We start from the raw sequence: 113462 nt of genomic DNA, 5'->3' as shown, positions 1-113462 counted from the left end.
GCCGCGGTGCCGTTCGACTGCGCCGGATGGGACGGGCTGCCGGTCGAAGCTGCCGGCACGCCGGGCGGTCCGGCATTTGCCGTCGCGGTCGGGCTGGCGCTGCGCGGGGTGTGGGAATGATGGTCGAACCTGGGTCCGATCGGGCTGCCGCCGGCCGTATCTCACTCGGTGGCTTCAATCTGCTGCCGTACCGTGAGCGGCGGGCGCACGCGTTGCGCCGGCGCCGGGCCACGCAGTGCGGGGCAGCGATCCTGCTCGGCGTACTCGCGGCGGGCCTGTGGACGGGCGCGGCTGCGGGGTGGCGATGGCGCGTGGATGCCGAGCGCGCGAGCGTAGAGGCGCGGCTGCGGCAATGGCAGCCGCAGGTGGATGCGGCAAGGCGCGCGGCCGGCGCGGCCACCGACCGCGCGCAACGTGATGCACAGGCGGTCCTGCTTGCGGTGCCTTACCGGCGTGTCGTCGGACTGCTTGCGACGCTGGCACGGGTGCGCGACGACACCATCCGGCTCGACGCGTTGCGCACGACATCGTCAGGCGCCGTGCTCGACGCGCGGGCCACGAGTTACCGGGCCGCCGCGCGGTGGCTCGCCCGGCTCGCGGCCGAGCAGCGCGACTGGCGATTCGATATCGGTGCGCTGACCCCGGCTTCGGCCGCGCCGGCAGCTACCGTGGCAGTGCCGTTCCGGTTCTCCGTGCAGGTGCGCTGGCACGATGCGCTGCCGCGACAGACGGCAACCGGAGGCGGCGCATGACGGCGATCCTGCCGCGGTCCTTGCCGGGCGGCGCCGATTGGCTCGGCCGCGTGCGGCGCGTGTCGCCGGCCACGGCACACGCCGTGGGCTGCGTGCTGGCATGCGCGTCCGTGATGGCGGGCGCCATTCATCTGGCCAATGCAGCCGACTGGAGCGGGCTCGCGCACAGTCGCGCGTTGCTGGCAGCCACCCGGGTGCGCGCCGCTGATGCCCAGCGGGTACTCGCGACCACCGCGCAGCGGCGTGACACTCGCCCGGCTGGCAGGCTCGACGACGGCTCGCTGCGTGCACCGGCGTGGCCCGCGCTGATGCTCGCGCTGGCCGATCTGGCTGCGTCGAGCGGGTTGCGGATCGTGTCGATCGAACCGCGGCGCGCGGACGACCCGGCGCCGGATGGTCGGCGCACGGTGCGCATCGTCGCGGAAGGCGGTTTTCCTGCGCTGCTGCAGATGGTCGGCGGGCTGGCGAGTTTCCCTGCGCTGGCGGTGCCGTCGGTGTTGCACGTCGAGCGGAAATCGAGCGGGTCGAGGGTAGACATGTCGATCGACGTGTTCCCCGCGCTGTCGGCGGCCAGCGTGCCGGATGGAGCGGCGTCCGTGCTTGCCGGTGCGGCGGACGACGATCCGCTCGGCGGCGCGGGCTCGTCAACGGTGGCCGATGAGCCGGCGCCGCGTCTGGCCGGCACGATTCGCGACGCGCGTGCGGGGCTCGCGCTGTTCGACGCCGGCGCCGGCGTGTTCGCAGCCGTTGCGCCGGGCGAAGCGCTCGGACCATCGCGGGTGGTGCGGGTCGATGCCGATGCGGTGACGCTTGCGACGGCCGATGGCGCGCGCCGGTTCGTCATCGCTGACGGAGGTCGCCCATGACGAGGTCTGGATGGCGGGCGATCGCCGGCTGGGTCGGCTCGAGCGTGGTCGCGGCGCACGCGGCGTTGCCGCCGCTGCCCCCTCTGCCGCCGGCCGCGTGGCCGATCGCATCGACGCAAGCGCACGCCCGGGACACGCCGTTGCCGCAGGGCACGTTCGATGGCGCGGACGATGAGGCCGGTCCGCCGCCGTTCGATCAGGCCGCACGCGCAGCGCTTCAGGTAGGCACAACCGCCGCGGCGCCGGTGCTGGAGGGGCCGCCGTTCCCGTTGCCGCCGCCGACGCGCATGGGCGACGCCGCCGCACGGCACCCCGGCGATGCCGACGACGCGCGGCGGATCTCGCTGAACCTGCAAGGCGCGGGGCTCGCGGCCGCGTTCGATGCGCTCGCGCGGTTCACGGGGCTCAACATCATCGTCGGCGAGCAGGTGCGCGGCACTGTGACGTTACGTCTGAACAATGTCCGCTGGCGCGATGCGTTCGACACGTTGCTCGACACGCACGGGCTCACGATGTCCCGGCGCGGCAACGTGATCTGGGTCACGCCGGCGGCCGAACTGGCGGCGCGGGAGCGCGAGCGCTTTGAGACGCATGCGCGCGCGGCCGAGCTGGAGCCGCTCGCGAGCCGGACCTTCACGCTGCATTACCCGCGCGCGCAGGACGTGCAGCGGCTGCTGGCCGGGGCGACCGGCCAGCGCCTGTTGTCGAAACGGGGTGCCGCTGCGGCCGAACCGCGCACGAACCTGCTGTTCGTCACCGATCTGGCGCCGCGCATCGCGCAGATTGCGGGCCTGATCGATGCGATCGACCGGCCGTCACGGCAAGTCCGGATCGAAGCGCGCATCGTCGAAGGCGAACAGGGCTTCTCGCGCAACCTCGGCGCACGCATCGCGCTGCGCGCGCAGGGGCGGCCGCCCGCTGCCGACGGCACGGCGTTCGCGACGGACACGCGCAACGCGCTCGACCTGGCCGCGCGGCCGCTCGGCGGCTTCGAGGCGGCGACGGCTGGTTTCACATTGTTCGCCGCGCCGCTGAGCCGCGTGCTCGACGTCGAACTGAGCGCACTCGAGGCGCAAGGGCGGGGCCAGATCGTGTCCAGCCCGCGCGTGGTGACGGCCGACCGCGTGAAGGCGATCGTCGAACAGGGTTCGGAGCTGCCGTACCAGGCGAAGGTGGGCAACGGCGTGAGCGGCGTGCAGTTCCGCCGCGCGACGCTAAAGCTGGAGGTCGAGCCGCAGATCACGCCCGACGGGCGCGTCGTGCTCGACCTGGACGTGAGGAAAGACAGCATCGGCGAGCCGACCGCGGCCGGCCCGGCGATTCATACGAAGCATGTGCAGACCCGCGTCGAGGTCGAGGACGGCGGAACGGTCGCGATTGGCGGGATTTACGAGCAGTTGAACCGGGACGATGTGACGCGGGTGCCGCTCTTGGGCAAAATACCGGTTCTGGGCACGCTTTTCCGGCACCGTGCGCGGCGCGACCAGCGGAGCGAACTGGTCGTCTTCATCACGCCGACGGTCGTCGGCGCGCGGTGCGAGACGGCCGGCGCGGGCGACGCGGATGCGGGAAAAACAGGGCCGGAAGCCGGCGGCGCAGGCTCGACAAGGCAGCCGCTTTGCCAGTAAGCTGCGCCACACACCAGCAAGATTCAAGCAGAGGAAGCCGTTGCAAGCGCGGGACCCACATGCAAACGTATTTTTCGTCGGCCTTATGGGAGCGGGTAAGACCACCGTGGGCCGTGCGGTCGCGCGCCGGCTCGACAGGACGTTCTTCGACTCCGACCACGAAATCGAGGCCCGCACGGGCGCGCGCATTCCGGTGATCTTCGAGATGGAGGGCGAGGCCGGATTTCGCGACCGCGAATCGCAGGTGATCGCCGATCTGACGCAGCGCGAGAACATCGTGCTCGCGACGGGTGGCGGCGCGGTGCTGCGGCCCGAAAATCGCGATTGCCTGAAAAGCAGCGGCATCGTCATCTATCTGCGCGCCAATCCGCACGATCTGTGGCTGCGCACCCGCAAGGACAAGAACCGCCCGCTGTTGCAGACCGAAGATCCGAAGGCGCGTCTCGAAGCGCTCTACGAAGTGCGCGACCCGCTGTACCGCGAATGCGCGGACTTCATCATCGAGACCGGTCGTCCGTCGGTCAACGGCCTCGTCAACATGGTGCTGATGCAACTCGAACTGGCAGGCGTCACCGCCAAGCCGCTACAAGCATGATTACCGTCAACGTCGATCTGGGCGACCGCGCCTATCCGATTCACATTGGTGCCGGCCTGATCGGCCGCACCGAGCTGTTCGCCCCTCACATCAACGGTTCGTCCGTCACGATCGTCACGAACACGACGGTCGATCCGCTCTATGGCGACGCGCTGCGCGCGGCGCTCGCGCCGCTCGGCAAGCGCGTATCGACGGTCGTGCTGCCGGACGGCGAGGCATTCAAGAACTGGGAAACGCTGAACCTGATCTTCGACGGGCTGCTGACCGAGCGTGCGGATCGCAAGACGACGCTCGTCGCACTCGGCGGCGGCGTGATCGGTGACATGACCGGCTTCGCCGCCGCATGCTACATGCGCGGCGTGCCGTTCATCCAGGTGCCGACGACGCTGCTGTCGCAGGTCGATTCGTCGGTCGGCGGCAAGACGGGCATCAACCACCCGCTCGGCAAGAACATGATCGGCGCGTTCTACCAGCCGCAGGCGGTGATCGCCGATATCGGCGCGCTGACGACGCTGCCCGATCGCGAGCTGGCGGCCGGCGTCGCCGAGGTCATCAAGACGGGCGCGATCGCCGATGCGGAATTCTTCGACTGGATCGAGGCGAACGTCGATGCGCTGAACCGGCGCGAGCCGGCCGTGCTCGCGCATGCAGTGAAGCGTTCGTGCGAGATCAAGGCGAGCGTGGTCGCGGCCGACGAACGCGAAGGCGGGCTGCGCGCGATCCTGAACTTCGGCCATACGTTCGGCCATGCGATCGAGGCCGGGCTCGGCTACGGCGAATGGCTGCACGGCGAAGCGGTCGGCTGCGGGATGGTGATGGCGGGCGACCTGTCGGTGCGGCTCGGCCTCCTCGACGAAGCGTCGCGGCAGCGCCTGGATGCGGTGATCGCCGCCGCGCACCTGCCGGTCCGCGGGCCGGCACTCGGCGACGCGCGCTACATGGACCTGATGCGCGTCGACAAGAAAGCCGAAGCCGGCGCGATCAAGTTCATCCTGCTGAAGCGATTCGGCGATACGCTGATCGCGCAGGCGCCCGACGAAGCCGTATTCGCAACACTGGCGCAGACGACCCGGTAACGGCGGCCCGGATGCCCCGGCGCCCCTGACATGGAGGAGACGTGAGCGAGACATCCAGCAGCAAACCGACCAAAGCCGGCCGCGCATCCGTCGCGACGCTGGCCGAGCCGCCGACGCTGGCGGCGCTGGAAGCTCATCTCGCTCCGTATGCCGCCCACGCGTCGCAGTCGCGCGGCCGCCGCCATCAGGAAACGCCGCCGGCGGCGCGCACCGAATTCCAGCGCGACCGCGACCGCATCGTTCATTCGACCGCGTTCCGCCGGCTCGAATACAAGACGCAGGTCTTCGTCAATCACGAAGGCGACCTGTTCCGAACCCGCCTCACGCACAGCCTCGAAGTCGCGCAGATCGCGCGTTCGGTCGCACGCAACCTGCGGCTCAACGAGGATCTCGTCGAAGCGATCTCGCTCGCGCACGATCTTGGTCATACGCCGTTCGGCCATGCCGGACAGGACGCGCTGAACGCGTGCATGCGCGAACACGGCGGCTTCGAGCACAACCTGCAGAGCCTGGCCGTCGTCGACGAGCTCGAGGAGCACTACGGCGCGTTCAACGGCCTCAACCTGTGCTTCGAGACGCGCGAAGGCATCCTCAAGCACTGCTCGCGCGAGAACGCACGCAAGCTCGGCGCGCTTGGCGAGCGCTTCCTGCAGGGCCGCCAGCCATCGCTGGAGGCGCAGCTCGCGAACATCGCGGATGAAATCGCATACAACAACCATGATGTCGACGACGGCCTGCGCTCCGGCCTGATCACGATCGAGCAGCTCGCCGAAGTCGAGCTGTGGCAGCGCCACTACGAAGCGGCGCTCGCCGATTTCCCGCATCTCGAAGGCCGCCGCCTCGTGCACGAGACGGTGCGTCGCATCATCAACACGCTGATCGTCGACCTGATCGACGAGACCACGCGCAATCTCGTGCGCGTCGCGCCCGCGTCGCTCGACGACGTGCGCGCGGCGCCGCCGCTCGTGGCGCACAGCGAAGCGGTCGCCGCGCAGGCGGCCGCCCTCAAGCGTTTCCTGTTCAAGAACCTGTATCGCCACTACAAGGTGATGCGCATGGCGAGCAAGGCGCAGCGCGTGGTCACCGGGCTGTTCGACGCGTTCATCGACGATCCGCGCCTGCTGCCGCCGCCGTACCAGTCGGACGACGAAGCGCAGCAGCCGCGCCTCGTCGCGCACTACATCGCCGGCATGACCGACCGCTTCGCGTTGAAGGAATACCAGCGCCTGTTCGTCATCAGCGACAACTGACTGTCACAAACGATCACTAGACTTCGCCGGTTCAATGGCGATGGGAATGTTGCACACGCTGTTGGTAACGTTTTCATGGGAGAGAGGTCGATGATGATGAAGCCTGCGGGGACAGTGGTTCGTTCGATCGCGCTCGGCGGCGCGCTGATGTTCGGTGTGCAGCATGCGGCGTTCGCCGTGACGGAAATCCAGTTCTGGCATGCGATGGAGTCGGCGCTCGGCGAACGGGTGAACGAGATCGCCGCGCAGTTCAATGCATCGCAGAGCGACTACAAGATCGTGCCGGTCTTCAAGGGCACCTACGACCAGGCGCTCGCAGCGGGCATCGCCGCCTATCGCAGCGGCAACGCGCCGGCGATCCTCCAGGTCTATGAAGTCGGCACTGCAACGATGATGCAGGCGAAGAAGGCCGTCGTACCCGTCTCCGACGTGTTCAAGCAGGCCGGCGTGCCGCTCGACGAAAAGGCATTCGTGCCGACCATCGCGAGCTACTACAGCGATGCGAAGACGGGCCATCTCGTGTCGATGCCGTTCAACAGCTCGACGCCGGTGCTGTACTACAACAAGGACGCCTTCAAGAAGGCCGGGCTCGATCCGAACCAGCCGCCGAAGACGTGGGCCGACGTGCAGGCCGACGCGGAGAAGCTGCGCAAGTCCGGGATGGCCTGCGGCTTCACGACCGGCTGGCAGGGCTGGATCCAGCTCGAGAACTACAGCGCGTGGCATGCCCTGCCGTTCGCGAGCCGCAACAACGGTTTCGACGGCACGGACGCGGCGCTCGAGTTCAACAAGCCGCAGCAGATCGCGCACATCGCGTTCCTGCAGCAGATGCAAAAGGATGGCACGTTCACGTACGCGGGCCGCAAGGATGAAGCGTCGGCGAAGTTCTACAGCGGCGACTGCGGGATCATGACGACGTCGTCGGGCGCGCTCGCGAACGTGCAGAAGTTCGCGAAGTTCAGCTACGGCACCGGAATGATGCCGTACGACGCGAACGTGAAGGGTGCGCCGCAGAACGCGATCATCGGCGGCGCGAGCCTGTGGGTGCTGGCCGGCAAGGATCCGGCGACCTACAAGGGCGTCGCGAAATTCCTCGCGTTCCTGGCCTCGCCGCCGGTCGCCGCGAAGTGGCACCAGGAAACGGGCTACCTGCCGGTTACGACGGCCGCGTACGACCTCACGCGCCAGCAGGGCTTCTATGCGAAGAACCCGAGCGCGGAAACCGCGATCAAGCAGATGATGAACAAGCCGCCGCTGCCTTACACGAAGGGGCTGCGCCTCGGCAACATGCCGCAGATCCGCACGGTGGTCGACGAAGAGCTGGAGCAGGTCTGGGCGCAGAAGAAGTCGCCGAAGGACGCGCTCGATTCGGCGGCGTCGCGCGGCGACGAACTGCTGCGCCGCTTCGAGAAGTCGGGCGGTTGAGCCCGCATCGCGTTCGTGCCGCCGGCCCCGTCGCGCATGCGCGCGCGCGGGCCGGCGGCGCGGCTTCCTTCCCGTTTTGCCTGACCGGATGCCCGCGATGCAATCCCGTTCCCGTTTTGGCGCGAGCCTGCTGCCGTACCTGCTGATCGCGCCGCAGCTCGCGATCACCGCCGTATTCTTCCTGTGGCCGGCCGGCGTCGCGCTGTGGCAGTCGACGCAGATGCAGGATGCGTTCGGCACGTCGAGCGAATTCGTCGGCTTCGCGAACTTCACGCGCCTGTTCGCCGACCCGCTGTATCTCGACTCGTTTCGCACGACGCTGGTGTTTAGCTCGCTCGTCACCGTCAGCGGGCTCGTCGTGTCGCTGCTGCTCGCCGCGTGCGCCGATCGCGTGATCCGCGGCGCGCGCGCGTACCGCACGCTGCTGATCTGGCCGTACGCGGTCGCGCCGACGATCGCGGCCGTGCTGTGGGCCTTCCTGTTTAACCCGAGCATCGGCCTGGTGACCTACGCGCTCGCGAAGGGCGGCATCGTCTGGAATCACGCGCTGAACGGCAGCCAGGCGATGTTCCTGGTCGTGCTCGCGTCGGTGTGGAAGCAGGTGAGCTACAACTTCCTGTTCTTCTATGCGGGCCTGCAGGCGATCCCGCGCTCGCTGATCGAGGCGGCGGCGATCGACGGCGCCGGGCCCGTGCGGCGCTTCTTCAACATCGCGCTGCCGCTGCTGTCGCCGACGAGCTTCTTCCTGCTGGTCGTGAATCTCGTCTACGCGTTCTTCGACACGTTCCCGGTGATCGACGCGGCCACTGCCGGCGGCCCCGCGCAAAGCACGAAGACGCTGATCTACAAGATCTTCACGGAAGGCTTCCAGGGGCTCGACATCGGCAGCTCGGGCGCGCAGTCGGTCGTGCTGATGATCATCGTCGTCGGGCTCACGGTGATCCAGTTCCGCTTCGTCGAACGCAGGGTGCAATACGCATGATCGAAAATCGCAAGGGCTTTGACCTGTTCTGCCACGGGGTGCTGATCGCGGGCGTCGTGCTGATCGTGTTTCCCGTGTACGTCGCGTTCTGCGCGGCGACGATGAACGCGCAGGAAGTGTTCACGATCCCGCTGTCGCTGGTGCCGAGCACGCACCTGCTGGAGAACATCGCGTACATCTGGGGGCACGGCAGCGGCGGCACGACGGCACCGTTCGGCCGGCTGCTCGTCAACAGCTTCGCGATGGCGCTCGGGATCGCGGTCGGCAAGATCGCGGTGTCGATCCTGTCCGCCTACGCGATCGTCTATTTCCGCTTCCCGTTCCGCAACACGGCGTTCTGGCTGATCTTCATCACGCTGATGCTGCCGGTCGAGGTGCGGATCTTCCCGACCGTGCAGGTCGTGTCGACGCTGCACCTGACGAACACCTACGCGGGGCTCACGCTGCCGCTGATCGCGTCGGCGACCGCGACGTTCCTGTTCCGCCAGTTCTTCATGACGCTGCCTGACGAGCTGATGGACGCCGCGCGCATCGACGGCGCGGGGCCGCTGCGCTTCTTCTGGGACGTCGTGCTGCCGCTGTCGAAGACGAGCATCGCGGCGCTGTTCGTGATCACGTTCATCTACGGCTGGAACCAGTATCTGTGGCCGATCCTGATCACGACGGAGGCGTCGCTGTCGACGGCGGTGGTGGGCATCAAGACGATGATCGCGAGCGGCGACGCCGCGACTGAATGGCAATACGTGATGGCGGCGACGCTGCTGGCGATGATCCCGCCGCTCGTCGTCGTGCTGGCGATGCAGCGCTGGTTCGTGCGCGGCCTCGTCGATTCCGAAAAATAGTCAACGGACGGCAACCGGGAGAAGGACCAAGTATGGCTGCGCTGAGCTTGAAGGGCGTCAGGAAATCCTACGACGGCAAGCAGCATGTGCTGCACGGCATCGACGTGGAGATCGCCGACGGCGAATTCATCGTGCTGGTCGGCCCGTCGGGCTGCGGCAAGTCGACGTTGCTGCGGATGATCGCGGGGCTCGAGACGGTGACGGACGGCGAGATCGCGATCGGCGACCGCGTGGTGAACGCGCTGGAGCCGAAGGATCGCGACATCGCGATGGTGTTCCAGAACTACGCGCTGTATCCGCACATGACGGTCGCGCAGAACATGGGCTACGGGCTGAAGATCCGCGGCATCGAGCGCGCGACGATCGACACGCGGGTGGCCGCGGCCGCGAAGATTCTCGAGCTCGAGCCGCTGCTCGCGCGGCGGCCGCGCGAACTGTCGGGCGGCCAGCGGCAACGCGTCGCAATGGGACGCGCGATCGTGCGCGAGCCGTCCGTCTTTCTGTTCGACGAGCCATTGTCGAACCTCGATGCGAAGCTGCGCGTGCAGATGCGGCTCGAGATCCAGCGGCTGCATGCGCGGCTCGCGACGACGAGCGTGTACGTGACGCACGACCAGATCGAGGCGATGACGCTCGCGCAGCGCGTGATCGTGATGAACCGCGGCTACGCGGAGCAGATCGGCGCGCCGGTCGACGTGTACGAGAAGCCGGCAACGGTGTTCGTCGCCGGCTTCATCGGCTCGCCGGCGATGAACCTGATGCACGGCCGGCTGTCGGAGGATGGCGCGACGTTCACGGTCGCAGGTGGCGGCCCGGCGCTGCCGGTCGCCGGCGCGCCGGGCATCGGCAGCGCGATCGCCACCGGGCGCGACTGGGTGCTGGGCGTGCGGCCGGAGCACATGACGCCGCAGCCGGGCGTCGCGCAGGCGACGCTGCCGGTCGATTCGTGCGAGCTGCTCGGCGCGGATAATCTCGCGCACGGCCGCTGGGGCAGCCACGACGTCGCGGTGCGCTTGCCGCACGCGGATCGCCCGGCGCGCGGCACGGCGCTGGGCGCCGCGCTGCCTGCGCACCGGCTGCATTTCTTCGATCCCGAGACCGGCAAGCGTGCCGGCTGACCCTGACGAACCTGCTGAACCCGCTGCGAGGCTCACGATGACTTCCCGTACCGACTGGCCCTATCCGCGCGTCGTCGCACATCGCGGCGGCGGCACGCTTGCGCCGGAGAACACGCTTGCCGCGTTCGATGAGGGCGCGCGGCGCGGTCACCGGATGGTCGAGTTCGACGCGAAGCTGTCCGCCGACGACGTGACGTTCCTGCTGCACGACGACACGGTCGACCGTACGTCGAACGGCAGCGGGCCGGCAGCGGGCATGCGCTATGCGGCGCTGGCCGCGCTCGACGCGGGCGCGTGGTTCGACGCGCGCTTCGCCGGCGAACGCATGCCGACGTTCGAGGCGGCGGCGGCGCGGTGTATCGCACACGGACTGGCGGCGAACGTGGAGATCAAGCCGTGCCCGGGCCGCGAGCGCGACACGGGGCAGCGGGTTGCGACCGATGCGGCCGCGTACTGGCGCGGCGCCGCCGTGCCGCCGTTGCTGTCGTCGTTCTCGTTCGACGCGCTGCAGCAGGCGCGCGAGGCGGCGCCCGCGCTACCGCGCGGAATGCTTTACGAAGCGGTGCCGGACGACTGGCACGCGCAGGTCGTCGGCGCGCTCGGCTGCGTATCGTTGCACGCGAACCACAACGAACTCGACGAGCCGCTCGTGCGCGCGATCAGGGCGGCCGGGTTGCGCATCCTGGTCTATACGGTCAACGACCTGGCCCGGGCGCGCGAGCTCGTGCGCTGGGGTGTCGATGCAGTCTGCACGGACCGCATCGATCTGATCGGCCCGACGGCACTCGACGACATCGTGTAACGCCTCGCATCGGGAAATACCCTGCGCGGAAACGTGCCTGACGCGAAAAAACGACGCCCCGGCGGGATTCCGACCGGGGCGTTTTGCATCGCGCGCCCGTTACTCAAGGAAAAATCCGCTACAAATTGCAGCAGGATTAACCATTCCCCAAATATTCGACTACGCTTAGAAGCGGTAGCCGAGGTTCAGGTACGTGACGATCGGATTGAGCGAGATCTTAGCTTTCGACGTTTCGGTCAGGGTGCCGACCGGCGTCCGGCGGGCCGTCGTGAAGGTCGCGGTCACGCTGATCGGGATGTACGAGATCGACAGGCCCCCGAACCAGTGTTTCGTGAAGTTGTACGTGAAGCCGGCGTTGAACACGGGCGCCCACTGGTTGCTGGTCGTCGCGCTGGTCGGACCGCCGAGCACGCCGTTCTCGAAGCTGCCGTTGGTGATCTTTGCGCCGGTGAACCAGGTATACGTCGCGCCGACACCGACATACGGACGGAACTTCGCGTTGGCGTCGTTGAAGTGGTAGCGAAGCAATACGGCGGGGCTCCATTGGTACGCACGGCCGAGTACGCCGAACTGTGAGAACTGACCCTTGCCGGTAATGTCGAACTTCGGCGGGATCCCCATGACGAGCTCGGTGGAGATGTGGTCGGTGACGAAGTAGCCCGCGGCGAGCCCAAGCGTGTCGGCGTCGTTGATGCCGGCGCCCGTGTTGGGAATCGACTGGTTGATGGGCGTGCCGCCTACGCCGTACACGAACAGCGGATCGCTGCTGTCCTGCGGCGCAAAGTGCAGCCAGCCGGTGCTGACGTAGAAATCACCTGCGGATTGTGCGTGTGCCGTACCGCCCGCAAATGCAAATGCGAGCGCTATGGCCCTCGTAATGGCTAGTTTTCGTTTCATTGTGTCTCCTCCGATCAAAGGCGTGCTCATTATGACGACTGCGTTTAAAACCAAACAAGCTCGCAAGTTAGAGCTTTCTCCCTAGGATTCGCACGACCGTACGCTTCCGCGCCCCGTGGGGACAGGCATTCTACGCAGATGCGTAATTTCGGACCCCCGGGTATTTCCTAACGCGTTCAAACGGACATTCAGCATGGCACGGTTAGCACGACTCTACGTTCCCGACCAGCCGCAGCACGTGATACTGCGCGGCCTGGATCAGCAACCCGCGTTCGTCGACGACCAGGATTACGAACTCTTCATCGATTGCCTGAAGGCCGCCGCGCGCGATCACCATCTTTCGGTGCATGCCTACGTGCTGCTCCCGCGTCAGGTGCAGCTGCTCGTGACGCCGAGCGACGAGGCGAGCCTGCCGAAGGCGATGCAGGCGGTCGGCCGCCGCTACGTCGCGCATTTCAACCGGCGTTATTCGCGGCGCGGCACCCTGTGGGAAGGCCGCTATCGCGCGACCGTGATCGAAGGCGAGCGCTATTTCCTGCTCGCGAGCCGCGTGGTCGAGATGAGCCCGGTGCGCGCGCAGCTGGCTGCGACGGCCGACGCATACCGCTGGTCGAGCTACCGGCACCACGTCGGACTCACCGTCGACAGCCTGATCACGGACCATCCGCTCTACTGGGCGCTCGGCAACACGCCGTTCGACCGTCAGCGCGCGTACAAGGAGCTCTGCGAGCAGCCGCTCGACGAGCGGCAGGCCGATCAGCTCCAGCAGGCGACGCTGAAGGGCTGGGTGCTCGGCGGCGAGCATTACCGCGAGTGGGCGGCGCGCACCGCGAACCGGCGCGTCTCGCCGCTGCCCCGCGGACGCCCCAGAAAGGTGCGTGAGAACACGCCGCCGATCCAGCAGTAACGCGGGAAAGGCGGATCACGAGGCGGCGCTGCGTGCGCCGCTTCTTTTTGCACCAAAGCGATACGTCCCTAATAAAACGGCACCAGATCGGAGCATGCGTTTAATTGGGGTTCGATCAAGCGGTTTTTGTTGCTATTCCTTTGATTCGTCGCGTATATTCCGAATTCCGGTGGCCCGGGCGAAGCTTGCCCATCCACTGTCGGCCGTGCCGTCTCCCGTCGGGAGCGGGAACGACGGCAACAAAAAAATGGTTCAACGGCCCTCGAGGCCCCTTTACGACGGTGTCCCCATGAACGACCATCAGCAGCCGCTCGCCGCGGTGCCCGCCGCACAAGGTCTGTACGACCCGCAAAACGAACACGACGCCTGCGGCGTCGGCTTCGTCGCTCACATCAAGGGCAAGAAGAGCCACGAGATCATCCAGCAGGGTCTGAAGATCCTAGAGAACCTCGACCACCGCGGCGCGGTCGGTGCCGATCCGCTGATGGGCGACGGCGCGGGCATCCTGATCCAGATTCCGGACGCGTTCTATCGCGAGGAAATGTCGAAGCAGGGCGTGACGCTGCCGCCGGCTGGCGAATATGGGGTCGGGATGATCTTCCTGCCGAAGGAAAACGCGTCGCGGCTCGCGTGCGAGCAGGAGCTCGAGCGCACGGTGCGGGCAGAAGGCCAGGTCGTGCTCGGCTGGCGCGACGTGCCGGTCGACCATGCGATGCCGATCTCGCCGACGGTGAAGGCGAGCGAGCCGCTGATCCGCCAGATCTTCATCGGTCGCGGCAAGGACATCATGGTGACGGACGCGCTCGAGCGGAAGCTGTACGTGATCCGCAAGACCGCGAGCCATCGCATCCAGGCGCTCAAGCTCAAGCACGGCAAGGAATACTTCGTGCCGTCGATGTCGGCGCGCACGGTCGTCTACAAGGGGCTGCTGCTCGCGGGCCAGGTCGGCGTGTACTACCGCGACCTGCAGGACCCGCGTGTCGTGTCGGCGCTCGCGCTCGTGCACCAGCGCTTCTCGACCAACACGTTCCCGGCGTGGGAACTGGCTCACCCGTACCGGATGATCGCGCACAACGGCGAGATCAACACCGTGAAGGGCAACGTGAACTGGCTGAACGCGCGTACCGGCGCGATCGCGTCGCACGTGCTCGCTGACGACCTGCCGAAGCTGTGGCCGCTGATCTACCCGGGCCAGTCCGATACCGCCTCGTTCGACAACTGTCTCGAGCTGCTCGTGATGGCCGGCTACCCGCTCGTGCACGCGGTGATGATGATGATCCCGGAAGCGTGGGAACAGCACACGCTGATGGACGAGAACCGCCGCGCGTTCTACGAATACCACGCCGCGATGATGGAGCCGTGGGACGGCCCGGCCGCGATCGCGTTCACCGATGGCCGCCAGATCGGCGCGACGCTCGACCGTAACGGCCTGCGTCCGGCGCGCTACATCGTCACGGACGACGACCTCGTCATCATGGCGTCGGAAGCCGGCACGCTGCCGATCCCCGAATCGAAGATCGTCAAGAAGTGGCGCCTCCAACCCGGCAAGATGTTCCTGATCGACATGGAACACGGCCGCATCATCGACGACAAGGAACTGAAGGACAACCTCGCGAACGCGAAGCCGTACAAGAGCTGGATCGACGCCGTGCGCATCAAGCTCGACGAGATCGAACCGAAGGCCGAGGAAGTCGCGGCCGGCCGCACGCAGGGCGCCGCGCTGCTCGATCGCCAGCAGGCGTTCGGCTATACGCAGGAAGACCTGAAGTTCCTGATGGCGCCGATGGCGCAGCAGGGTGAGGAAGCCGTCGGTTCGATGGGCAACGACTCGCCGCTCGCGGTGATGTCGAACAAGAACAAGACGCTCTATCACTACTTCAAGCAGCTGTTCGCGCAGGTCACGAACCCGCCGATCGATCCGATCCGCGAGAACATGGTCATGTCGCTCGTGTCGTTCATCGGCCCGAAGCCGAACCTGCTCGACACGAACAACATCAACCCGCCGATGCGTCTCGAAGTGTCGCAGCCGGTGCTCGACTTCAAGGACATCGCGAAGATCCGCGCGATCGACCAGTACACGGGCGGCAAGTTCAGCGCGTACGAACTGAACATCTGCTATCCGGTCGCATGGGGCAAGGAAGGCATCGAGGCACGCCTCGCGTCGCTGTGTGCGGAAGCCGTCGACGCGGTGAAGTCGGGCTACAACATGCTGATCGTGTCGGACCGCAAGACGGACGCCGAGCACGTCGCGATTCCCGCGCTGCTCGCCACGTCGGCGATCCACACGCACCTGGTCCAGCAAGGGCTGCGCACGAGCACGGGCCTCGTCGTCGAGACGGGCTCCGCGCGTGAAACGCACCACTTCGCGCTGCTCGCGGGCTACGGCGCGGAAGCCGTGCACCCGTACCTCGCGATGGAAACGCTCGCGAAGATGGCCGAGGGCCTGCCGGGCGACCTGTCGCCGGAGAAGGCCGTCTACAACTTCACGAAGGCGGTCGGCAAGGGCCTGCAGAAGGTGATGTCGAAGATGGGCATCTCGACCTACATGTCGTACACCGGCGCGCAGATCTTCGAAGCGCTCGGCCTGTCGAGCGACCTGGTCGAGAAGTACTTCAAGGGCACGGCATCGAAGGTCGGCGGCATCGGCCTGTTCGAAGTCGCTGAAGAAGCGATCCGTCTGCACCGCGACGCGTTCGGCGACAACCCGGTCCTGCGCGACATGCTCGACGCGGGCGGCGAATACGCGTATCGCGTGCGCGGCGAAGACCACATGTGGACGCCGGATTCGATCGCGAAGCTGCAGCACGCGACGCGCAGCAACTCGTACCAGACGTACAAGGAATACGCGCACCTGATCAACGACCAGACCAAGCGTCACATGACGTTCCGCGGCCTGTTCGAGTTCAAGGTCGAGCCGACCAAGGCGATCCCGATCGACGACGTCGAATCGGCGAAGGACATCGTGAAGCGCTTTGCGACGGGCGCGATGTCGCTCGGTTCGATCAGCACCGAAGCGCACGCGACGCTCGCGATCGCGATGAACCGGATCGGCGGCAAGTCGAACACCGGCGAAGGCGGCGAGGACGAGAAGCGCTACCGCAACGAACTGCGCGGCATTCCGATCAAGTCGGGCGAGACGCTGAAGTCGGTGATCGGCGACGAGATCGTCAGCGACATTCCGCTGAAGGACGGCGATTCGCTGCGCTCGAAGATCAAGCAGGTCGCGTCGGGCCGCTTCGGCGTCACCGCCGAGTACCTCGCATCGGCCGACCAGATCCAGATCAAGATGGCGCAGGGCGCGAAGCCGGGCGAAGGCGGCCAGCTGCCGGGCCACAAGGTGTCGGAATATATCGGCAAGCTGCGTTACTCGGTGCCGGGCGTCGGCCTGATCTCGCCGCCGCCGCACCACGACATCTACTCGATCGAGGATCTGGCGCAGCTGATCCACGACCTGAAGAACGTGAACCCGAGCTCGAGCATCTCGGTGAAGCTGGTGTCGGAAGTGGGCGTCGGTACGGTGGCGGCCGGTGTCGCGAAGGCGAAGGCCGATCACGTCGTGATCGCCGGCCATGACGGCGGCACGGGCGCATCGCCGCTGTCGTCGGTCAAGCACGCCGGCACGCCGTGGGAACTCGGCCTCGCCGAAACGCAGCAGACGCTGGTGCTGAACCGCCTGCGCGGCCGGATCCGCGTGCAGGCCGACGGCCAGATGAAGACGGGCCGCGACGTCGTGATCGGCGCGCTGCTCGGCGCGGACGAATTCGGCTTCGCGACGGCACCGCTCGTCGTCGAAGGCTGCATCATGATGCGCAAGTGCCACCTGAACACGTGCCCGGTCGGCGTCGCGACGCAGGATCCGGTGCTGCGTGCGAAGTTCCAGGGCCAGCCCGAGCACGTCGTGAACTACTTCTTCTTCGTCGCCGAGGAAGTGCGCGAGATCATGGCGCAGCTCGGCATCGCGAAGTTCGACGACCTGATCGGCCGCGCCGACCTGCTCGATACGCGCAAGGGCGTCGAGCACTGGAAGGCGAAGGGCCTCGACTTCTCGCGCGTGTTCTACCAGCCGGAAGAATGCGAGGACGTCGCGCCGCGTCACGTCGACGTGCAGGATCACGGCCTCGAGCGCGCGCTCGACCACGTGCTGATCGAGAAGGCGAAGGCCGCGATCGAGAACGGCGAGCATGTGTCGTTCATCCAGCCGGTGCGCAACGTGAACCGTACGGTCGGCGCGATGCTGTCGGGCGTGATCGCGAAGAAGCACGGCCACGACGGCCTGGCCGACGACGCGGTGCACATCCAGCTGAAGGGCACGGCCGGCCAGAGCTTCGGCGCGTTCCTCGCGAAGGGCGTGACGCTCGACCTCGTCGGCGACGGCAACGACTACGTCGGCAAGGGCCTGTCGGGCGGCCGGATCATCATCCGTCCGACCAACGACTTCCGCGGCAAGTCCGAGGAAAACATCATCTGCGGCAACACGGTGATGTACGGCGCGATCGAAGGCGAATCGTTCTTCCGCGGCGTCGCGGGCGAGCGCTTCTGCGTGCGCAACTCGGGCGCGACGGCGGTCGTCGAAGGCACGGGCGACCACGGTTGCGAATACATGACGGGCGGCACGGTCGTCGTGCTCGGCGAGACGGGGCGCAACTTCGCGGCCGGCATGTCGGGCGGCCTCGCGTACATCTACGATCCGGAAGGCACGTTCGCGGCGAAGTGCAACAAGTCGATGGTCGCACTCGAGCCGGTGCTGCAGCAGGCCGAGCAGGAGCGCACGGTCGACCGCGCGCTCTGGCACGCTGGCACGACGGACGAAGCGCTGCTCAAGGGGCTCGTCGAGCGTCATTTCCAGTTCACGGGTTCGCCGCGCGCGAAGTCGCTGCTGGAAAACTGGGACGCGGCGCGCCGCCAGTTCGTGAAGGTGTTCCCGCACGAATACAAGCGCGCGCTCGGCGAGATCGGTGCGAAGAAGGCGGCGAAGGAAGTGCTGGCCGCCTGAGCGACGAACGACATAGCGAATGCCGCGCGCGCATGACTGCCGCGCGCGGCTCCCCCACCCGATACACCGAACAGAAGAGCACCTTATGGGCAAGGCAACCGGTTTTCTGGAGTTCGAACGCCGCCACGAGGCGTACGAAGCACCGCTCACGCGCGTGAAGCACTACAAGGAATTCGTCGCGGCACTGACCGACGCGGACGCGAAGGTCCAGGGCGCGCGCTGCATGGATTGCGGCATCCCGTTCTGCAACAACGGCTGCCCGGTCAACAACATCATCCCGGACTTCAACGATCTCGTTTACCGCCAGGACTGGCAGCAGGCGATCGAAGTCCTGCATTCGACCAACAACTTCCCGGAATTCACGGGCCGTATCTGCCCGGCGCCGTGCGAGGCAGCGTGCACGCTCGGGATCAACGAAGATCCGGTCGGCATCAAGTCGATCGAGCACGCGATCATCGACAAGGCCTGGGCGGAAGGCTGGGTGAAGCCGCTGCCGGCCGAGCACAAGACGGGCAAGAAGGTCGCGGTCGTCGGTTCGGGCCCCGCGGGCCTCGCCGCTGCGCAGCAGCTCGCGCGCGCGGGCCACGACGTGACGGTGTTCGAGAAGAACGATCGCGTCGGCGGCCTGCTGCGTTACGGGATCCCCGACTTCAAGCTCGAGAAGTGGCTGATCGATCGCCGCATGCGCCAGATGGAAGCGGAAGGCGTGACGTTCCGCACCAGCGTGTTCATCGGCAAGGATGCGCTGCCCGAGTCGATCGGCAGCCTCGCGAAGGAAACCATTTCGCCGGAGAAGCTGAAGGAAGAGTTCGACGCGGTCGTGATCGCGGGCGGTTCGGAAACGCCGCGCGACCTGCCGGTGCCGGGCCGCGAGCTTGCCGGCGTTCATTTCGCGATGGATTTCCTGCCGCAGCAGAACCGCGTGAACGCGGGCGACAAGCTGGTCGACCAGCTCCTCGCGAAGGGCAAGCACGTGATCGTGATCGGTGGTGGTGACACGGGTTCGGACTGCGTCGGCACCTCGAACCGTCACGGCGCGAAGCAGGTCACGCAGTTCGAGCTGCTGCCGCAGCCGCCGGAAGAGGAAAACAAGCCGCTCGTGTGGCCGTACTGGCCGATCAAGCTGCGCACGTCGTCGTCGCACGAGGAAGGCTGCGAGCGTGACTGGGCGGTCGCGACGAAGCGTCTCGAAGGCAAGAACGGCAAGGTCGAGAAGCTGATCGCGGTGCGCGTCGAGTGGAAGGACGGCAAGATGCAGGAAGTGCCGGGCTCCGAGTTCGAGATGAAGGCCGACCTGGTGCTGCTCGCGATGGGCTTCACGCAGCCGGCAGCCACCGTGCTCGAGGCGTTCGGTGTCGCGAAGGATGCCCGCGGCAATGCGCGTGCGGCGACCGAAGGCGATCGCTCGTACTACACGTCGGTCGACAAGGTGTTCGCGGCAGGCGACATGCGTCGCGGCCAGTCGCTCGTCGTCTGGGCGATCCGCGAAGGCCGCCAGTGCGCGCGCTCGGTCGACGCGTACCTGATGGGGCATTCGGAACTGCCGCGCTGAGCTGAAGCGCGCGAGCGGGTTTCGATGAAAACCGGGCGTCCGAAAGGGCGCCCGGTTTTTTTTATGGGCGTCGGCGGCGTGCCGTCGAGCGACGTCATGGTGCCGGCTTCGCCGACTCGAGGGGAAGCTTCTGAACTTTCCCGAAACCGGTGATGCGGAGGTCGCAATCGATCGTCGCCCCGTAGTTTCCTTCGCGAGACTTCAGATCGAATGCCCACCAGCCGAGCTTGTCGGCATAATATCGGGGCTTTCCGGTGAATTCGACGTCGTTCAGTTGGGTGCCTTGTTCTTTGGCGAATGCGAGAATTTTTGCCTCGAGTTCTCCGGCCGGAGCATCAGGGCAACTGCCTTCGTCCCTCTCGTATCTGGCAATTCCAACGATGACAAGAAACAGAGAGACCAGAGCGATGGCTGTCGCGACGAGAATAAGCACGAGGCGAACGACGTAGCGAGTGACTGTTGAGATCATGGTCGTTTTGGGAGCCCTCAGGACACGAGGTTGCGATCACGGTTGAAAAATCCTCGTTGGTTACGTCTACCAGAGCCTTGGGCGCATGAGTCCACCGAATGATGGCCGGTGAACGGCTTGAGGCGGACGCGTTTCGGCGTTCCGGACGGGCCTTTGACCAGAGAATGAGATTTCTTTCTCGCCAGTGAAGTAGATCTGATAGTCGGTGTGGCCAAGTGTGGAGCCGATTTCTCGCAAAACGGTGGTCATCCATTCTTGCAGGAACGGTCGATTGGAGCGGTCGGCATCGAATTTGTCAGGATTCAACGTGTAGGACCCAGCGAAGCGATAGGTGTTGTCTTCCTGCATCGTCAATGTTCCTCGGACGTGACCCGAGACGCGACCTACCGTTGTGGCGGACCAGAAGTCTTGTGCACCGTGGCTGAAGACATTCGTGCTGAACGGTCCGTCGATCGGATAAGTGCCCGGACCATATCCAGGGTTATCTATGCTTGACCGGATCAATTCGAAATCCGAGACGCCCATTCTTAGATTCATGGATTCGAGATTGATCGATCTGCGTTCGCCATTTCCAAAAGCCCAATAATAGACGGCCCCGATGAACATGAAGGGATTGCCGTAAAACTGGAATTCAGAGGCCGGCCGGATCCCGTTCAGCTGATTTGCGTAGATGCCGAATAGTGTCGAGACGTCACCATATTGGCCCAAGGCGCGGTTGAGATTGTATGAGTTCGCTCCGGGGAAGTTTTGATAGCCGCCCCGCGCCAACCACCCGGTAAACTCGCCAATCAACGTCAGTTGGTTGCGCCAGAATATCTCGTTGCGGTGCTCGAACAGGAACTTGAAGAACTCTTCAGTGACGGAAATCATGTCACCGTGGTCTGCGTTGTTGAACATCTCGGTAGCTGAACAATATCTACCGAAGCACAGGAGCTTGGGATAACCGAGTGCGGCCTCAGACATCGCGCCTCCGCCTCCAACCTTGTTTGAAAATCCGTCAAGACTGGGGAGGCGCGGTGCGTTGACCGAAATTTCCGGCAAGACGTTCGCTTGTGCCAAGCATATCGATCGTTTCTGCAGCGCGTAGAGGGGAAAAGATACCGCCCCGGTAACGAGTATTCGCCTCTTATGTCGTTGTGTCTGTTCGGCATGGGCAGCACGTTCCAATGAACCGTTTGATTTCCTCATTTCTTATCCCATCCTGTAAAAAATTTGTAGTCCGAATCGAATAGCATTCGTGTTTTGTGAGTGTCGATGCAAGCAGAGTTTCATGTGTTGCCATCTTTGAAATGGCGGCGATGTGCTTATTTCGTCACCGTCGGGCCGGATGCTTTCAAACGATTTGCGTCGAAGTGCCTGACGAGCGATGCCAGCATGGGGAATGACCCAATCGCGTGGTGAGGCTTCTCCGACATGGCACGGCGGTATTTCAGGGGAAACTTTCACGCGATCAATAGACAGTCGATCCTGGCGTGTGGACAGCGCGAAGAGAGGAGCGGCACGTTGCGTGGCCGATTTGGCGGTTCGCTATTGCGAATGTTTCCGAGTGTCAAAGGTCGCGAATCGCCAGTCGCAGTATTTGCTTTCGATCGGTACTTGACGCTGAGCCAAGCACTCCCTGTGACAAGGGGGATTGGCGGAACGACTTAAATTCCAGGCATCCATTCGTCGCTCCCCCGCTGCGCGTCCCGCATCTTCCCGAAGCGTCGCCTAACCTGATCACATCGGGCGGTGATATTCGGCGATCCTTTAACCTTTCGTTTTGTAATAATTCTTGCGAACTGTCATATCATGTCGCCCCTCGGGTCGCGTTCGCGCGGCCGCCGCATGTGACTGACGCAATTTACAAGGATTCTGGATGGAAGCATTCGTACATGGGCTGATCGACGCCGTCAACGGCGTGCTGTGGAATTACGTGCTGATCGCGCTGCTGCTCGGCGCCGGTGCGTGGTTCACGTGGCGGTTCCGGATGATCCAGCTGAAGGCGCTGTTCCTCAGCATGAAACTGGTCGGCAGCAAGGGCGAGCCGGGCAGCATCTCGTCGTTCCAGGCGTTCGCGACCGGGCTCGCGAGCCGCGTGGGCACCGGCAACATCGCGGGCGTCGCGGTCGCGCTGACGGTCGGCGGGCCGGGCGCGATCTTCTGGATGTGGATGACCGCGCTTGTCGGGATGTCGTCCGCGTTCGTCGAGGCGACGCTCGCGCAGATCTTCAAGGTGTCGCACCCGGACGGCAGCTATCGCGGCGGTCCGGCGTACTACATCCAGGCGGGCCTGCGTTCGCGCGGCTTCGGCCTGCTGTTCTCGCTGTCGCTGATCCTCGCGTTCGGCTTCGTGTTCAACGCGGTGCAGGCGAATGCGATCGCGGATGCGTTCCACACGTCGTTCGGCTGGCGTCGCGAGACGGTCGGCCTCGGTCTCGTGCTGCTGAGCGCGCCGATCATCTTCGGCGGCATCCGGCGCATCGCGACGGTCGCGCAGGTGATCGTGCCGCTGATGGCGATCGGCTATCTGGCGCTCGCGGTCTATGCGGTCGCCACGCACATCGCGCTGGTGCCGGACGTGATCGTGCTGATCGTGAAGAGCGCGTTCGGCGTCGAACAGGCGGCCGGCGGCCTGACGGGCTATGCGGTCAGCCAGGCGATCGCGATCGGCGTGAAGCGCGGGCTGTTCTCCAACGAAGCGGGGATGGGCAGCGCGCCGAACGCGGCCGCGACCGCGAGCACGCGGCACCCGGTCTCGCAGGGGCTGATCCAGATGCTCGGGGTGTTCGTCGACACGATCGTGATCTGCAGCGCGACCGCGTTCGTGATCCTGCTGTCGGGCCAGTACGAGCTCGGCACCGGCATGGAAGGCGCGGCGCTCACGCAGCGCGCGATCGCGAGCCACGTCGGCGATTGGGGCGGCATCTACATGGCCGTCGCGATCTTCTTCCTCGCGTTCTCGTCGGTGATCGGCAACTACGCGTATGCGGAAGGCAACGTCGAGTTCATCACGCAGCGGCGCGGCGTGCTGCCGCTATTCCGCGTCGCGGTGCTCGGGATGGTGATGTTCGGCAGCGTCGGGCAGTTGCCGCTCGTATGGGCGGTGGCCGATACGAGCATGGGGTTGATGGCGATCATCAACCTGGTCGCGATCCTCGCGCTCGGCAAGTATGCGCATGCCGCGTGGCGCGACTATCGCCACCAGCGCGCGCAGGGCATCGCCGATCCGGTGTTCACGCGCAACACGATTCCCGAGCTCGCGCGCGTGCTGCCGGCCGACGTGTGGGGCGAGCACGGCCCGCTGCCGCGGCGTCCGGCTTCGGCCGATGCGGTGGCCGCCACGCGCGTGGCGGTGCGCGAGTCATGAACGGCGACCGGCTCCGTGCATTCGTCGCGCTGCTGCCCGATACGGCATCGCGCGACGCGCTGCACGCGTTGCCGGTCACCCGCGGCGCGCGGCGCACGCAGCCCGCGCAACTGCACGTGACGCTCGCGTTCATCGGCGCGATCGAACGGACACGATGCGACGCGCTGGCCGCGCGCCTGCCGGCGCTCGCGGCCGGGCATGCACTGCCGTTGCAGCCGGTCGAGCGGATCGCGTGGTGGCCGAGCCTGCCGCGCGCGAGGCTGATCGTCGCGGAACTCGCGGCCGATCCCGCATGTGCAGCGCTGAATGCCGATTTGTCCGCGCTGCTGCGCGAACTCGGCGTGCCGGCCGACCGCCGGCCGTTCCGGCCGCACGTCACGCTCGCTCGACTGCCGCGCGATGCTGACGGACAACCGGCACACGGCGGCGCGACCGGTCGGCCGGTCGCACTGCGTTTCGTCGCGCTGACGCTGTTCGAAAGCCGGTTGTCGCACGAGGGCGTGTCGCACCTGCCGATCGTGTCGGTGCCGGTCGGGCGGGCGTAGCCGGGCGGTGGGGCGGTGGGGAGGACGAAGAAGAGAAGGCCGGCGCGGCAAGCGCCGGCCTCTTTATTGGGTTACGCGGCGACCTTGTCGCTGTCGGTCACGCGCTCGACGTTGATCCTGCCGACGTGGAACGCGGCCAGCGATTCGCGGTGCGCGATACTGACGATCGCGGCCTTCGGCAGCCGTTCCGCGAACAGGTGATAGAGCCGCGCTTCGTTGTCCGCGTCAAGCGCGCTCGTCGCTTCGTCGAGGAACAGGAAGTCCGGCTTGTGCAGCAGCACGCGCGCGCCGGCGAGACGCTGCTGTTCGCCCGGCGACAGCACCCGCGTCCAGTGGCCGGTTTCGCCGAGGCGCTCGACGTAGTCTTCGAGGCGGCATGCGCGCAGTGCGTCGCGACAGGCGTCGTCGGTAAACGCGTCGGGCGCGGCCGGATAGGTGAGCGCGGCCTTCAGCGTGCCGATCGGCAAGTAGCTCGTCTGCGGCACGAACATCATCCGCGCGCCAACCGGTGCGTCGATCGCGCCGTCGCCGAACGGCCACAGGCCCGCGAGCGCGCGCATGAACGTGCTCTTGCCGGAACCCGACTTGCCGATCACGAGCCAGCGCGAGCCCGGTTCGATCGTCACGTTGCCGATGTTCGCGAGCGCGTTGCCGTTCGGCAGTGCGAGCTTCAGCGACGACGTCGACAGTTGCTCGGCATCGACGTAGTGCAGGTTGATGCCGCCGTGCTCGGTCGCGGGCGACAGGCTTTCCTTCAGGTGCGACGTGCCCATCACGCGCTTGAATTCACGCAGACGGTTGACGGTTGCACGCCATTCGACGAGGGTCGAGTAACTGTTGATGAACCACGAGAACGAATCGCTGACGGTGCCGAACGCGGACGAGATCTGCATCAGCACGCCGAACGAGAACGCGCCCGCGAAATAGCGCGGCGCCGCGACGACGAGCGGGAAGATGATCGCGATCTGCCCGTAGAAGCTCAGCACGAACGTGAGGCGCTTCGTGTACTTCATCACGCGCCACCAGTTGTCGCGGATGCGCATGAACAGGTTCTGCGCATTGCCGGTCTCGGTTTTCTCGCCGTCGTAGAACGCGATCTGCTCGGCGTTCTCGCGCAGGCGGATCAGCCCGAAGCGGAAATCGGCCTCGACCCGCTGCTGCTGGTAGTTGATCGACACGAGCGGGTGGCCGACCTTCTGGATGATCAGCGAACCGACCACTGCGTACAGCGCGGCCGCCCAGACCATGTAGCCGGGAATCGTGATCGGCGTCGCGCCGAGCGAGAGCGTCAGCGCGCCCGCGAGCGACCACAGGATCGTGATGAACGACACGAGCGTGACGACCGTCGACAGCAGGTCGAGCGACAGCGCGAGCGTCGTCGTCGCGAACGACTGGAGGTCGTCGGTGATCCGCTGGTCGGGGTTGTCGGCGAGGCGGTCGCGTTCGATCCGGTAGAACGCGCGATCGCCGAGCCACTGGCCGAGAAAGCGGTCGGTGAGCCACTGGCGCCAGCGGAACCCGAGCATCTGTCGCAGGTAGCGGCCGTACACCGCGAGGATGATGAAGCCGAACGCGAGCGCGGAGAACTGCATCAGCAGGTTCGGGAAGTCGTGGACGTCCTTCGACTGCAGCGCGTTGTAGAACTGCGCGTTCCACTTGTTCAGCTTGACGTTGATCCAGACCACGCAGAGGTTGATCGCGATGATCGTGACCAGCAGCCCCCACGCGACTTTCCATTCGGATGACACCCAGTAGGGCTTGATGAGGCTCCATGCGGATACCGGGCGCTCGTCCTGCGGCGCGTCGGAGGCGAAGCGGACGGGATCGATCGATTGGGTCATGTGCTTCCTGATGAGTAGCCGGCGCGCGGGCCGGGCGAAGCCGGGCGCGCGCCGCGATACGGCATGCCGGGACGAGGTGCCGACTGGCGGCGGGCGCTCGGATGGTCGCCCGCGCGTCTTAAACGGCACTTAAGGCCGGCGGTGACGCGGCAACCGGCCGCTCGCGCGGCCGACCTGCGGGCATTGTGCCAGAGCGGCGCAGCGTGACGACGAATTTGCCACAAAGGGGACAGTTTGCGGCGCTTTCCGCTTTTATGGTCTAATGGCCGACGACGAAACAGGGGTGCTTCGAGCGCGGCCGACGGAAAGTTCCGGGCGACGCGGCGAGGCTGAGAAAGACCCTTCGCACCCGATCCGGGTAATACCGGCGAGGGAAGTTTCTGATCCCGCCGGGCCGCGCTGGCTGCCATCCCACATGGTCAGCGCCCGAGTCCCGCCCGGCCGGCCTTTGCTGCCGGTTTCGTCCTTTTGGGTACGCGCGTTGCGCGTTACGGAAGGAATGATGACCGCTCAATCTTCAGTCTTTTGCGCTGTTCCCGATCCGCTGTCGTGTGCGTCTGCACGGGACGGTGTGCATGCGTCGACGTCCGTCGTACGCGCCCGCGCGATGCGCGGGGAGGGGGCGCGATGAACGTCCACGATTCCCGGCCGGATTTCGCGGTGCTCGGCGGCGGCCTCGTCGGCCGCCTGATCGCATGGCGGCTCGCGGGCGACGGGCAGCGCGTCGCGCTGTACGAGCGTGGCGGCCCGGACGGCGAGCAGTCGGCTGCGTGGATCGCGGCCGCGATGCTCGCGCCGCTCGCCGAGGCTGCGAGCGCCGAACTGCTGATCACCGAACTCGGCGCGGCGTCGCTGGCCCGCTGGCCGCAATGGCTCGCGGAACTGCCCGAACCCGTGTTCTTCCAGCAGCACGGCACGCTCGTCGTCTGGCATCACGCGGATCGCGCGGAGGCCCCGCTGTTCGAGCGGCGCGTGCGTGCGAACGCGCCGGCCGAGCTGTTCGACGGCGGCTTCGTCGCGCTTGCCGGCGTGCAGGTCGACGCGGCCGAACCCGCGCTCGCGGGGCGCTTCGCGCGCGGCCTGCTGCTGCCGCGCGAAGGGCAGCTCGACAACCGGCAGGCGCTGCGCGCGCTCGCGGCGGGCCTCGCGCAACGCGGCGTCGAGCTGCACTGGCACGCGACGATCGACGACGCGAACCGGCCCGACGCGCATTTCACGATCGATTGCCGTGGGCTCGGCGCGAAGCCCGCGCTGCCCGCGCTGCGCGGCATCCGCGGCGAAGTCGCGCGCGTGCGTGCGCCCGGCATCGGGCTCACGCGGCCCGTGCGGCTGCTGCATCCGCGCTACCCGCTGTACATCGCGCCGAAACAGGACGACCTGTACGTGATCGGCGCGACCGAGGTGGAGGGCGAGGACATGTCGCCCGTCAGCGTGCGCTCCGCGCTCGAACTGCTGAGCGCGGCGTTCTCCGTGCACCCGGCGTTCGGCGAGGCGCGCATCCTCGAACTGAATGCGCAATGCCGTCCGACGCTGCCCGATCATCGCCCGGCGGTGATCTGGGACGGCGCGACGACGCTTGCCGTCAACGGCCTGTACCGGCACGGCTTCATGATCGCGCCGGAAGTCGCGCATGCGGCGGTCGCGTTCGCGCAAGCCGCGCTCGGCGGCGCGTTCGCCGATGCCGACGCGTTCGCGGCCTGGCGTGACGCCGCGCGCTGGCCGACGCTCCTTCACCACCGCGACGACGCGCGCCAGCCGGCCTGACGCGCGCCGCCGACCGAATTCGACCAAGCCTCATGGATATCCAGATCAACCAACAGACCCTGACGCTGCCCGACGGCGCGACGGTGGCCGACGCGCTCGCCGCGTACGGCGCGCGTCCGCCGTACGCGGTCGCGTTGAACGGCAATTTCGTCGCGCGCACGCAGCATGCGGCGCGCGCGCTCGCGACGGGCGACAAGCTCGACGTGGTGCACCCCGTCGCGGGCGGCTGAGCGCCGCCGGTTCGCCCCGCTCTTCCAGGAAAACGACATGACGTCCCTCACTTCCGCCGACGCGCTGACGCTGTACGGCGAAACCTTCGCAAGCCGCGTGCTGCTCGGCACGTCGCGCTATCCATCGCTGCAGTCGCTGTCCGATTCGATCGCCGCGTCGCGGCCGGGGATGGTGACGGTCGCGCTGCGCCGCCAGATGACCGGCGGAACCGCCGAAGCCGGCTTCTTCGACCTGCTCAAGCGCCACGCGGTGCCGCTGCTGCCGAACACGGCCGGCTGCCAGACCGTCGCCGAGGCGGTGACGACCGCACACATGGCGCGCGAGGTCTTCGACACTGACTGGATCAAGCTCGAGCTGATCGGCGACGACTACACGCTGCAGCCCGATCCGGTCGGGCTGATCGAGGCGGCCGCGCAACTGGTCAAGGACGGCTTCAAGGTGCTCCCGTACTGCACCGAGGATCTCGTGATCGGCCGGCGCCTGCTCGACGTCGGCTGCGAGGCGCTGATGCCGTGGGGCGCGCCGATCGGCACGGGCAAGGGCGTCGTGAACCCGTACGGGCTGCGGGTGCTGCGCGAGCGGCTGCCGGACGTGCCGCTGATCGTCGACGCCGGACTCGGCGTGCCGTCGCATGCGTGCCAGGTGATGGAGTGGGGCTTCGACGGCGTGCTGCTGAACACGGCCGTGTCGCAGGCCACCCACCCGGAGATCATGGCGCGCGCGTTCGCGCAGGGCGTCGAGGCCGGCCGGGCGGCCTACCTCGCCGGGCCGATGGATGTGCGCGAGACTGCGCACGCGAGCACGCCGGTCGTCGGGATGCCGTTCTGGCATCAGGACGGGGGCGGTGCATGAGCGTGCGATTTGCCGATGCATTCTGGCCGCCGGCCGACGAGCTGGCCGAAGCGGCCGAGCAGATTCGCGCCCGCCTGGGCGACTGGCCGACCAGCACGACGCCGTGGCGGCTCTGCGTGGCGGCGCCCGAGGTGCCGGCCGCCGGCGACGTGCTGATCGTGTCGGCCGGCGACCGCGCCGCGCAGGCGCGCGCGTCCGCCGCGTCGCGCCCGGCGTCGCCGGATGCGGTCGCGATCGAATTCGACGAACGCGGCGCGGCGCTGCATGCCGCGGGCGTGCGCTACGCGCTCGAATCCGCGCACCCGCTCGCGGACGACTGGATCGCGGCGCTCGCCGCGTTCCTCGATTGCGGCTTCGCGCCGATCGACGCGCTGGTGCTCGCACTGGCGTGGCGCGACGGCGACGAGACTCGCGCGGCGGATGCATGGCCGGTCGATGCCGCGCGGTTCCCGCGCGTCGCCGGCTTGGCCGCCGCGCCGGAGCCGGCGTTTCCGCCATGCCCCGCGCAATTGGGGCTCTATCCGGTCGTGCCGGACGCCGAATGGGTCGAACGCGTGCTCGATTGCGGCGCGCGGACCGTGCAGCTGCGAGTGAAAGGCGCGAATCCCGACGCGTTACGCGCGGAAATCGCGCGTGCGGTCGCGGCAGGGCGCCGCTATCCCGAAGCGCGCGTGTTCATCAACGATCACTGGCAGATCGCGGTAGAAGAGGGCGCGTACGGCGTACACCTGGGTCAGGAAGATCTCGAAACGGCCGATCTCGCGGCGATCGCGCGCGCCGGCCTGCGGCTTGGGCTGTCGAGCCACGGTTATTACGAGATGTTGCGGGCATTGCATGAGCGGCCGAGCTATCTCGCGCTCGGTCCCGTGTACGCGACGGCGACCAAGGCGGTCGCGGCGCCGCCGCAGGGCCTTGCCCGAATCGCCCGCTACGCGCGCTTCGCGGGGGCGCGGGCGCCGCTCGTCGCGATCGGCGGCGTCGGGCTCGACGCGTTGCCGGACGTGCTGGCGACGGGCGTCGGCAGCGTCGCGGTGGTCAGTGCGGTGACGGGCGCTATCGAGTATCGGGCGGCGATTGTTGCGTTGCAGCAATGCTTTGCCCGACAATTTGACAATCATTGACCGCAGGGCCCGGAACGGCGTCACGACATCATTCCAAGGCAGGCCCTATAATTCGGCGTTCTGCGTAAAAGGACTGTCAGCTCCGTGAGCCCCACTCCTACCGAGACCCTGCTGGAACTTCGCGACGTCGACTTTGGCTACGGCGACCGCCTCGTCCTGTCGAACCTGAACCTGCGCTTCGGGCGCGGCCAGGTCGTCGCTGTCATGGGCGGATCGGGTTGCGGCAAGACGACCGTGCTGCGCCTGATCGGCGGCCTTGTGCGTGCGCGCCGCGGCCAGGTGCTGTTCGACGGCGCCGACGTCGGCGCGCAGACGCGCGACGGCCTGTACGCGCTGCGCCGCAAAATGGGCATGCTGTTCCAGTTCGGCGCGCTGTTCACCGACATGTCGGTGTTCGAGAACGTCGCGTTCGCGCTGCGCGAACACACCGATCTGCCCGAAGACCTGATCCGCGACCTCGTGCTGATGAAGCTCAACGCGGTCGGCCTGCGCGGCGCGCGCGACCTGATGCCGTCCGAGGTGTCGGGCGGGATGGCGCGTCGCATTGCGCTCGCGCGCGCGATCGCGCTCGATCCGCAGCTCATCATGTACGACGAGCCGTTCGCGGGCCTCGACCCGATCTCGCTCGGCATCACCGCGAACCTGATCCGCACGCTGAACGAGGCACTCGGCGCGACCTCGATCCTCGTCACGCACGACGTGCCGGAATCGTTCGCGATCGCCGATTACGTGTATTTCCTGGCCAATGGCGGCGTGCTCGCGCAGGGGACGCCGGACGAACTGCGCGCATCGACCGATCCGAGCGTGCGCCAGTTCATCGACGGCGCACCGGACGGCCCGTTCAAATTTCATTACACGAGCCCGCCGCTGGCAGCGGATTTCGGGCTCGGCGGAGGGCGCGCATGATCAGCGCGATCGGACGTTATGTCACCGGCGGCCTCGAGCGCGCGGGCTACGGCACGCGGCTGTTCGTGCGCCTCGTGCTGGAATTCTTCCCGTTGCTGCGCCGGCCCCGGCTGGTCACGAAGCAGATCCACTTCCTCGGCAACTATTCGTTCGTGATCATCGCCGTGTCGGGCCTGTTCGTCGGCTTCGTGCTCGGCCTGCAGGGCTACTACACGCTGAACCGCTACGGGTCCGAGCAGGCGCTCGGCCTCCTGGTCGCGCTGTCGCTCGTGCGCGAGCTCGGCCCGGTCGTGACCGCGCTGCTGTTCGCGGGCCGCGCGGGCACGTCGCTCACGGCCGAGATCGGCCTGATGAAGGCCGGCGAGCAGCTCACCGCGCTCGAGATGATGGCGGTCGACCCGATCAAGACGGTGATCGCGCCGCGCATGTGGGCCGGCATCATCGCGATGCCGCTGCTCGCCGCGATTTTCAACGCGGTCGGCGTGCTCGGCGGCTATTTCGTCGGGGTCGTGCTGATCGGCGTCGATCCGGGTGCGTTCTGGTCGCAGATGCAAGGCGGGGTCCAGGTCTGGGCCGACGTCGGCAACGGTGTGCTCAAGAGCATCGTGTTCGGGTTCGCCGTGACCTTCATTGCGCTGTATCAAGGGTATGAAGCGAAGCCCACGCCAGAGGGCGTGTCGCGCGCGACGACCAAGACGGTCGTGTTCGCGTCGCTCGCCGTACTCGGCCTCGATTTCCTGCTGACCGCGCTGATGTTCAGCTAAGCCTCAGCCAAGCCAAATTTTGGGATGACGATGAAAAAGACTGCTCTCGACTTCTGGGTCGGCCTGTTCGTGGTGGTGGGCTTCCTTGCGGTGCTGTTCCTGGCGCTGAAGGTCGGCAACATGAGCTCGCTGTCGTTTCAGCCGACCTATTCGGTGAAGATGAAATTCGACAATATCGGCGGGCTGAAGCCGCGCGCGGCCGTGAAGAGTGCCGGCGTCGTGGTCGGCCGCGTGAAGTCGATCGGCTTCGATACGAACACGTACCAGGCGCTCGTGACGATCGACGTCGACGGCCAGTACCCGTTCCCGAAGGATTCGTCGGCGAAGATCCTGACGTCGGGCCTGCTCGGCGAGCAATATATCGGTCTCGATCCGGGCGGTGACACCGAAATGCTGAAGGCGGGCGATACGATCGCGATGACGCAGTCGGCGATCGTGCTCGAGAACCTGATCGGCCAGTTCCTGTACAGCAAGGCAGCCGACGCGGGCGGCGCGAAGCCGGCAGCCGGTGCAGCGGCTGCACCGGCCGCGCCCGCACCGGTGGCGGTGCCGGCGTCCGCGGTGTCCGGTTCTGGCGCCCAATAAACCACACGAGAGAAAGACCAGAGGGTAATGACCATGCAGACGATCCGCATCAGGAACGCCGCGCTCGCGGTGGCGGCAGTCGCCGCGTTGAGCGGTTGCGCGACCGTGCAGACGCCGACCAAGGGCGATCCGCTCGAAGGCTTCAACCGCACGATGTACAAGTTCAACGACACGGTCGACACGTATGCGCTGAAGCCGGTCGCGCAGGGCTACCAGTACGTGGTGCCGCAGCCGGTGCGCGACAGCGTGACCAACTTCTTCTCGAACATCGGCGACGTCTACATCGCGGCGAACAACATCGTGCAGCTGCGGATCGCGGACGGCGTCGGCGACCTGATGCGCGTCGTGATCAACACGGTGTTCGGCGTCGGCGGCCTGTTCGACGTCGCGACGATCGCGAAGCTGCCGAAGCACACGGCCGACTTCGGGATCACGATGGGCCGCTACGGGATGCCGTCGGGCCCGTATCTGGTGCTGCCGCTGCTGGGCCCGAGCACGCTGCGCGACACGGCTGGCCTCGGCGTCGACTATGTTGGCAACCCGCTCACCTACGTCAAGCCGGATGGCCTGAGCTGGGGCCTGTTCGGCGTGAACCTCGTCAACACGCGCGCGAACCTGCTCGGCGCGGGCGACGTGCTGAACGCCGCGGCGCTCGACAAGTACTCGTTCGTGCGCAATGCGTACCTGCAACGCCGTCAGATGCTGATCGACAATGCGCGTGGCGAGGCTGGCGCGAGCTCGAGCAGTGATGCGCTGCCGAAGTACGACCTGCCGGACGACGGTGCGGCACCGGCGGCAGCCGGCGCGGCCGGTACGGCGGGCGCAGCGGCAGTCGGCGGGGCCACGGCGCCGGCCGGTGCATCGGGCGCGGCCGTTGCGGTGCCGGCTTCGGGCACGGCCGAATCGCCGAACCCGGCCAGCGAAACGAACGTGCCGGCCATGCAGATGACGCCGCCGTCTCCGGGCGGGTTCCGCTTCCCGAGCATCAAGCTGCACTGACCCATTTACATTCGTTACAGCCGGAAACGATTCAGTCGGTAGCGCACGCGAACTTGCGCGTAAGCTACCGTCTCCAACCTTCGCATCGACTCATTCATGCAGGTCACTATGATGAAAAAACTGTTCCTGATCCCCGTTTTCGCGGCGCTGTTCTCGTTCGGCAGCGCAGCTCACGCGCAAGTCGACCAGTCGAACCCGCAGGCGCTGATCAAGACGGCGACGCAGCAGGTGCTCGACGAAGTCAAGCAGCAGACGATCAAGCAGGGCGACACCAATCGCATCATTACGATCGTCAACAAGGACATCCTGCCGTACACCGATTTCCGCCGCACCACGCAGCTCGCGATGGGCCGCAACTGGCGCACGGCGTCGGTCGAGCAGCAGCAGCAGGTTCAGGAGCAGTTCAAGCTGCTGCTGATCCGCACGTATTCGGGTGCGCTGGCTCAGCTGAAGCCGGACCAGCAGATCCAGTACCCGCCGTTCCGCGCCGATCCGGCCGATACCGACGTCGTGGTCAAGACGGTCGCGATGAACAACGGACAGCCGGTCCAGATCGACTACCGCCTGTACAAGACGGCCAACGGCTGGCGGGTGTATGACCTGAACGTGCTCGGCGCATGGCTGATCCAGACGTACCAGCAGCAGTTCAACGAGAAGATCCAGCAAAGCGGCGTGGACGGCCTGATCAAGTTCCTGACGCAGCGCAACCAGGAACTTGCCGCGGGCAAGCAGGCGTCGTGAGCGGCTTCGAGGCCGGTTCCACGCTGACCGTCGCGAGCGCGAAGTCCGCGCTCGCGGACGGTCTCGCACGCATCGGCGCGGGAGCTACCGCCGTCGATTGCGCGGCGCTGACGCAGTTCGACTCGTCCGCGCTCGCCGTGCTGCTCGCATGGCAACGTGCCGCCAAAGCGCGCGGCACGACCCTCGACATCCTCAATCTCCCCCCGAAGCTCGCCAGCCTCGCGCACGCCTACGGCGTCGACGCGCTCATCGAAGGCACCGGGCGACATTGACCCTGTCCGACCGAAGCCTGCCGCGCCAGCCGGCGCGCGCCAGCTTCAGGCCGCGCGCCTCCGGCGCCGGCTCCACCAGCCGGTTTGCCCTATAATCAAGCGTTTTGCGGGGCAGCCAATCGGCGTCCGGCCCCCATTTTCATTCGCAGCAAGCACAGAATAGGCGTCGCGGCCGTTGCGCCGCGCACAGTCATGTCAGCCATAGAAATCCGTCACGTCAAGAAGCGCTACAAATCGCTTCAGGCGCTCAAGGGCGTCAGTCTGTCGGTCGAGGAAGGCGAGTTTTTTGGTCTGCTCGGTCCGAACGGCGCAGGCAAGACCACGCTCATCAGTATCCTCGCCGGGCTTGCCCGGGCCGATGAAGGCAGTATCTCGGTGCGTGGCCACGACGTCGTCAAGGACTTCCGGGATGCGCGTCGCGCGCTCGGCGTCGTGCCGCAGGAACTCGTGTTCGACCCGTTCTTCACCGTCCGCGAGACGCTGCGGATCCAGTCCGGCTATTTCGGGCTGCGCCGCAACGACGACTGGATCGACGAAGTCATGGCCAATCTCGACCTCACCGAAAAGGCCGACGCGAACATGCGCGCGCTGTCGGGCGGGATGAAGCGCCGCGTGCTGGTCGCGCAGGCGCTCGTGCACCGGCCGCCCGTGATCGTGCTCGACGAGCCGACTGCCGGTGTCGACGTCGAACTGCGCCAGACGCTGTGGAAATTCATCTCACGGCTGAACCGCGAGGGCCACACGATCGTCCTGACCACCCATTACCTCGAGGAAGCCGAGGCGCTGTGCGATCGCATCGCGATGCTGCGTCGCGGTGAAGTCGTCGCGCTTGACCGCACCGACGCGCTGCTGCGCCGCTTCGCGGGGCTGCAGCTGTACCTGCGGCTCGCGACGGGCGCGTTGCCGGCCGAGCTGCGCGGGCTGGAGACCGATCCGGCCGCACGCGCGCCGGGCGAGCACCTGCTGCGTCTCACGAGCTACGACGATGTCGAGCGCATCCTCGCGCAGTGTCGCGCGGCGGGTTGCACGTTCGACGAGATCGAGGTCCGCAAGGCGGACCTCGAAGATGTGTTCGTCCAGGTGATGAACGGGGCCGAGGCGATCGAGGGTCTGGCATGAATCAACAACGCCCACGCGAACTTCGTTCGCTGTCCGCCGAGGGGGCGCCCGCCCCGCTCGGGGCTGCCCGGCAAGTGGCCGGAAGCGGTTTTCGTACGCTGTTCTACAAGGAACTCCTGCGTTTCTGGAAGGTGGCGATCCAGACGGTGCTCGCGCCCGTGGTGACGGCGCTGCTGTATTTGACGATCTTCGGCCACGCGCTGTCGGGTCGCGTCGAGGTCTATCCGGGTGTCGAGTACGTGAGCTTCCTGGTCCCGGGCCTCGTGATGATGAGTGTGCTGCAGAACGCGTTCGCGAACAGCTCGTCGTCGCTGATCCAGTCGAAGATCACCGGCAACCTCGTGTTCGTGCTGCTGCCGCCGCTGTCCTACAGGGACATCTTCGGCGCGTACGTGCTCGCGTCCATCGTGCGCGGCCTCGCGGTCGGCACGGGCGTGTTCGTCGTGACGATCTGGTTTATCCCGATGCATTTCGCGGCGCCGTTGTTCATCATCGCGTTCGCGCTGCTCGGTTCGGCGATCCTTGGCACGCTTGGGCTGATCGCCGGGATCTGGGCCGAGAAATTCGACCAGCTCGCCGCGTTCCAGAACTTCCTGATCATGCCGCTGACGTTCCTGTCCGGCGTGTTCTATTCGACGCACTCGCTGCCGCCCGTGTGGCGCGAGATCTCGCGTCTCAACCCGTTTTTCTACATGATCGACGGCTTCCGTTACGGGTTCTTCGGCGCGTCCGACATCAACCCGCTCGCGAGCCTCGCGATCGTCACCGGTTTCTTCGTGCTGCTCGCGATGTTCGCGATGCGGCTGCTCGCGACCGGCTACAAACTACGTCATTGATATCGACGGCGGCAGCCGCCACGGGCGGCGCGCGCCGACAGGAGCCCCTCATGTTGCCGACTCCCGAACAGGTCAAGCAATACATCGCCGGCGGTCTCGCCTGCACTCATCTGGAAGTCGAAGGCGACGGCCAGCATTTCTTCGCGACGATCGTGTCGGCGGCCTTCGAAGGCAAGCGGCCGATCCAGCGGCACCAGCTCGTCTATGCGGCGCTCGGCGATCGCATGAAGCAGGAAATTCACGCGCTCAGCATGAAGACGCTGACGCCCGCCGAATGGCAGAACGCATAACCGGAACCACTGAGTGCAAGTCACCGTCAACGAGCGCGACGCCGTCCAGAGCGTCGCCACGGCACACCCGGCCGTCAACGGGGAATCGCAGGGACACGGGATGGACAAGCTGGTGATCGAAGGCGGTCGCCGGCTGTCCGGCGAGATCGTCGTGTCGGGCGCGAAGAATGCCGCGCTGCCGATCCTGTGCGCGGGGCTGCTCAGCGCCGAGCCGGTCGAGCTCGACAACGTGCCGAACCTGAAGGACGTGCGCACCACGCTGAAGGTGCTGAATCAGATGGGCGTGAAGAGCGATACGGACGGCTGCCGCGTGCAGCTCGACGCGTCGCGTGTCGACAACCTCGTCGCGCCGTACGAGCTCGTGAAGACGATGCGCGCGTCGATCCTCGTGCTCGGGCCGCTGCTCGCGCGCTTCGGCGAAGCGAAGGTGTCGCTGCCGGGCGGCTGCGCGATCGGCGCGCGTCCGGTCGACCAGCACATCAAGGGCCTGCAGGCGATGGGTGCCGAGATCAGCATCGAGCACGGCTTCATCGAAGCGCGCGCGAAGCGCCTGAAGGGCGCGCGCATCGTGACCGACATGATCACCGTGACGGGCACGGAAAACCTGCTGATGGCCGCCACGCTTGCCGATGGCGAGACGGTGATCGAGAACGCGGCGCGCGAGCCGGAAGTGAGCGATCTCGCACACTTGCTGGTCGCGATGGGCGCGAAAATCGACGGCATCGGCACCGATCGCCTCGTGATCCAGGGTGTCGAGCGGCTGCATGGCGCGCGCCATTCGGTGATTCCCGACCGCATCGAGGCCGGCACGTTCCTGTGTGCAGTGGCGGCGGCGGGCGGCGACGTGATGCTGACTGGCGTGCGCCCGCACATCCTCGACGCGGTGATCGACAAGCTGCGCGAGGCCGGCGTGTCGATCGAGGAAGGCGACAGCTGGCTGCGCGTGAAGATGGATCGCCGGCCGTCGGCGGTCACGATCCGCACGTCGGAATACCCGGCGTTCCCGACCGACATGCAGGCGCAGTTCATGGCCCTCAATTCGGTCGCGACGGGCACCGCGCAGGTCGTCGAGACCATTTTCGAGAACCGCTTCATGCACGTGCAGGAGCTGAACCGGCTCGGCGCGAACATCACGGTCGACGGCAACACGGCGCTCGTGACGGGCGTCGACAAGCTGTCCGGCGCGAACGTGATGGCCACCGACCTGCGCGCATCGGCGAGCCTCGTGATCGCCGGGCTGCGCGCCGAAGGCGAAACGCTCGTCGACCGCATCTATCACCTGGACCGCGGCTACGACCGCATGGAAACCAAACTGACCGCCGTCGGCGCGAACGTGCGCCGCCTCTCCGGGAGCCAAGCATGACCGCGCCGCTGACCCTCGCCCTGTCGAAGGGCCGGATTTTCGAGGAAACCCTGCCGCTGCTGGCGGCCGCCGGCGTGCAGGTGGCCGAGGATCCGGAAACGTCGCGCAAGCTGATCCTGCCGACGACCGATCCGAACCTGCGCGTGATCATCGTGCGCGCGAGCGACGTACCGACCTATGTCGAATACGGCGCGGCCGATTTCGGTGTGGCCGGCAAGGACGTGCTGGTCGAGCACGGCGGCTCGGGCCTGTACCAGCCGATCGATCTGAATATTGCACGCTGCCGGATGTCGGTGGCCGTGCCGGCCGGCTTCGACTACGCGAACGCGGTGCGCCAGGGCGCGCGCCTGCGGGTCGCGACCAAGTACGTCGAAACGGCGCGCGAACACTTCGCCGCGAAGGGCGTGCACGTCGACCTGATCAAGCTGTACGGCTCGATGGAACTGGCGCCGCTGGTCGGCCTCGCCGACGCGATCGTCGACCTCGTCAGCTCGGGCGGCACGCTGAAGGCGAACAATCTGGTCGAGGTCGAGGAGATCATGGCGATCTCGTCGCGCCTCGTCGTGAACCAGGCTGCGCTGAAGTTGAAGCGCGCGGCGCTCAAGCCGATTCTCGACGCGTTCGAACGCGCGTCGCAGAATGGCAATTGAGTGCATCACCGTAACGGAACTCCCATGGCCATCACCATCCGCAAACTCGATTCGACGAGCGAAGGCTTCGACGCCGCGCTGCGTGCGGTGCTCGCATTCGAGGCGAGCGAGGACGACGCGATCGAGCAATCGGTCGCGCAGATTCTCGCCGACGTGAAGTCGCGCGGCGACGCCGCGGTGCTCGAGTACACGAACCGCTTCGACCGGCTGGACGCGAGCAGCGTCGCCGCGCTCGAACTGCCGCAGGACGCGCTGCAGACGGCGCTCGACGGCCTCGCGCCGAAGGCGCGTGCGGCGCTGGAAGCCGCGGCCGCACGCGTGCGTGCGTACCACGAGAAGCAGAAGATCGAGTGCGGCACGCATAGCTGGCAGTACACGGAAAGCGACGGCACGGTGCTCGGCCAGAAGATCACGCCGCTCGACCGCGTCGGCCTGTACGTGCCGGGCGGCAAGGCCGCCTATCCGTCGTCGGTGCTGATGAACGCGATTCCCGCGCGCGTCGCGGGTGTCGGCGAGATCGTGATGGTCGTGCCGACCCCGGACGGCGTGAAGAACGAGCTCGTGCTCGCCGCGGCGCTGCTCGGTGGCGTCGATCGCGTGTTCACGATCGGCGGCGCGCAGGCGGTCGGCGCGCTCGCGTACGGCACGGCCACGGTGCCGCCGGTCGACAAGATCTGCGGGCCGGGCAATGCGTACGTCGCCTCGGCGAAGCGCCGCGTGTTCGGCACGGTCGGCATCGACATGATCGCCGGGCCGTCGGAAATCCTCGTGCTGTGTGACGGCACGACCGATCCGAACTGGGTCGCGATGGACCTGTTCTCGCAGGCCGAACACGACGAGCTCGCGCAGTCGATCCTGCTGTGCCCGGACGGCGCATTCCTCGAGCGCGTCGAGAAGGCGATCGACGAGCTGCTGCCGACGATGCCGCGCCAGGACGTGATCCGTGCGTCGCTCGAAGGCCGCGGCGCGCTGATCAAGGTGCGCGACATGGCCGAAGCGTGCCGCATCGCGAACGACATCGCACCCGAGCACCTCGAGATTTCCGCGCTGGAGCCGCAGCAATGGGGCCAGCAGATCCGCCACGCGGGCGCGATCTTCCTCGGCCGCTACACGAGCGAAAGCCTCGGCGACTACTGCGCGGGCCCGAACCACGTGCTGCCGACGTCGCGCACCGCGCGCTTCTCGTCGCCGCTCGGCGTGTACGATTTCATCAAGCGCTCGAGCCTGATCGAAGTCAGCGCCGAAGGCGCGCAGACGCTCGGCGAGATCGCCTCCGAGCTCGCGTACGGCGAAGGGCTGCAGGCGCACGCGCGGAGCGCCGAACTGCGGATGAAGGGGTGACACGCACGCCGGGGCCGGTGCCGACGCATCGACTCCGGTCGACGAGGAGACCCAGCGCAAGGTGGCAGCCGCCGCCTTGCCGACCATTTGATGCCGGCGCGACGCACGCCGGCTTGAGACCATGACGACGCCACAAGACATCATCCGCCGCGACGTGCTCGCGATGACGAGCTACCCGGTGCCCGACGCGAGCGGGTTCGTGAAGCTCGATGCGATGGAGAACCCGTATTCGCTGCCCGCGCCGCTGGCGGCGGCGCTCGGCGAGCGCCTCGCGCAGGTCGCGCTGAACCGCTACCCGGCGCCGCGCCCGGGCGCGCTGCTCGACAAGCTGCGCCGCGCGATGGGCGTGCCGGCCGCATGCGACGTGCTGCTCGGCAACGGCTCGGACGAAATCATCAGCATGATGTCGGTGGCGTGCGCCAGGCCGGGTGCGAAGGTACTCGCGCCGGTGCCGGGCTTCGTGATGTACGAGCTGTCGGCGAAGTTCGCGCAGCTCGACTTCGTCGGGGTGCCGCTGAAGGCCGACCTGACGCTCGACGCGGATGCCATGATCGCGGCGATCGCCGAGCATCGGCCCGCGCTCGTTTATCTCGCCTACCCGAACAACCCGACCGGCACGCTGTACGACGAAGCCGACGTCGAGCGGATCATCGCGGCCGCACGGCACAGCCTGATCGTGATCGACGAGGCGTACCAGCCGTTCGCGGAGCGCTCGTGGCTGCCGCGCGCCGCCGAGTTCGACAACGTCGTCGTGATGCGCACGGTGTCGAAGCTCGGCCTCGCGGGGATCCGCCTCGGCTATCTCGCCGGGCTGCCCGCGTGGCTGACCGAGTTCGACAAGGTGCGCCCGCCGTACAACATCAACGTGCTGACCCAGGCGACCGTCGATTTCCTGCTCGACCACCTCGACGTGCTCGACGCGCAGGCGGCCGAACTGCGCGCGGAACGCACGCGTCTCGCGGATGCCGTGGCCGCATTGCCGGGCGCGACGGTGTTCCCGAGCGCGGGCAATTTCCTGCTGGTGCGCGTGCCGGACGCGGCGGCCGTGTTCGATGCATTGCTCACCGAGCGGGTGCTGGTCAAAAACGTGAGTAAAATGCATCCGTTGCTGTCCGAATGCGTGCGGCTGACCGTCGGTTCTCCCGACGAAAACGCGCGCCTGCTGGCTGCTTTGAAACTCGCGCTGCCCGGTTGAGCCCAGGGCGCGGCGGCGCGCGACGATCAATCCCCATTTACATCAGACTCAATCAAGGAATTGCCATGCGTGTGGCGGAAGTCGTTCGCAATACCAGCGAAACGCAGATCCGTGTGAAGCTCGATCTCGACGGTACGGGCCGGCAGAAGCTGGCTACCGGCGTGCCGTTTCTCGACCATATGCTCGACCAGATCGCGCGACACGGTCTGATCGATCTCGAGGTCGAAGCGCATGGCGATACGCATATCGACGACCACCACACGGTCGAGGATGTCGGCATCACGCTCGGCCAGGCCGTCGCGAAGGCGATCGGCGACAAGAAGGGCATCCGTCGCTACGGCCATTCGTACGTGCCGCTCGACGAGGCGCTGTCGCGCGTCGTGATCGACTTCTCGGGCCGGCCGGGGCTGGAATTCCACGTGCCGTTCACGCGCGCGCGGATCGGCACGTTCGACGTCGACCTGTCGATCGAATTCTTCCGCGGGTTCGTGAACCACGCGGGTGTCACGCTGCACATCGACAACCTGCGCGGGATCAACGCGCACCATCAGCTGGAAACGGTGTTCAAGGCTTTCGGCCGGGCACTGCGCGCGGCGGTGGAGCTCGACGAGCGGGCGGCGGGGCAGATTCCGTCGACGAAGGGCAGCCTCTGAGTTCCAGACGGACAGACGCCAAGGACAACCTGACGGCTTCGGCGCGGCGCGCCGGCATGCGATGGATCTGCTCAAATCGTTCATTTCGCTGCTAGCGCTGATCAACCCGGTCGGCGCGGTGCCGTTCTTCCTGAGCCTGACGGCGCAGCAGACGGACGACGAGCGGCGCCGCACGATCCGGATCGCGTCGGTGTCGGTGTTCTGCGTGATGACGGTGACGACGCTGCTCGGGCAGCAGATCATCGACTTCTTCGGCATTTCGGTCGGCTCGCTCGAAGTGGGCGGCGGGATCATCATGCTGCTGATGGCGATCAACATGCTGAACGCGCAGATCGGCAACACGCGATCGACGCCGGAGGAGCGCCACGAGGCCGAGATGAAGGACAACATCGCGGTCGTGCCGCTGGCGATTCCGCTGCTTACGGGCCCCGGCTCGATCAGCACGGTGATCATCTATGCGGCGAACTCGCATCACTGGTATGAGCGGGCCGGGCTTGTCGCGATCGGCGCGGTCCTGGCCCTGCTGTGTTTCTTCGCGATGCGGCTTGCCGAGCCGATCGCGAACTGGATTGGCCGCACCGGCATCAACATCGCCACGCGGCTGATGGGTCTGATGCTGTCGGCGCTGGCGGTGGAATTCATCGTCAATGGACTGAGGGCGCTACTGCCTGCACTGAGATGAAAACTTCGATTGCGATTGTGGATTATGGGATGGGCAACCTGCGCTCGGTCGCGCAGGCGCTCAAGAAGGCCGAACCGGCCGCCGACGTGGCGATCGTCGACACGCCGGCTGCGATTCGCGCGGCCGACCGTGTCGTGCTGCCCGGCCAGGGCGCGATGCCCGACTGCATGCGCTGCCTCGGCGAATCGGGGCTGCAGGAAGCAGTGATCGAGGCGTCGCGCACGAAGCCGCTGCTCGGCGTATGCGTCGGCGAGCAGATGCTGTTCGACTGGAGCGCGGAAGGCGACACGAAGGGCTTGGGCCTGCTGCCCGGCAAGGTCGTGCGTTTCGAGCTCGACGGCCGGCTGCAGGACGACGGCTCGCGCTTCAAGGTGCCGCAGATGGGCTGGAACCGCGTGCGCCAGTCGCAGCCGCACCCGCTGTGGGACGGCGTGCCCGACGATGCGTATTTCTACTTCGTGCACAGCTATTACGTGACGCCGGACAACCCGGCGCACACGGTTGGCGAAACGGCATACGGCGCGCCGTTTACGTCCGCGGTCGCGCGGGACAACCTCTTCGCGACCCAATTCCACCCCGAGAAAAGCGCGGAAGTCGGGTTGCGTCTGTATCGCAACTTCGTACACTGGAAACCGTGAACGTGGTGCGCGAGCCACAGTCGACGGGGCGGAAACGCCTGTCGCGCGGGGCTCACGCGTCTATGCGCCGAAAGAGTTGTACTAAACTAGCGAGACGGCGCGGTACCGGATTGGCCGGTACGCGCCGGATTCTTTTCATTTTCCACGACGACACCCGATTGCTATGTTGCTGATTCCGGCCATCGATCTCAAAGACGGTCAGTGTGTGCGCCTCAAACAGGGCGATATGGACCAGGCCACGATTTTTTCCGAGAACCCGGCGGCGATGGCCCGCAAGTGGGTCGATCTCGGCGCCCGGCGGCTCCATCTGGTCGACCTGAACGGCGCATTCGCCGGCAAGCCGAAGAATCTCGAGGCGATCGAAGCGATCCTCGACGAAGTCGGCGATGAAATCCCCGTACAGCTCGGCGGCGGCATCCGCAGCCTCGAGACGATCGAGAAGTACCTCGACGCCGGCCTGTCCTACGTGATCATCGGTACGGCGGCCGTGAAGGACCCGGGCTTCCTGCAGGACGCGTGCACCGCGTTCGCCGGCAGCATCATCGTCGGCCTCGATGCGAAGGACGGCAAGGTCGCGACCGACGGCTGGAGCAAGCTGACCGGCCACGAAGTGATCGATCTCGCGCAGAAGTTCGAGGACTACGGCGTCGAATCGATCGTCTACACGGACATCGGTCGCGACGGGATGCTGCAGGGCATCAACATCGAGGCGACCGTGAAGCTCGCGCAGGCGGTCGGCATTCCGGTGATCGCCAGCGGCGGCCTGTCGAACCTTACCGACATCGAGAACCTCTGCGAAGTGGAAGAGCACGGCGTCGAAGGCGTGATCTGCGGCCGTGCGATCTACTCCGGCGATCTCGATTTCGCGGCCGCGCAAAAGCGCGCGGACGAACTGAACGGCGAACTCGACAACGCGTAACGCGGTTGTCCCGTTCGCCGGGGCTGCCAGCAGGCGGCCCCGACCGGAAGCCTCGCGCGAGGCTTCCGCAACCGGCCGTCCCATCGCGGCATATGGCGCAACATCATGGCTCTAGCTAAACGCATCATCCCCTGCCTGGACGTGACTGCCGGGCGTGTCGTCAAGGGCGTCAACTTCGTCGAACTGCGCGATGCCGGCGACCCCGTCGAAATCGCCCGCCGTTACGACGACCAGGGTGCCGACGAACTGACGTTCCTCGACATCACCGCGACCTCCGATCAGCGCGACCTGATCCTGCCGATCATCGAGGCGGTCGCGTCGCAGGTCTTCATTCCGCTGACCGTCGGCGGCGGCGTGCGCGCCGTCGAGGACGTGCGGCGCCTGCTGAACGCGGGCGCGGACAAGGTCAGCATGAATTCGTCGGCGGTCGCGAACCCGCAGCTCGTGCGCGACGCGGCCGACAAATACGGCTCGCAGTGCATCGTCGTCGCGATCGACGCGAAGCGCGTGTCGGCCGACGGCGAAACGCCGCGCTGGGAAGTCTTCACGCACGGCGGCCGCAAGAATACGGGCCTCGACGCGATCGAATGGGCGCGCAAGATGGCCGAGCTCGGCGCGGGCGAGATCCTGCTTACGAGCATGGACCGCGACGGCACGAAGTCGGGCTTCGACCTCGCGCTCACGCGCGGCGTGTCGGACGCGGTGCCGGTGCCGGTGATCGCATCGGGCGGTGTCGGCTGCCTGCAGGATCTCGCGGACGGCATCAAGGACGGTCGCGCCGACGCGGTGCTGGCCGCAAGCATCTTCCACTACGGCGAGCACACGGTCGGCGAGGCGAAGCGCTTCATGTCCGACCAGGGCATCCCGGTGAGGCTGTGATGAATACCGAAACGAAATCCCTGCCCGCGTGGCTCGACAAGGTCCGCTGGGACGACAACGGCCTCGTGCCGGTGATCGCGCAGGAAGCGTCGACGAACGACGTGCTGATGTTCGCGTGGATGAACCGCGAGGCGCTGGCGAAGACGATCGAGACGCAGCGCGCGGTCTACTATTCGCGCTCGCGCAAGCGCCTGTGGTTCAAGGGCGAGGAGTCGGGCCACGTGCAGCACGTGCACGAGGTGCGGCTCGACTGCGACGAGGACGTCGTGCTGCTGAAGGTCGAGCAGGTGTCGGGCATTGCATGCCACACCGGCCGGCATTCGTGCTTCTTCCAGAAATTCGAAGGCAACGTGGACAGCGGCGACTGGGTCGCGGTCGAGCCGGTGCTGAAAGATCCCGAACACATCTACAAATGACGCAATCGACCGAAGACACGCTGCTGCGCCTCGCGGCCGTGATCGATAGCCGCAAGGGCGGTGACCCCGACCAATCGTACGTATCGCGCCTGTTCCACAAGGGCGACGACGCGGTGCTGAAGAAGATCGGCGAAGAGGCGACCGAAGTCGTGCTGGCCGCGAAGGACGTGCGCCAGGGCGGCGCGCCGACGGCGCTGGTCGGCGAAGTGGCCGATCTGTGGTTCCACTGCCTCGTGATGCTGTCGCATTTCGACCTGAGCCCGGCCGACGTGATCGCCGAGCTCGAGCGCCGCGAAGGGCTGTCGGGCATCGAGGAAAAGGCGCTGCGCAAGCGCCGCGAGCGCGAGGAAAACGGCGGGTGACAGGCAGCGGCGCGCCGCGGTGGCAACAGTCAGGTAAGCTGTAAGAATTGTCATCTAGCGGGGGTAGCATCATGACCGATACACCGAGCCAGTTTCCGACACCGTCGGTGCCGGGCGCAGCAGACGCCGAGCGACTGAACGGATTGCGCACGCTGACGCACGTGCTGTATGGCCTCTACGCGATTCATTGGCTGACGGGCGGCGTCACCGGCCTCATCGCGATCATCATCAACTATGTGAAGCGCGGCGATGTGGCCGGCACGCCGTACGCCGACCATTTCGAGTGGCAGATCCGCACGTTTTGGCGCGCGCTGATCGCGTACGTGATCGGCTTCGCACTGATGTTCGTGGCGGTGGGATTCGTCGTCATGTTTGTCACATGGATCTGGACGCTGTACCGTATCATCAAGGGTTGGCTGTACCTGAACGACAACAAGACGCTCGATCCGCAGGCCTGGTTCTGACCGGCGAGCGGGCGTTTCGCAGGAGCAACATGAGTCACGATCCGAATTGCCTGTTCTGCAAGATCGCGGCGGGCGAGATCCCGAGCACGAGGGTGCACGAGGACGACGAATTCGTCGCGTTCCGCGACATCCGCCCGGCGGCCGAGACGCACGTGCTCGTGATTCCGCGCCGGCACCTGCCGACGCTATCGGCGGCGAGCGAGGCCGATGCGCCGATGCTCGGCCGGCTGATGCTGCTCGTCGCGCGTCTGGCCGATCAGTTGGGCGTCGCGTACACGGGCGGCGAAACCGGCTTTCGCACGGTGATCAACACGGGTCCCGGCGGCGGGCAGGAGGTCTACCACCTGCACGCGCATATCCTGGCCGGCCCGCGCCCGTGGCACCGGATGGGTTGACGTAGCGGGGCGTTTCCCCCGCATCGATAGTCGAAGCCGGCGTGCCGCCGGCGATTTGCGCCGCGACACGGCGTGGTTGAGGAGAGGTTTCATCATGGGTGGATTGAGCATTTGGCACTGGCTGATCGTGCTGCTGATCGTCGCGCTGGTTTTCGGTACGAAGAAGTTGCGCAATATTGGCAACGACCTCGGCAGCGCCGTGAAGGGTTTCAAGGACGGGATGAAGGAAGGCGAAACGCCGGCGGACGCGCAGCAACTGCCGCGCTCGGGCTCGGTCGACGTCAACGCGAAGGAAACGACGCGTTCCGACTCGAACAAGTCGTAACGCCGGCACGCTGACAGGCATTCGCAATGCTGGATCTCGGTCTTTCGAAAATGGCGCTGATCGGCGTCGTCGCGCTCGTGGTGCTCGGCCCCGAGCGCCTGCCGCGCGTCGCGCGTACGGCCGGCGCATTGTTCGGCCGCGCGCAGCGGTACATCAACGACGTGAAGGCCGAGGTCTCGCGCGAAATCGAACTCGACGCACTGCGGACGATGAAGACCGATTTCGAGGCGGCCGCGCGCAATGTCGAGACGACGATTCACGATAACCTGCGCGAGCACGAGAAGGAACTGAACGACACGTGGAACTCCGCGGTCGGCGGTCCCAACGAAGGCTCGGTCGATGCCGGCACGTACGGTTCCGACACGCCTGCAGTGCCGTCATGGCGCGGCAGCACGGCCGCGCTCGCGCCGAAGCGTCGCAACTGGCGTGTGAAGCAGGCAGCGACGCCTGTCTGGTACAAGCGCGCGACCACCCGTCGCACGCACGTGCAGTCGGGCGCCGCGCGTGTCGCGCGCCACCAGCCGGCCAGCCTGCGCCGGCCGACGCGCTTCTTCTGAGCCGAGCGCATGCTCGCTCGTCAATCCTACCGAGGGCCGGTGTGAGCGACCCCCAGCAGAACCCGGGCGACGCCCCGGAAGAAACCTTCATTTCCCATCTCGTCGAGCTTCGCGATCGCATCATTCGCGCGGGCTTGGCCGTGATCGTCGTGTTCCTCGGGCTCGTCTACTGGGCACCCGACATCTTCCGGCTGCTCGCGCGGCCGCTGATGGAGAACCTGCCGAAGGGCGGCAGGATGATCGTGACCGATGTCACGGGCTCGTTCTTCGTGCCGATGAAGGTCACGATGCTCGTCGCGCTCGTGATCGCGTTGCCGATCGTGCTGTACCAGATCTGGGCGTTCGTCGCGCCGGGGCTGTACCAGCACGAGAAGAAGCTCGTCGTGCCGCTCGTCGGCAGCAGCTACTTCCTGTTCCTGTGCGGGATGGCGTTCGCGTACTTCCTCGTGTTCCCGACGATCTTTCGCGTGATGGCGCACTACAACGCACCGCTCGGCGCGGAGATGTCGACCGACATCGACAACTATCTGAGCTTCGTGCTCGGGATGTTCATCGCGTTCGGGGTCACGTTCGAAGTACCGATCATCGTCGTGCTGCTGGTGCGGATGGGGGTGCTGACGCTGAAGAAGCTGAAGGAGATCCGGCCGTACGTGATCGTCGGCGCATTCGTTGTCGCAGCGGTCGTCACGCCGCCGGACGTGTTCTCGCAACTGATGCTCGCGCTGCCGCTCATCGTGCTGTTCGAGGTGGGGCTGCTGGCTGCGCGCTTCTTCGTGCCGAAGCCGACGGAAGCGCCCGAGGCGGAGAACGGCGCCGCGAGTTGACGCCGAAGCAGCGTGCGCCGGTCGGCGCGGTGGCTGCGGCCGACGCGCCGTTCGGCGACGTTGTAGCCGGACGGTAGATCGGAACGCGCAGGCGGTGCGGGCGAACGCAGCTTCACCGCGACGAAAGAACGCCGATGCAATGCAAAAGGGCAGCTCAACTCTGAGCTGCCCTTTTGCATTTCCGTCTTCGGCCTGCCGGCGGCACCGATGCGCCGGCCGCCGGATGTCACTCGCTGTCGCTGTCCTGTTCGTCGAGCGTCTGCTTCGGCGGCGGCGGGCGCTTGCCGATCACGACGTTCACGTCGAACTCCTTGCCCTTGCGCACGACGTGTACCTTGGTCGGCGTGCCCGGCTTGATCTGCGCGACGGTGTTCAGCAGCTTCGTCGTGTCGGTGATGTCCTCGCCGTTCACGCTCACGAGGATGTCGCCCGGCTTGATGCCGGCCTTGTCGGCGGGGCCGCCCTGCAGCACGCCTGCGACGATCGCGCCGGATTTCTGCTGGAGCCCGAACGACTCGGCGATCTCCGGCGTGACGTCCTGCGGCTCGACGCCGATCCAGCCGCGCGTGACCGAGCCCGTCGTGATGATGCTTTCGAGCACGGTGCGCGCGGTCGACACGGGAATCGCGAAGCCGATGCCGAGCGAGCCGCCCGAGCGCGAGTAGATCGCCGTGTTGATCCCGAGCAGGTTGCCGTTCACGTCGACCAGCGCGCCGCCCGAGTTGCCGGGGTTGATCGGCGCGTCGGTCTGGATGAAGTTCTCGAACGTATTGATGCCGAGGTGATTGCGGCCGAGCGCGCTGATAATCCCCATCGTGACCGTCTGGCCGACGCCGAACGGGTTGCCGATCGCGAGTACGACGTCGCCGACCCGCGACTGGTCCGAACGGCCGAGCGTGATCGTCGGCAGGTTCGTCATGTTGATCTTCAGTACGGCCAGGTCGGTTTCCGGGTCGCTGCCGATCACCTTCGCGGTGGCCGTGCGGCCGTCTGCGAGCGCGACTTCGATCTGGTCGGCACCGTCCACGACGTGCTGGTTCGTTAGAATGTAACCTTCCGGGCTCACGATAACGCCTGAGCCGAGGTTGGCGGCCGGTTCGTCCTGTTGCTTGCGGGCGTTGCGGTCGCCGAAGAAGTAGCGGAACAGCGGATCTTTCGCGCGCGGATCGGGCGGCAGCGAGCCATCCTTGCTGGAGAATACGTTGACGACAGCGGGCATCGCCTTTTGCGCGGCCTCGGCGTACGACGTGGTCGCCGGTGCCCCGCCGATGCCCGGCGCGACTTCCCGCAGCGCAACGATCGGCGTGGCGAGCTGCTTGCCGAGCTGTCCTTGCCGTTGCAGCCATTGCGGCTTGAGCGTCACGACGATGAACATCAGCGCGAGCAGCACCGTTACCGCCTGCGCGAAGAACAGCCAGAAGCGTCTAAGCATCTGAATGGATTAGAGGTTTATATGGATCGGATCGAACTTGAATTGTACTTGAACAATACCCTTGAAACCGCGCGCTTCAAGGACTATTGCCCGAACGGCCTCCAGGTCGAGGGGCGCCGCAAGATCGAGAAGATCGCCACCGGCGTGACGGCGTCGGTCGCGTTCCTCGAAGCCGCGCTCGAATGGGGGGCGGATGCAGTGCTCGTCCATCACGGCTATTTCTGGCGCAACGAGGCGCCGCAGATCACGGGCCGCAAGTACCAGCGCCTGAAGCTGCTGCTTGCGAACGACCTGAACCTGTTCGCGTTCCACCTGCCGCTCGACGCGCATCCGGAGTTCGGCAACAACGCGCAACTCGGCGCGAAGCTCGGGCTGCTCGGCGAGCAGCGTTTCGGCGATGGCGACCTCGGCTGGATGGCGACGCTGCCGATGCCGGTGACGCTCGAGCACTTCGTCGCGAAGGTCGAGCGCACGCTCGGCCGCACGCCGCTCGTGTTGGGCGATGCGGACACGCAGTTGCGCCGCATCGCGTGGTGCACGGGCGCGGCGCAGAGCTATTTCGATGCCGCGATCGACGCCGGCGCGGACGTGTTCCTGACCGGCGAGGTGTCCGAACCCGTCACGCACGCGGCGGCCGAGAGCGGCGTCGCGTTCGTTGCGGCAGGGCACCATGCGACCGAACGCTACGGAATCCAGGCGCTTGGCACCCACTTGTCCGAAGAATTCGATATCGAACACCTTTTTATCGATATTCATAATCCGGTCTGAGCCGCGGATTTGCGGCGGTGCATCGAAATTTCGCAATGTAGCGGATGCTTAAAAGTGAAATGATTTAATCGCTCCGATAGTGGGGGAAAACCCTTAACTATCAACTACTTCGAAGGGATTTTCATCTCCGGGCCTTGTAAATGGCGACTCCATTCGAGCAAACTAGCGGCGGAATGGAAAGTCGTGACGGAAAATCCAACTCAGAAGTGGGGCGTGTGATGCGAGACAAGGAAGAGAAACGCGTCGACAGCGGCCGCCGTACCTGGCTGATTGCGACATCCGTAGCAGGTGGCGTGGGAGGCGTAGCCACTGTCATACCTTTCGCGGCGTCGCTTGCGCCGTCCGCGAAAGCGAAAGCGGCCGGTGCACCGGTCGAGGTCGACATCAGCAGTCTGAAGCCCGGCGAAATGGTCACCGTGCCGTGGCGCGGCAAGCCGGTCTGGATCCTGAACCGTACCGACGACATGCTGGCCGACGTCGTCAAGGCCGACAAGGAAGTGGCCGATCCGACCAGCAAATCCCCGTATTCGATGGCGTTGCCCGCCTATTGCGCGAACGAATATCGCTCGCGGGCCGATCGCAAGAACATTCTCGTCGTGATGGCCGTGTGTACGCACCTCGGCTGCACGCCTAGCCAACGCTTCACGCCGGGTCCGCAGCCGAACCTGCCGGACGACTGGCCGGGCGGTTTCCTGTGCCCGTGCCACGGTTCGACCTACGACCTCGCCGGCCGCGTGTTCAAGAACAAGCCGGCGCCTCAGAATCTCGACATCCCGCCCTACATGTTCACGTCGGCGACGACCCTCGTGATCGGCAGGGACGAGAAAGGAGACGCGTGATGGCTGCCGACAACAAAGAAGTCTCCACGACAGGTCTCACCGGCTGGATCGACCAGCGCTTCCCGCTCACGTCTACCTGGAAAAAGCACGTTTCCGAGTACTACGCGCCGAAGAACTTCAACTTCTGGTACTTCTTCGGCTCCCTCGCGCTGCTCGTGCTCGTCAACCAGATCGTCACGGGCATCTTCCTGACGATGAACTACAAGCCCGACTCGACGCTCGCGTTCGCGTCGGTCGAGTACATCATGCGCGAGGTGCCGTGGGGCTGGCTGATCCGCTACATGCACTCGACCGGTGCATCGATGTTCTTCGTGGTCGTCTACCTGCACATGTTCCGCGGGCTGATGTACGGGTCGTATCGCAAGCCGCGCGAGCTCGTGTGGATCTTCGGTTGTGCGATCTTCCTGTGCCTGATGGCCGAGGCGTTCTTCGGCTACCTGCTGCCGTGGGGCCAGATGTCGTTCTGGGGCGCGCAGGTGATCGTGAACCTGTTCTCGGCGATCCCGTTCGTCGGCCCGGACCTGTCGCTGTGGATTCGCGGCGACTACGTCGTGTCCGACGTCACGCTGAACCGCTTCTTCGCGTTCCACGTGATCGCGATTCCGCTCGTGCTGGTCGGCCTCGTGATTGCGCACCTCGTCGCGCTGCACGAAGTGGGGTCGAATAACCCGGACGGCATCGAGATCAAGGCGAAGAAGGACGAGAACGGCATTCCGCTCGACGGCATTCCGTTCCATCCGTACTACTCGGTGCACGATTTCTTCGGTGTCTGCGTGTTCCTGATGGTGTTCGTGCTGATCGTGTTCTTCTCGCCGGAGATGGGCGGCTACTTCCTCGAGTCGAACAACTTCGTCCCGGCGAACCCGCTGCAGACGCCGCCGGAGATCGCGCCGGTCTGGTACTTCACCGCGTTCTACGCGATGCTGCGCGCGACCACCGACCCGTTCAAGATCGTGCTGATGATCGTGATCGCGCTGCTCGGCGTGGTCGCGCTGATCCGCGCGCGCGGCAAGTGGAAGGTCGGGCTGCCGGTGCTGGCTGCTGCGATCGTCGTGTTCATGTTCCTGACGGAATCGAAGTTCTGGGGCGTCGTCGTGATGGGCTCGGCGGTGATCACGCTGTTCTTCCTGCCGTGGCTCGACCGCAGCCCGGTGAAGTCGATCCGCTACCGGCCGCTGTTCCACAAGGTGTTCCTCGGGATCTTCGTCGCGGCGTTCCTGACCCTCGCGTTCCTCGGCACGCGGCCGCCATCGCCGGTCTCGACGCTGATCGCGCAGGGCTGCGCGCTGATCTACTTCGCGTTCTTCCTCGGCATGCCCGTCTGGACGCCGCTTGGCACGTTCAAGCAGCCGCCGGAGCGGGTGCGCTTCAAGCCCCATTAACGTGAGCGAGGAGAGAACGACATGAAGAAACTGCTTTCGACGCTCGCGCTGATCGGGGCGACGGCCGTTGCGCTGCTGGCGGCGCCGGCCGTGCGCGCGGAAGGTAATTTTCCGCTCGACCGGGCGCCCGATAACACGGAAAATCTCGTTTCGCTTCAGCACGGCGCGCAATTGTTTGTAAACTATTGCTTGAACTGCCACAGCGCGAACCTGATGCGCTACAACCGTCTGACGGATCTGGGCATATCCCAGAAGGAGATCGAAACGAATCTCCTGTTCACGACCGACAAGGTCGGGAACACGATGTCCGTCGCGATGCGGCCCGAAGACGCGAAGAACTGGCTCGGCACCACGCCGCCCGACCTGTCGGTCGAGGAGCGGGCGCGCGGCCGCGACTGGCTGTATACGTATCTGCGGGGTTTCTACCGCGACGATACGCGGCCGACCGGCTGGAACAACGCGGTGTTCGAGAACGTCGGCATGCCCCATGTATTGTGGCAACTGCAGGGGCAGCGCACTGCCAAATTCGAAGACAGGACGGACGAGGAGACGGGCGAGAAGGTCCACGCGCTCGTCGGCTTCCAGCAGGTCACACCGGGGACGTTGTCGCCGCCGGATTATGATGCTGCGGTTGCCGACCTGGTGGCCTATATGACATGGATGTCCGAGCCGGCCCAGCAGACCCGCAAACGCCTCGGCGTATGGGTGTTGGTCTTTCTCGGTGTCCTGACTTTCCTGGCTTGGCGGCTCAACGCCGCGTACTGGAAAGATATCAAGTAAACACGCCTGACCGGCGTGGGGTCGGCGCAAGGCGGAACCCGTGAAAGGGGTTGCGCCGCGTGCCGGCCCTCGGCTTTTTTGAGGAAATGCAAATATGATGGTTCTGTACTCTGGCACAACTTGCCCGTTCTCCCAGCGCTGCCGGCTGGTACTGTTCGAGAAGGGCATGGACTTCGAGATCCGTGACGTCGACCTGTTCAACAAACCGGAAGACATTTCGGTGATGAACCCGTACGGTCAAGTGCCGATCCTGGTCGAGCGCGACCTGATCCTGTACGAATCGAACATCATCAACGAGTACATCGACGAACGCTTCCCGCATCCGCAACTGATGCCGGCCGACCCGGTGCAGCGCGCACGTGCGCGCCTGTTCCTGCTCAACTTCGAGAAGGAACTGTTCGTGCACGTCAGCACGCTCGAGAACGAGAAGGGCAAGGCAGCGGAGAAGAATCACGAGAAGGCACGTCTCGCGATCCGCGATCGCCTGACGCAGCTCGCGCCGATCTTCCTGAAGAACAAGTACATGCTCGGCGAGGAGTTCTCGATGCTCGACGTCGCGATCGCGCCGCTGCTGTGGCGTCTGGATCACTACGGCATCGAACTGTCGAAGAACGCTGCGCCGCTGATGAAGTACGCCGAGCGGATCTTCAGCCGTCCGGCCTATATCGAAGCACTGACGCCGTCCGAAAAGGTCATGCGTCGTTGATGATGCAATGAGGGCATGACGGAGCGGGCGGCGCGGCGTGCCGCGTACCCGCTCCGGGTTCGAGGATTGTGATGCAAGAGATTTCAACGAAGCCTTATCTGCTGCGCGCGCTGTATGAGTGGTGCACCGATAACGGTTACACGCCGCATATCGCGGTGAGGGTCGACAACTCGACGCGCGTCCCGCGTCAGTTCGTGCGTGACGGCGAGATCGTGCTCAACGTCAGCTTCGAGGCGACGAGCCAGTTGCAGATGGGCAACGAGTGGATCGAGTTCACCGCCCGGTTCTCCGGGAAGGCGCACAAGATCGAGATTCCGGTGGCCAACGTGCTCGCGATTTACGCGCGGGAGAACGGGCAGGGGATGGCGTTCCAGGTCGATGCAGTGGCGGGCGAGGGTGCGGATTCGGGGGCGTTCGACGAAGATGCTGCGCCGGCCGGTGATGTGCAGCGCGACGAGTCGCCTGCCGTGCTCACGCCTGTGGTCGACAGCGGCGCGAACGAGGAACCGTCAGAAGGTGCCGACGAACCGCCGAAAACCGACGGTGACGGCTCGAAAGGCGGTAGCAGACCTCGCCTCAAGATCGTGAAATGAGGTAGAATCTCGCGCTTACGCCGGCTTAGCTCATCTGGTAGAGCAGTTGATTTGTAATCATCAGGTGGCGGGTTCGAGTCCTGCAGCCGGCACCATATATCCATCCGCTGACGTACGGCGGTGACCAGAAAACCCCGTGAGATCATTGATTTTGCGGGGTTTTTTGTTTTTCGGCGTCCGTGATCGTGCGCTGATTGCTGGTATCGGTGATGGTATATTGGTTGGTATCGACGCGAAAAATGTTGGTATCAGTCAAATGTCCCTTACAGATACTGCAGTTCGGAACCTCAAGCCTTCCGACAAGCCGTACAAGCTTGCCGACGGCGGTGGCATGTACCTCCACGTTACGCCGAACGGCGGCAAATACTGGCGGCTCGCCTTTCGCCTGCACGGCAAGCAGAAGATTTACGCTCTCGGTGTCTATCCGCAGGTGTCGCTAGCCGAGGCGCGGCAGATGCGCGATGAGGCGAAAAAGCTCATCAAACAGGGGATCGATCCTGTCATCGAGCGAAAGCAGACCGTCCGACGCAGATCCGAGGAGCAGGCGACGACGTTCGAACTCATTGCCCGTGAGTGGCACAAGACGAAGCGATCGGCGTGGACCGAATCCCACGCAAAAAAGATCATGAATTCGCTTGAGGCCGATATTTTTCCGAGGCTGGGTGATCGCCCTATTGGCTCGATCAGCGCCCCTGACTTACTGATGGCATTGCGCGTGATCGAGAAGCGAGGGGCATTGGAGATCGCGGGGCGGGTTTTGCAGCGCTGCAACGCGGTCTTTCGATATGCGGTCGCGACGGGGCGGATTGTTGCCAACCCGGCGGCCGAGTTGCGAGGTGCGTTGAAGACGCCGGAACGCAAGCATCACGCCGCATTGGCGCACGACGAATTGCCGGAATTCTTGGCCAAGCTGGCCGGGTACGACGGTGATCCTCAAACCAGGTTAGGACTTCAGTTGATGGTTCACACTTTCGTTCGGACGGGCGAACTACGTGCAGCCAGCTGGGCCGAGTTCAATCTGGAATTGAGTGAATGGCGCATCCCTGCGGAACGCATGAAGATGCGGGAAGAGCACATTGTTCCGTTGTCGAAGCAGGCAGTTGCCTTGCTTCGGCAGTTGCAGGCCGTTGGCGCTGGTTCAGATCTCGTGTTTCCGTCGGGCAACGGGCGTCGCAACAAATGGATCAGTGAGAATACATTGCTCTACGCGTTGTACCGGCTGGGCTATCACTCACGCGCAACCGGACATGGGTTTCGTGCCACGGCGTCGACCATTCTGAATGAAATGGGATTTCATCCCGACTGGATTGAGCGGCAGCTCGCGCACGCCGAGCGGAACAAAGTACGGGCCGCGTATAACCGCGCGCTGTACCTGGCCGAGCGGAGGCAGATGATGCAGGTCTGGTCGGATTATCTGGATATTGCGGCTAGCGGAAAAGAGGTGGTGCTCAGCGATTTTCGGCGGAATTGGAGTGGCAATTAGTCGAATTTCGCCAGCCTGGCCAAAGTTATTTGGTCGACGCTAAGTGATTTGCCCCTGATAAAATGTGGTTAAGCCGAAAAGTTGCTCGCCACACCGCACTGCTCGGTTTTCCATGCGCCGCAGCGCACGCCTGAGCAAATCCGCCGGAGTTTGGCCGGATTTCGCCTCGAATTTTCCCTTCCGATCTGCCCGAAATGTCCGATGCCGCCAGGCAGGCGTTGCTGCGCGCTCTATTTTTGCGTTTTCAGGAGCTACCATGCCTGCGATTACCCTCCCAACCACCGTCGAGAGCACACCGACGACCTTCACGCCCGCGTTTCCATTCGTCTCACAGACCAACGACTTCGATGACGTCTTCGCGTGCGCCGCGATGCTCTCAGGCAAGACGATTGAGCAGGTGCGCGAGATCGCCATCGCCAAGACGCGGCATCCGGCTCATGGCCCGTACTACCTTGGCGAGTCGCAGATTGCGGCGCTGCTCGCGCAGTTGGGATTTGTCGCGAGCGTGTACAAGGAGATCTCCAAGGTAGCTGATCTGCCTGACGTAGCTTTTCTGTTGGTGGACTACTCAACGGAACTTGAGATGGGGCGACATATCTTGTTCCATCGCGGCCGCGCCACGCATGCGTCCGGCACGACGATCGAGTACGCACTTGACCCAGCACCGTGGCAGAAGCCGGCCGACCGCGTACGCACCAACTTCAAGAATATCGCCGGCCATTGGGCAATCGGTATCCATGCGATGAACACCAAAGCCGGAACGAGCAAGTAATCCCGCGTACCAGAACCGTAGTCACCCATCACCCAAGCATCAAGAGCCAGTGTTCGCAGCACTGGCTCTTGTGCGTTTACGGCCCTCGACGGTTGTTACCCAAACGGAGTTCCCATGACCTGCACTTACTCGAACTCGGCTCTACGCAGCCAACCGACCACGCCGCTATTTTCCTTGGGCCGAATTGTCGCGACGCCCGGCGCACTCGATCTACTCGACCGTCACGGCATCGCCGCCGACCAGTTTCTCCGTCGCCATGTCACGGGCGATTGGGGCGATGTACCACCCGAAGACGCGAAATCGAACTGGCAGGCAGTACGCCACGGCTCGCGCATCCTGTCGAGCTTCAGCGTTGCCGCCGAACGCTGCCGGATCATCACCGAGGCCGACCGTAGCGTGACAACCTTATTGCTGCCCTCGGAGTATTGAAGATGCCGAGCAACCCAACTACCGTCCGCGCGACCGAAACCGGCTTCGAACCGGCGTTCCAGCGCGTGCGGCAGGCAGGATGGGTTTTCGGCAATCGGGCTGCTCCATGCGTTCACGGCACTCGGGATCGCGAGCGGCGACATGGTCGCAACACATACCATCGCCATCGGCAGGCTGATGGTCGAGCTTGCCGAAGTGCTTGCGTATGCGCAGGGGCTGTCGCACGAGTGCCGTCGGTACACCGCCGATTACATGGGCGGCGGGAGAGCGGCCGTTGACGACTGATATTGCTTTGGACCATCAAAGCCGGCCGACATCGGCACGGCGTGCGCTGCTGCCGGCATACCGGGAACCCGTCACTGTGCCGTATCGCCGAGCTTGCTCGCAGTGGTTTCGCCGTCGCGTTCCCGCTCGGCAACAAGCGCCGCCATCGCCACACCGAGCGCGCTGGCAATCCGCGCGATGTTGCAGATGGAGATATTGCGCTCGCCGCGCTCGACCGAACTGACGTAGTTCGGATGCAGGTCGGCCGCCTCTGCGACCTTCTCCTGAGTCAGTTCCTTAGCCTTGCGGATGCGGCGCATGTTGGCCGCAAACAGAAGTTGCGCTTCACACTTTTGAGTTTGGTTAGGCATGCCGGAAGTGTTCCGGTGCTGTCGGCCTAATACCACACACTTTGAGTTTGGTTTGGAGTAAAGTACGCGCGATAACCAAACCCAAAGTGTTATTTCTACCTTGCGGGGAAATTTCGATGAAACGAGTCTTTCTCGCGGCCGTTCTGGCCGCGTCGATATCCATTGCCAACGCACAGCACCTGTCCGATCAGGACATCACCCTGATGGCTGCCGCCCAAAAGGCGGTGAAGACGTACAAGCAGGGCGGGGTGGCGGGCATCTTCTCGGCCGTGAACGAGTGCTACGGTCACCTGCGCCAAGGTCGCAAGGGACTTGATCGGAGCGTCGAGTTTTGCGTCGCGCTCGATATCAGCGGCATCTTCATCGACTCGGAAATGGCAAGCGCTGAGGGCTTCCCGCGCGATCCGCGTTTCATGGATGCGGCGGCAGCGGACCGCATGAATGGGGTTCTGCGGCGATACGGACTCAGTGCCAACGATGACGACACCCGCGCGTACTTTGCCGCCCGTGTTGAGCGCATCAAGAAATACACCAACGACGCGATGCAACTCGGGTAGGAGCGGAAAATGAAGCTGATGACATTCGTAATCGCCGCCGCAGCATCGGCGGCGGCCTTCGCGGTCATGCCGTGCCATGCGGCCAGCAAGGCCCAGGTCGCCCACTATGAAAAGCAGGTCGAACGGGTCGCTTCGAAAGAGTGCGATGGCGATACCGGCGACGGCGTAGCAACGTCGGCGTACTCGGGGAACCTCACGGGCGTCGGCCCAGTGACCGTCATTTCGGCCCTGTCAAACGGCTGCGCGGGCGGACAGGCTCCGCGAACCTGGCTTTGGGTGTTCCTTCCCGACGGCAGCGGCAGTCAGGCCAGCCAGCCCCCGAATTCAGTCGAATCGGTCGGATTCGACGGCGACCAGATCGTCGTCAAGAGTCTCGAGGTGGGGCAGGAAGATTCGCCGAACTTCCCGAGCCATCTGACCCAGCTCGTCTACAAGGTGGTAGGGCGAAAGCTGGAGCTATCCGGCAGTAAGCTTCTGGCAATCAAGAAAGAGTGATCGGATTTAGACGGTGGCGGGCACCGTCTGGTGGCGGCGGCTCGTTTCACCGGCGCGGTACGTCGTCGCTCCTGAGCCGCCGCAACGGCAGTCTTCTGCCAGTTCGATCTCACGATGAGCCGTGACACGGCACGTCGATACGGACCAAGGGATCAGCACTATGGCGTTTTGCGAGCAGTGCGGCACACAGTTTTTGGAAAGCGCCCTTTTCTGCGCGGGATGCGGCAAGGCAATCACGTCCTCGGTCGCAGCGCGGTCAGCGCTCCGCTCGTCGCGAGCGGTCGCCGATGATGACCTCTCCGGGCTGCCGGAAAAGTGGCGGCAACGCTTTGCGGCCATTGAGAAGGCTGGCGGCGAGCGCGCTCGATGGTGGCGGTGGCCCGAAGTGAACCGACTGACCGTGAAAGAGAAAAGGTTGATTACATCGAACCTGTGGGCGTTCGTGTTCGGACCGTTCTATTACCTGTATCTCAGGATGTGGCGAAAGGCCATCACGCTGTCGCTCGTCGCGCTGGCGCTCGACGTCATCCTCGGTATCGCTGGCGATGCCCTAGACGTTCCGGTTGACCGCTTTCTCTGGATCGTGTCGGCCGTCATCATCAGGCAGTGCGCGAACGTCGATTACTATCGCAAGACCGTCCTCAAGCGGAGGGAATGGTGGTGATATTGCAACTGACCGAACACTCGACAGGAACCCGTGCATGAGACGCCTCTATTGCGCAGTGACTGCGTTGCTCATCGCCGCGCACGTGGCGGCGGCTCCGCTCGATCACGGCGACCTCGTGACCTTCCCGACGCGTGATGGCGTGACGCAGAGCATCTTCATCGAGTCGCCATCGCCGAATCCGCCACTGGTCGTCATCCTGTACAGCGGTGGCGACGGAACCACCCGGCTCGATCAGAATGGCGCGACGAGCCAGCATGGAAACTTTATCGTGCGTACCGCCCACTTTTGGGTCCAGCATGGCTACGCGGCGGTCCTGACTGACGCGCCGTCCGACATGCAGATGCGCGGCATGGACGACTACTACCGTCGCAGCAAGGATGCACTGGCTGACCAGAGGGCAATCGTTGCACAAGTTCGCCAGCACTTCCCAAACTCAAAAATCGCTCTGGTAAGCACGAGCCGTGGGACCGTCACGGTCGGCAACGTGCTGGAGCACGCACCCGAGCTGGCTGACGGGTACGTGCTGACCTCGCCCGAGTCGGTTGCCATCAAGCATCCCGGCATCTCCGACCTCGACGTGCCGGAGCAGTACCGCAGCAAGGTGCTGATCGTCTCCAACAAGAATGATGTCTGCCCCGTCGCCAACTATGCTGGCGGCCAGCGTCTGGCGTCGCGCAATAAGGTTGCGTTCGTCACGGAGGAATCAGACGAAGGCGGTGGCGACAGGCAATCTGACTGCGGCGGTCATTCGCCGCACGGCTTCCTCGGCATCGAAAGCAACACGCTGAAAGACATCAACGACTGGATCGGCCAGAAGCTGCAAGCCACTACAGCCGCGCAGTAGTCTTCTTCCACAAATCGATCGTGAACCGACTCATCAACCGCGCGGCCCGCGAGGCAGCACGCCAAAGGCTGGTTTCGTGGCCCGCGCGAGACGCGGCCGTCAAGTAGGCGGTGACCCGGCCAGAACCATTTTTCTCACAGTGAACCGGGCGCACTGCGCGCCATTTTTATCCCGCTGCCGTATCTACCTGTGCTCAATGCCGGGGCTTCGCGCTCTGGCTTTTTTTTCGTCAATAGGACCGGAGCGACAGGGATTTCCCACCATCGGTGGTCCCATGTCCTGCAACCGATGAGTTCGGGACATAACAGCATTGGCCGCTATTTGACGGGGACAGAGCGCACAACAATTCGCTTGCCGACGACGGCGCCGTACTCCAAAATACTGTACGTTTACACAGGCGTACGAGCCGACGGGGAGGCAGCGAAAGTCCTCGACGACTAGCTTTTGCGTCGGTATACTTTCACGAATTCGCCGACAGTTGAAGCCCAAGACGCCAATGAGAACCAAGTCAGAACCAATCGCCTTCGGAAGCATCTCGCCCGCGGAAACACATCGATACCATGCAGACGCTCGCCACATTCCCATCGGCGACTCCTCCGTTGATCTGATCGTAACTTCGCCCCCATATTGGAAGAAGCGGGACTACGGGTTCGCCGGCCAGATCGGACAGGAGCCCACCCCGAGTGAGTATGTGATCAACATGATTGAGTGCATGCGCGAATGGCGCAGGGTGCTCAAGCGTACTGGCTCGATTTTCATCAACGTGGGCGATTCATACAACGCGCGCACGCTAGCAGGCGTACCGGCTCGACTTGAGGCCGCTGCGATCGATGACGGTTGGATTGTTCGTAACCGTATCATCTGGACCAAGGAAAGCGGTATGCCAGAGCCGGCAAAGAACCGGCTTGCGAATCGACATGAGTACATTATTCACTTCGTGCGGTCGCCAAAGTATTTCTACGACTTGGTTGGATACTCGGAAGCAATCGGGAACGGAGCGAATCCGGGTGACGTATGGAATATCCCTCTTAAGCGGAATATGGGGGATCACCTTGCCCCTTTTCCCGACGAAATTGTCCGTCGGGCTGTCTTGCTCGCTTGCCCGCGAGCCTCTTGCCCCGTCTGCGGACACATTCCCGAGCGCGTATTTGAACGTACCGCACAACTTGACACGAACCGGCCGCAGGCTAAGCGTGCCATGGAGATCGCGAAGGCGGCAGGCCTGACGAAGTCCCATATTGCGGCGATTCAGGCGACTGGCATCTCTGATGCGGGCAAGGCACTGAAAGTGCAAACGGGTACAGGGCGGAACTCAGCAGAAGTACAACGCCTCGCCTCGGAGGCCAAGGCAGCTCTCGGCGGCTATTTCCGTGAGTTCACGTTTGCTAAGAAAGCTACAGTCGGCTGGACGACGTGCAATTGTTCAGTTCCTTTAAGCCCTGGTGTTGTGCTCGACCCATTCATGGGGACCGGGACAGCGCTTACCGTGGCTAACGAGATGGGACGTTCGGCGATAGGTGTTGATCTGGCTCCTAAAACAGATGATCATGTCTGGGGTCAATCAATAGCGATACCGGACGATGTCGAGCCCCTCGAACCTTTGGCAACTAAACGGAAGCGCAGTACGCGAAGCGCTGGACTTGCTTTGCAAGACTAGGATACACCCCGCCTATGCGGGATATCTTTGTCTCAAGCGCACGTCTCGGGCAGCGGGCGCAGTATCGGGGCTGCGACCGAACTTCCGCGATTTCTTTGATACTTTTCTTGCGGTCCCTGGTGGGCCAATTAAGAAGCCATACGTCCTTCCCTTCGTCGCGCAAGGTCAAGGGAAGGCCGACATTTGGTTCAATCAAAATGTCGCTGGCTCGTATGCACCTTCCTCGATTCGTTCGCAGTCGCCGATGAGGCAAGTTTGCGCGTTCTCCGGCTCGCGGGGTGACGCCGAATTCAGTCTAATCGCAAATCATTCGGATGGCGCCAAGACGTACATGTTGTTCGGCGGGTTGGTGCCGGTCGATGCTCTTAGTATATTTCTATATCGGGATTATTCATTTCGCGGTGAGTCGCCGGGTGGTGACGATTTAATTCGGATTTTTTGCGACGAGTTTGGATTCCGCGAGGGCATTGCAGACGAAGGCGCGCAATACAGCAAGCTATTTCATGAAAGTGGACTTCATAGTAGCGCGAATCTGTTTGTCAACGTTTGAGGCCTGTCCTAATGCTAGAGAAACTGGAAAAGATTCGCGAACTGGCTGCTGAGGATCTCGGAATACCTCGCCCCGAGACGGCTCCCAGTGCGGATTCTCCTAATGTAATGGACTTGGCTTCATCGGAGACCGGGGCGATCGCGGACGAGCAACTTGAGATGGTTGAGCCCGACGACCCAGTCTACCGCCGTCTACTGGAATTGCTTGCCGACGGCTTTGGTGGCGTGATCTTCACCGGCCCACCAGGCACCGGAAAGAGCCGCGCAGCTCGGAGAATTGCCGCGAGGCTTGCTGGTGGCGACCGCTCACGGCTTTTCTTTATTCAATTCCATCCGGCCTACCAATACGAAGACTTCATCGAAGCTTACGTTCCCACTGAGCAAGGGGGCTTCGAGCTTGCCGACAAGACTTTCCTGCTGGCGTGTAGGGCTGCGATAGAGTTGGATGACACGGTGGTGGTTGTCCTCGATGAGTTAAGCAGGACCGATGTCATTCGAGTTTTTGGAGAGGTTCTCACATATCTTGAACCTTCAAAACGCGGATTTCCATTTATGTTGGCTTCCGGCAGGGAGTCGATTGTCCCAAAGAAGCTCGTCATTCTGGCAACGATGAACCCGTGGGATCGGGGCGTTGAAGAACTGGACCTAGCATTCGAGCGCCGGTTTGCGAAGATTGCGCTTGAACCGGATGTGGCCGCGTTAAATGAAATGCTGAGCGGCTCCAGCTTGTCCGACCTACGCAAGCAACGGCTTGAGCGGTTCTTCCTGATCCTACATCGTCATCCGAATCCTCTCTGTAGGCTCGGACACGCTTATTTTCAAACCGTGAGAGATGATGCTTCGCTGATCCGACTCTGGGAAAACCAACTCACCTTCCATTTCGACCGGGTGCTGAAGCGTAGCCCCGACGAGCTTGCCTCTATACGTGCGGCGTGGGCAAACGTGATCGCAGATCAGAATGACCAAACCTGAGATCCGGGTTGTCAAGGAATACGAACCGGTTGAGGTGGACTCGTCCCTTTTCATGAATGGGGCGGAGTTGCTCGTCTATCCCGGGGTGCTAGAGAGAGATTACATCAGTATCCGCTGGAGGAAAGGGCGCCCTGTGTTTTTCGCGGGCGGCTATGTCGGCATCATACCGGTAAATGATCGGCTCGTTCTGGACGTTAGACCAAAGGTGCCACTTGATAATCTCGAACGGATTATTAGGCTCTCGAATCATGCACCGTATGAATTGTCGGGACTGGAGCGCAGTTACGCGAGTCACAATGAGGCGACAGCGCCCATCGAGGACTTTTTGATTGACTCATTCCTCGATAAGGTCGACGCGATACATGAAAGTGGCATGCTCAGGGCTTACCTGCGACGGGAAGCGGAGGGGGACTTTCCGAAGGGGCGTCTCAACATGGGCCGAACGATTAGTTTGCAGGCGAGAGGGACCAGAAAAGTTGCATTCGGCTGGTCGGAGCGCGGCATCGATACCCCGCAGAACCGGTTGATAAAGCTCGCGCTGCTTCGGGCTATTGGGGCCGACAGCGCAGCACGGTCGAAGAGACGGAAGGCTAGGTTAGCGCTGCACCTTGAATATCTTGAGCAAGTTGCGGAATGCGAGGCGACTGACATCCTTGAACATCGACTAATAACGGATCTGGATACTGTCCCGGACACGCGCGACTACTATCGGCCGGCGATGGCGCTGGCGAAGCTAATTCTACAGGGCGGGGGACTCGATTTTTCGGCTTCCGGGACGGATGTTTTTGCCAACTCGCTGCTGCTCGATCTAGACGTCGCATTCGAAGGGTACGTCCGATTTGTATTGCAAGATTTAAACGCGACTACGGCAAACTATCGGGTCTTCGATGGGAACGTCGCTGCCGGTGAAGGGCGGAAGAAAGAGCTTTTGAAGCGGACAGACTTTCCTGAGCAGATAGAACGAACCATAGATGCAACACCCGACGTTGTAATTGAGATGTACGCGCCTCCGCGACTCCCTGCCAACATCGTGCTTGACATGAAGTACAAGGAGACGAAGACAGTCGCCGAGAGAAGCGACCTCAATCAACTAATTGCATATGCGGCATCGTATGCTTCAGACGCTGCCGTCTTTGTGTTCCCGTCTCGGTCAGAGGATCAGCGAGGACTGCAATGTTTGGGGCTGGTCGGAGGAATTCCGGTCTACCAATACTTTATGAATTTGGGCGCTGCGAACATCCATGACGAAGAGCAGCGCTTGAGGGGCATGGTGGAAAGGGTTTTCCTGCAACGCCCTCCTTCGTAAATATCGGACGCTTCGTCGTACAAGGGACGCAGCCAACGTAGTCAAGAACAAGCATGCCGGTTAGGCGCCATCGCTGGCCTACACGGAGACCCAATTCGACGCGTCGCTGACGTGGTTCGTAGGAATCGACAGCTAACGATCTGCTGTGCAGTATCGGTGGACGGTTACTCGATCGACGCCAAAATGGCGTGCCAATTGGCTGCGGTTTTCGCCAGCATGGAAACGTTGCTTTAGTTCGGCCTGCTGCTCCGGCGTGAGCTTAGTAAGCGAGTCCTCAGCCCCGTCTTGACATCGTTATCGATTGCCCCATCGATTGGTAGCCAGTCGCATCAATGCGGCGTTGGCGGCACGTATGTCGAATAGCTCCGGATCAAACCCTGGACCGATCCATTGCCGATAGTGATCGGCTTCCTCGCTGTCGGGGCTGTCGCGCAAGGTGGTCAGGAACATCTCATATCCGGGCGCACCACCGACATCTTCCGGCGGACACGCGCGAGCGCCATCGATGATCCGGGACTCGCCCCATGATTCATCTTCAATCGTTTCAATGTTCTCGATCACGATCTGGTGATCCCAGCCATCACCGAAGTCATATCGGTAGATGATGCGCGAGTCGGGTCGCAGGACTTTGCCCAGCTTTGCTTTCCGGTCGTCGAACGTTTTGGTCAGGTCCATGAATTCCAATCCGGCCTCTATATCGAACTGGGCATATGTCTTGCCGTCGATCAGGAAGTCGTGGAGATGGGTGTCCTCCCACCCGAAGGCGGCCTGCAGGATGTGATGCAGCTTGCGCAGCGAGTCAGGCCCTTCGACGACGATCCGGCGCCAGATGTGCGGCTCGATATACAGCAATTGCACGTGCAAGGTGTAGCGCTGGAACGACTTGGCCATCTGAGCTCCGGGGTGAGGGTGTCAGTGGCATTATCCCTTCACGAGGCTAGGACGGTCACACGCCAGGGCAACAGTTCATCGCTCCGGTTGATCGGGTGATCCGCGATGCGCCCGAGCACATGACGCAGATACGCCTCGGGGTCGATGCCGTTGAGTTTGGCCGAGCCAATCAGGCTGTAGATTGCCGCCGCCCGTTCGCCGCCAGAGTCCGCGCCGGCGAACAGGTAGTTGCGACGGCCGACGGCTACACTACGTAATGCCCGCTCGGCGGGTAGATTGTCGATCTCTAGGTGCCCGTCATCGCAATAGCGCGTCAATGCCGCCCACCGATTCAAGGCATACAGGATCGCCTGACTCGTGTCGGATTTGCGCGAGAGTGTTCCCAGCATGGCGGTCAGCCATGTGTGGAGTTCGTCGAGCAGGGGTTTGGCATGCGTTTGCCGGTGGGCCTGCCGAGCATCGGGTGGTTCGCCCCGGATTTCGTCTTCAATGCGGTAAAGCGCACCGATGCGCTCCAGTGCCTTGGTGTTCAGCGCATTCGGCCGTACAGCATGAATATCGTAGAACTTGCGCCGCGCATGCGCCCAGCACGCGGCCTCGACGACATCCCCACGCTCGTAGATCTTCTGGTAACCGCCATAGGCATCGGCCTGCAGCGTGCCTTTGAACCTGGCAAGATGCTGTTGCGGATGCTCGCCTTTGCGGTCCGGGGTGTAGGTGAACCAAACCGCCGGCGCCGTGGTGTCGCCCGAGTTCCGATCATCGCGCACATACACCCACAACCGTCCGGTCTTGGTCTTGCCGTTGCCTGGCGCGAGCACCGGCACGGGAGTATCGTCGGCATGCAACTTCGTAGCCGCCATTACGTGCCGACGCAGCGCATCGACCAGAGGTTGCAACAGATTCGCGCCGTGGCCCACCCATTTCGCCAAGAGCGAGCGATCGAGTTCCACGCCTTCGCGCGCATAGATCACCGACTGACGATACAGCGGCAGATGGTCCGCGAACTTCGCCACCAGCACATGCGCCAGCAGGCCGGGGCCGGCCAGGCCACGTTCAATTGGACGGCTGGGCGCCGGCGCCTGGGCGATGTGATCGCAACACGTGCAAGCCAGCTTCGGCCGCACATGACGGATCACACGGAAGCTGGCAGGTACGTATTCGAGTTGTTCGGACACGTCCTCGCCGAGCAGCTTTATCGCGGCACCGCATGCCGTGCAGATCTCGCCTGATTCGGGCAGGTACGTCAGCACCTCGCGCGGCAGATGTTCCGGCAATGGCTTGCGTTGTATCTGCTCCGCGGCTGTACGCGGCGTCTTCGGGAGTTCGATCGGCGTGGCGCCTTCGTCGGCTTCGAGATCTTCCAGCTTCAGTTCGAGCTGCTCAATCTGGCGATCCAGTTTCTCCGAGCTGCGCCCGAACGCCATGCGACGGAGCTTCGCGATCAGCAGCTTCAGATGCTCGATCTCGGCCTTGCCCGTAGCCACCACGGCCTCGTGCGATTCGACCAGGTCTTCCAGATGGTCAATGCGTGCGTCGCGTTCGCGGACCTGGGCATCACGCTCGAGCAGCAAGGCCTTGAGCGCTTCGATGTCGTCTGGATAGGCGTTGGCCGTGGTCATGTCCGCAGTTTACGCGGGCGCCGGGTGGTTTACAACGCCGAACTCGGTTCGGTCGTGCGGACCGGCTGCCGCCAGTCGATGCCTTCGAGCAGCATCGACAGCTGGGCCTGGCTCAGATAGATCACGCCACCATCGGCCCGCGGCCAGACGAAGCGGCCTCGTTCCAGGCGTTTCATCAGCAGGCACATGCCGTCGCCGCTCCACCACAGCACCTTGACCAGGTCGCCACGCCGGCCCCGGAACACGAATACGTGGCCGCTGAACGGGTCCCGCTCCAGCACGGTCTGAACCTTTGCGGCTAAGCTGTTGAAGCCCGAGCGCATGTCGGTCACACCAGCGGCCAGCCAGACGCGTGTGTGGCTGGGCAGGCCGATCATGCCGACCCGCCACGCAACATGCGAAGCACCAGCGTCAAGGTGCTTTCGTCGGGCGTGCCGTCAATGCGTACGCGGGCATTGCCGACACTGATTTCGATGGTACCGGTCTGCACGGTTTTCGGCGTAGGCACCGGCGGCGTCGGTACGATCTCGGTAGCCGGTATTTCTACCTTCACCGGCAGCAAGCCCACCGGATCATATTCGCCAGCGCGCAACGAACGGCGCCATTTGAATACCAAGTTCGCGTTCAGGCCGTGTTCCATCGCCAAGCGCGCGACCGACACGCCGGGCTCACAGGCGAGTGTCGCCAGTTGCCGACGGAATTCGATAGGATGATTCGGTACGCCTTTGCGGCCGATTCTCTTCGGTGCCTCTGTGGTCAAAGTAGTCCCCGCTACTCGAAGTGGTGGGCACTACTCTGGCAATTTATCGTTAGGCCGTCGAGACGGTGCTCAGGACTCGCTTACTGAGCTTAGGCTTCCGGCCTAGATATTTTCCACTCTCCAGACGTGCACGCGCGATGCCTTCGCGCTGCCGCTCCTTCCTGATACCGTGTTCGAATTCTGCAAAAGCGGCGAACATGGTCAGCGCCAACTTGCCGGCAGGCGTCGCGGTATCGAATCCGTGGGCGATTATTACTAGGCGTACGCCTCGCGCACTCAGCGTGTTGATTTGAGTCAACACGTCAATCGTGCTGCGGCCAAGCCGGTCGAGCGCATAGACGACTAGCGTATCTCCCTCGCGCAGATACTTTGAGCACTCGGCCCAGCCGTCGCGACTGTCGGCGGCCGTGGTGCCGCTCGTCGCCTCATCGGCAAACTCCCTTTCGACTTTCCAGCCAGCGATGGTGATGGCTCGCCGCTGGTTTTCGACCGTTTGCTCGGCGGTCGAGACGCGCAAATACGAAATGATGCTCATGGCAATGTTCGCGGTTGTTGCAATAGCGTATGTGCATCATTTTGTTATGGCCCCAATATATTTGCAACAGTTTGCGCAACACTGCTAACTTTGGTTCAGGCTGTTGCGCTGGCGTTTAGCCAAATGCAACAGCAGTCCTCCGCGTGCTTTGACGCGCCAGCCGCAATGGCCTGGGCCTTCTCTTTTGTTCGGGGCACCGGCGACCTTCGTACGTGGCCGGGTGGAGGGTTATGGCGCTTTTTTGTGCGCGGCGCTCGCGCTGCTGCTCTGCGGTTTTCGCCAGCGGTATTGCGCGAAGCGCACTCAGCCCGCATCACTCAGTCCGTTGACCTCACCGCCGAAATTCGTTACATTTTCTACCCCGGTTCGACCTCCGGTTCGCTCGATAAATTCCGGCCACGTTATTTCATCGAGCGTCACATTGGCTGCGGTAAATCGGCTCTTGCCGATCAAGATGATGGGTTTTTTGCTCATTTCCTAGTCACGGGAAAGGGTGTGGGGTGGCCGGCATGTCCTGAACCAGAACGAGGACTGTGCAAATGTCTGAACGAAACTCATATCGTCTTACCGCGCTTGGCCGCACGTACGATGTGCGCCGCGTGTTCCTGAACAAGAAGCCTGACTTTACCGAGGACGTCTCGCGTCCCTCGGGCGGTGACGCATCTTCAGATTCTGCCAAATCGCGCCCCACATACCGCCGTCCGCTGCTGCTGCCCACGTCGCCCTTCGAAGTCGAAAAGATGGATCGAGAAGGCGTGCTTGAGAAAGCCAGTTGGGTAACGGATACACTCTTGCTCACTGTCGACGATCTGCCCGTGTCCCGCGCGGAGACGTTGAAGGACCTGCGTGCGAAGGCGCTCGCCGAATTCGAAGGCAGCGAGCTGTCGAAACAGCAGAAGTACGATCATCACACGCGCAAGCGCTTCGGCAAGAGCCACAATGACCTCGTGGCTGAGTTGCGCGAGGCGGTTGTCGAGCGCTTCAAGGTGGCTTTTGACGGCATCCTCTATGTGATGCCGATGGAGAGCTGGCGGCAATCCGGCGCGCGTGAAGTCGTGCGCGGGTACGAGATCGCGGCCAGCCGGCAGGTGATCAACGAGATGCTCCAACTGGCGGGTAGCGGCCACGTTCACTCGCAATACCTCGCAGCCCTGTTGTTGTGCTTCACGCAGCGAGGCTTGACCAAGCGCAGCGTAGAACTGCTGCTCCGGGCGCACGAGAATGCGCATCCGCAGGCACTCGAAGCGTTGGGCCGCCTCCTGCTCGCCCAGGGTGAACACGTCGGCGCCATGCAGGCCGCGCTACTTGCGATGCAAGGCGGCTACCCGGACGCAAAGCACACCATTGACGAGGTGCAGCGTTCGATGACCATGACGGTGGTGATGACGCAAGGCGGCCCCGTGCCAGCCTTCATGGTGGTGCTGCACGGCCTCGACGACAAGTATCAGGCTCTCGCGCGCACGTACTTCCCCGATTGGTTCCCGAGCGAAGCGGATCGCGCTGCTGCGTTCTTCAGTCGCTTCACGAAGGGTGACAGCCATGTGTGATCACCTAGACCACCAAGTCGAGCCGGACGAAGCCGAGGAAGTGCTGTGTCGCGTATGCGGGTGCGAAACGGGCGAGGCGGATTTCGAACGCATCGACGACGAGTTCAACCCGCGTAACCCGATGTGTCCGGACTGTCAGGCTGAGGCGCGTTTGCGCAGCCAGACGTGCGAGTTTTGCGACGAGCCCGCTGAGTACGAGACAGACGCAGGGCCTCTGTGCGACGAACATCACTCGCAGTACGTCGATGGCTTCATAGGCCGCGACTAGCAGCAGGGCCGCCTTCTGTGGGGCGGCCCTATTCTTTTTGTGCCGCCAGCACGCCGCGTTGGGCACTCCGGCAAACTTTATGGGCGACCTCCTTAGCAATCCACAACCCGCAGGCCGTCGCCAGGTACGGGCGTGATCCGTTTTCTCAAAACGTGCGGTGCGCGCGCCTGTAGTGCCTGCTCGACTTGCTCCAGCACATCGGCACTAATCTTCGAGCCAAATATCACTTCCTTGACGGCCGCGGGTGGTACGTCGAACAGGCAAATTTTCTTGCCTTCGGGGCCGTCAACGATTTCAGAAGCTTGTGGCAAATATTTAATGATTCGCCATTCCTTCTCGTATTCCCAACTTCGTGCCTTTGTGAAAAACACTTCCTTTGGAATATCGAGTTTTCCTGGCTCGACATAAACAACCGGAGAAGTATCAGTGTAGACAACGTTCATCAGTTGCCCGCAGACCCTTGGTTCCTCGGGTTTTGGTTGAAAGAATTCGCTACTTGTGTCCAGCCCGATGGCTAGGCCTTTATATTCATCGGCATAGTGCGCCCACATCGGCGCACTACAAGGATCTTCAGACAGAGACAGAACGCCAACGTTCTTGTTGGTGGTTCGCATGAATGTTTCGTAGATTTTCTTCACCGTCGCAATTGGATCGAACTGTCGTTCGAGCTGCTCGGCAGCCGCAGCGATACGTGCCCACGCCTCCTCAGGCGATAGATCGGGATTCGACAATAGAAGGCGGAAGTAGGCGGACTCAATGTTGCGGCTGGTAATGTCACGTGCATATGCAGCTGGATCACGCAATCGAATGTCGGGTACCAGTTCCATCGGATCGTTCAAGTCTTCTGCCGGAGTAAAGCGGAATTTGAAGTTCGAAAAAAATCTGGCCACGGGGACGTACTTATAAATCAGCATTTGGTAGGTCTCTTCGCTCGGTTCGTCAATGAGTTGTTGGGGAGGTTCAAAAGGTCAGGGGCGACTACTTACGGAACTCCGTGAATAGTCGCTCAGCCGCCTTCCTCGCCCCCTTCTTGTTCAAAAAAGCTTTGCGCCAATGGATTCGGCGGCCTCACGCGTTGCTTCTGCGACTTCCTGCAGGAACGCGTTTCGGTCAGGCGAGGGCGTTACGTCCGGAATTGGGGCGGCTCGGTCATAGATTCGTCCGGCGATTAACTCGGCGCGCCGGAAGGTCGAACGTGGTCCCGATTCGTCGAACGCGCTGCGCCACTCCGACAGGCGATCGGTGCGGATGCGTCGAGAGGAAAGCTCGATGAGCTTGCGGCTTAGCTCCTCGGCGATGTCATCGTAAAGACGCTGCTTGTCGTCGTCATCCGGCTCAGGCCCAGACCACGAAATCGGGTTTTGAAGGAGGACATAGAGGCGCTGCTGGAGTTGTAGCTTCAAATCCGCCACCGGCCTCAGACTGTCATACTCGTCGCCGATGCCGGTCGCGAGGCGACGGCTGAGCGCTTTCACTCGCGTCCAGTGTTCTTTCTCGACCCCCTGTTTGATGGTGAGGCCGAGCCGAGGGCGCCAGGCGTTTCGGAAAATCTCGGCAGCGCGCTCAACTGCGAGGACTAGATTCATGCGGTCGTAGGCCGGACGCGAGTCGGCACGCGTCGGCCGCGCTACGATGCCGTCTACCATTCCCAGCAATTTGTCGATCTGCGTGATCGTCCGCCGTCCGTCGGCGGAAGCGCTGTCGAGTTTCGCGTCGATGCCGGAAAGGAACACCCGCGCGCTCGTCAGTCGGGTTCGCAGTGCGCGTTCGGCGAACGGCCCGAGATCCTCGCCGACGGATGCGAGCACGTTCTCGCCAGATTCAAGGACATGATTGACTCGCATAGTGGGAGTCGGCAGGTTGGGGCCTTCTACACGGTCGAAGTGCGTGAACGCGAAAATCAGCTTGGAAGCACTACCTGAGGACACCAGCTCCTTCATTGCTGCCACTGGCGCCGCCAACATCGGTTGCGTCGCATTGTCGACCAAAATCACGGCGTCCACCATCTCGATACGCTTCGCGAGCGTGGTCGAAATCGTGGACATCGATCGCGGCGTGTGGCCTAGGCCCTCACCGTCGAGTAGCGCGAGTTTCGGAACTTCGTTACTCCATGAAGGCTTGAACGGCCCGGCTACGCGAACACCGTTGACTAGCGGTGTAAGGAGCGTCCCGAAGAGCGGCGCGTAGTTGGAGGAGAAGCGGGCCAGCGTCTGCATGAAGGCGTCCCGGTCTTCCGTCTCCCACGTCCAACTCAATGGCCAGCCGACCTTGGTCTTTTGAAGCTTGCCTTCGGCGAGAAGTGCGAAGCGCTCCTCTATCTCGTCCATCAGTGCGTCCACAACCTGCTGAAAGCTCTCGTCGTCGCGGGTTCGGTTGTCCAACTCATCCTCGAACAGCTCGTCGATGACGCGCTGGTCTTTTTCATCTGTCGCATTCAGTTCCTGTCGCAATTCGTCGCCATGCCGAACCGCGACGTCTTTGAGCGCGGCGAGTGCCTGTGCCAGAACCTCGTTCGTGCGCTTGAGCAAGTCGCTGCTGTCTGAGGCTTCGTCAGCCTCGGGTTCGTCGTCGAAGTCGCTGACCTCCTTCACCGGCCCGTTGCCCAGCACGTAGCTAAAGCGAAAGCGCTGGTTGACGTGCGTCAGAAGACGGCGCATCTGGTCACCGTCAGGCTCGCCGCGGTACGCGGCAAGGACCGCCGCCGATGCGCACTCCTTCAGGTGTTCGCGCACGTCTTCCATTGGGAAGAACGTCACCACGGCCCGGAATGCGCCTTCACTTGGCACGATCTCCGTCTCGTGAACTGTCGTCTTTGCCGTGGAAGTGGAGGGGAAGCGCTCGCGCGTCGGATCGGTGCCGATGATCTGACGCAGCAGTGTCGTCTTTCCGGCCCCCGTGGTGCCGAGCAGGAGCGCCCGGCGGTATTCGCTTGACTGTGCAGAGGGCAGCGCAATTGCCGTCTCGCGCAGGCCGAGGAAGTCGGTTTCGCCGCCCTCGAGCTTGTAGTAAAAGATGTCCACGACGCGGGGATCGAGTGCGGCGAGAGCCTGGTCGCGAGCGGCGATATCCCACAGGTGCGGGCTGGAAAGCAGCACGTTCATATCGTCCCGGAGCTTTGCTGCCTCTTTTTCGTCGTCGGTCTTGAGACTCTGTCGCACCCGGAGTCCCGTCCTGCCAGTAGTCAGGTCCGTACGCTTCGGGTGACGGAAGATAATTGCCCAGGTACTCCGACCCTGGGTCCGGCTCAGGCTCGCGGTGTAGAACGTATCGGTCATGGATTGGCCTTGTTGTTCCGTTGTTGTTCCTCTGAGCGAAGTATTGCCGATAAGTCTGGGTGTTGTCAATGGGCTGGAACAACGCCGGAACAACGTGGTGTCGCAGCGGATTTTCGTGCATACTGGCAGCACTTCCAGCCGGTTACATAGGACGAGAAGTAGTTGGCGACCCACTAGCCCTTCGTGCGAGAGTTTGACTGAGCTAGTCGCGAGATCACCAGCGGGTTGTTTCCCACTCGGCGAATACGACCGTAGAGGACGCGCAGCGCACCCACTGCACCGGGTAACCAGCCGATTTGTCTTTACGCTGGTGGGCCTCCCTAAAGGCCGGACGGTTGGCATCTCATTTGACCGTCTTCCCTCGTCTTCGACATTCAAGACATAACTGCTTGAAGTTGAGGATGGCATCCATGACCATCGATCGTCTTATCGACCTGACCGAGCTTTGCCGACAGGTCTGCCTCAGTCGCTCCGCTGTGTACGAGCGAATCAGTTTCGATCCGACCTTCCCGCGCATCATCAAATGCGGTCGGAAGACTCTCTTTTCCGAGGTCCACGCACAAGCTTGGATTCAGGATCGCATCAAGGAGAGCAAAGCCCAGTAAATCACTCACATCACTCCCGTTTGCTGGGGGCGGCGGCCGCATGCCTCTTTCCCAGCAAAAAAACCATGACTTCAGCGTGAGCGATGTGAGTCACTTTTTTTATTGTTTTCGAGTTTCGAAAAGCAAAAAAAAGTAACAGCAATGCTGCTCACATGCTCACGCCTATCAACTAGGACTGAAGATGAGCAGGATTGAGTTGGGGAAAGATACGGCCTTTCAGGATGCTTTGAAGGTATGTCAGGCGGTGCATGATGACAGGCAGAAGTTCACGATCAAGTGGATACTGCGCGGCCCGGACGGGAGGACGGTGCTCAAGGTTGCGAGCACTTGGGGGACGATCACGGACCAGCAGCAGCATTTCGCTGAGTCCGAGGCTGACGGCTGGGAAGCATTCATGCTCATCGGCATGACCGATGACGATGGCTTGTCGTCGGCCCGTGTAGTTGGCACGTGGGCTGTCGCGGTCGATCTTGACTACGCTGTGGACATGTCTCGTTGGAATAATGCGCCGTACCGTCCGTCGATCGCGATCAACACGTCTGGTGGTCGGCAGCACCTGATATGGATTCTTAAGGCCCGCATTGTCGACAGTGACATGTTTCGCAAGATGGTCGTCGCGCTTGCACATCGCTTCGAGGGCGACGCCTGCTTCGCGAATCTGACGCAAGCGATACGCCTACCGGGCTTCAAGAACCAAAAGCACGGCAACGAAGTGGCGTTGTCGCTGTACGAGCCGGACCGGTGGTACGACTATGACGAGCTAGCTGCCGCATTCGATGTCGATCTAATCGCGGCGTCATTGCAGGCGCGCATCCCGGTGACACGTTCGCTTGGCGTGTCGGTCAAGACCGACGAGGACAAACGCCATCGCCTTGCCGATCTGCGCGACGCGTTGCATCACATAGACCCCGATCCGTATGACACGTGGATCAAGGTGATTGGGGCCGCAGCAGCGCTTGGCGAAGACGGATTCAAGCTTGTTGACGAGTGGTCGCGTCGCTCGAACAAGTACGACGAACACCGGATGCAGATCGCGTGGAAGTCCTTCGCAGCCGGAGCGTCGGCATCGCCTTCGTCGATTTTCTACATGGCGCAACTCAAGGGCTGGACAAACCCCGGTCGACGCAAGGTTGCGGCGGCCCGCGAAGTGTTGAACGAGCGTAGCCTTGGCCGGATGCTGGCAGACATTATGTATCCGGACATCGCAGTTGCTCGCAATGGGCATGGCGAGAAACAGTGGCTGCAAGCGCTGCGTTGGAACGAGAACCGTTACGCTCGGCTCGATCAGTTTGCGTTCAGGACTGTTGTCGAGTCGTACGGTCATCGTTTGATCCAGAAGGCGAGCGGCACAGATAGCAATCTAGCGGTGGTTGCTGCCGTCGCGAAGCATTCGGGAAGCGGCCAAGCATTGGATTCGCTTGGCCGTACCGCACTGGAATTTATGCTCGATGCATCGGATTCGCTGCAGGCGACGAAGTATCCGTACTTCCCCGTTGCCAACGGCGTGTTGAACCTGCTAAGCGGCGAATTGGTTCCTGGCCGTATCAGACCGATCTCGTATCACAACAGCGCGGTAACGTTTGACCCGCAAGCGAGTGCTCCGAGATTTGAGGCGTTTCTTGCCGAGATATTCGAGGGGGACGACGAGCTTGTCCGGTTCTTCCTGCGCCTCTGCGGCCAAATGCTGCTCGGCAAGCCGAAAGAGCATCTCTTCGTGTTTTTTCTGGGCCCGACCGGGCGCAATGGCAAATCGGTTGCCGTCGAGGTGCTAAATGCGATTTTCGGGGGCTTGGCCTGCACCTTGGGAGTTTCGGCGCTCATGGCCAAGGGCACGATGACAGACGGACCGACGCCGTCGATCGCGAAACTAGAGGGAAAGCGGTTCGTGAGCGTGAATGAGCCGACCAAAAAGCATACGCTCGATGGAGGGTTGGTCAAGCAGTTGACAGGCGGGGATCGTGTGGCGGCACGAGCGCTTTACGGTGCAGATGTCGAGTTTCTGCCCGAGTTCACGCCGGTCATGATCGCGAACGAAATGCCGGTAATCAGTGCCGACGATAACGCCATCTGGCGCCGCATCATTGTCATACCATTTATGCACACGTTTTCGGACGAGGAGATTGACCGCGACCTTAAGAGCAAGCTACTTCTCCAATTGCCGGGTATCCTGAATCTGCTACTACAGGGGTTGCGCGACTACCTTGAGAACGGCTTGCAGCCGCCCGAGAGGGTCCGCAGGGCGGGTAACGAGCAACGCAAACGTGCGGATGGCTTTGAGGCATGGCGCGAGGAACGTACGATGTCATTCCAAGGGAAAACGCAGTACAAATCTCTCCATGAGGACTACCTCGCATGGACTGCGGCAAATCGCAGCTACGAGAAGCTGAACTCCCGCGACTTCGGCGCCAAGCTGGCGGCTACCTATGTGCGGCTGGAACAGCGTCACTACATATTTTACGAGGGTGTCCGCCTGAAAGACTTGTCCGGCGCGAGCTAGTATGTTCGTCGGGTGGGAGTGCGGCGATTGGCTCAGTCCGCAGTCGTACGCCTGCAGCCAGCAGGGTTGTTGGTATCGGTGTTGGTACTTTTTGGATTGAAGTCGCTGGAATCCATGTGCGGCAACGGTTTCAGCGGATGGTTCGAGTGCTGCAGCCGGCACCAAATCCGAAGAGGGGTTACGGAATTTTCCGTAACCCCTTTTTCGTTTGCGGCGATCGCCTGCGTGGGCCTTGCGCGCGCGTGGTGCCATCACGCGGCAATCGAACGACTTCATCGCTTCCAGATGTACCACGGCCCGGCTTCCCGTTGCCTCGGCGTAGCGCGACAGCGTGCGCAGCGACGGCATCGCGCGACCACTCTCCATCCGCGCGATGGTCGATTGAGTGGTCTCCATCCTCTCCGCGACCTGTTCCTGCGTCAATCCGGCGCGTACGCGTGCCGCGACCGGCTTGCGGGCAACGGCGAACTCCGGTGCTTGTGCGTCATACTCGGCCTGCGTAGCCGGATCGGCCAGCAGGCGCTTCTTCAAAGTTGCAAGGCTGGTCATCGCGCAATCCTCATTCATCCGGGCGCACGCCATTTCGATAGCGCGACGCGGTGTTCTCTGCGTCTTCTTCACGAACACGTGCAGCACGATCAGGCGTTGCCGTGTCCGAGCGACGTATCTCGCCCGCGCGATGCCATCACGCCCGGTCATGCGGATTTCCCACAGTCCCGGAGGCCGCGCGGTTTGCCAACGCGCCGTCCAACCACTGTCGAAACGTAATCCTGCGTCGCAGGCAGCAAGCGCCGCTCGCCCCACATCGGCCTGAGCTGCCCAGCCAAGCATGATGCCCCGGCAGGATCTTCGGCGACTCGCGTACCCGCAGACGCGCCCGCGCGATCCGCGCCTGTCGCTCCGCAGTTACGCCCCCTGTTCCTGTCATGCCCGCGTCACGATGCCCCCCTAAGGTTGCACGTTCCCGTCGCGGCACCATCGCCTCGACCGGGCGTGCGCAACCCGCATGCGACGCCGTGCCCGCGTCGCGCAGGCGGACAACCGGGATCTCGCTCCCGGCGACGCATTGACCATGCATCGCACCATTCCATTCGAAAACACGATCGACGCCGATTGAGCTGGATCGCCGACGATCAGGAGACTGGGACCATGTTGAGTCCACATGAATTTTCGATGCTGCTGCGCATTGCACGCGCACCGGACAGCGTCGACCCGTCGACCCCGGCTTTCGCCGTGCTCGTCGAAAAACGGCTGGTTGACGATACGCAGGTACGCGTGAATGCGGTGGCTGCGCGCCCGGCGCTGACGCCGATCGGACAGCTGCTGCTCGCGCGCTTCGACGAAGCGGCTTGAGGGAAGGGAACAGAACTGCAGATGAGCGTCACGCCTTCGCAGCAGCGAAGGACGTGACGCATCCAAAACACGGGGATCCGCTTACTGCGCGACCGGCACCGTCACGTCGCTGCCGAACCAGTGCATCGAGATCTTCTTCAACGTGCCTTCCTTGCCCAGCGAATCCAGCGCATCGTTGATCGCCTTCTCGAACTTCGGATTGCCCTTGCGGAACGGGATCGCCATCTCCTGCTTGCCGCCGTTCAGCACCGCACCCGCGCGCAGCGGCAGGTTCGAGGTCTTGATCATGTACGGCAGCATCAGGCGGTCGTCGAGCGTTGCCTCGATTCGGCCCGCTGCGAGGTCGCGCAGCTTCTCCGGCGCGCCCGGATACGTCTGCACCTCGATGCCGGGCACGCTGCGCGCCATCTGGTCGTAGTTGGTGCCGAGCGTCACGCCGAGCTTCTTGCCCTTGAATTCATCGAGCGACTTGAAGTTGCGCGTGTCGTCCTTGCGCTGGATCAGTTGCGCAGCCGAGTACGTGTACGGCACGCTGAAGTCGAGCACTTCCTTGCGCTGCGGCGTGATCGTGACCTGATTGACGATCACGTCGAACTTGCCGGCCTGCAGCCCCGCGATGATGCCGCTCCATTCGGTCGGGACGAACTGCGTCTTCACGCCGAGCTTGCCGGCGACCGCATTCGCGACGTCGACGTCGAAACCCTCGAGCTGCCCCGACGTGCCGCGCGAGTTGAACGGCGGATACGTGCCTTCGAGGCCGACGCGCAGCACGCCGGCTTTCTTCACCGAATCGAGCAGGTCGTCCGCGTGCGCGGCGACGGCCGTGAAACCGAGGGCGGATGCGAGCAGCAGGCCCGACAGCAGGAACTTCGAACGTTTCATCGCAGATCTCCAGTGTTCAGTGTGGCAATTGAGCGTCGGGCATCGATCGTGCCTCGACCTGGCCGGAATACGGGCACGTAGACACTACTCGCAACCGGGCCGCGCCGAAAGTCGAATTGGCCCTGATTGCAATCGATATCAACCGGCGGCGGGTTGGGGGCGTGCGCAGGAGGGCGCTGCGGGGGCGGTGCAGGCCGGCGACACCAGTGCGCGCGGCCTCGTGCCAGCGGAATTGGCATAATCACGGCTTGCCGACGCGTGCGGCGGCGGCGCGCACCTTGCCGTGCGACCGTCGCGCTGCCGTTGGGGCGTATTTACCCAGTTACCATCGCAATACCCATGCCGACCATCACCGCGACCGAAGTGTCGCTGAAACACATTCTCGAACGCCCGGGGGATTTCTCCGGATGGCTTTGTCTGCCGCCGATGCCGTGGACGCTCGACACGGCGGGTGCATTCGCCGAAGACGATCGCGACGCCGACGCCGACACGCCGCCTGCCATCGCAACGCAACCCGGCTGGCGCGTCACGCTGGCCAGCACGACGATCGAGGACATTGTGATCAACGCGCATGACCAGGTCGACGAACCGAGTGTCGCGCAGTTGTTCGACGCGTTCGTGTTTTACGTCGAGAACGACGAGTTCATTCTGTTCTGACGACGTGCGGCGCGCGCCACAGTGAAAAAGGACCGCATGGCGGTCCTTTTTCACTGTGGCAACAGCGTTCGAGCGAAGCCCGGCCCTCAAGGCAGCGAAATCGTCAGGTTCGCCGACTCCGGCCCGACCTTGATCACCTGCGAATACGGTGCAAGCGCCTGCAGCGTCTTGTCCTTCAGGTACGTGTTTAGCCCGAGATACCCGAGCAGCGCGACGAGCGCGAACACGGCACCGATCGCCCATACCGGCACTTCGCGCTTCAACCGGTGCGCGATCTGGTCCGGCAGCGGCCAGTGCGGCGCGAACGGCGCGCGCTTGCCCTTCATGTGCGCGATTTCATCGCCGAGCCGCGCGGTCAGATACGCGAGCTTCTCCGGCCCTTCGAGCAGATACTTGCCCTGGAAGCCGAGCAGCAGGCACATGTGGAACACTTCGAGCGACTGCAGCCGCGCCGCGCCCTGCGCGCGGCAATCCTCGAGATACTGGAAGAACTTCTCGCCCGCGAGCTGCTCGCCGAACAGCACGAGCTGCAGCGGCCGGCGTTCCCAGTCGGCGCGAATCTTGAACTGCGACGACAGCACCATTTCGTCGACGGCCGCGCAATACGCGAACTTCGCGCTGTAGACATCCTCGGCCGCGATGTTCAGCTTCTTTGCGCCGCGCTCGAAATCCGACAGGAATTCCTGGATCTTCGTGCTGAACTCGCTCGCGCTGTCGGGCGCGCGGCCGTTCTTGAGCAGGAACAGCATGAAGAACCCGTCGTACAGCAGGTCGAGCAGCGAACGGGCCTGGAACGCGGCGTCGGTCGACGCCGGGGTATGCAGCGGGGCCGGCGCGTTGTCGCCGAACAGGGAAGGCGCGTAGCTCATGATGTGACCGCGATCAGTTCGAATTTCAGGTCGTTGATGCCAGTCGGCGCGTAGATCATCGCGGACTGGGCCTGCAGCATGCGTTCGTACAGCGCGCCGCGCGAATCGAGCGAGAAGTAGCACGCGCCCGGCCGCACGGGGATCGCGGGCGGCACCTGCGGCGTGTACGAGAGCCGCACGCCGGGCATTGCCGACAGCACGAGCTTGTCGACGTCGTCGGGCGCGCCGACCTTGAAGCGGGCCGGCACCGCATCGACGAGCTCGACGCTCGGCATGTCCGCGGACACCGCCAGATAGAACTCGGTCTTGTCGTCGATCTTGCCCGAGTCGAGGCGGCCGAGATGGAACGACGGACGCACCTCGTCGAGCGTGATCGCGAAGTAACGCGTCGAGATCACGGTGTCGAGCAGTTCGCGCAGCATCACGTCGAGACGCGCGAAGCTCGGGCCCGGATCGTCATGGCGATACACGGGCAGGTCGGCGAGCGTGTAGCCCTTCGAGAACGTCATCAGCTGGCCCGCGAGGCGCAGCAGTTCCTGGAACAGCCGCTCCGGATGCAGCGCCGCGTGCTGGTGCAGGTGCGCGAGCGTCGCGAATGCGGCGTTCGCGGTGTGCAGCAGCCAGAACGATGCGATGTCGCCCGAGCGGAATTCGATGATGTTCTTCGACGGCTCGCGGTGGAAACCGTACAGCGCGTTGACCTTCGCCTGCAGCGCGTCGACCAGCTGGCGCAGCCGCTGGTGCAGGATCGGCGACGCCTCGATCGCGAGGCACGGCGGCACGAAGCTGTCGTCGATCTCGAAGCCGGACGTCGCGGTGCGGCGCACGCGCACGAGCGGCACCGACAGCAGCTGGTCGCGCGGTTCGCTGTGCGCGATCAGCTTGACCTGCGTCTTCAGGAACGTGATGTCGGCTTCGGCGGCGTCGGTGAAGTTGTCCGCGACGCTCGTCTGCTCGCTGACGAAACGCGTCATGAAGCCGGCGGCCGGATCGTCGCTGTAATTGGTGCCGTTCTCGCGCAGCGGGTGCAGCGCGAGATAGAACACGAATTCGTTGATGCCGTCGGGCAGCGTGTCCAGCGCGATCGGAGGCGGCAGGTCGTCGGCCTGCGGCGCAGCGTACAGCGCGCCGTCCGGGAACACGAGTGCGAGTTCCGCCACGCGCAGCACATTGCTGCCGAGCGCGTCGCGGTCGATGCGCACCGAGCGCACGCCCCAGTTGTAAGGCTGGATCGCCTGGATGGACTCGAACAGGCGCGCCTCGTGGTACGCGTCCTGCCGCTGAAAGTGTTGAGGCCGGAGGAACAGCCCTTCTCCCCAAAGCACCTTGGCCGAATAACTCATGTCAAATCCGGTTAATGTGGCGTTGCGATGTAATCGATTTGGTCGTGCCCGAATTAATCGCCAATTTGTTAACTCTTGTTAATTGACATTCGTGCGTCATGCTTAACCGCAGGTGACCGACGAAAGCATATTCAGCGGTTGCGAAGGTGCACCCTGTTGCGGTGCAATGACAGAACCATCGGTGACCGTCATCGCGCAATTATGCAGGCCGATGATTATGCCGGATTTCTCCGACTTCGCCGGGTCGAACGTCAGTTTCCATCGCTGGAGTGCGGGATCGCGGAACAGCGCGACAATGCCGAATGCCTGCGCTTCGCGCGATACCTTTTCGGTCGCCGTATAACGCTGGCCGGGAATCAGCGTGATCTCACGCACGTTCAACAGATCGGCGCCCAGTGCGGCTTTTTCCTTGGTCGGATCGGTGAACGCGTCGAACGGTGCCTGCTGGAACGACGTCGGATCCTTCAGCGCGTAGAGCCTTACTACTAATGCGAGCGGTTTGCGATCGGTCGCGGCATTCAGGTTGGGCGCGGCGGCGAGCGTGAGTCCGATATTGCGCGGCGGCTTCTGGGCATCCGGCAGATCAGGCTTGCCGACGCCGGCGGCCTGCATCACGGCGCTCGCGGCAGAGCCGAGCAACGGGGCGGCCGCGCATCCGGCCAGGAGCGCGCAGGCAATCAGTGGCAGCGCATAGCGAATCATGGACGATCTCATCGTGTTTCCGGCGTGCCGCCTTTTACTCCCCTGTCAATACTGCCGGGTATTGCCGCGTTCGCCGCGGTTGCCTGGCGGATCAGTCGTTCAAATATTAAGCACACGTGCGCTGCGGCACGCCTCCGGAAATTTTTTCCGCCGCCCGGGTGAGGCGCTGTCAAATCAGTAAAACTTGCGCATTTCGATCGAAACAAAAGCCGCTGCGAGGCCGCTGCCAGCGGCGTTTCGAGGGGGTAGCGCACGGATTTAAAAGGAATTACTCTGCACTCAACGATTGAATTATGAAAAATTGATCGGTACTATACCCGCGCGCTTCTTGCAAAGCAAAACAACCAGATTCTCAACGATTTTAATACTCACGCGCCGGTGGATATAACGATGAAAGACCGTCTCTTCGCAAAACTTTCTGGGGTAGTGCTGGCTTGCGGCGTGATCGCCGGTTGTGCGAGCCAGCCGCCGGCGCCGCCGACTGCCGACGTGTTCAACAAGTCGCTGGCCGATGCGGACGCCGTTGCGAAGTCGGGTGACCAGGACAAGGCCCTCGGCCTGTACCAGCAACTCGCGAAGTCGGATCCGACGCGCGAGGAACCGTGGTCGCGCATCGCGCAGATCCAGTTTGCGCAGAATCACTATGGCCAGGCGATCGTCGCCGCGCAGGAAGCACTGCAGCGCGACGCCACCGACCGCCAGGCGAAGAGCGTGCTCGCCGTTGCCGGCCTGCGGATCGCGACGCAGTCGCTCGGCGAACTGCGCCAGGATTCGTCGCTCGCGGGCGATGCGAAGTCCGATGCGCAGGCGCTGGCAAAGCAGCTGCGCGACACGCTCGGCGAATCGGCACTGTTCCCGCCGGAGCAGAAGGCGCAAACGCGCAAGGTCGTCCGCCGCCAGATTCATCGTCCGAAGGTCGCGGCCACCGCTACAGCGGAAAGCGGCGTGACGCCGCCGCCGACGACGACGTCGGGTGGCGGTGCAGCACAGAAGGGCGGGGCGGATCCGTTCAGCGCGCTGCGCAACTGACCGCAACTGACGCGATAACCACAACTAACCTGGGAGCCGTCGAGATGGCCAAGAAAGAAAGCATTCAGAAAAGCTTGCAGAAAATACGGCCGCCGCGCGTCCAGCTGACCTACGAGGTCGAGAAGGGCGACGCGATCGAGGTGAAGGAACTGCCGTTCGTCGTCGGGGTGGTCGGCGATCTGGCGGGCCAGTCGGAAGTCGAGCAGCCGAAGCTGCGCGATCGCAAGTTCGTCAACATCGACCGTGACAACTTCGACGACGTGATGAAGGCGATCGAGCCGCGCGCCGCGTTCCAGGTGGAAAACCGCCTGAGCCCGGACGGCGGCAAGTTCGCCGTCGACCTGAAGTTCCGTTCGCTGTCGGATTTCAGCCCGGACGAAGTCGTCGAACAGGTCGAGCCGCTGCGCCGCCTGCTCGAGGCGCGCTCGAAGCTCGCCGACCTGCGCAACAAGCTCGCCGGCAACGACAAGCTCGAGGATCTGCTGTCCGACGTGCTGAAGAACACGCAGCAGCTGCAAGAGCTCGCGAAGGGCACGGGCGGCGACAAAGACGGCGAATGACGACGGAGTGTTGAGATGAACCAGCAAACGGCTGCGGCCCAAGCGAGCGGCGCGGAATACGCCGCCGGGACTTCACTGCTCGACGATATCGTCGAGAAGAGCAAGGTCGCGAAATCCGATTCCGAGCATGCGCGCGCGAAGGACCTGATCGGCGAACTCGTGCACCAGGTGCTCGACGGCACGGTGATCGTGTCGGACAACCTGTCGGCGACGATCGATGCGCGTGTCGCGGAACTCGACCGCCTGATCTCCACGCAGCTGTCCGCGGTGATGCACGCGCCGGAATTCCAGCGCCTCGAAAGCACGTGGCGCGGGATGGACTACCTGGTCAAGGAAAGCAACACCGGCCAGACGATCAAGATCAAGGCGCTGCACGCACCGAAGCGCGACCTCGTGCGCGACTTCAAGGGCGCGAGCGAGTTCGACCAGAGCGCGCTGTTCAAGAAGGTCTACGAAGAAGAGTTCGGCACGTTCGGCGGTTCGCCGTTCGGTGCGCTGATCGGCGACTACGAGATCTCGCGCCAGCCGGAAGACATGTACTTCATCGAGCAGATGTCGCACGTCGCGGCGGCCGCGCACGCGCCGTTCATCGCGTCGGCGTCGCCGGAGCTGCTCGGCCTCGAGTCGTTCTCCGACCTCGGCAAGCCGCGCGACCTCGGCAAGGTGTTCGACACGGTCGAGTACGCGAAGTGGAAGTCGTTCCGCGATGCCGAGGATTCCCGCTACGTCGGCCTCACGCTGCCGCGCTTCCTCGGGCGCCTGCCGTTCAATCCGAAGGACGGCCAGACCGCGGAGAATTTCAACTTCGTCGAGGACGTCGACGGCACCGAACACGACAAGTACCTGTGGTGCAACGCGGCGTGGGCATTCGCGGCACGCCTGACGGCCGCGTTCGACGACTTCGGCTGGTGCGCGGCGATCCGCGGCGTCGAAGGCGGCGGCCTCGTCGAGGACCTGCCGACCCACACGTTCAAGACCGACGACGGTGAAGTCGCGCTGAAGTGCCCGACCGAAATCGCGATCACCGATCGCCGCGAGAAGGAGCTGAGCGACCTCGGCTTCATCCCGCTCGTCCATTGCAAGAACTCGGATTACGCTGCGTTTTTCGCCGCGCAATCGGTGCAGAAACCGAAAAAATACAGCACCGACAGCGCGAATGCGAACGCCGTCCTGTCCGCCCAGCTTCAGTACATCTTCTCGGTATCGCGTGTCGCGCACTACCTGAAGGCGATGATGCGGGACAAGATCGGCAGCTTCGCATCGGCGCAGAACGTGGAGACTTTCCTCAACCGGTGGATTTCGCAGTACGTCCTGCTCGACGACAACGCATCGCAGGAACAGAAGGCGCAATTCCCGCTGCGCGAGGCATCCATACAAGTGTCGGAGATTCCGGGCAGGCCGGGCTCGTATCGTTCGGTCGCGTTCCTGCGCCCGCACTTTCAGCTCGACGAACTCTCGATTTCTCTGCGACTTGTCGCTGATCTGCCCAAACCGGCAAATTCATAAGCGAGTAAATCGCCCGGGCGGGCCGCCTGGGTAGGACGTTAAAACCACCTCTTTGGGGAGTCGAAGGGCCATGTTACATATGCACTTGCAGTTTGGTAGTCCGGCGGTGAAGGGCGAATCCGCGGACAAAGACCATCAGGGCTGGATCGAACTGAAATCGTGGGATCACTCGATCGTTCAGCCGCGTTCGGCAACGGCATCGACCGCAGGCGGTCACACGATGACGCGCTGCGAACACGGCGACATGATTTTCACGAAGGAAATCGATTCGTCGAGCCCGCTGCTGTACCAGCACGCATCGGGCGGCACCACGTTCGATGAAGTGACGGTCCATTTCTCGCGCGCGGATGGCGAAGGCAAGCGCGTGCAGTATCTGGAAGTGAAGCTCAAGTACGTGATCATCTCGAGCATCGCACCGAGCGTTCGCGAAGAAGGTCTGCCGCTCGAGACGTTCTCGCTGAAGTACGCAGCCGTGCAGTGGAAGCAGACCCAACAGAAGATCGGCGGCAACCAGGGCGGCAACACGCAGGGCGCCTGGAGCCTGACGAAGAACGACAAGACCTACGCGGTCTAAGGTCGGTTGCGGCAACGGGGCGCTCGGCGGCCCGTTGCCGTTTTCGCTGTGCACGCCGGCCAATGAAACGATTCGAACCCAGTTTTCTCGACAAGCTGTTCGACGACGAACCGCACCTGCCGGCCTCGGCAGCGATGCGGCAATTGTCGCTGGACGAGCTCAAGAACACGGTCGCCCGCGACGTCGAGGCGATCCTCAACACCCGTATCGCGCACACCGAGAGCGAGCTGGCCGCGCTGCCGGAATGCCAGAAGTCGGTGCTGACCTACGGGCTGAACGATTTCGCGGGGCTGAGCCTCGCGAGCCACTACGACCGCGCGTTCATCTGCAAGTCGATCCAGCAGGCCATCGCGCGCCACGAGCCGCGGCTGCAGCAGGTGCAGGTGACGTTCGAGCTGAACGAGCAGTCGACCAACGCGCTGTACTTCGCAATCCAGGCGCTGCTCGTCGTGCACCCGGCCGAAGAGCCGGTGAATTTCGACGCGATGCTGCAGCCGTCGACGCTGCAGTATTCGGTCACGCGCGCACGCGCCGCAAGAATGCTGTAAATCAAGCTGCCGAGCGGGCCGGACCGCCCGGTGGTGGACCAGGGTCCGGCAGGAAATATTGAGGTTCGGGGTCGTCGATGGAAGAATTGCTGCCGTATTACGAGCGCGAATTATCGTTTTTGCGGCGCTATTCGCGGGATTTCGCCGAACGTTATCCGAAGATCGCGGCGCGGCTCGCGTTGTCCGGCGAGCACTGCGAGGATCCGCACGTCGAGCGGATGATCGAGTCGTTCGCGCTGCTCGGCGCGCGCATCAACAAGAAGCTCGACGACGACTACCCCGAATTCACCGAAGCGCTGCTGGAAGTGCTGTATCCGCACTACCTGCGGCCGTTCCCGTCGTGCTCGATCGCGCAGTTCACGCCGGCTTCGCCCGGCCAGCAGACCGAACCGGTCGTGATCGACCGCGGCACCGAGCTGAAGAGCCGCCCGATCCGCGGCGTACAGTGCCGGTTCCGCACCGCATACGACGTGACGCTGGCGCCGATCCGCATCTCGGAGGCGCGCTACACGCCGGTCGCGCTCGCGCCGAGCGCGACGGTGCTGCCGTCCAACGCGACGGGCGTGATCTCGATCACGTTCGAATCGCTCGCCGCGCAGCTCGATCTCGGCGCGCTGAAGCTGTCGACGCTGCGTGCGCACCTGCACGGCGAACAGTCGTTCGTCGCCGCGCTGACCGACTGCCTGTTCGTCCACGTGCTCGGCGCGTATGTCGAGCCGGAGCGCAACGGCCGCTGGACCGCGCTGCGCAAGCTGCCGATCGCGCAGGCCGGCTTCGACGAGGACGACGCGCTGATCGACTACCCGGCGAAGTCGCACCCCGCGTATCGCCTGCTCACCGAATACTTCGCGTTCCCCGACAAGTTCGATTTCGTCGATTTCGACCTCGCGGCGATCGCGCGCGCGTCGGGCCGCTGCCAGCGCGCGACGTTGCATCTGGTGCTGCAGGACGTGCGCAGCGATTCGCACGTCGCGCGGCTGCTCGAGTTGCTGACGGCCAGCCATTTCCGGCTGTTCTGCACGCCGATCGTCAACCTGTTCCGCCAGCACGGCGAACCGATCCGCATCACGCACCGCGCGGTGTCGTACCCGGTGATCGCCGAAGCGCGCCGCGCGTTCGCGTACGAGGTGTACTCGATCGATTCGGTGAAGCTCGTCCGGCAGCAGGCGCATGAAGAATCGGTGATCGAGTTCCGGCCGTTCTATTCGCTGCATCACGGCGAATCGGCACGGATCGGTCATTACTGGTTCGCGCGCCGCAACGACTGGGTCGCGCAGAAGAGCCCCGGCTACGAAACCGAGATCTCGATCGTCGACATCGACTTCGAACCGACGTCGCCGCAGACCGACACCCTGAGCCTCGACCTCACCTGCACGAACCGCGACCTGCCGGCGATGCTCGCGTTCGGCCTCGAGGGCGGCGATCTGTTCCAGGACGGCGGAGCGCAGACGAGCGGCATCTCGCTGCTGCGGCGCCCGACGCAAAGCGTGCGCTTCGAGCGCGGCCGCGCCGCGCACTGGCGGCTTGTGTCGCATCTCGCGCTGAACCACGTGTCGCTGGTCGCGCACGGGCTCGCACCGCTCAAGGAAATGCTGACGCTGTACGACCTGCGGCGCACCGCCGTGTCGATGCGCCAGATCGACGGCTTGGCCGGCGTCGAGCAGCGCGGCGCCGTGCAGTGGCTGCCCGGCAAGCCGTTCGCGACCTTCGTGCGCGGCATCGAGATCCGGCTGACGATCGACGAGGAACACTTCGTCGGTGCGAGCCTCGCGTCGTTCGTGCGCGTGCTCGACAGCTTCTTCGGGCTGTACGTCCATCTCAACAGTTTCGTTCAATTGGTCGTCGTGTCGAAGCGCACCGGCGAGGAGATCATCCGATGCAAGCCCCGAACCGGCGAATCGATCCTGGCGTAGTCGACGCGCTGCTCGACGAGCCGCACCGCTTCGAGTTCTTCCAGGCGGTGCGCGTGCTCGAAGGGCTGTTCGCGCGGCAGGCGTCCGATGCGCCCGGCGCGTGGCGGCAGGGCGACGTCGTCGCGCAGCGCATCGAATTCCGCAACACGCTGTCGCTCGGCTTCCCGCCGAGCGAGATCGAGGGCGTCCGCTCGTTCGACGACGACGGCACGCTGCTCGATTCCGGTGAGCAGCGCGGCGCCGCGCTCGCGGCCGGCGAGCTCGGTCATGTCGAACTGACGCCCGCGTTCTTCGGGCTGCTGGGCGGGCAGGGCGCACTGCCGCTGCACTACACCGAGCAGATCGTCGCGCGCGAGCACCTGAAGCGCGACCATGCGGCGCGCGCGTTCTTCGACGTGTTCTCGAACCGCGCGACCGCGCTGTTCTACGCAGCGTGGAAGAAATACCGGCTGCCGTTCCATTACGAACTCGACCGCGACGAGCGCTACCTGCCGCTCCTGCTCGCGATCGCCGGCGTGCCGAGCGACGAGGTGCGCGACAGCCTCGCGGCCGGCGCGGGCGGCGTGCTCGACGAGGCGGTTGCCGGCTACGCACTCGCCGCGCGGCACCGGCCGATGTCGGCCGCGTACCTGCAGCGCACGCTGTCCGACTACTTCCGCGTGCCGGTGAAGATCGACCAGTTCGTCGGCAAGTGGTACGACGTGCCGCCCGACCAGCTGAGCGTGCTCGGCGAGGTCAACGCGGTGCTCGGCGCGACGGCGCTGGTCGGCGAACGCGTGTGGCAGCGCGACATGCGCGCGCGGATCGTCGTCGGCCCGCTATCCAAGCGCGACTACGAGGCATTCCTGCCCGGCGGCGCGCAGGCCGTCGCGCTCGAACGGATGCTGACGCTGCTTGCGGGCGTCACGCTCGAATACGAGGTCAAGCTCGTGCTGAAGCGCACCGAGGTCGGCGCGAGTGTGCTCGGCGCCGGCTCGCGGCTCGGCTGGGACGCGTTCCTCTGCACGCGCGACGCGGTCGACGACCGCTCGGATGCCCGCTACGAGCTGCACGTGATTCACTGATTCCGAACGACAACAAACACGCAATCGAACCTGAGATCGACGCCATGAGCACGCCTCTGAAGACCCTGATCACGAAACTGAACCCGCTGTGCCGGCACGCGGCCGAGCGTGCGGCGAGCGCGTGCCTGGCGCGCGGCCACTACGAGGTCGATCTGGAGCACCTGTTCCTCGCGCTGCTCGACGAAGCGACGGGCGACCTGCCGCTCGCGCTGCGCGCGAGCCGCGTCGATCCGCATGCGCTGCGTGCCGATCTCGAGCGCGAACTCACGCGCCTGAAGACGGGCAACACGCGCACGCCGGTGTTTTCCGTGCACCTGATCGCGCTGTTCGAGCAGGCGTGGCTGATCGCGTCGCTCGATTCGCAGCTCGGCCGGATCCGCTCGGGCCACCTGCTGCTCGCGCTGTTGACCGCGCCCGATCTCGCGCAGTTCGCGCAACGGATGTCGTCGCAGTTCGCGGAAATGAACGTGACCGACCTGAAGCACAAGTTCGACGAGATCATGGCCGGGTCGAGCGAGGCCGAGCCGCGCCAGCCGGACGCGGAAGGCGCCGACGTCGCGCCGGCTCTCGACGGAGCCGCGCCCGCGGCCGGCCCGTCGAAGACGCCCGCGCTCGACACCTACACGACCAACCTCACGCAGCGCGCGCGCGACGGCAAGATCGACCCGGTGATCGGCCGCGAAGCCGAGATCCGCCAGGCCATCGACATCCTGATGCGCCGCCGCCAGAACAACCCGATCATGACCGGCGAGGCCGGCGTCGGCAAAACGGCGGTCGTCGAGGGCCTCGCGCTGCGGATCGCGGCCGACGACGTGCCGCCGCCGTTGCGCGGCGTCGCGCTGCACGTGCTCGACATGGGGCTGCTGCAAGCCGGCGCGAGCGTGAAGGGCGAGTTCGAGAACCGCCTGAAGAGCGTGATCGACGAGGTGAAGAAGAGCGCGCACCCGATCATCCTGTTCATCGACGAGGCGCACACGATCATCGGCGCAGGCGGCCAGGCCGGCCAGAACGACGCGGCGAACCTGCTGAAGCCGGCGCTCGCGCGCGGCGAGCTGCGCACGATCGCCGCGACAACGTGGAGCGAATACAAGAAGTACTTCGAGAAGGACGCGGCGCTCGCGCGGCGCTTCCAGGTCGTGAAGGTCGAGGAGCCGAGCGAGCCGCTCGCGGCCGCGATGCTGCGCGGGATGTCGGGGTTGATGGAACAGCACTTCAACGTGCGAATCCTCGACGACGCGATCACCGAGGCCGTGCGCCTGTCGCATCGCTACATCAGCGGCCGGCAGCTGCCGGACAAGGCGATCAGCGTGCTCGACACCGCCTGTGCGAAGGTCGCGCTCGCGCACAGCGCGACGCCGGCGGCGATCGACGACACGAAGAAGCGCATCGAGCGCATCGACGCGGAGATCGCGTCGCTGGAGCGCGAAGCGGCGGGCGGTGCGGCGCACGACGAGCGGCTCGGCGAGCTGCGCGGCGCGCGCGACACGGCGCTCGAACAGCTTGCGCAGGACGAGGCACGCTATGAAGCGGAACGTGTGATCGTCGCCGAGATCACCGAGCTGCGGGACGCGCTCGACAAGGCGCGAGGTCCGTCGGAACACGGCGAGCCGGTCGACGTGCCGGCCACGCGCGACAAGCTGGCCGAACGCGTCGCGGCGCTGCACGCGTTGCAGGGCGGCGAGCCGATGGTGCCGCTGCAGGTCGACGGCCACGTCGTCGCCGGGATCGTCGCCGCCTGGACCGGCATTCCGCTCGGCCGGATGGTGAAGGACGAGATCGACACCGTGCTGAACCTGCAGCCGCTGCTGACCGCGCGCGTGATCGGCCAGGACCATGCGCTCGACGCGATCGCGCAGCGCGTGCGCACCGCGACCGCGAACCTCGAGGATCCGAACAAGCCGCGCGGCGTGTTCATGTTCGTCGGGCCGTCGGGCGTCGGCAAGACCGAGACGGCGCTCGCGCTGGCCGACATCCTGTACGGCGGCGAGCGCAAGATGGTCACGATCAACATGAGCGAGTACCAGGAAGCGCACAGCGTGTCGGGCCTGAAGGGTTCGCCGCCGGGCTACGTCGGCTACGGCGAGGGCGGCGTGCTGACCGAGGCGGTGCGCCGCAACCCGTATTCCGTCGTGCTGCTCGACGAGGTCGAGAAGGCCCACCCGGACGTGCTCGAGATGTTCTTCCAGGTGTTCGACAAGGGCACGATGGACGACGCCGAGGGGCGCGAGATCGACTTCCGCAACACGCTGATCATCCTGACGTCGAACGTCGGGTCGGCCGCGGTGATGCAGGCGTGCCTGAACAAGCCGGCCGAGGAACTGCCCGATCCGGACGCGCTCGCCGAGGCGCTGCGCCCGCAGCTGTACAAGACGTTCAAACCGGCGTTCCTCGGCCGGATGAAGGTCGTGCCGTACTATCCGATTTCCGACGACGTGCTGGCCGAGATCATCGAGCTGAAGCTCGAACGGATCCGCCGCCGCATCGATGCGAACCACAAGGCCGCGTTCGAGTGGGATGAATCGCTCGTCGACGCGGTGCTCGCGCGCTGCACCGAGGTCGATTCGGGCGCCCGCAACGTCGACCATATCCTGAACGGTACGCTGCTGCCGGAGATCGCGGGCCACGTGCTCGGCCGGATCGCCGACGGCGCGGCCATCGCGCGCATTGCGGTGCGCGCGGACGAGGCCGGCGAATTCGCGTACACCGTCGAATGAGCGCGGCCGCGCAACCCGCATTGATGAACTGACCGAACCATGCCGATCAATCTCCCCGAGCTGCTGACGCCGATCAGCGATGCGTCGCCCAGCGGCGACGACCTGCTGTTCTCGAACGAATTCGACGCGATCCAGGACGCGCGCCGCTATGACGATCCGACGCTCGACCAGGGCGAGTGGGTAACCGAGATCAAGGAGGCCGACTGGGGCTTCGTCGTCGATCATGCGGGCGCGCTGCTGCGCACCCGCACCAAGGACCTGCGGCTCGCCGTGTGGCTGACCGAGGCGCTCGCGCTGGAGGACGGCATCACCGGCCTCACCGAAGGCTATGCGCTGCTGGAAGGGCTGTGCCGCGACTACTGGGACACCGTGCATCCGCTGCCCGAAGGCGACGATGTCGAATACCGGCTCGGCAACGTCGCCTGGCTGTCCGGGCGCACGGCCGAACTTCTGCGCGGCATTCCGGTGACGGAAGGCGCGTCGAACGCGTTCACCACACTCGACTGGGAAGTCGCGCAGCACGTTGCGCAGGCCGTGAAGCGCGACCCCGAGCACGCGGACGACATCGCGCGCGGCAAGCCGTCGGTCGAACAGATCGATGCGTCGCGGCGCGTGACGCCGATCGCGTTCTATGCCGGACTGCTCGCGAACCTGAAGGCATTCGAAATCGCGCTCGACGCGTTCGAGGAGCGGCTCGTCGAACGCGCGGGCAATTCGGCGCCGAGCTTCCGGCAGACGCGCGACGCATTCGAGACCGTATACCGGCTCGCCGAGCGCTTTGCGCGCGAGCAGGGCTATACGGGCAGCGCGCCGCATGCGCCGGCGGCGCCGCAGGCGCAGCCCGAGCGTATCGAGCCGAGCTTCGGCGATGCGTTCCACACCGAGGAGACCCACGTGCAGTCGCAGACCGCTCCGCGTCCGCCGGTGACGCAGATGATCGCCGGCATCCAGAACCGTGCGCAGGCCGTCGACCAGCTGCGTTCGGTCGCACGCTATTTCCGCCAGACCGAGCCGCACAGCCCGGTCGCGTATCTCGCCGACAAGGCGGCCGAATGGGCCGACATGCCGCTGCACAAGTGGCTCGAGAGCGTCGTGAAGGACGACGGCTCGCTGTCGCATATTCGCGAGCTGCTCGGCGTGAAGCCCGACGAGCAGTCGTAAACGCACAACGGGCGACGCATGACTGCCGCCGCCCGTTGCATGTCGGGCCGCTCCGCGGAGCGGCCCGGATCCATCGGTTACTGCCCGACCCGGAACTCGATGCGCCGGTTGCGGGCCCGCCCGTCGGCCGTGTCGTTCGGCGCGATCGGCTGATCCGGTCCGACACCCGTCGTCGTCATTTGCTGCGGCGGGATGCTCTTCGTGATCAGGTAGCCCTTCACCGCGTCCGCGCGCGCCTGGCTCAGCGCGATGTTCGACGTTCGGTTCCCCGAGTTGTCGGTGTGGCCGATGATGTCGACCGTGCGGTTCTGCATCTTCGACAGCGCGGCCGCCATCTGGTCGAGAATCTGCCTGCCTTGCGGCGTCAGCGTCGCGCTGCCCGTCTCGAACTCGATCGTGCGGTTCGCGAGCGTCTGGTCGAGCAGGCCCTGCTCGGACGCCGACACGCGCAGCCCGTTCCTGATCGTGTACGTCGGGTTCAGCGTGTTCGCCATGTCGCTCGCGAGCTGCTGGCGCTGCGCCTCGTTGTGCACCTCGCCCTTCATCTCGATCTGCGTGCCGTTGATCTTCAGCTGGCCCTTGCTGATCTGCTTGAGCTGCGCGCCGAGCAGCTTCTGCACGTTCGCGCTCCAGTTCGGCGGTGTCGCGACGTCGCCGACCTCGATCTGGTCGACCACGTTCGCCGCGCCGTAGGTGTCGCGCAGCTTCTGCAGCACGGCGGCCTTGGTCGCCTCGTCGGGCACCTTGCCGCCGACCACGACCTGGCCGGGCGCCGCGTTCGTGGGCGGCGGCGTGATCGTGCCGGCGGTGCCGTGCACCACCGTGCCCGATGCCGTGGCCGGCGCGGTGCCGGGGTTCGCGTTCGTATTCGCGGGCAGGGCGGCGGTCGCGACCGTGCCGTTGCCGACCGGCGTGACGGTCGCGCCGCCCGTGTTCTGCGCGTAGGCCGCACCGCTGGCGATGAGGCCGGCGGTGACGAGGCCGGCAACGAAGGGCGAGACGCGCGTGAGCCGGACGTGAATCGTGCGTTGCATCCCGTCAGCCTCCGATGAACGCTTCGCGGAACGCGTCGATGGCGACGCGCAGCGAGAGTTGCGGTTGGTCGAGGTAGCTGACGAGCTTGCTGATCTGCTGATCGTTTTGCGCATGGGCGTCGATCCACTCGGGATCGTCGATGTCGATGTTGTGGGCGGCGTAGGTTTGCGGATCGACGACGCTCAGCAGCGTCTTCGACGACGCGCCGTTGAAGCCGATGATCAGCCGTTCGCGCTCGGCAATCGTGCCGATGAAGATCGCGAGCTCGAAGTCGGCCTGCGCGACGAACGGCGCGACCAGTTCGAGCCAGAACGCGGCGACGAGGCTGCGATAGAACGGATCGACCGGCAGCGGCAGCGTGAGGCCGCGCTCGATGTGCGACGAGCCGCTTTGCATCACGGGCCGCAGCAGCGAGCCGAGCGCGAGCATCGCGCCGCGCAGCCGCACCGGATGGCCGCTTTCGAGCAGCATCTGCTGCAGGCCGTACAGCGACTGGTGTTCGATGAAGTCGTTGAAGGTGCCGTCATGCGACGTGCCGGGGCCGCCGACGTCGATCGGCACCTGCGTGTCGCCGAGCGCCTGCAGCGCGCCGGGCGGTTCGTCCTTCGCGAGCAGCGGCGGCATCTGCGCGGCGACGCGCGACCACAGCCGCGCGAACGCGAGCGGGCTGCGCGCGAGGAACGCGAGCGGCCGGTCGACCTCGAGCGCGGTCGCGCCGAGGAACGGGAAGCGGCGCATCGACACGTCATGGCTCGCGACCATGTGGCCCGCGATCGCGAGCTTGCTGCGCGAGCCGAGGAACGCGAAATGCATCGGCTTCGCATCCTCGTAGACGATCTTCCAGCGCGGATCTTCCGCGAGCAGTTCGAGCGCCTGCGCGATCCAGCGATCGAGCGTCTGCAGCAGCTGCGGGTTGTGCTGGCTCTTCACGAAGTCGCCGCGCGACGGAATCTTGCCGAAGTAGGCGATCTGCGCCTGAACGGTTTGCGTCATTGCGCCTCCTGGGCATTCGTTGCGGTGGCGGCCGTGACGGCCGGTGCTGCGGCCGGCGCGCCCGTGCCGGCCTGCGTCGCGTTCTGCGCGGCGCCCGCGCTCGCGTCGGCGACCGACGACGGCAGCTGCAGGCCGCGCAGGCTCTGCTGCTGCGGCTGGTCGCCGCCGCCGCCCGTCGGCTGCGACGTGCTGATGATGCGCATCGTCACCGACACGTTCACGCTGCCCTGGACCCACGTGAGGTCGAAGGTGCCGTCCGGCCGGCGCTTGCGCTGCGCCGAGTTGATCAGCTTCTCCAGACCGTAGCGGCCCGGCTCGTTGACGAGCTGCACCGTGCGGCCGTCGAAGGTCGTCGCGGACAGCGTCGCGCCCGGCGAGCCCTGCGGGTTCGGCCACACGAAGTTGGTCCACTGCGGCGGCGTGTTGCGGTAGCGCAGCTGCTGCCCGTCGATCGCGACCGTGTATTCGGTCGTGCCCGTGCTCGGCTGCGGCAGGATCTGGAACACGGTCTGCGGTTCGGCCGCAGCGGCTGCGCCGCCTGCAGCACCGCCGGCGAGCGGGGCGACCCAGCGCGCGAAGCCGTTCGTGAAGTCGGGCGTGAGGCCGATGCCCATGTCGCCCCACGTGCGGGCCGCGAGCGTGTCGCCGCGGCGCACCGCGAGCGGGCCCAGCGTCGAGCCGACGAACTTCGCGATCGAACCGTCCGGACCGAACACCTGCGCGATTTCACCGGCGCCGGCCTCGACCTTCGCATTTGCCGCGAACGGGTACTTGGTCGCGAGCGAGTTCTGGAACGGCTGGTAGACCTGCGCGTTCCACACCTTGTTGACTTCGGCGCTGGCCGGCTGGATCACCACCGAGAACGCCTGCATCAGCGGCCGCACCAGCAGCGGGCGCAGCGACTTGCGTTGCGAATCGGTGAGGCCCGTCAGCATCTGCTCGTCGACGAACTTCAGCGAATCGGCGAGTTCCGAGCCGTTGCCGTCGAGCGTCTGCTGCATCAGCTGGCGCGCGCCGGGGCCGGGGTCGCCCTGGTTCTTGATCACGTTGAAGCGCGTCCGGACCTTCGACAGCGTGTCCATGTAGCCCTTGAGCATCGACGTGCCGTCGTGCGTCGCGACGATCCGTGCGAGCCCGATGAACTCCTGGCCGATCGGACCCATCGGCACCTCGGCCGGATTGCCGTTGATGTCGATGTTCGCGGCCGCCACCTGGCCGGCCGGCGAGCGCGTGAACAACTGCTTGACCCAGTTCACGACACCCGTCTGCGCCTTCTTGATCGCCACGTTCGCGAGCGACGGGTTGTCCCACGACGTCTGGTCGTACGCGGTCTCGAGGACCTTGCGGATCGGCGAATCCTGCGGGTCGCCGAGGCGGTTCATCCCGTCGACGGCCTGGCCGAAGCTGCTGAAGCCCTGCACCGCGATGCCCTGCATGAACTTCTGCCAGTGCTGCGCGTACTCGGTCTTGTACATGCCGACGAGCGTCTTCTGGATCTGCTCGGGGCTGCCTTCCAGCGTCAGGTCGTCCTGCGTCGAGGTGTTCAGCACCCAGTCCTTCGCCTGCAGTTCCTTGGTCGCGGCGTCACGGATCGCCGGCTGCACGTAGTCGAACCACGCTTCGCGCGTGAAGGTGCCCGGGATCGCATAGCTGCCGGCGATCAGCGCCTGGTTGCCGTCGCCGACGATGCGCGCGATGGTCATCGGCGCGAAGCGGGTCGACGCACGTGCCTTGATTTCCTCGTAGACGCGCTGGCGGGCCGGCATCCCGCGCACGACGCGGCGCAGGTTCTCGCGGGTCTGGTCGACGAGCGCGAGGTTCGCGTCGATCATCGGCCAGTCGTTGTCGTTCACGCGGGCGAGATAGAACGAGATCATGCGCTCGGCGCTCTTGATCATCTCGTCGCGCGGCATGTTGCCGCGATTCGTCTCGAGCCAGCCGCGCCAGAAGCGCGCGAGCTGGTCGGTCAGGTGCGCCTGCTCGACGTGACGCTTGTCGGACAGCATCAGGTAGGTTTTCAGCGCGTTGTACGCGTCCTGCACGTTGGTCGGCGAGGCGTCGCTGTACAGCCCGCCTTGCGGCGCGGCCGGCGCTTGCGGCGCGGCGGCCGTCGCGGCGGATGCGCCTGGTGCGGCAGCGGCGAGCGGTGCGGCGCCCGGCGGGTTCGTCGAGACCGGCAGCGCGCCGCCCTGCACGGCGCCCGATTCGGGCGGGCGCGTCATCGGCACGAGCTGTTCGGGGTGCGCGTTCACGTCCTTCATGAACGATGCGAGGTTCTGCGAGACCGGTGCCAGCAGGATCTGGCGTACGCCGTTGTAGTACTCGGTCAGCAGATGCTGCTCGAGACGGTCGCCCTGGTACAGGCCGAGCGACACCGACACCGGCTTGTCGCGGCGGAACTGCTCGAGCTGCTCGATCCGGTCCTCGAGGATGTCCATCGCCTGCAGGCGCGACTGCAGGTCGTTGCGGCCCTGCTGCAGGCGCGTGACGTTGTCGAGGTCGGCCTGTACGTTCGCGACGAGCTGCTGGTTGCCGATGGTCGACCAGGTCCAGCCGCCGAGCGCAAGCGCGAGTGCGGCGACGAAGCCGAAGAAGGTCGCGTAGCGCAGCCGTGTCTTGGTCGGGCTCGCGAACTGGCGCACGGTCTGACGGTCGGCGAAGATCACCTTCGAGAACAGGTCGCGCAGGAAGAAGCCGTTCTTCGAGAACGCGCTGTGCGGCTTCGGCAGCGCGTTCGCGTCGAGGCCGAAGCGGTGCGCGATGCGCTGCGCGGCAGCGCTGTTGGTTTCGCCTTCCTGCAGCGCGCTCGTGAAGTAGAAGCCGCGGAAGATCGGCTTGTACTGGAACGGGTTGTTTTCGAACAGCGTCGCGAGGAACGCGCGCAGCGACGGCTTGATCGTCGAGAATTCGAGCGGGAAGCTCAGCTGGCCCGGTGACAACTGGTTGCCGCGCGACAGCGACAGCTGCGCGATGCTGATTTCCTTCAGCCCTTCGTAGAGTTCCTCGAAGTGCGTGTCGAACTGCGCGACCACGTCGCGCTTGTCGTCGGGCTCGTAGGGCAGGGTGGCGCCCCACACGCGGTCGTATTCGTGCTTGTCGCTGCTGCTGAAGAATTCGGTGAAGCCGGTGATCAGGTCGGCCTTGGTGAACATCACGTAGACCGGCGCGAACACCTCGAGCTTCTCGGTCAGCTCCTGAACGCGCTGACGCAGGTTTTTCGCGAGGTTGATCGCAAATTCGGGGCGGTTGCCGGTGAGTTCGGCGATGCTCGCGGTGACGATGATGCCGTTGATCGGCGCCTTCGGCCGGTAGCGCTTCAGCAGGCCGAGGAAGCCGAGCCACTCGCTGCGGTCTTCCTCGTGCACCGAATAGCGGCCGGCCGTGTCGAGCAGGATCCCTTCGGTCGTGAAGAACCAGTCGCAGTTGCGCGTGCCGCCGATGCCGTGGATCACGGCGCTGTTCTTGTCCGCGAACGGGAACTGCAGGCCGGAATTGAGCACCGCGCTGCTCTTGCCCGCGGCGGGGTTGCCGATCACGATGTACCACGGCAGTTCGTACAGCGCGGAGCCGCCCGACACCTGGCCGATCTTCGACGTCTTGATCGTCTTCACCGCGTCGGACAGGCGCGTGCGCAGCACGTCGAGGTCGGCCGTTTTCGCGTCGGGGGCGAGGGCGGCCGCAGCCGGCGCGGCGATTTTGCCGGTTTCCGCCTGCTCTTCCAGCACCTGGCCGAGCTGCTGGTTCGCGCGCTTCACGCGCCAGCGGCGCCACAACGCGACGCCGAGCCACAGCGCGAGGATCGCCGCGAAGGCGATCGCCGCCCACAGGAGCGGCAGCTGCAGCATGTCGGCGACGATGAAGAGAATCGCCGCTAGCGCGACGATCCCGACAATCGAGAGCGTACGCGGATGAGTCAGCACGTTGAGGATGCGTTGCATAGGACGTTCAGGTTCCGGTGCGATTCGGTGAGGCGACGCAGGCGCGCCGAGCGGCTAGGGTGGCGCCGCGATGTGTCGCCACGCGGTCAAACGGGGTGAAGGGGGCTGGCATCAATGCGCCCGCGGCAGCGGAGAAGGCGCGCGCATTAATGAAAGGACGCTGTGAGAATTAAAACGGAAGCGGCGGCCTGACAAAATCGCGCAACGGAATGCCCAATCGATTGCGCCGCCCAAATCGTTTCCTGCCGGGTGATTAAAAAGCCCATGCCGCCCTCATTATTTCTTGTACGGCAGCCCTGACTAGCTGCCGCGTCCCAGTTTAAAACCGGGTTTATGGTATTCCACGTGCCCGAGATCCATCATTTTCCAGCGGCCACCCCAGGTCAGGCCGACCTGTTCGGCAACCTGTCCGTACAACTGGTAGCCGCGCATCGCCCAGGGATCTTTCTCGGAAATGACCAGCTTGCCGTCGCGCAAGAACGCATTGTCGGCCGCGAGCCCGAACTGGTGATAACTCTGGAACGCTGCCGCATTGGTCACGTTGGTGCCCATCTGCGCGAGCCGGTTCTGGCGTTCCGGACTCCGATAACCTTCCAGCAGCGCCATTTCATAACCATATTGTTCGTGCATGATCTTGTAGACCAGCAGCAAACGCGTACGGAAATCGGGATCCAGCAGGTTCCAGTCGCGGCTCGCGTCCTTCAGCGCCGGCCGCACCTGTTCGACTTCCTTCGTGGCAAAGACTTCCGGCGGCAACGGCGGGGGCGGCACGAGCTGCTCGCCCTGCAGCAGCGCGGCGATCTTCTCGTCGGGCACGCGCGCCGTGTCGTCGTACTGAAACAATTGCCGACCGCGTAACGCAATGGCCACCAATGGCGGCGTCGCAAGAATACCTGCCGACACCATAATCATCAAGCGCCGCCGAATCAGTAAATTTTGCGCGTCACTTAATGCGCTGCGCGTAACGGTTGCCGATTTAACAATCTGACTTCGCGTGCGCGCGGCGCGATCGTTCGCACGGCGCGTTAGACGGCCGTGAAACTCGGCGACGGATTCGAAAACGGTCGCGCGGATACCCGGTAAAAGCAACAGTGCCGCAACCGCGACGGCAAGGGCGAAATAGGCGACGAGTGCGACGGCAATCAACGAAATCCCCGGAAATTGGAATTGATTGTGTTTTGCAATGCTTGCTCTTAGAATCAGGCTGCTTTGAGCGGCCGGGCTATATTATCGCGGTGAATTAAACCAGGATTCAATGAGACGCTGAATGAGTGCGCCGGAAAATTCAAATTCGAAAGCCCCGCCCAGCCTGCTGTCCGATACGAAACCGGCAGGCGAGGGGGGGGCTCAGCAGTCGCGCATTCTCGCGAATCTGGAAGGACGTGTCACGCCGCAGGCCGAAGCGCCGCGCCGTTCGCTGAAGGGGCCGATCGCGGCCGTCGTCGCGCTCGTGGTCGCCGTCGGCGGCTGGGGCGCCTGGCGCTGGCAGCAACCATCTGGCGAGCAGGCCGTCGTGGCCGCCGCGCCCGCGCCGGCACCTGCGAAGGTCGAGCCCGCGAGCGGTGCCGTCGTGCAGGTCGCGCAGAACGCCGCATCGGCCGCCCCCGCCGTGCAACCGGCCACGATCGTCAATGACGATGCGGCGTCCCAGGCCGTTGCGTCCGCATCGTCCGCGTCCGGCGCGGACAATAGTCGCCTGTCGCGCGCACTCGCGAACGGTGCCGACGATGCGTCGGGCGCAGCCACGGCAGGCGCTGCCGCCGCCGCGACGGCCGCCGTCGCAGCGACGACGAAAACCGCGAAGGCCGACGCCGCGAAGAACGACAAGGTCGCCGCACGCAGCAAGGCCGACGCGAAGGCGGAGGCGCGCAAGCATCATAAGGAGCAGCAGGCGGAACTCGCGCAGGCGAAGAAGCGTCGCGAAGCGACGGCCCGTACCGCGGGCGCGAAGGGGGCCGGCAAGGACGATCCGGATGCCGATCTGCTCGCCGCGCTGGTTGCACGCACGAAGCCGGCCGACAAGAAGACAGCCGGGCAGAAGGGCCAGGTCGTGCCGACCAAGGCGGCCGCGTCGACGGGCGGCTCGCTTGCGTCGCGCGTGAAGGATTGTTCGGAGCGCGGTTTCTTCGAGGATCAGCTGTGCCGCTGGCGTGTCTGCGACGGCCACTGGGGCAAGGATCCGGCATGCCCGACCGCCGCGCAGTCGGAGACGCGCCAGTAGTCAGCGGTCTTGCCCCAACCCGTTCATCGCATACGCGCCGCCCCAACGGGCGGCGCGTTGTTTTTGGGGCGCCGGTTGCGGCGATAATCGCATGTGACACTGTCACGAGAGCGTCACCCGCGTCGGGCATACGTCTCCTTTCTTTTCCCGGCGTGGTGCCGCGAGGCGCAATGCGCGGCGCGGCGCGCGCCGCACGACCTTCGACACGATGGACCTGATCGTACAGACTTACGGTGCCGATACGTCCGGCATGGTGTGCGGATTCCGCTTCGTTCCGGGCGGGTCGGGCGCGATGCTCGATGCCGACGCGGCCGCCGCATGGCTGCGCACGTGCCGCGAGCGCGATGCGGCCGCATCGGACGACTTCGTCTGGCTGCACTTCAACCTCGCGCACGGCGCGAGCGAGCGCTGGATGCGCACGCACCTCGGGCTGCCTGACAGCTTCTTCGAATTTCTTCACGAAGGGTCGCGCTCGACGCGCATCGAGCAGGAGGACGGCGCGTTGCGCGCGATCGTCAACGACGTGATGTTCAACCTCGAACTGACGCCGTCGGAAATCGCGACGCTGTTCGTCCACGTCGAGCGGCGCATCATGGTCACCGCGCGGCTCAAGCCGTTGCGCTCGGTCGACACGCTGCGCGCATGCGTGCGCGACGGCGAGCAGTTCCGGTCGCCGACCGAACTGCTCGTGCACCTGCTGCACGACCAGGCCGACCTGCTGATCCAGATCATGCGACGCACGAGCGTCGACGTCGACCGCATCGAGGATCGCTTCCTGTCGCAACGGCTTACGTCGAACCGCGTCGAGCTCGGCGCGATGCGCCGCACGCTGACGCGGCTGCAGCGCATGCTGGCGCCCGAGCCCGGTTCGATCTTCCGGTTGCTCGCCAAGCCGCCCGCGTGGCTGCATCCCGAGGACGTGCAGGAATTGCGCGAGTCGACCGAAGCGTTCTCGCTGGTGCTCGCCGATCTGTCAGGACTCAACGAGCGAATCAAGTTGCTGCAGGAAGAGATCGGCTCGCGGCTCGACGAGCAGAACAACCGGACGCTGTTCACGCTGACGCTCGTGACCGTGATCGCGCTGCCGATCAACATCGTCGCGGGCTTCTTCGGGATGAACGTCGGCGGCGTGCCGTTCTCGGAAAACAAGCACGGGTTCTGGCTGATGGTGCTGCTGGTTGCGGGCTTCACCGCGCTCGCCGCGTGGTGGGCGTTTCGCCGCCGCAACGATCGCTAGCGGCCGCGCGGCGCCGGCGCGGCGCGGCGGCGCGCATTCACATGCCGCACGGCGACGGCCGCGTCAGCGCAGCAGCGTGAGCGCGCGCCACGAAAAACGGGCCCCGCACGCGGGGCCCGCCGAACAGCGTCAAGCGCATGTCGGCCGACGCCGCGCATCGCGCGGCACCGGTCGGCCGGACCGCGTTACTGAGCCACCGTCTTGCGCGGCTTGAACATGCCCTGGTAGCGCAGCGACGGACGTTCCTTCACCGTCGGCACGATGCCGTCGAAGCTCGGCGTCTGACGCAGCTTCATCGCGGCCGGCGAAGCGACCGAGCCGATCGACGTCGAACGCGAAGCCGGCGCGAGGTTGTTCGCGACGAGCAGCGCGGCTTCGCTCTTCAGGTTCGCGAGCAGCACCGGATCGGTCGAGCCGTTGACCTGCGTGAGCAGGCCGCTCCACGCGGCGTCGCTGTAGTTCACGACGTAGTAGTCGAGACCGGTCGGATCCGCGACCACGCCCGTGCAGCCGTCGATCCGCGTCTGCGTCTGCGTATCCTTCAGCGCGAGCGTCGTGTGTTTCGCGAGACCCTGGCCGTACGCGAGCGTGATCGGCACCGTCCACTGCAGGCCCGGATACGCGTTCTTGTTCGGGAACGGTTGCTGTTTCAGCGTGACGACCGTCTGGTTCTTCGTCATGTCGCACTGCGTGTCGAGCGAGATCAGCGGCACGCCCGTCTGACGCACATAGCTGTCGCCGATCGCGCCGATCGCCTGGCCGCTTTCCTTCGACAGTGCATCCCACAGACGCCTCGGCGTGCCGTTGCCGAACGAGTAGTCGACCAGGTATTGCTGCAGGCCCCGGCGCAATGTCTGCTCGCCGAGATAGTTCTCGAGCGTCTTCAGCACATGGCCGCCCTTGTCGTACGTGAATGCGCTCGCGCTCAGCACGAAGTCGTTCGACGCCCAGTCGTTGAAGTTCGGCGCGACCGGGAACGCGTTCGGGCCGATGTCGCGGTTGATCACGCGGTACTTGTTCTTCACCTGGTCGAGCCAGCTGAACTGGTCGGGGAAGAACTGGATCGTCGTCTTGGTTTCGAAGAACGTCGCGAACGACTCGTTGAGCCAGACGTTGTCCCACCAGTCGGCCGTGACGAGATCGCCGAACCACTGGTGCGCGACTTCGTGCGTCAGCACCTCGTTACCGTAACGCGACATCGGCTGGCCCGGCTGCGGCAGGATGTCGTCGGCGAACTCGAGGATCGACCCCCAGTTTTCCATCCCGCCGAAGTTCAGGTCCTTCTGTTCCTTGAACGCGTCGTTCGCGGCGACCGTATCGAACTTCGTCAGCGGCAGCGGGATGCCGGTGTAGCGGTAATAGAAGTCGAGCGCCTGCTTGGTGCGGTCCATCGCCGGCTTCGCCCAGTCGCTCATGCCCGGCGGCGTGAACACGCGCAGGTGCAGGCCGCCCTTGCCGCCCGGCAGCGGGCTCGAGAAGTCGTCCTCGTAGGTATCGAACAGACCGCCGCCGAAGAACAGCAGGTACGACGGCATCGGCGGGGTCTTCTCGAACTGCACGAGCTTGTAGCCGCCGCCGACGTTGGTCGACGGTTTCTCGGCCGCGTTCGACACGACGCGCCAGCTCTGCGGCACTTCGGCCGTTACTTCATAGGTCGGACGGAACGCCGGTTCGTCCCAGCCCGGGAACCATTGGCGCGACAGGTTGGTTTCGCCCTGCGTGAGGATCGCGCCGCTCGTCTTGCCGTCGGTGCCCTTCAGGTCGACCCGGAACACGCCTTCCGCGGCCGAGCAGCCCGGATACGGATCGTTGCCGCAACTGCCGCCGGTCTGGTTGACCGGATCGTCATACGACTTGAAGTTGATGATGCCCGACCACTCCATGTGCAGCGAATAGTTGCCCGGCGCGATCGTGCCGCTCACGGGGCGCAGCTGGTAGAAGTCGCCCTTGTCCTGCGGCGTCGCGATCAGCTGGATGTTGCCCGGCTGCAGCGTGATGCGGCCGTTCGTGAACTTGATCCGGTGGCCGGCGATCACGATGTTGTTGACCGGCTTCAGCACCTTGATCTCGACGTCCGCACGCCCGTCAAACGCGTTCAGCGCGTCGTTCGGGCGGAACCACAGCCGGTAGTTGACCGGTACCACGGTGTCCGGCAGCTCGACAGGCGATACGCTCTTGTCGACGTTGGATGCGGCTGGCTGAGGTGCGCTCGGTGGCGTGTTGGCGGCGGGCGACGAGCCCGAGTGCGGCGCGCCGGCGGAACTGAGCGCGGAAGCCGAGCCCACGCCACTGTCGTCGCCGCCGCACCCGGCGAGTGCGAGCGCGGCAACGAGCGGCAGATAACGCATCTTGTGAATGTTGATCGACATGACTGAAACCTCGATTGTTGAAAGAATCGTTCAGTGCTGCGAAAACGCCGGCAAAAGAAATCCCCCGCCGTTAATCAACGGCGACGAGAAATGCTAATGACGGATTATTCGAAAAGACGGCCGGCCGACTACGTGAAGGTAATCATGGTTTACTGCCCCCTCTGTGTTTCCGGATGTCGGTTAACTTGCCGGTTCAAAATGGCCGGGCGCGTGTTGTACTGAATTGATTTCGCGCGCACGACACGGGGCCGCACACCTGCGGTGGGCGTGCCTTCCCTTTGAACCGACGACCCACGGGGCTGGCCGTACCAGGCCGCAGGACGGAAGGACGGCGTGTCGCCGTTCCGTAAAATCGCCGTCATGCGGCTACAAGGTTTGTCGGCCTGCTCGAAGGATGCGTAAATATACTTGATGGGTTTGGGTAAAGGAAACGAAAAAATTAGAAAATGCGTCTATTGAAGTTGTTTCGGGGAATTGAATGGAGAGAGACATTGATTCACTTTCCGTTTGAAGGATTTTCCCGTAGTTTTAATCTATTAACTATCTCGGTGGTGTGCAAAAACTACGAATCGGGGTGTTGCCGGTTGCGCTCGGTACAATGCATGACGACCGTCGATCGATTGCCGCAAGGAGGCCAGCCCATGCCACGAACCCTGTTCCGTATCGCACCGCTGCGCACCTTGCTGCTGCTGGTCGCTGCCGTGCTCATGCTCGGCGGTTGCGCGGGTCTGACGCGCGAGCCCGTGAGCGTGTCCGTCGCCGGGCTCGATCCGCTCGTCGGGCAGGGCCTCGAGATGCGCTTCAGCCTGAAGCTGCGCGTGCAGAACCCGAACGACGCGCCGATCGAATACGACGGCATTTCGGTCGCGCTCGACCTGAACGGCACGCCGTTCGCGAGCGGCGTCAGCGATCGCACCGGCATCGTGCCGCGGTTCGGCGAGGCGGTGATCGAGGTACCCGTTTCGGTATCGGCGTTCGCCGCCGCGCGACAGGCGTGGAACCTGCCCGGCGCGGCCGCGAACGGCGAGTTGCCGTACGCGCTGCGCGGCCGGCTCGCGGGCGGGGTGCTCGGCACCGTGCATTTCAGCGATGCGGGCACGTTGCGCATGCCGGCGATGCCGGGATGGGGCGGGTAGGCGGCGCACCGGTCGCACCCGCCGAAAGGGGGGGGAACCCGCGCTTTGCCGCACGGGCAAAGCGCGGTATGGTGTGGTCCGCGCGGCGCAATACAGGAGCGCCGCCTGTCTGAAGCCAACCGTAGCCGAGCTCGCGTGACCGATTTCCCCGTTTTCCACTGGACCGACGCCGATGGCGCCGAACATGCCGTGTGCTGGCGTTCCGAAGCCGGCGTGCAGCCGCCCAAGCGCGCGGTGTCCGCCGACGACCGCCTCACCGCCGACGCGGCGTACCGCCTCGCCTGCGAGGGCACCGCGCTGGTCTGGCAGGGCGACTTCCAGAATGCGCGCCAGCTCGTGCAGGCGATGGCGCGCCGCGTCGAACGCAAGCCGAAGAAGGCGAAGGCCGCGGCCGGCGTCGAAGCCTTCAACCTGCACCGGCTCGCGCAATCGCAGCGCGCCCGCACGCTCGGGATGCTGCTGATTCCGCTCGACGCCGACTACACGATCCCGCTGCGCCGCGCGCCCGACGTGCGCGCCGCGTGCGAGGAAGCGTACGGCCCGGGCGGCGCGCCGTCGGTCGTGTCGCTGCGCGAACTGCTCGGCCTCGTCGGTGCGCACGAATGGCGCAAGAAGGGCGTGCCGATTCCGGCGCTCGGCGGCGCGCCGATCCATCCGCATTACGGCGTGTTCTCGCCGGTGCGCGGCGAATACGTCGAACTCGTCGCGCGCACGCCGCTGCCCGCGACGTCGCTCGCGTTCGACATCGGCACGGGCACCGGCGTGCTCGCGGCCGTGCTCGCGTCGCGCGGCGTCGAGCGAATCGTCGCGACCGACCAGGATCCGCGCGCGCTCGCGTGCGCCCGCGAGAACGTCGCGCGGCTTGGTCATGCCGAGCGCGTCGACGTCGTCGAGGCCGACCTGTTTCCGGCCGGCCGCGCGCCGCTCGTCGTCTGCAACCCGCCGTGGGTGCCGGCCCGTCCGAGCGCGCCGATCGAATACGCGGTCTACGATCCCGACAGCCGCATGCTGCGCGGTTTCCTCGCCGGGCTCGCCGACCATCTCGAACCGGGCGGCGAAGGCTGGCTGATCCTGTCCGATTTCGCCGAGCATCTCGGCCTGCGGCCGCGCGAGTCGCTGCTGCAATGGATCGACGCAGCCGGTCTCGTCGTGCTCGGCCGCGAAGACATCCGCCCCGCGCACCCGAAGTCGGCCGACGCGGACGATCCGCTGTACGCGGCGCGCCGCGCCGAGGTGACGTCGCTCTGGCGGCTTGGCGCGCGGGCCTGATCGCGTATTTTCGGTAAACTATCGCTATTCCTCACGAATTCCCGTCGCCGGGCCGTGGTCGACCGACCGTGGCCCGGCGCCGCTTCACGATGTCGAACAAGACCTACGAAATCCGTCCGGAGCAGTCCGTCGAGCTGCTGAAGGAACTGCACATCCTGACCCGCGACGGCAAGCTGAACCAGGACAGCCGCCGCAAGCTGAAGCAGGTCTATCACCTGTTCCAGTTCATCGAGCCGCTGCTCGCGAGCGTGCAGGCCGACAAGGACGCCGTGACGCTCGTCGATCACGGCGCCGGCAAGTCGTATCTCGGCTTCATCCTGTACGACCTGTTCTTCAAGCAGCAGCCGGGGCACGGCACGCCGGCGTTCGCGTCGCACGTGTACGGGATCGAGACGCGCGAGGAGCTCGTCACGCGTTCCGCCGAACTCGCGGCGCGGCTCGGGTTCGGCGGCATGTCGTTCCTGAACCTGTCGGTCGCCGATTCGATCACGTCGCCGAAGCTGCCGGAAACGGTCGACGTCGTCACCGCGCTGCATGCATGCGACACGGCGACCGACGACGCGATCCGCTTCGCGCTCGCGAAGCGTGCGCAGCACATCGTGCTGGTGCCGTGCTGTCAGGCGGAAGTCGCGGGCGTGCTGCGCAAGAACAAGGGCAAGTCGCTCGCGAACGCGCTGACGGAAGTGTGGCGGCATCCGCTGCATACGCGCGAATTCGGCAGCCAGATCACCAACGTGCTGCGCTGCCTGCAGCTCGAGGCGCACGGCTACCAGGTCAGCGTGACCGAGCTGGTCGGCTGGGAGCATTCGATGAAGAACGAGCTGATCATCGCGCAGTACAAGAACCTGCCGCGCCGGAAGCCGGGCGAGCGGCTGAACGAGATCCTCGGCATGTTCGGGCTTGCCGAACTGAATGAACGCTTCTTCGCGCCGGCACCCGCAGCGGCGGCCGACGAGGCCGTCGAGCCGGCCGCGGACTGACGTGGGCTGACGCGCGGCCCGTCTGCCGCGCGCTAGCCGGCCGTCGCGCGACGCGTCAGACGTCGTCGCCCGGCCGGCGCATCCACTCGCGCCAGCCGTCGTGGCCGAGGCGGCGCAGCGTTTCCTGGTTTTTCTCGTAGATCGCGGACGCGTCCGGGAACGCGTCGACCGCGCGCGCGATGCTGTCCTCGCGCAGCAGGTGCAGGATCGGATACGGCGCGCGGTTCGTGTAGTTCTCGATGTCGTCGGCTTCGCTGCCTTCGAATCGGTACTCGGGATGGAAGCTCGCGATCTGCAGCACGCCGTCGAGCCGCAGCTGCCGCACGAGCCGGTCGGCGAAGAACAGCGCATCGTTGTAGTCGACGAAATCCGCGAATGCGCGCGGATAGATCACGAGCGTCGTGTCGACCTGCTGCGGGTCCGCGGCTTCGAGCGCACGCAGTTCGGTTTCGAGATCGGCGAGCGCATCTTCCAGCGTCGTCGCTTCGCTGATCGCATAACGCACCTGTTCCTTCACATAGACGCTCTTCGCGAACGGGCACAGATTGAGCCCGATCACCGCGCGCGCGAGCCAGTGCCGCGTGGCGGCGAGGATGTCGTCGTGCGAGTCGGGGCAGGCGTGTGTCATGGCGAAGGTAGTCGGGCGGTGGAGCGGCGAGGGTCGCATTGTAGCGGGCACGCGAGGTTCGGGCGTGCACCGCCCGTCACGCGCAGGCGGCTTCGATCAACTGCGTGACCAGTGCCGGCGCGGTGCCGATCGGCGTTTCGCCGTGCCGGTAGGTCTGGCTGGCCGCATAGATGCCTTCGACCACCAGCGCGAGCGCGTCGGCGAGCGCCTTCGGCTGGCGCGCGCCGGCGCCTTCGCAAAGCTCGACGAGCCGCTTCATCAGCTGCTCCTTGTTCTGCGCGACGCGCTCGCGCGCCGGGTGCGACGTATCCGGGAATTCGGCCGCGACGTTGACGAACGGGCAGCCGCGATAGTCCTTCTGCGTCGCGCGTTCGGCGAGATCGACGAAATACTGGATCAACTGCGCCTTCGGCTGGCCCGGATGCTTCGCGACGCTCGAATCGAGACGCTCGAAGAAACACGCATCCATTCGCTCCAGATACGCGAGGATCAGCTCGTCCTTCGACGAGAACTGGCGGTACAGGCTCATCTTGTTGACGCCTGCGAGTTCCACGACCGCCTCGACGCCGACCGCGCGCACCCCTTCCTTGTAAAACAGTTCCTCAGCGGCGCGCAGCAGGTGTTCCTGCGCGGCGGCAGCGGCGATCGGCCGGCGCGTGCGGCGTGCCGGCGGCTTGTTGGCGGCCTCGATGCCCGACATGATGACCCTCGACTGCGTGATGAATTGCTTGACATGTTACCGACTGGTCACTACGATCGCAACACACTTGTGACCGATCGGTAACAATACCGGCCGGATCGACAGACAAATGCCAGGTGTCGGCCCGGGTCAGCCGATGCAGCGTGCGGCGGAGGTGGCCTGGTGGTGGGGCGGGGCAGGCGCATGGGCGCCGGGCGCCGCCAACTGGAGAGCGAGAACATGAACTGGGCAGTGACACGAATCAGAGGGCGCTTCCACTACGGATGGCTCGCGGCGGCGGTGGTTTTCCTGATCCTGCTGGCGGCGGCCGGCACGCGCGCGACGCCGAGCGTGCTGATGGTGCCGCTCGAGCGCGAACTCGGCTGGAGCCGTGCGGCGATTTCGCTGGCGATTTCGGTGAACATCGCGCTGTACGGCCTGACGGGCCCGTTCGCGGCGGCTGCGATGCAGCGCTTCGGACTGCGGCCGACGATCCTGACGGCGCTGGTTACGATGAGCGCGGGCGTCGCGCTGTCGTCGATGATGACGCAGAGCTGGCAGATGGTGTTGATCTGGGGCCTGATGGTCGGCTGCTCGACCGGCGTCGTCGCGCTGACCCTGTCCGCGACCTTCGTCACGCGCTGGTTCCATGCGCGGCGCGGCCTCGTGATGGGCCTGCTGACCGCGAGCACGGCGACCGGCCAGCTCGTGTTCCTGCCGATGCTCGCGGCGATCGCGCAGCGCCACGGCTGGCGGCCGGTCGTGCTGGTCGTCGCGGTGGCCGCCGCGCTCGTGATTCCGCTGGTCGCGTTCCTGCTGCCCGAGCGGCCGGCCGACGTGAAGCTGCGCCCGTACGGCGAGCCCGCCGATGCGCCGGCCGCGCCTGACGCGACCAAGGAGAATCCGCTCGCGGTCGCATTCCGCACGCTGCTGACGGCGAGCCGCTCGCGCGATTTCTGGCTGCTGTTCTTCAGCTTCTTCATCTGCGGCGCGAGCACCAACGGCTATGTCGGCACGCACCTGATCGCGATGTGCAGCGACTACGGGATGACCGAAGTGCAGGGCGCATCGTTGCTCGCCGCGATGGGCGTGTTCGACCTGTTCGGCACCACGCTGTCCGGCTGGCTGTCCGACCGCTACGACAACCGCGTGCTGCTGTTCTGGTATTACGGGCTGCGCGGGCTGTCGCTGATCTACCTGCCGCATGCGTTCGGCATCGATTTCTTCGGGTTGCCGCTGTTTGCGATGTTCTACGGGCTCGACTGGATCGCGACCGTGCCGCCGACCGTGCGGCTGGCCACCGATGTGTTCGGCAAGGCCGCCGCGCCGGTCGTGTTCGGCTGGATCGTCGCGGGCCACCAGCTTGGTGCGGCATTCGCTGCGCTCGGCGCGGGGCTGCTGCGCGCAAGCCTCGGCACCTATACGATCGCGTCGATGATCTCGGGCGGCCTTTGCATCGTCGGTGCGCTGGTCGTGCTGCGGATCAATCGCGGTCCGTCCCGCGCCGCCGCGCAGGCGGCCTGAGCGCGCCGCTCCGGCCGGCTGCGCGCGGGTGCGGCCGGTCAATGCAGGATCGACGATTTGCATTGCGCGGGATGTGCGGGCGCGTGGCTGCTCAAGCGGTTATGCTTGCGGTTCGCCGGGCGTTCGCGCCCCTTCATCGATGTCAGCGAGGAACCGCATGTCCGTCAAACCTGCTCCCACCACTGTTTCGATTCACGACCTGATCGCGGGACGCTGGAGCCCGCGCGCGTATTCGGACGAGCCCGTCAGCGCTGCCGACCTGCACGCGGTGCTCGAAGCCGCGCGCTGGGCGCCGTCCGCGTACAACGCGCAGCCGTGGCGCTTCATCGTGTTCGATCGCACGCAGGATGACGCGGCGTTCAAGCGGGCGTTCGCGACGCTGGTGCCGTTCAACCAGGGCTGGAACGCGCCCGCGCCGGTGCTGATCGCGGTGACCGCGCACACGCTCACGTCGAAGGGCGAGCCGGCACCGACCGCGCTGTATGACGCGGGCGCGGCCGCGATGTCGCTGGTGCTGCAGGCGCACGCGCTGGGCCTGGCCGCGCACCAGATGAGCGGTTTCGACGCGAAGGCGTTCCGTGACGCGTTCGAGATTCCGGCCGACGTCGCGATTCCGGCGATCATCTCGCTCGGCCACTATGGCAGCGTCGACAAGCTCGATCCGGTGCTGCGCGATCGCGAAAAGGCGCCGCGCACACGTCATGCGATCGGCGAAGTCGTCTATGCGAGCGCATGGAAGAAGGGCTTCGACGCCGCGGCCTGATTCCGCGAGCGGGCGGCCGGGTGCGTCGGGCACCGCGTCCGCGCCTGCCGCCGCCGCGTCGCGGGCGCGCGCGACGGCCGCCCCGGGCCAGTTGCGCGGTACTGGCGGTCGGCCCCGGTTGTGATCCGGCGGGCTTCATGTTAAAAAGCCCGTCCTTTCCGTTTTCGCGCCGGCCATGCTGCGGCAACTTCCCATGACTTACTGCGCGATCGATTTCGGCACCTCCAATTCCGCCGTGGCGCTGCCCGACGGCGACGGCATGCGCCTCGCGCCCGTCGAGGGCGACCACCTGACGCTGCCCACCGCGATCTTCTTCAACAACGACGAACAGACGGTCGAATACGGCCGCGCGGCGCTCGCGTCCTATATCGACGGGTTCGACGGCCGCCTGATGCGTTCGATGAAGAGCATCCTCGGCTCGCCGCTCGCGGAAACCACGACGGATCTCGGCGATGGCAGCGCGATGGCGTACACGGAGATCATCGCGCGCTTCCTGACGCACCTGAAGCGCAAGGCCGAAACCCGCGCCGGCGCACCGATCGGCCGCGCGGTGCTCGGCCGGCCGGTGTTCTTCGTCGACGACGATCCGCGCGCCGACCGCCTCGCGCAGGATCAGCTCGAAGCGGCCGCGCAGTCGGTCGGTTTCAAGGACGTGCATTTCCAGTACGAACCGATCGCGGCCGCGTTCGACTATGAATCGCGCCAGCCGGCCGAGCGGCTCGTGCTGGTCGCCGACATCGGCGGCGGTACGTCGGACTTCTCGCTGGTGCGCGTCGGGCCGGAGCGGATGGCGCGCCTCGAGCGCAAGGACGACGTGCTCGCGCACCACGGCGTGCACGTCGCGGGCACCGATTACGACCGGCGCGTCGAACTGGCGGCGATCTTGCCGGCGTTCGGCTATCGCTCGCTCGATCCCG

Annotated in this window: 111 protein-coding genes, 1 tRNA gene, 2 pseudogenes and 1 riboswitch (2 of these 115 running past the window's edge); of the genes and pseudogenes, 87 read left to right on the top strand and 27 right to left on the bottom strand. The window is 64.7% G+C overall.

All coding sequences use genetic code 11. The annotated features are described in order from the left end of the window. The 12 genes from GEM_RS15555 to ugpQ form a co-directional block, all read left to right on the top strand. Positions 1-120: the final stretch of a hypothetical protein gene (locus GEM_RS15555; protein ID WP_014898341.1), read on the top strand. It extends 804 nt beyond the left edge of the window; the window shows 120 of its 924 coding nt (coding positions 805-924); its start codon lies off the left edge, out of view; its stop codon occupies positions 118-120. Next, on the top strand, positions 117-752 hold the full coding sequence (locus GEM_RS15550; protein WP_014898340.1) for a hypothetical protein: 636 nt from the start codon (positions 117-119) through the stop codon (positions 750-752). Before GEM_RS15555 ends, GEM_RS15550 begins: the two co-directional genes overlap by 4 nt. Next, the gene (locus GEM_RS15545; RefSeq protein ID WP_014898339.1) at positions 749-1618 is read left to right on the top strand and encodes a hypothetical protein; all 870 of its coding nucleotides are present in this window, start codon (positions 749-751) and stop codon (positions 1616-1618) included. The genes GEM_RS15550 and GEM_RS15545 overlap by 4 nt, the downstream gene beginning before the upstream one ends. Next, a complete protein-coding gene (locus GEM_RS15540; RefSeq protein ID WP_014898338.1) occupies positions 1615-3246 on the top strand; it encodes a type IV pilus secretin PilQ in 1632 nt (543 codons plus the stop codon). Before GEM_RS15545 ends, GEM_RS15540 begins: the two co-directional genes overlap by 4 nt. Positions 3247-3286: 40 nt before the next feature. Next, a complete protein-coding gene (locus tag GEM_RS15535; protein WP_080599414.1) occupies positions 3287-3841 on the top strand; it encodes a shikimate kinase in 555 nt (184 codons plus the stop codon). Continuing rightward, positions 3838-4917 (top strand): 3-dehydroquinate synthase, encoded by a 1080-nt coding sequence (gene aroB / locus GEM_RS15530; RefSeq protein ID WP_014898336.1) that lies wholly within the window; start codon positions 3838-3840, stop codon positions 4915-4917. The genes GEM_RS15535 and aroB overlap by 4 nt, the downstream gene beginning before the upstream one ends. 41 nt (positions 4918-4958) lie before the next feature. Further along, entirely contained in the window at positions 4959-6167 is a 1209-nt protein-coding gene (locus GEM_RS15525) for a deoxyguanosinetriphosphate triphosphohydrolase (RefSeq protein WP_014898335.1), read from the top strand. 90 nt (positions 6168-6257) lie between these two features. Next, entirely contained in the window at positions 6258-7592 is a 1335-nt protein-coding gene (gene ugpB / locus GEM_RS15520; protein ID WP_014898334.1) for a sn-glycerol-3-phosphate ABC transporter substrate-binding protein UgpB, read from the top strand. A gap of 97 nt (positions 7593-7689) precedes the next feature. Beyond that, complete coding sequence (gene ugpA, locus GEM_RS15515) at positions 7690-8574, top strand: sn-glycerol-3-phosphate ABC transporter permease UgpA (protein WP_014898333.1); 885 nt, start codon at positions 7690-7692, stop codon at positions 8572-8574. Next, entirely contained in the window at positions 8571-9416 is an 846-nt protein-coding gene (gene ugpE / locus GEM_RS15510; protein WP_014898332.1) for a sn-glycerol-3-phosphate ABC transporter permease UgpE, read from the top strand. The genes ugpA and ugpE overlap by 4 nt, the downstream gene beginning before the upstream one ends. 32 nt (positions 9417-9448) lie before the next feature. Continuing rightward, a complete protein-coding gene (locus GEM_RS15505; RefSeq protein ID WP_014898331.1) occupies positions 9449-10534 on the top strand; it encodes a sn-glycerol-3-phosphate import ATP-binding protein UgpC in 1086 nt (361 codons plus the stop codon). Positions 10535-10571: 37 nt separating this feature from the next. Beyond that, positions 10572-11336: a glycerophosphodiester phosphodiesterase gene (gene ugpQ / locus GEM_RS15500; RefSeq protein ID WP_014898330.1), complete on the top strand. Its 765-nt coding sequence runs from the start codon at positions 10572-10574 to the stop codon at positions 11334-11336. 165 nt (positions 11337-11501) lie between these two features. On the opposite strand, the gene GEM_RS15495 is transcribed toward ugpQ, so the two are convergent. After that, positions 11502-12233, bottom strand: coding sequence for an OmpW/AlkL family protein (locus GEM_RS15495; RefSeq protein WP_014898329.1), 732 nt, complete (start codon positions 12231-12233; stop codon positions 11502-11504). Positions 12234-12426: 193 nt separating this feature from the next. On the opposite strand from GEM_RS15495, the gene GEM_RS15490 reads away from it, so the two are divergent. From GEM_RS15490 to GEM_RS15480, 3 genes are all read left to right on the top strand, one after another. After that, positions 12427-13140 (top strand): transposase, encoded by a 714-nt coding sequence (locus GEM_RS15490; protein WP_014898328.1) that lies wholly within the window; start codon positions 12427-12429, stop codon positions 13138-13140. A 289-nt stretch (positions 13141-13429) separates the two neighbouring features. After that, on the top strand, positions 13430-18133 hold the full coding sequence (locus GEM_RS15485) for a glutamate synthase-related protein (RefSeq protein ID WP_014898327.1): 4704 nt from the start codon (positions 13430-13432) through the stop codon (positions 18131-18133). Positions 18134-18218: 85 nt separating this feature from the next. Next, positions 18219-19685 carry a glutamate synthase subunit beta gene (locus GEM_RS15480; protein WP_014898326.1) on the top strand — a complete coding sequence of 489 codons (1467 nt, stop codon included), beginning with the start codon at positions 18219-18221 and terminating at the stop codon, positions 19683-19685. A 94-nt stretch (positions 19686-19779) separates the two neighbouring features. Here GEM_RS15480 and GEM_RS15475 read toward each other — a convergent pair whose 3' ends face one another. After that, entirely contained in the window at positions 19780-20154 is a 375-nt protein-coding gene (locus GEM_RS15475) for a hypothetical protein (RefSeq protein ID WP_014898325.1), read from the bottom strand. Between the two features lie 66 nt (positions 20155-20220). Continuing rightward, positions 20221-21213 carry a lipid II-degrading bacteriocin gene (locus GEM_RS15470; protein ID WP_272148358.1) on the bottom strand — a complete coding sequence of 331 codons (993 nt, stop codon included), beginning with the start codon at positions 21211-21213 and terminating at the stop codon, positions 20221-20223. A gap of 799 nt (positions 21214-22012) precedes the next feature. Here GEM_RS15470 and GEM_RS15465 point away from each other — a divergent pair. Further along, positions 22013-23503 (top strand): alanine/glycine:cation symporter family protein, encoded by a 1491-nt coding sequence (locus GEM_RS15465; protein WP_014898323.1) that lies wholly within the window; start codon positions 22013-22015, stop codon positions 23501-23503. After that, positions 23500-24048: an RNA 2',3'-cyclic phosphodiesterase gene (thpR, locus tag GEM_RS15460; RefSeq protein WP_014898322.1), complete on the top strand. Its 549-nt coding sequence runs from the start codon at positions 23500-23502 to the stop codon at positions 24046-24048. Before GEM_RS15465 ends, thpR begins: the two co-directional genes overlap by 4 nt. A 71-nt stretch (positions 24049-24119) precedes the next feature. On the opposite strand, the gene GEM_RS15455 is transcribed toward thpR, so the two are convergent. Continuing rightward, positions 24120-25889, bottom strand: coding sequence for an ABC transporter ATP-binding protein/permease (locus tag GEM_RS15455; RefSeq protein WP_014898321.1), 1770 nt, complete (start codon positions 25887-25889; stop codon positions 24120-24122). 269 nt (positions 25890-26158) lie between these two features. Beyond that, positions 26159-26282: riboswitch (TPP riboswitch) on the top strand. Between the two features lie 234 nt (positions 26283-26516). Here GEM_RS15455 and GEM_RS15450 point away from each other — a divergent pair. From GEM_RS15450 to tatC, 29 genes are all read left to right on the top strand, one after another. Further along, entirely contained in the window at positions 26517-27653 is a 1137-nt protein-coding gene (locus GEM_RS15450; protein ID WP_014898320.1) for an FAD-dependent oxidoreductase, read from the top strand. Between the two features lie 32 nt (positions 27654-27685). Next, entirely contained in the window at positions 27686-27883 is a 198-nt protein-coding gene (thiS, locus tag GEM_RS15445) for a sulfur carrier protein ThiS (protein WP_014898319.1), read from the top strand. A 37-nt stretch (positions 27884-27920) separates the two neighbouring features. After that, positions 27921-28736 carry a thiazole synthase gene (locus GEM_RS15440; protein WP_014898318.1) on the top strand — a complete coding sequence of 272 codons (816 nt, stop codon included), beginning with the start codon at positions 27921-27923 and terminating at the stop codon, positions 28734-28736. After that, a complete protein-coding gene (thiE, locus tag GEM_RS30090; RefSeq protein WP_014898317.1) occupies positions 28733-29857 on the top strand; it encodes a thiamine phosphate synthase in 1125 nt (374 codons plus the stop codon). Before GEM_RS15440 ends, thiE begins: the two co-directional genes overlap by 4 nt. A gap of 84 nt (positions 29858-29941) precedes the next feature. Further along, positions 29942-30763, top strand: a complete 822-nt coding sequence (locus GEM_RS15430) for an ABC transporter ATP-binding protein (RefSeq protein ID WP_014898316.1) — start codon at positions 29942-29944, stop codon at positions 30761-30763. Further along, the gene (mlaE, locus tag GEM_RS15425) at positions 30760-31527 is read left to right on the top strand and encodes a lipid asymmetry maintenance ABC transporter permease subunit MlaE (RefSeq protein WP_014898315.1); all 768 of its coding nucleotides are present in this window, start codon (positions 30760-30762) and stop codon (positions 31525-31527) included. The genes GEM_RS15430 and mlaE overlap by 4 nt, the downstream gene beginning before the upstream one ends. Positions 31528-31551: 24 nt before the next feature. Continuing rightward, a complete protein-coding gene (gene mlaD / locus GEM_RS15420) occupies positions 31552-32112 on the top strand; it encodes an outer membrane lipid asymmetry maintenance protein MlaD (protein ID WP_041490565.1) in 561 nt (186 codons plus the stop codon). Between the two features lie 33 nt (positions 32113-32145). After that, entirely contained in the window at positions 32146-33111 is a 966-nt protein-coding gene (locus GEM_RS15415; RefSeq protein ID WP_014898313.1) for a VacJ family lipoprotein, read from the top strand. 111 nt (positions 33112-33222) lie between these two features. Then, positions 33223-33852, top strand: coding sequence for an MlaC/ttg2D family ABC transporter substrate-binding protein (locus GEM_RS15410; RefSeq protein ID WP_014898312.1), 630 nt, complete (start codon positions 33223-33225; stop codon positions 33850-33852). Continuing rightward, positions 33849-34124 (top strand): STAS domain-containing protein, encoded by a 276-nt coding sequence (locus tag GEM_RS15405; RefSeq protein WP_014898311.1) that lies wholly within the window; start codon positions 33849-33851, stop codon positions 34122-34124. Before GEM_RS15410 ends, GEM_RS15405 begins: the two co-directional genes overlap by 4 nt. Positions 34125-34316: 192 nt before the next feature. Continuing rightward, positions 34317-35243, top strand: coding sequence for an ABC transporter ATP-binding protein (locus GEM_RS15400; protein WP_014898310.1), 927 nt, complete (start codon positions 34317-34319; stop codon positions 35241-35243). Next, complete coding sequence (locus GEM_RS15395) at positions 35240-36079, top strand: ABC transporter permease (protein ID WP_014898309.1); 840 nt, start codon at positions 35240-35242, stop codon at positions 36077-36079. Before GEM_RS15400 ends, GEM_RS15395 begins: the two co-directional genes overlap by 4 nt. 50 nt (positions 36080-36129) lie before the next feature. Continuing rightward, positions 36130-36369, top strand: coding sequence for a BolA family protein (locus GEM_RS15390; RefSeq protein WP_006477131.1), 240 nt, complete (start codon positions 36130-36132; stop codon positions 36367-36369). A gap of 13 nt (positions 36370-36382) precedes the next feature. Further along, a complete protein-coding gene (murA, locus tag GEM_RS15385; RefSeq protein ID WP_014898308.1) occupies positions 36383-37732 on the top strand; it encodes a UDP-N-acetylglucosamine 1-carboxyvinyltransferase in 1350 nt (449 codons plus the stop codon). Continuing rightward, a complete protein-coding gene (gene hisG, locus GEM_RS15380; RefSeq protein WP_006751807.1) occupies positions 37729-38382 on the top strand; it encodes an ATP phosphoribosyltransferase in 654 nt (217 codons plus the stop codon). The genes murA and hisG overlap by 4 nt, the downstream gene beginning before the upstream one ends. 24 nt (positions 38383-38406) lie before the next feature. Further along, positions 38407-39723, top strand: coding sequence for a histidinol dehydrogenase (gene hisD / locus GEM_RS15375; RefSeq protein WP_014898307.1), 1317 nt, complete (start codon positions 38407-38409; stop codon positions 39721-39723). A 121-nt stretch (positions 39724-39844) separates the two neighbouring features. After that, positions 39845-40918: a histidinol-phosphate transaminase gene (gene hisC, locus GEM_RS15370; protein ID WP_014898306.1), complete on the top strand. Its 1074-nt coding sequence runs from the start codon at positions 39845-39847 to the stop codon at positions 40916-40918. Positions 40919-40983: 65 nt separating this feature from the next. After that, the gene (hisB, locus tag GEM_RS15365; protein WP_006751804.1) at positions 40984-41571 is read left to right on the top strand and encodes an imidazoleglycerol-phosphate dehydratase HisB; all 588 of its coding nucleotides are present in this window, start codon (positions 40984-40986) and stop codon (positions 41569-41571) included. Positions 41572-41632: 61 nt separating this feature from the next. Next, positions 41633-42253, top strand: coding sequence for a YchE family NAAT transporter (locus GEM_RS15360; protein WP_014898305.1), 621 nt, complete (start codon positions 41633-41635; stop codon positions 42251-42253). Then, the gene (gene hisH / locus GEM_RS15355) at positions 42250-42891 is read left to right on the top strand and encodes an imidazole glycerol phosphate synthase subunit HisH (protein WP_014898304.1); all 642 of its coding nucleotides are present in this window, start codon (positions 42250-42252) and stop codon (positions 42889-42891) included. The genes GEM_RS15360 and hisH overlap by 4 nt, the downstream gene beginning before the upstream one ends. Positions 42892-43054: 163 nt before the next feature. Continuing rightward, entirely contained in the window at positions 43055-43810 is a 756-nt protein-coding gene (gene hisA / locus GEM_RS15350; protein WP_014898303.1) for a 1-(5-phosphoribosyl)-5-[(5-phosphoribosylamino)methylideneamino]imidazole-4-carboxamide isomerase, read from the top strand. Positions 43811-43915: 105 nt separating this feature from the next. Further along, positions 43916-44689 carry an imidazole glycerol phosphate synthase subunit HisF gene (gene hisF / locus GEM_RS15345; protein ID WP_014898302.1) on the top strand — a complete coding sequence of 258 codons (774 nt, stop codon included), beginning with the start codon at positions 43916-43918 and terminating at the stop codon, positions 44687-44689. Beyond that, positions 44689-45105, top strand: a complete 417-nt coding sequence (gene hisI, locus GEM_RS15340; protein WP_014898301.1) for a phosphoribosyl-AMP cyclohydrolase — start codon at positions 44689-44691, stop codon at positions 45103-45105. Before hisF ends, hisI begins: the two co-directional genes overlap by 1 nt. Further along, positions 45102-45467 carry a phosphoribosyl-ATP diphosphatase gene (locus GEM_RS15335; protein ID WP_006485344.1) on the top strand — a complete coding sequence of 122 codons (366 nt, stop codon included), beginning with the start codon at positions 45102-45104 and terminating at the stop codon, positions 45465-45467. The genes hisI and GEM_RS15335 overlap by 4 nt, the downstream gene beginning before the upstream one ends. Positions 45468-45538: 71 nt before the next feature. Further along, a complete protein-coding gene (locus GEM_RS15330) occupies positions 45539-45931 on the top strand; it encodes a DUF4870 family protein (RefSeq protein ID WP_014898300.1) in 393 nt (130 codons plus the stop codon). A 29-nt stretch (positions 45932-45960) separates the two neighbouring features. After that, on the top strand, positions 45961-46326 hold the full coding sequence (locus GEM_RS15325; protein WP_014898299.1) for a histidine triad nucleotide-binding protein: 366 nt from the start codon (positions 45961-45963) through the stop codon (positions 46324-46326). Between the two features lie 94 nt (positions 46327-46420). Further along, entirely contained in the window at positions 46421-46651 is a 231-nt protein-coding gene (tatA, locus tag GEM_RS15320) for a Sec-independent protein translocase subunit TatA (protein ID WP_014898298.1), read from the top strand. A 26-nt stretch (positions 46652-46677) separates the two neighbouring features. Next, positions 46678-47208: a Sec-independent protein translocase protein TatB gene (tatB, locus tag GEM_RS15315; protein ID WP_014898297.1), complete on the top strand. Its 531-nt coding sequence runs from the start codon at positions 46678-46680 to the stop codon at positions 47206-47208. 41 nt (positions 47209-47249) lie between these two features. Next, on the top strand, positions 47250-48032 hold the full coding sequence (gene tatC / locus GEM_RS15310; protein WP_014898296.1) for a twin-arginine translocase subunit TatC: 783 nt from the start codon (positions 47250-47252) through the stop codon (positions 48030-48032). Positions 48033-48258: 226 nt separating this feature from the next. Here the strand turns inward: tatC and GEM_RS15305 are convergent, their stop codons facing one another. After that, entirely contained in the window at positions 48259-49464 is a 1206-nt protein-coding gene (locus GEM_RS15305) for a Do family serine endopeptidase (protein WP_014898295.1), read from the bottom strand. A 21-nt stretch (positions 49465-49485) separates the two neighbouring features. Between GEM_RS15305 and GEM_RS15300 the strand changes: the two genes are divergently transcribed. From GEM_RS15300 to GEM_RS31860, 11 genes are all read left to right on the top strand, one after another. After that, on the top strand, positions 49486-50232 hold the full coding sequence (locus GEM_RS15300) for a Nif3-like dinuclear metal center hexameric protein (RefSeq protein ID WP_014898294.1): 747 nt from the start codon (positions 49486-49488) through the stop codon (positions 50230-50232). A 218-nt stretch (positions 50233-50450) separates the two neighbouring features. Continuing rightward, positions 50451-51071, top strand: coding sequence for a ubiquinol-cytochrome c reductase iron-sulfur subunit (petA, locus tag GEM_RS15295; protein ID WP_014898293.1), 621 nt, complete (start codon positions 50451-50453; stop codon positions 51069-51071). Next, a complete protein-coding gene (locus GEM_RS15290; protein WP_014898292.1) occupies positions 51071-52453 on the top strand; it encodes a cytochrome b in 1383 nt (460 codons plus the stop codon). The genes petA and GEM_RS15290 overlap by 1 nt, the downstream gene beginning before the upstream one ends. 21 nt (positions 52454-52474) lie before the next feature. Continuing rightward, a complete protein-coding gene (locus GEM_RS15285) occupies positions 52475-53233 on the top strand; it encodes a cytochrome c1 (protein ID WP_014898291.1) in 759 nt (252 codons plus the stop codon). A 94-nt stretch (positions 53234-53327) separates the two neighbouring features. Then, positions 53328-53939 (top strand): glutathione S-transferase N-terminal domain-containing protein, encoded by a 612-nt coding sequence (locus GEM_RS15280; protein ID WP_014898290.1) that lies wholly within the window; start codon positions 53328-53330, stop codon positions 53937-53939. Positions 53940-54010: 71 nt separating this feature from the next. After that, on the top strand, positions 54011-54532 hold the full coding sequence (locus GEM_RS15275) for a ClpXP protease specificity-enhancing factor (protein WP_014898289.1): 522 nt from the start codon (positions 54011-54013) through the stop codon (positions 54530-54532). Positions 54533-54551: 19 nt separating this feature from the next. Continuing rightward, positions 54552-54627: transfer RNA gene (locus GEM_RS15270), tRNA-Thr, on the top strand. Positions 54628-54788: 161 nt separating this feature from the next. After that, positions 54789-56015: a tyrosine-type recombinase/integrase gene (locus tag GEM_RS15265; RefSeq protein ID WP_014898288.1), complete on the top strand. Its 1227-nt coding sequence runs from the start codon at positions 54789-54791 to the stop codon at positions 56013-56015. Between the two features lie 256 nt (positions 56016-56271). Then, positions 56272-56787: a hypothetical protein gene (locus tag GEM_RS15260; protein ID WP_014898287.1), complete on the top strand. Its 516-nt coding sequence runs from the start codon at positions 56272-56274 to the stop codon at positions 56785-56787. A gap of 114 nt (positions 56788-56901) precedes the next feature. Continuing rightward, on the top strand, positions 56902-57216 hold the full coding sequence (locus GEM_RS30085; RefSeq protein WP_014898286.1) for a hypothetical protein: 315 nt from the start codon (positions 56902-56904) through the stop codon (positions 57214-57216). 141 nt (positions 57217-57357) lie between these two features. After that, positions 57358-57501 (top strand): hypothetical protein, encoded by a 144-nt coding sequence (locus GEM_RS31860; RefSeq protein WP_014898285.1) that lies wholly within the window; start codon positions 57358-57360, stop codon positions 57499-57501. Between the two features lie 71 nt (positions 57502-57572). On the opposite strand, the gene GEM_RS15255 is transcribed toward GEM_RS31860, so the two are convergent. Beyond that, entirely contained in the window at positions 57573-57851 is a 279-nt protein-coding gene (locus tag GEM_RS15255; RefSeq protein ID WP_014898284.1) for a helix-turn-helix domain-containing protein, read from the bottom strand. 116 nt (positions 57852-57967) lie between these two features. Between GEM_RS15255 and GEM_RS15250 the strand changes: the two genes are divergently transcribed. The 8 genes from GEM_RS15250 to GEM_RS15225 all read left to right on the top strand — a co-directional run bounded on the left by GEM_RS15250 (position 57968) and on the right by GEM_RS15225 (position 64898). After that, on the top strand, positions 57968-58408 hold the full coding sequence (locus GEM_RS15250) for a hypothetical protein (protein ID WP_014898283.1): 441 nt from the start codon (positions 57968-57970) through the stop codon (positions 58406-58408). Positions 58409-58417: 9 nt separating this feature from the next. Continuing rightward, positions 58418-58903, top strand: a complete 486-nt coding sequence (locus GEM_RS15245) for a hypothetical protein (protein WP_014898282.1) — start codon at positions 58418-58420, stop codon at positions 58901-58903. Positions 58904-59024: 121 nt separating this feature from the next. Next, positions 59025-59567: a DUF2628 domain-containing protein gene (locus tag GEM_RS29200; RefSeq protein WP_148283834.1), complete on the top strand. Its 543-nt coding sequence runs from the start codon at positions 59025-59027 to the stop codon at positions 59565-59567. 37 nt (positions 59568-59604) lie between these two features. Beyond that, on the top strand, positions 59605-60414 hold the full coding sequence (locus tag GEM_RS15235) for an alpha/beta hydrolase family protein (RefSeq protein WP_014898280.1): 810 nt from the start codon (positions 59605-59607) through the stop codon (positions 60412-60414). A 496-nt stretch (positions 60415-60910) separates the two neighbouring features. Further along, positions 60911-62071 carry a DNA-methyltransferase gene (locus tag GEM_RS30080; protein WP_014898279.1) on the top strand — a complete coding sequence of 387 codons (1161 nt, stop codon included), beginning with the start codon at positions 60911-60913 and terminating at the stop codon, positions 62069-62071. Beyond that, positions 62055-62621, top strand: coding sequence for a hypothetical protein (locus GEM_RS31290; protein WP_187293235.1), 567 nt, complete (start codon positions 62055-62057; stop codon positions 62619-62621). Before GEM_RS30080 ends, GEM_RS31290 begins: the two co-directional genes overlap by 17 nt. Before the next feature lie 11 nt (positions 62622-62632). Further along, on the top strand, positions 62633-63592 hold the full coding sequence (locus GEM_RS15230; protein WP_014898278.1) for an AAA family ATPase: 960 nt from the start codon (positions 62633-62635) through the stop codon (positions 63590-63592). Next, complete coding sequence (locus GEM_RS15225) at positions 63579-64898, top strand: 5-methylcytosine restriction system specificity protein McrC (protein WP_014898277.1); 1320 nt, start codon at positions 63579-63581, stop codon at positions 64896-64898. Before GEM_RS15230 ends, GEM_RS15225 begins: the two co-directional genes overlap by 14 nt. 132 nt (positions 64899-65030) lie before the next feature. On the opposite strand, the pseudogene GEM_RS32515 reads toward GEM_RS15225, so the two are convergent. The 7 genes and pseudogenes from GEM_RS32515 to GEM_RS31855 form a co-directional block, all read right to left on the bottom strand. After that, positions 65031-65156, bottom strand: a pseudogene (locus GEM_RS32515) (helix-turn-helix domain-containing protein); the annotation flags it as partial. Between the two features lie 36 nt (positions 65157-65192). Beyond that, complete coding sequence (locus tag GEM_RS15220; RefSeq protein WP_014898276.1) at positions 65193-65789, bottom strand: plasmid pRiA4b ORF-3 family protein; 597 nt, start codon at positions 65787-65789, stop codon at positions 65193-65195. Positions 65790-65827: 38 nt separating this feature from the next. Continuing rightward, positions 65828-67411 (bottom strand): IS66 family transposase, encoded by a 1584-nt coding sequence (tnpC, locus tag GEM_RS15215; protein ID WP_014898275.1) that lies wholly within the window; start codon positions 67409-67411, stop codon positions 65828-65830. A 29-nt stretch (positions 67412-67440) separates the two neighbouring features. Next, positions 67441-67788 (bottom strand): IS66 family insertion sequence element accessory protein TnpB, encoded by a 348-nt coding sequence (gene tnpB / locus GEM_RS15210; protein WP_014898274.1) that lies wholly within the window; start codon positions 67786-67788, stop codon positions 67441-67443. Continuing rightward, positions 67785-68171 carry an IS66-like element accessory protein TnpA gene (tnpA, locus tag GEM_RS15205; protein WP_041490564.1) on the bottom strand — a complete coding sequence of 129 codons (387 nt, stop codon included), beginning with the start codon at positions 68169-68171 and terminating at the stop codon, positions 67785-67787. The genes tnpB and tnpA overlap by 4 nt, the downstream gene beginning before the upstream one ends. Positions 68172-68220: 49 nt before the next feature. Beyond that, positions 68221-68706, bottom strand: a complete 486-nt coding sequence (locus tag GEM_RS15200) for a recombinase family protein (RefSeq protein WP_014898272.1) — start codon at positions 68704-68706, stop codon at positions 68221-68223. A 303-nt stretch (positions 68707-69009) separates the two neighbouring features. Then, positions 69010-69180: a hypothetical protein gene (locus GEM_RS31855; protein ID WP_187293234.1), complete on the bottom strand. Its 171-nt coding sequence runs from the start codon at positions 69178-69180 to the stop codon at positions 69010-69012. Between the two features lie 65 nt (positions 69181-69245). Here GEM_RS31855 and GEM_RS15195 point away from each other — a divergent pair, with 65 nt between their 5' ends. Continuing rightward, the gene (locus tag GEM_RS15195; protein ID WP_014898271.1) at positions 69246-70253 is read left to right on the top strand and encodes a hypothetical protein; all 1008 of its coding nucleotides are present in this window, start codon (positions 69246-69248) and stop codon (positions 70251-70253) included. Positions 70254-70613: 360 nt separating this feature from the next. Here the strand turns inward: GEM_RS15195 and GEM_RS30070 are convergent, their stop codons facing one another. Beyond that, the gene (locus GEM_RS30070) at positions 70614-71435 is read right to left on the bottom strand and encodes a DUF2971 domain-containing protein (protein ID WP_014898269.1); all 822 of its coding nucleotides are present in this window, start codon (positions 71433-71435) and stop codon (positions 70614-70616) included. A 120-nt stretch (positions 71436-71555) separates the two neighbouring features. After that, entirely contained in the window at positions 71556-73796 is a 2241-nt protein-coding gene (locus GEM_RS15185; RefSeq protein WP_014898268.1) for a hypothetical protein, read from the bottom strand. 410 nt (positions 73797-74206) lie between these two features. Between GEM_RS15185 and GEM_RS15180 the strand changes: the two genes are divergently transcribed. Both GEM_RS15180 and GEM_RS29195 read left to right on the top strand, forming a co-directional pair. Continuing rightward, on the top strand, positions 74207-74401 hold the full coding sequence (locus GEM_RS15180) for a helix-turn-helix transcriptional regulator (RefSeq protein WP_014898267.1): 195 nt from the start codon (positions 74207-74209) through the stop codon (positions 74399-74401). Between the two features lie 181 nt (positions 74402-74582). After that, positions 74583-76898 carry a phage/plasmid primase, P4 family gene (locus tag GEM_RS29195; RefSeq protein ID WP_014898266.1) on the top strand — a complete coding sequence of 772 codons (2316 nt, stop codon included), beginning with the start codon at positions 74583-74585 and terminating at the stop codon, positions 76896-76898. Positions 76899-77213: 315 nt separating this feature from the next. On the opposite strand, the pseudogene GEM_RS32250 reads toward GEM_RS29195, so the two are convergent. Next, positions 77214-77729 (bottom strand): annotated as a pseudogene (locus GEM_RS32250) (type II toxin-antitoxin system RelE/ParE family toxin); the annotation flags it as partial. A gap of 318 nt (positions 77730-78047) precedes the next feature. On the opposite strand from GEM_RS32250, the gene GEM_RS15170 reads away from it, so the two are divergent. After that, a complete protein-coding gene (locus GEM_RS15170; RefSeq protein ID WP_014898264.1) occupies positions 78048-78251 on the top strand; it encodes a hypothetical protein in 204 nt (67 codons plus the stop codon). Positions 78252-78332: 81 nt separating this feature from the next. Here the strand turns inward: GEM_RS15170 and GEM_RS15165 are convergent, their stop codons facing one another. Further along, positions 78333-79133: a transporter substrate-binding domain-containing protein gene (locus tag GEM_RS15165; RefSeq protein ID WP_014898263.1), complete on the bottom strand. Its 801-nt coding sequence runs from the start codon at positions 79131-79133 to the stop codon at positions 78333-78335. A gap of 339 nt (positions 79134-79472) precedes the next feature. Between GEM_RS15165 and GEM_RS15160 the strand changes: the two genes are divergently transcribed. Next, complete coding sequence (locus GEM_RS15160) at positions 79473-79790, top strand: DUF7716 domain-containing protein (protein ID WP_014898262.1); 318 nt, start codon at positions 79473-79475, stop codon at positions 79788-79790. Between the two features lie 86 nt (positions 79791-79876). Here the strand turns inward: GEM_RS15160 and icmH are convergent, their stop codons facing one another. The 3 genes from icmH to tssJ all read right to left on the bottom strand — a co-directional run bounded on the left by icmH (position 79877) and on the right by tssJ (position 82716). Further along, positions 79877-80659: a type IVB secretion system protein IcmH/DotU gene (gene icmH, locus GEM_RS15155; RefSeq protein WP_014898261.1), complete on the bottom strand. Its 783-nt coding sequence runs from the start codon at positions 80657-80659 to the stop codon at positions 79877-79879. Beyond that, positions 80656-82002, bottom strand: a complete 1347-nt coding sequence (gene tssK / locus GEM_RS15150) for a type VI secretion system baseplate subunit TssK (RefSeq protein ID WP_014898260.1) — start codon at positions 82000-82002, stop codon at positions 80656-80658. The genes icmH and tssK overlap by 4 nt, the downstream gene beginning before the upstream one ends. A 102-nt stretch (positions 82003-82104) precedes the next feature. Continuing rightward, the gene (gene tssJ, locus GEM_RS15145) at positions 82105-82716 is read right to left on the bottom strand and encodes a type VI secretion system lipoprotein TssJ (RefSeq protein WP_039320279.1); all 612 of its coding nucleotides are present in this window, start codon (positions 82714-82716) and stop codon (positions 82105-82107) included. 378 nt (positions 82717-83094) lie between these two features. Between tssJ and GEM_RS15140 the strand changes: the two genes are divergently transcribed. From GEM_RS15140 to tssA, 9 genes are all read left to right on the top strand, one after another. Continuing rightward, entirely contained in the window at positions 83095-83733 is a 639-nt protein-coding gene (locus tag GEM_RS15140; RefSeq protein ID WP_014898258.1) for a tetratricopeptide repeat protein, read from the top strand. Between the two features lie 44 nt (positions 83734-83777). After that, a complete protein-coding gene (gene tssB / locus GEM_RS15135; protein WP_014898257.1) occupies positions 83778-84293 on the top strand; it encodes a type VI secretion system contractile sheath small subunit in 516 nt (171 codons plus the stop codon). A gap of 15 nt (positions 84294-84308) precedes the next feature. Next, positions 84309-85799, top strand: a complete 1491-nt coding sequence (gene tssC / locus GEM_RS15130) for a type VI secretion system contractile sheath large subunit (RefSeq protein WP_014898256.1) — start codon at positions 84309-84311, stop codon at positions 85797-85799. 70 nt (positions 85800-85869) lie between these two features. Further along, the gene (locus GEM_RS15125) at positions 85870-86373 is read left to right on the top strand and encodes an Hcp family type VI secretion system effector (protein WP_006477093.1); all 504 of its coding nucleotides are present in this window, start codon (positions 85870-85872) and stop codon (positions 86371-86373) included. A 62-nt stretch (positions 86374-86435) separates the two neighbouring features. Continuing rightward, on the top strand, positions 86436-86921 hold the full coding sequence (tssE, locus tag GEM_RS15120) for a type VI secretion system baseplate subunit TssE (protein ID WP_014898255.1): 486 nt from the start codon (positions 86436-86438) through the stop codon (positions 86919-86921). A 77-nt stretch (positions 86922-86998) separates the two neighbouring features. Continuing rightward, entirely contained in the window at positions 86999-88834 is a 1836-nt protein-coding gene (tssF, locus tag GEM_RS15115) for a type VI secretion system baseplate subunit TssF (protein WP_014898254.1), read from the top strand. Then, positions 88798-89898, top strand: a complete 1101-nt coding sequence (tssG, locus tag GEM_RS15110) for a type VI secretion system baseplate subunit TssG (protein WP_014898253.1) — start codon at positions 88798-88800, stop codon at positions 89896-89898. The genes tssF and tssG overlap by 37 nt, the downstream gene beginning before the upstream one ends. 44 nt (positions 89899-89942) lie before the next feature. Then, complete coding sequence (gene tssH / locus GEM_RS15105; RefSeq protein WP_014898252.1) at positions 89943-92612, top strand: type VI secretion system ATPase TssH; 2670 nt, start codon at positions 89943-89945, stop codon at positions 92610-92612. Between the two features lie 39 nt (positions 92613-92651). Then, positions 92652-93773, top strand: coding sequence for a type VI secretion system protein TssA (gene tssA / locus GEM_RS15100; RefSeq protein ID WP_014898251.1), 1122 nt, complete (start codon positions 92652-92654; stop codon positions 93771-93773). Positions 93774-93850: 77 nt separating this feature from the next. Here the strand turns inward: tssA and GEM_RS15095 are convergent, their stop codons facing one another. The 4 genes from GEM_RS15095 to GEM_RS15080 all read right to left on the bottom strand — a co-directional run bounded on the left by GEM_RS15095 (position 93851) and on the right by GEM_RS15080 (position 100885). After that, the gene (locus tag GEM_RS15095) at positions 93851-94807 is read right to left on the bottom strand and encodes an OmpA family protein (protein WP_014898250.1); all 957 of its coding nucleotides are present in this window, start codon (positions 94805-94807) and stop codon (positions 93851-93853) included. 4 nt (positions 94808-94811) lie between these two features. Then, positions 94812-95801, bottom strand: a complete 990-nt coding sequence (gene tagF, locus GEM_RS15090) for a type VI secretion system-associated protein TagF (RefSeq protein WP_014898249.1) — start codon at positions 95799-95801, stop codon at positions 94812-94814. After that, complete coding sequence (gene tssM / locus GEM_RS15085; protein ID WP_014898248.1) at positions 95798-99739, bottom strand: type VI secretion system membrane subunit TssM; 3942 nt, start codon at positions 99737-99739, stop codon at positions 95798-95800. The genes tagF and tssM overlap by 4 nt, the downstream gene beginning before the upstream one ends. 300 nt (positions 99740-100039) lie before the next feature. After that, positions 100040-100885, bottom strand: a complete 846-nt coding sequence (locus tag GEM_RS15080) for a M15 family metallopeptidase (RefSeq protein WP_014898247.1) — start codon at positions 100883-100885, stop codon at positions 100040-100042. A 121-nt stretch (positions 100886-101006) separates the two neighbouring features. Between GEM_RS15080 and GEM_RS15075 the strand changes: the two genes are divergently transcribed. Continuing rightward, positions 101007-101960 carry a hypothetical protein gene (locus tag GEM_RS15075; protein WP_014898246.1) on the top strand — a complete coding sequence of 318 codons (954 nt, stop codon included), beginning with the start codon at positions 101007-101009 and terminating at the stop codon, positions 101958-101960. Positions 101961-102168: 208 nt separating this feature from the next. After that, complete coding sequence (locus GEM_RS15070; RefSeq protein WP_014898245.1) at positions 102169-103197, top strand: transporter; 1029 nt, start codon at positions 102169-102171, stop codon at positions 103195-103197. 185 nt (positions 103198-103382) lie between these two features. On the opposite strand, the gene GEM_RS15065 is transcribed toward GEM_RS15070, so the two are convergent. Further along, positions 103383-105566, bottom strand: coding sequence for a M1 family metallopeptidase (locus GEM_RS15065; protein WP_014898244.1), 2184 nt, complete (start codon positions 105564-105566; stop codon positions 103383-103385). A 641-nt stretch (positions 105567-106207) separates the two neighbouring features. Between GEM_RS15065 and GEM_RS15060 the strand changes: the two genes are divergently transcribed. From GEM_RS15060 to GEM_RS15050, 3 genes are all read left to right on the top strand, one after another. Next, on the top strand, positions 106208-106702 hold the full coding sequence (locus tag GEM_RS15060; protein ID WP_014898243.1) for an LEA type 2 family protein: 495 nt from the start codon (positions 106208-106210) through the stop codon (positions 106700-106702). Between the two features lie 135 nt (positions 106703-106837). Further along, entirely contained in the window at positions 106838-107971 is a 1134-nt protein-coding gene (locus GEM_RS15055) for a methyltransferase (protein WP_014898242.1), read from the top strand. Between the two features lie 89 nt (positions 107972-108060). Beyond that, complete coding sequence (locus GEM_RS15050) at positions 108061-108951, top strand: class I SAM-dependent methyltransferase (protein WP_014898241.1); 891 nt, start codon at positions 108061-108063, stop codon at positions 108949-108951. A gap of 55 nt (positions 108952-109006) precedes the next feature. On the opposite strand, the gene GEM_RS15045 is transcribed toward GEM_RS15050, so the two are convergent. Both GEM_RS15045 and GEM_RS15040 read right to left on the bottom strand, forming a co-directional pair. Beyond that, positions 109007-109579 (bottom strand): DUF1415 domain-containing protein, encoded by a 573-nt coding sequence (locus GEM_RS15045; protein WP_014898240.1) that lies wholly within the window; start codon positions 109577-109579, stop codon positions 109007-109009. A gap of 76 nt (positions 109580-109655) precedes the next feature. After that, positions 109656-110279: a TetR/AcrR family transcriptional regulator gene (locus tag GEM_RS15040; RefSeq protein ID WP_014898239.1), complete on the bottom strand. Its 624-nt coding sequence runs from the start codon at positions 110277-110279 to the stop codon at positions 109656-109658. 219 nt (positions 110280-110498) lie between these two features. On the opposite strand from GEM_RS15040, the gene GEM_RS15035 reads away from it, so the two are divergent. From GEM_RS15035 to GEM_RS15025, 3 genes are all read left to right on the top strand, one after another. Further along, a complete protein-coding gene (locus tag GEM_RS15035; RefSeq protein WP_014898238.1) occupies positions 110499-111782 on the top strand; it encodes an MFS transporter in 1284 nt (427 codons plus the stop codon). A 157-nt stretch (positions 111783-111939) separates the two neighbouring features. Further along, complete coding sequence (locus GEM_RS15030; RefSeq protein WP_014898237.1) at positions 111940-112545, top strand: nitroreductase family protein; 606 nt, start codon at positions 111940-111942, stop codon at positions 112543-112545. Positions 112546-112738: 193 nt separating this feature from the next. Continuing rightward, positions 112739-113462, top strand: the 5' portion of a protein-coding gene (locus GEM_RS15025) for an Hsp70 family protein (RefSeq protein WP_041490562.1). It continues 527 nt past the right edge of the window; only the first 724 of its 1251 coding nucleotides appear in the window; the start codon lies at positions 112739-112741; the stop codon falls past the right edge of the window.

This window comes from Burkholderia cepacia GG4, assembly GCF_000292915.1.
GTDB classification, from domain to species: Bacteria; Pseudomonadota; Gammaproteobacteria; order Burkholderiales; family Burkholderiaceae; genus Burkholderia; species Burkholderia cepacia_D.
This window is presented reverse-complemented; position numbering and strand designations above follow the sequence as displayed.

Bases quoted from the DNA above. Each gene is read 5' to 3' on its own strand.
- GEM_RS15550 (WP_014898340.1), top strand. From the start codon at position 117: ATGATGGTCGAACCTGGGTCCGATCGGGCTGCCGCCGGCCGTATCTCA.
- GEM_RS15545 (WP_014898339.1), top strand. From the start codon at position 749: ATGACGGCGATCCTGCCGCGGTCCTTGCCGGGCGGCGCCGATTGGCTC.
- GEM_RS15540 (WP_014898338.1), top strand. From the start codon at position 1,615: ATGACGAGGTCTGGATGGCGGGCGATCGCCGGCTGGGTCGGCTCGAGC.
- aroB (WP_014898336.1), top strand. From the start codon at position 3,838: ATGATTACCGTCAACGTCGATCTGGGCGACCGCGCCTATCCGATTCAC.
- ugpB (WP_014898334.1), top strand. From the start codon at position 6,258: ATGATGATGAAGCCTGCGGGGACAGTGGTTCGTTCGATCGCGCTCGGC.
- ugpA (WP_014898333.1), top strand. From the start codon at position 7,690: ATGCAATCCCGTTCCCGTTTTGGCGCGAGCCTGCTGCCGTACCTGCTG.
- ugpE (WP_014898332.1), top strand. From the start codon at position 8,571: ATGATCGAAAATCGCAAGGGCTTTGACCTGTTCTGCCACGGGGTGCTG.
- GEM_RS15505 (WP_014898331.1), top strand. From the start codon at position 9,449: ATGGCTGCGCTGAGCTTGAAGGGCGTCAGGAAATCCTACGACGGCAAG.
- ugpQ (WP_014898330.1), top strand. From the start codon at position 10,572: ATGACTTCCCGTACCGACTGGCCCTATCCGCGCGTCGTCGCACATCGC.
- GEM_RS15495 (WP_014898329.1), bottom strand. From the start codon at position 12,233: ATGAAACGAAAACTAGCCATTACGAGGGCCATAGCGCTCGCATTTGCA.
- GEM_RS15490 (WP_014898328.1), top strand. From the start codon at position 12,427: ATGGCACGGTTAGCACGACTCTACGTTCCCGACCAGCCGCAGCACGTG.
- GEM_RS15485 (WP_014898327.1), top strand. From the start codon at position 13,430: ATGAACGACCATCAGCAGCCGCTCGCCGCGGTGCCCGCCGCACAAGGT.
- GEM_RS15480 (WP_014898326.1), top strand. From the start codon at position 18,219: ATGGGCAAGGCAACCGGTTTTCTGGAGTTCGAACGCCGCCACGAGGCG.
- GEM_RS15475 (WP_014898325.1), bottom strand. From the start codon at position 20,154: ATGATCTCAACAGTCACTCGCTACGTCGTTCGCCTCGTGCTTATTCTC.
- GEM_RS15465 (WP_014898323.1), top strand. From the start codon at position 22,013: ATGGAAGCATTCGTACATGGGCTGATCGACGCCGTCAACGGCGTGCTG.
- thpR (WP_014898322.1), top strand. From the start codon at position 23,500: ATGAACGGCGACCGGCTCCGTGCATTCGTCGCGCTGCTGCCCGATACG.
- GEM_RS15455 (WP_014898321.1), bottom strand. From the start codon at position 25,889: ATGACCCAATCGATCGATCCCGTCCGCTTCGCCTCCGACGCGCCGCAG.
- GEM_RS15450 (WP_014898320.1), top strand. From the start codon at position 26,517: ATGAACGTCCACGATTCCCGGCCGGATTTCGCGGTGCTCGGCGGCGGC.
- thiS (WP_014898319.1), top strand. From the start codon at position 27,686: ATGGATATCCAGATCAACCAACAGACCCTGACGCTGCCCGACGGCGCG.
- GEM_RS15440 (WP_014898318.1), top strand. From the start codon at position 27,921: ATGACGTCCCTCACTTCCGCCGACGCGCTGACGCTGTACGGCGAAACC.
- thiE (WP_014898317.1), top strand. From the start codon at position 28,733: ATGAGCGTGCGATTTGCCGATGCATTCTGGCCGCCGGCCGACGAGCTG.
- mlaE (WP_014898315.1), top strand. From the start codon at position 30,760: ATGATCAGCGCGATCGGACGTTATGTCACCGGCGGCCTCGAGCGCGCG.
- mlaD (WP_041490565.1), top strand. From the start codon at position 31,552: ATGACGATGAAAAAGACTGCTCTCGACTTCTGGGTCGGCCTGTTCGTG.
- GEM_RS15415 (WP_014898313.1), top strand. From the start codon at position 32,146: ATGCAGACGATCCGCATCAGGAACGCCGCGCTCGCGGTGGCGGCAGTC.
- GEM_RS15410 (WP_014898312.1), top strand. From the start codon at position 33,223: ATGAAAAAACTGTTCCTGATCCCCGTTTTCGCGGCGCTGTTCTCGTTC.
- GEM_RS15400 (WP_014898310.1), top strand. From the start codon at position 34,317: ATGTCAGCCATAGAAATCCGTCACGTCAAGAAGCGCTACAAATCGCTT.
- GEM_RS15395 (WP_014898309.1), top strand. From the start codon at position 35,240: ATGAATCAACAACGCCCACGCGAACTTCGTTCGCTGTCCGCCGAGGGG.
- GEM_RS15390 (WP_006477131.1), top strand. From the start codon at position 36,130: ATGTTGCCGACTCCCGAACAGGTCAAGCAATACATCGCCGGCGGTCTC.
- hisG (WP_006751807.1), top strand. From the start codon at position 37,729: ATGACCGCGCCGCTGACCCTCGCCCTGTCGAAGGGCCGGATTTTCGAG.
- hisD (WP_014898307.1), top strand. From the start codon at position 38,407: ATGGCCATCACCATCCGCAAACTCGATTCGACGAGCGAAGGCTTCGAC.
- hisC (WP_014898306.1), top strand. From the start codon at position 39,845: ATGACGACGCCACAAGACATCATCCGCCGCGACGTGCTCGCGATGACG.
- hisB (WP_006751804.1), top strand. From the start codon at position 40,984: ATGCGTGTGGCGGAAGTCGTTCGCAATACCAGCGAAACGCAGATCCGT.
- GEM_RS15360 (WP_014898305.1), top strand. From the start codon at position 41,633: ATGGATCTGCTCAAATCGTTCATTTCGCTGCTAGCGCTGATCAACCCG.
- hisH (WP_014898304.1), top strand. From the start codon at position 42,250: ATGAAAACTTCGATTGCGATTGTGGATTATGGGATGGGCAACCTGCGC.
- hisA (WP_014898303.1), top strand. From the start codon at position 43,055: ATGTTGCTGATTCCGGCCATCGATCTCAAAGACGGTCAGTGTGTGCGC.
- hisF (WP_014898302.1), top strand. From the start codon at position 43,916: ATGGCTCTAGCTAAACGCATCATCCCCTGCCTGGACGTGACTGCCGGG.
- hisI (WP_014898301.1), top strand. From the start codon at position 44,689: ATGAATACCGAAACGAAATCCCTGCCCGCGTGGCTCGACAAGGTCCGC.
- GEM_RS15335 (WP_006485344.1), top strand. From the start codon at position 45,102: ATGACGCAATCGACCGAAGACACGCTGCTGCGCCTCGCGGCCGTGATC.
- GEM_RS15330 (WP_014898300.1), top strand. From the start codon at position 45,539: ATGACCGATACACCGAGCCAGTTTCCGACACCGTCGGTGCCGGGCGCA.
- GEM_RS15325 (WP_014898299.1), top strand. From the start codon at position 45,961: ATGAGTCACGATCCGAATTGCCTGTTCTGCAAGATCGCGGCGGGCGAG.
- tatA (WP_014898298.1), top strand. From the start codon at position 46,421: ATGGGTGGATTGAGCATTTGGCACTGGCTGATCGTGCTGCTGATCGTC.
- tatB (WP_014898297.1), top strand. From the start codon at position 46,678: ATGCTGGATCTCGGTCTTTCGAAAATGGCGCTGATCGGCGTCGTCGCG.
- GEM_RS15305 (WP_014898295.1), bottom strand. From the start codon at position 49,464: ATGCTTAGACGCTTCTGGCTGTTCTTCGCGCAGGCGGTAACGGTGCTG.
- GEM_RS15300 (WP_014898294.1), top strand. From the start codon at position 49,486: ATGGATCGGATCGAACTTGAATTGTACTTGAACAATACCCTTGAAACC.
- petA (WP_014898293.1), top strand. From the start codon at position 50,451: ATGCGAGACAAGGAAGAGAAACGCGTCGACAGCGGCCGCCGTACCTGG.
- GEM_RS15290 (WP_014898292.1), top strand. From the start codon at position 51,071: ATGGCTGCCGACAACAAAGAAGTCTCCACGACAGGTCTCACCGGCTGG.
- GEM_RS15285 (WP_014898291.1), top strand. From the start codon at position 52,475: ATGAAGAAACTGCTTTCGACGCTCGCGCTGATCGGGGCGACGGCCGTT.
- GEM_RS15280 (WP_014898290.1), top strand. From the start codon at position 53,328: ATGATGGTTCTGTACTCTGGCACAACTTGCCCGTTCTCCCAGCGCTGC.
- GEM_RS15275 (WP_014898289.1), top strand. From the start codon at position 54,011: ATGCAAGAGATTTCAACGAAGCCTTATCTGCTGCGCGCGCTGTATGAG.
- GEM_RS15265 (WP_014898288.1), top strand. From the start codon at position 54,789: ATGTCCCTTACAGATACTGCAGTTCGGAACCTCAAGCCTTCCGACAAG.
- GEM_RS15260 (WP_014898287.1), top strand. From the start codon at position 56,272: ATGCCTGCGATTACCCTCCCAACCACCGTCGAGAGCACACCGACGACC.
- GEM_RS30085 (WP_014898286.1), top strand. From the start codon at position 56,902: ATGACCTGCACTTACTCGAACTCGGCTCTACGCAGCCAACCGACCACG.
- GEM_RS31860 (WP_014898285.1), top strand. From the start codon at position 57,358: ATGGTCGCAACACATACCATCGCCATCGGCAGGCTGATGGTCGAGCTT.
- GEM_RS15255 (WP_014898284.1), bottom strand. From the start codon at position 57,851: ATGCCTAACCAAACTCAAAAGTGTGAAGCGCAACTTCTGTTTGCGGCC.
- GEM_RS15250 (WP_014898283.1), top strand. From the start codon at position 57,968: ATGAAACGAGTCTTTCTCGCGGCCGTTCTGGCCGCGTCGATATCCATT.
- GEM_RS15245 (WP_014898282.1), top strand. From the start codon at position 58,418: ATGAAGCTGATGACATTCGTAATCGCCGCCGCAGCATCGGCGGCGGCC.
- GEM_RS15235 (WP_014898280.1), top strand. From the start codon at position 59,605: ATGAGACGCCTCTATTGCGCAGTGACTGCGTTGCTCATCGCCGCGCAC.
- GEM_RS30080 (WP_014898279.1), top strand. From the start codon at position 60,911: ATGAGAACCAAGTCAGAACCAATCGCCTTCGGAAGCATCTCGCCCGCG.
- GEM_RS15230 (WP_014898278.1), top strand. From the start codon at position 62,633: ATGCTAGAGAAACTGGAAAAGATTCGCGAACTGGCTGCTGAGGATCTC.
- GEM_RS15225 (WP_014898277.1), top strand. From the start codon at position 63,579: ATGACCAAACCTGAGATCCGGGTTGTCAAGGAATACGAACCGGTTGAG.
- GEM_RS15220 (WP_014898276.1), bottom strand. From the start codon at position 65,789: ATGGCCAAGTCGTTCCAGCGCTACACCTTGCACGTGCAATTGCTGTAT.
- tnpC (WP_014898275.1), bottom strand. From the start codon at position 67,411: ATGACCACGGCCAACGCCTATCCAGACGACATCGAAGCGCTCAAGGCC.
- tnpB (WP_014898274.1), bottom strand. From the start codon at position 67,788: ATGATCGGCCTGCCCAGCCACACACGCGTCTGGCTGGCCGCTGGTGTG.
- GEM_RS15200 (WP_014898272.1), bottom strand. From the start codon at position 68,706: ATGAGCATCATTTCGTATTTGCGCGTCTCGACCGCCGAGCAAACGGTC.
- GEM_RS31855 (WP_187293234.1), bottom strand. From the start codon at position 69,180: ATGAGCAAAAAACCCATCATCTTGATCGGCAAGAGCCGATTTACCGCA.
- GEM_RS15195 (WP_014898271.1), top strand. From the start codon at position 69,246: ATGTCTGAACGAAACTCATATCGTCTTACCGCGCTTGGCCGCACGTAC.
- GEM_RS30070 (WP_014898269.1), bottom strand. From the start codon at position 71,435: ATGCTGATTTATAAGTACGTCCCCGTGGCCAGATTTTTTTCGAACTTC.
- GEM_RS15185 (WP_014898268.1), bottom strand. From the start codon at position 73,796: ATGACCGATACGTTCTACACCGCGAGCCTGAGCCGGACCCAGGGTCGG.
- GEM_RS15180 (WP_014898267.1), top strand. From the start codon at position 74,207: ATGACCATCGATCGTCTTATCGACCTGACCGAGCTTTGCCGACAGGTC.
- GEM_RS29195 (WP_014898266.1), top strand. From the start codon at position 74,583: ATGAGCAGGATTGAGTTGGGGAAAGATACGGCCTTTCAGGATGCTTTG.
- GEM_RS15170 (WP_014898264.1), top strand. From the start codon at position 78,048: ATGTTGAGTCCACATGAATTTTCGATGCTGCTGCGCATTGCACGCGCA.
- GEM_RS15165 (WP_014898263.1), bottom strand. From the start codon at position 79,133: ATGAAACGTTCGAAGTTCCTGCTGTCGGGCCTGCTGCTCGCATCCGCC.
- GEM_RS15160 (WP_014898262.1), top strand. From the start codon at position 79,473: ATGCCGACCATCACCGCGACCGAAGTGTCGCTGAAACACATTCTCGAA.
- icmH (WP_014898261.1), bottom strand. From the start codon at position 80,659: ATGAGCTACGCGCCTTCCCTGTTCGGCGACAACGCGCCGGCCCCGCTG.
- tssK (WP_014898260.1), bottom strand. From the start codon at position 82,002: ATGAGTTATTCGGCCAAGGTGCTTTGGGGAGAAGGGCTGTTCCTCCGG.
- tssJ (WP_039320279.1), bottom strand. From the start codon at position 82,716: ATGAGATCGTCCATGATTCGCTATGCGCTGCCACTGATTGCCTGCGCG.
- GEM_RS15140 (WP_014898258.1), top strand. From the start codon at position 83,095: ATGAAAGACCGTCTCTTCGCAAAACTTTCTGGGGTAGTGCTGGCTTGC.
- tssB (WP_014898257.1), top strand. From the start codon at position 83,778: ATGGCCAAGAAAGAAAGCATTCAGAAAAGCTTGCAGAAAATACGGCCG.
- tssC (WP_014898256.1), top strand. From the start codon at position 84,309: ATGAACCAGCAAACGGCTGCGGCCCAAGCGAGCGGCGCGGAATACGCC.
- GEM_RS15125 (WP_006477093.1), top strand. From the start codon at position 85,870: ATGTTACATATGCACTTGCAGTTTGGTAGTCCGGCGGTGAAGGGCGAA.
- tssE (WP_014898255.1), top strand. From the start codon at position 86,436: ATGAAACGATTCGAACCCAGTTTTCTCGACAAGCTGTTCGACGACGAA.
- tssF (WP_014898254.1), top strand. From the start codon at position 86,999: ATGGAAGAATTGCTGCCGTATTACGAGCGCGAATTATCGTTTTTGCGG.
- tssG (WP_014898253.1), top strand. From the start codon at position 88,798: ATGCAAGCCCCGAACCGGCGAATCGATCCTGGCGTAGTCGACGCGCTG.
- tssH (WP_014898252.1), top strand. From the start codon at position 89,943: ATGAGCACGCCTCTGAAGACCCTGATCACGAAACTGAACCCGCTGTGC.
- tssA (WP_014898251.1), top strand. From the start codon at position 92,652: ATGCCGATCAATCTCCCCGAGCTGCTGACGCCGATCAGCGATGCGTCG.
- GEM_RS15095 (WP_014898250.1), bottom strand. From the start codon at position 94,807: ATGCAACGCACGATTCACGTCCGGCTCACGCGCGTCTCGCCCTTCGTT.
- tagF (WP_014898249.1), bottom strand. From the start codon at position 95,801: ATGACGCAAACCGTTCAGGCGCAGATCGCCTACTTCGGCAAGATTCCG.
- tssM (WP_014898248.1), bottom strand. From the start codon at position 99,739: ATGCAACGCATCCTCAACGTGCTGACTCATCCGCGTACGCTCTCGATT.
- GEM_RS15075 (WP_014898246.1), top strand. From the start codon at position 101,007: ATGAGTGCGCCGGAAAATTCAAATTCGAAAGCCCCGCCCAGCCTGCTG.
- GEM_RS15070 (WP_014898245.1), top strand. From the start codon at position 102,169: ATGGACCTGATCGTACAGACTTACGGTGCCGATACGTCCGGCATGGTG.
- GEM_RS15065 (WP_014898244.1), bottom strand. From the start codon at position 105,566: ATGTCGATCAACATTCACAAGATGCGTTATCTGCCGCTCGTTGCCGCG.
- GEM_RS15060 (WP_014898243.1), top strand. From the start codon at position 106,208: ATGCCACGAACCCTGTTCCGTATCGCACCGCTGCGCACCTTGCTGCTG.
- GEM_RS15050 (WP_014898241.1), top strand. From the start codon at position 108,061: ATGTCGAACAAGACCTACGAAATCCGTCCGGAGCAGTCCGTCGAGCTG.
- GEM_RS15045 (WP_014898240.1), bottom strand. From the start codon at position 109,579: ATGACACACGCCTGCCCCGACTCGCACGACGACATCCTCGCCGCCACG.
- GEM_RS15040 (WP_014898239.1), bottom strand. From the start codon at position 110,279: ATGTCGGGCATCGAGGCCGCCAACAAGCCGCCGGCACGCCGCACGCGC.
- GEM_RS15035 (WP_014898238.1), top strand. From the start codon at position 110,499: ATGAACTGGGCAGTGACACGAATCAGAGGGCGCTTCCACTACGGATGG.
- GEM_RS15030 (WP_014898237.1), top strand. From the start codon at position 111,940: ATGTCCGTCAAACCTGCTCCCACCACTGTTTCGATTCACGACCTGATC.